This is a genomic window from Roseospira visakhapatnamensis (assembly GCF_014197915.1).
Lineage (GTDB): Bacteria > Pseudomonadota > Alphaproteobacteria > Rhodospirillales > Rhodospirillaceae > Rhodospira > Rhodospira visakhapatnamensis.
In genome coordinates, this window is the sequence record NZ_JACIGK010000001.1 from 229,349 (window position 1) to 344,691 (window position 115,343).

At 70.7% G+C, this 115,343-nt stretch carries 92 protein-coding genes and 1 pseudogene (2 of these 93 running past the window's edge); 41 read left to right on the plus strand and 52 right to left on the minus strand.

Features of this window, described 5'->3' with window-relative positions; translation table 11 throughout:
• From GGD89_RS00940 to GGD89_RS00970, 7 genes are all read right to left on the minus strand, one after another.
• Nucleotides 1-583, minus strand: the start of a protein-coding gene (locus GGD89_RS00940) for a M20/M25/M40 family metallo-hydrolase (protein WP_184042213.1). The gene continues 773 nt to the left of window position 1, outside the view; only the first 583 of its 1,356 coding nucleotides appear in the window; its start codon is at nt 581-583; the stop codon falls past the left edge of the window.
• Nucleotides 580-1,458, minus strand: a complete 879-nt coding sequence (locus GGD89_RS00945) for a sugar phosphate isomerase/epimerase family protein (protein WP_184042214.1) — start codon at nt 1,456-1,458, stop codon at nt 580-582. Before GGD89_RS00945 ends, GGD89_RS00940 begins: the two co-directional genes overlap by 4 nt.
• A 109-nt stretch (nt 1,459-1,567) precedes the next feature.
• Nucleotides 1,568-2,680 carry a DegT/DnrJ/EryC1/StrS family aminotransferase gene (locus tag GGD89_RS00950; RefSeq protein ID WP_184042215.1) on the minus strand — a complete coding sequence of 371 codons (1,113 nt, stop codon included), beginning with the start codon at nt 2,678-2,680 and terminating at the stop codon, nt 1,568-1,570.
• Nucleotides 2,677-3,891: a DegT/DnrJ/EryC1/StrS family aminotransferase gene (locus GGD89_RS00955; protein WP_184042216.1), complete on the minus strand. Its 1,215-nt coding sequence runs from the start codon at nt 3,889-3,891 to the stop codon at nt 2,677-2,679. Before GGD89_RS00955 ends, GGD89_RS00950 begins: the two co-directional genes overlap by 4 nt.
• Nucleotides 3,892-3,898: 7 nt before the next feature.
• Nucleotides 3,899-4,945, minus strand: coding sequence for a Gfo/Idh/MocA family oxidoreductase (locus GGD89_RS00960; protein ID WP_184042217.1), 1,047 nt, complete (start codon nt 4,943-4,945; stop codon nt 3,899-3,901).
• The gene (locus tag GGD89_RS00965; protein WP_184042218.1) at nt 4,942-5,367 is read right to left on the minus strand and encodes a DUF6917 domain-containing protein; all 426 of its coding nucleotides are present in this window, start codon (nt 5,365-5,367) and stop codon (nt 4,942-4,944) included. The genes GGD89_RS00960 and GGD89_RS00965 overlap by 4 nt, the downstream gene beginning before the upstream one ends.
• A complete protein-coding gene (locus GGD89_RS00970) occupies nt 5,364-6,353 on the minus strand; it encodes a Gfo/Idh/MocA family protein (protein WP_184042219.1) in 990 nt (329 codons plus the stop codon). The genes GGD89_RS00965 and GGD89_RS00970 overlap by 4 nt, the downstream gene beginning before the upstream one ends.
• 681 nt (nt 6,354-7,034) lie before the next feature.
• Here GGD89_RS00970 and GGD89_RS00975 point away from each other — a divergent pair.
• Both GGD89_RS00975 and GGD89_RS00980 read left to right on the plus strand, forming a co-directional pair.
• Entirely contained in the window at nt 7,035-8,903 is a 1,869-nt protein-coding gene (locus GGD89_RS00975; RefSeq protein ID WP_184042220.1) for a heavy metal translocating P-type ATPase, read from the plus strand.
• Nucleotides 8,904-8,928: 25 nt separating this feature from the next.
• Nucleotides 8,929-10,218, plus strand: coding sequence for a nucleotide sugar dehydrogenase (locus GGD89_RS00980; RefSeq protein WP_184042221.1), 1,290 nt, complete (start codon nt 8,929-8,931; stop codon nt 10,216-10,218).
• A 2-nt stretch (nt 10,219-10,220) separates the two neighbouring features.
• Here GGD89_RS00980 and GGD89_RS00985 read toward each other — a convergent pair whose 3' ends face one another.
• From GGD89_RS00985 to GGD89_RS00995, 3 genes are all read right to left on the minus strand, one after another.
• Nucleotides 10,221-10,976, minus strand: coding sequence for an HAD family hydrolase (locus GGD89_RS00985; protein ID WP_184042222.1), 756 nt, complete (start codon nt 10,974-10,976; stop codon nt 10,221-10,223).
• 76 nt (nt 10,977-11,052) lie between these two features.
• Nucleotides 11,053-12,750, minus strand: coding sequence for an ATP-binding cassette domain-containing protein (locus GGD89_RS00990; RefSeq protein WP_184042223.1), 1,698 nt, complete (start codon nt 12,748-12,750; stop codon nt 11,053-11,055).
• The gene (locus GGD89_RS00995) at nt 12,747-14,327 is read right to left on the minus strand and encodes an ATP-binding cassette domain-containing protein (RefSeq protein ID WP_184042224.1); all 1,581 of its coding nucleotides are present in this window, start codon (nt 14,325-14,327) and stop codon (nt 12,747-12,749) included. The genes GGD89_RS00990 and GGD89_RS00995 overlap by 4 nt, the downstream gene beginning before the upstream one ends.
• Before the next feature lie 673 nt (nt 14,328-15,000).
• On the opposite strand from GGD89_RS00995, the gene GGD89_RS01000 reads away from it, so the two are divergent.
• The 7 genes from GGD89_RS01000 (at nt 15,001) to putP (ending at nt 22,436) form a co-directional block, all read left to right on the plus strand.
• Entirely contained in the window at nt 15,001-15,705 is a 705-nt protein-coding gene (locus GGD89_RS01000; protein ID WP_184042225.1) for a DUF697 domain-containing protein, read from the plus strand.
• Nucleotides 15,706-15,901: 196 nt separating this feature from the next.
• Nucleotides 15,902-16,480, plus strand: a complete 579-nt coding sequence (locus tag GGD89_RS01005) for a YcjF family protein (RefSeq protein ID WP_184042226.1) — start codon at nt 15,902-15,904, stop codon at nt 16,478-16,480.
• A 159-nt stretch (nt 16,481-16,639) separates the two neighbouring features.
• On the plus strand, nt 16,640-17,800 hold the full coding sequence (locus GGD89_RS01010; protein WP_184042227.1) for a prohibitin family protein: 1,161 nt from the start codon (nt 16,640-16,642) through the stop codon (nt 17,798-17,800).
• Nucleotides 17,797-19,035 (plus strand): ABC transporter substrate-binding protein, encoded by a 1,239-nt coding sequence (locus GGD89_RS01015; protein ID WP_184042228.1) that lies wholly within the window; start codon nt 17,797-17,799, stop codon nt 19,033-19,035. Before GGD89_RS01010 ends, GGD89_RS01015 begins: the two co-directional genes overlap by 4 nt.
• Before the next feature lie 14 nt (nt 19,036-19,049).
• A complete protein-coding gene (locus tag GGD89_RS01020) occupies nt 19,050-19,271 on the plus strand; it encodes a hypothetical protein (protein WP_221238259.1) in 222 nt (73 codons plus the stop codon).
• 4 nt (nt 19,272-19,275) lie between these two features.
• Nucleotides 19,276-20,613, plus strand: coding sequence for a substrate-binding domain-containing protein (locus tag GGD89_RS01025; RefSeq protein ID WP_184042229.1), 1,338 nt, complete (start codon nt 19,276-19,278; stop codon nt 20,611-20,613).
• A gap of 362 nt (nt 20,614-20,975) precedes the next feature.
• Nucleotides 20,976-22,436 carry a sodium/proline symporter PutP gene (putP, locus tag GGD89_RS01030; protein ID WP_184042230.1) on the plus strand — a complete coding sequence of 487 codons (1,461 nt, stop codon included), beginning with the start codon at nt 20,976-20,978 and terminating at the stop codon, nt 22,434-22,436.
• Between the two features lie 197 nt (nt 22,437-22,633).
• On the opposite strand, the gene GGD89_RS01035 is transcribed toward putP, so the two are convergent.
• The 3 genes from GGD89_RS01035 to GGD89_RS01045 form a co-directional block, all read right to left on the minus strand.
• On the minus strand, nt 22,634-25,249 hold the full coding sequence (locus GGD89_RS01035) for an Rne/Rng family ribonuclease (protein ID WP_184042231.1): 2,616 nt from the start codon (nt 25,247-25,249) through the stop codon (nt 22,634-22,636).
• Between the two features lie 944 nt (nt 25,250-26,193).
• Nucleotides 26,194-27,849: a S41 family peptidase gene (locus tag GGD89_RS01040; RefSeq protein WP_184042232.1), complete on the minus strand. Its 1,656-nt coding sequence runs from the start codon at nt 27,847-27,849 to the stop codon at nt 26,194-26,196.
• Nucleotides 27,850-28,117: 268 nt separating this feature from the next.
• A complete protein-coding gene (locus GGD89_RS01045; RefSeq protein ID WP_184042233.1) occupies nt 28,118-29,695 on the minus strand; it encodes an ATP-binding protein in 1,578 nt (525 codons plus the stop codon).
• Between the two features lie 276 nt (nt 29,696-29,971).
• On the opposite strand from GGD89_RS01045, the gene GGD89_RS01050 reads away from it, so the two are divergent.
• On the plus strand, nt 29,972-30,751 hold the full coding sequence (locus GGD89_RS01050) for a potassium channel family protein (RefSeq protein ID WP_184042234.1): 780 nt from the start codon (nt 29,972-29,974) through the stop codon (nt 30,749-30,751).
• Between the two features lie 50 nt (nt 30,752-30,801).
• Here GGD89_RS01050 and ychF read toward each other — a convergent pair whose 3' ends face one another.
• The 3 genes from ychF to GGD89_RS01065 form a co-directional block, all read right to left on the minus strand.
• The gene (ychF, locus tag GGD89_RS01055) at nt 30,802-31,905 is read right to left on the minus strand and encodes a redox-regulated ATPase YchF (protein ID WP_184042235.1); all 1,104 of its coding nucleotides are present in this window, start codon (nt 31,903-31,905) and stop codon (nt 30,802-30,804) included.
• Nucleotides 31,906-31,938: 33 nt separating this feature from the next.
• Nucleotides 31,939-32,664, minus strand: coding sequence for an aminoacyl-tRNA hydrolase (pth, locus tag GGD89_RS01060; RefSeq protein WP_184042236.1), 726 nt, complete (start codon nt 32,662-32,664; stop codon nt 31,939-31,941).
• A gap of 61 nt (nt 32,665-32,725) precedes the next feature.
• Nucleotides 32,726-33,337, minus strand: coding sequence for a 50S ribosomal protein L25/general stress protein Ctc (locus tag GGD89_RS01065; protein WP_184042237.1), 612 nt, complete (start codon nt 33,335-33,337; stop codon nt 32,726-32,728).
• Nucleotides 33,338-33,651: 314 nt separating this feature from the next.
• Between GGD89_RS01065 and thrC the strand changes: the two genes are divergently transcribed.
• Nucleotides 33,652-35,049, plus strand: coding sequence for a threonine synthase (thrC, locus tag GGD89_RS01070; RefSeq protein ID WP_184042238.1), 1,398 nt, complete (start codon nt 33,652-33,654; stop codon nt 35,047-35,049).
• Here the strand turns inward: thrC and GGD89_RS01075 are convergent.
• From GGD89_RS01075 to GGD89_RS01095, 5 genes are all read right to left on the minus strand, one after another.
• On the minus strand, nt 35,024-36,085 hold the full coding sequence (locus GGD89_RS01075) for an MraY family glycosyltransferase (protein WP_184042239.1): 1,062 nt from the start codon (nt 36,083-36,085) through the stop codon (nt 35,024-35,026). The genes thrC and GGD89_RS01075 overlap by 26 nt on opposite strands.
• A gap of 56 nt (nt 36,086-36,141) precedes the next feature.
• Nucleotides 36,142-37,110: a hypothetical protein gene (locus GGD89_RS01080; RefSeq protein ID WP_184042240.1), complete on the minus strand. Its 969-nt coding sequence runs from the start codon at nt 37,108-37,110 to the stop codon at nt 36,142-36,144.
• Between the two features lie 74 nt (nt 37,111-37,184).
• A complete protein-coding gene (locus GGD89_RS01085) occupies nt 37,185-38,378 on the minus strand; it encodes an acyl-CoA dehydrogenase (protein WP_184042241.1) in 1,194 nt (397 codons plus the stop codon).
• Between the two features lie 158 nt (nt 38,379-38,536).
• The gene (locus GGD89_RS01090) at nt 38,537-39,181 is read right to left on the minus strand and encodes a cytochrome b/b6 domain-containing protein (RefSeq protein WP_221238270.1); all 645 of its coding nucleotides are present in this window, start codon (nt 39,179-39,181) and stop codon (nt 38,537-38,539) included.
• A 52-nt stretch (nt 39,182-39,233) separates the two neighbouring features.
• Complete coding sequence (locus GGD89_RS01095) at nt 39,234-40,898, minus strand: tetrathionate reductase family octaheme c-type cytochrome (protein ID WP_184042243.1); 1,665 nt, start codon at nt 40,896-40,898, stop codon at nt 39,234-39,236.
• Between the two features lie 602 nt (nt 40,899-41,500).
• On the opposite strand from GGD89_RS01095, the gene GGD89_RS01100 reads away from it, so the two are divergent.
• From GGD89_RS01100 to GGD89_RS01115, 4 genes are all read left to right on the plus strand, one after another.
• Nucleotides 41,501-42,004: a hypothetical protein gene (locus tag GGD89_RS01100; protein WP_184042244.1), complete on the plus strand. Its 504-nt coding sequence runs from the start codon at nt 41,501-41,503 to the stop codon at nt 42,002-42,004.
• Nucleotides 42,005-42,165: 161 nt separating this feature from the next.
• Nucleotides 42,166-42,507, plus strand: a complete 342-nt coding sequence (locus GGD89_RS01105) for a tRNA-binding protein (protein ID WP_184042245.1) — start codon at nt 42,166-42,168, stop codon at nt 42,505-42,507.
• A 43-nt stretch (nt 42,508-42,550) separates the two neighbouring features.
• Nucleotides 42,551-43,801, plus strand: a complete 1,251-nt coding sequence (locus tag GGD89_RS01110) for a D-amino acid dehydrogenase (RefSeq protein WP_184042246.1) — start codon at nt 42,551-42,553, stop codon at nt 43,799-43,801.
• Between the two features lie 113 nt (nt 43,802-43,914).
• Complete coding sequence (locus tag GGD89_RS01115) at nt 43,915-44,949, plus strand: DnaJ C-terminal domain-containing protein (protein WP_184042247.1); 1,035 nt, start codon at nt 43,915-43,917, stop codon at nt 44,947-44,949.
• 18 nt (nt 44,950-44,967) lie between these two features.
• Here GGD89_RS01115 and GGD89_RS01120 read toward each other — a convergent pair whose 3' ends face one another.
• The 10 genes from GGD89_RS01120 to GGD89_RS01165 form a co-directional block, all read right to left on the minus strand.
• Entirely contained in the window at nt 44,968-46,854 is a 1,887-nt protein-coding gene (locus GGD89_RS01120; protein ID WP_184042248.1) for a DUF4153 domain-containing protein, read from the minus strand.
• Between the two features lie 303 nt (nt 46,855-47,157).
• Nucleotides 47,158-48,351 carry an EndoU domain-containing protein gene (locus GGD89_RS01125; protein WP_184042249.1) on the minus strand — a complete coding sequence of 398 codons (1,194 nt, stop codon included), beginning with the start codon at nt 48,349-48,351 and terminating at the stop codon, nt 47,158-47,160.
• A 209-nt stretch (nt 48,352-48,560) separates the two neighbouring features.
• Entirely contained in the window at nt 48,561-49,493 is a 933-nt protein-coding gene (locus tag GGD89_RS01130) for a ribose-phosphate pyrophosphokinase (protein ID WP_184042250.1), read from the minus strand.
• A gap of 291 nt (nt 49,494-49,784) precedes the next feature.
• A complete protein-coding gene (locus tag GGD89_RS01135; RefSeq protein ID WP_184042251.1) occupies nt 49,785-50,327 on the minus strand; it encodes a hydrolase in 543 nt (180 codons plus the stop codon).
• A 103-nt stretch (nt 50,328-50,430) separates the two neighbouring features.
• Entirely contained in the window at nt 50,431-51,066 is a 636-nt protein-coding gene (locus tag GGD89_RS01140) for a LysE family translocator (RefSeq protein ID WP_184042252.1), read from the minus strand.
• A gap of 21 nt (nt 51,067-51,087) precedes the next feature.
• Nucleotides 51,088-52,557, minus strand: coding sequence for a leucyl aminopeptidase family protein (locus GGD89_RS01145; RefSeq protein ID WP_184042253.1), 1,470 nt, complete (start codon nt 52,555-52,557; stop codon nt 51,088-51,090).
• Nucleotides 52,558-52,610: 53 nt separating this feature from the next.
• A complete protein-coding gene (locus GGD89_RS01150; RefSeq protein ID WP_184042254.1) occupies nt 52,611-53,750 on the minus strand; it encodes a hypothetical protein in 1,140 nt (379 codons plus the stop codon).
• A 1-nt stretch (nt 53,751) separates the two neighbouring features.
• Entirely contained in the window at nt 53,752-54,711 is a 960-nt protein-coding gene (locus GGD89_RS01155; RefSeq protein ID WP_184042255.1) for a DNA methyltransferase, read from the minus strand.
• A gap of 70 nt (nt 54,712-54,781) precedes the next feature.
• The gene (locus tag GGD89_RS01160; protein WP_184042256.1) at nt 54,782-58,042 is read right to left on the minus strand and encodes an efflux RND transporter permease subunit; all 3,261 of its coding nucleotides are present in this window, start codon (nt 58,040-58,042) and stop codon (nt 54,782-54,784) included.
• Nucleotides 58,043-58,057: 15 nt separating this feature from the next.
• Nucleotides 58,058-59,161, minus strand: coding sequence for an efflux RND transporter periplasmic adaptor subunit (locus tag GGD89_RS01165; protein ID WP_246422161.1), 1,104 nt, complete (start codon nt 59,159-59,161; stop codon nt 58,058-58,060).
• An 87-nt stretch (nt 59,162-59,248) separates the two neighbouring features.
• Here GGD89_RS01165 and GGD89_RS01170 point away from each other — a divergent pair, with 87 nt between their 5' ends.
• The 4 genes and pseudogenes from GGD89_RS01170 (at nt 59,249) to upp (ending at nt 62,118) form a co-directional block, all read left to right on the plus strand.
• Entirely contained in the window at nt 59,249-59,569 is a 321-nt protein-coding gene (locus GGD89_RS01170; protein WP_184042257.1) for an ArsR/SmtB family transcription factor, read from the plus strand.
• Between the two features lie 21 nt (nt 59,570-59,590).
• Nucleotides 59,591-59,797 carry a YgaP family membrane protein gene (locus tag GGD89_RS01175; protein WP_184042258.1) on the plus strand — a complete coding sequence of 69 codons (207 nt, stop codon included), beginning with the start codon at nt 59,591-59,593 and terminating at the stop codon, nt 59,795-59,797.
• A 228-nt stretch (nt 59,798-60,025) separates the two neighbouring features.
• Nucleotides 60,026-61,372, plus strand: a pseudogene (gene gltX / locus GGD89_RS01180) (glutamate--tRNA ligase); the annotation flags it as partial.
• 83 nt (nt 61,373-61,455) lie between these two features.
• Nucleotides 61,456-62,118 (plus strand): uracil phosphoribosyltransferase, encoded by a 663-nt coding sequence (gene upp, locus GGD89_RS01185; protein ID WP_184042260.1) that lies wholly within the window; start codon nt 61,456-61,458, stop codon nt 62,116-62,118.
• Nucleotides 62,119-62,304: 186 nt separating this feature from the next.
• Here upp and GGD89_RS01190 read toward each other — a convergent pair whose 3' ends face one another.
• Nucleotides 62,305-62,562: a hypothetical protein gene (locus GGD89_RS01190; RefSeq protein WP_184042261.1), complete on the minus strand. Its 258-nt coding sequence runs from the start codon at nt 62,560-62,562 to the stop codon at nt 62,305-62,307.
• Between the two features lie 268 nt (nt 62,563-62,830).
• Here GGD89_RS01190 and cysS point away from each other — a divergent pair, with 268 nt between their 5' ends.
• The gene (gene cysS / locus GGD89_RS01195) at nt 62,831-64,222 is read left to right on the plus strand and encodes a cysteine--tRNA ligase (RefSeq protein ID WP_184042262.1); all 1,392 of its coding nucleotides are present in this window, start codon (nt 62,831-62,833) and stop codon (nt 64,220-64,222) included.
• Between the two features lie 81 nt (nt 64,223-64,303).
• On the opposite strand, the gene GGD89_RS01200 is transcribed toward cysS, so the two are convergent.
• Nucleotides 64,304-65,362: an MBL fold metallo-hydrolase gene (locus GGD89_RS01200; protein WP_184042263.1), complete on the minus strand. Its 1,059-nt coding sequence runs from the start codon at nt 65,360-65,362 to the stop codon at nt 64,304-64,306.
• 65 nt (nt 65,363-65,427) lie between these two features.
• Here GGD89_RS01200 and GGD89_RS01205 point away from each other — a divergent pair, with 65 nt between their 5' ends.
• A complete protein-coding gene (locus GGD89_RS01205) occupies nt 65,428-66,411 on the plus strand; it encodes an ROK family protein (protein WP_184042264.1) in 984 nt (327 codons plus the stop codon).
• On the opposite strand, the gene GGD89_RS01210 is transcribed toward GGD89_RS01205, so the two are convergent.
• The 5 genes from GGD89_RS01210 to GGD89_RS01230 all read right to left on the minus strand — a co-directional run bounded on the left by GGD89_RS01210 (nt 66,392) and on the right by GGD89_RS01230 (nt 71,305).
• A complete protein-coding gene (locus GGD89_RS01210) occupies nt 66,392-67,354 on the minus strand; it encodes an EipB family protein (protein ID WP_184042265.1) in 963 nt (320 codons plus the stop codon). The genes GGD89_RS01205 and GGD89_RS01210 overlap by 20 nt on opposite strands.
• A 136-nt stretch (nt 67,355-67,490) precedes the next feature.
• Nucleotides 67,491-68,093, minus strand: a complete 603-nt coding sequence (locus tag GGD89_RS01215) for a hypothetical protein (protein ID WP_184042266.1) — start codon at nt 68,091-68,093, stop codon at nt 67,491-67,493.
• The gene (locus tag GGD89_RS01220) at nt 68,090-69,247 is read right to left on the minus strand and encodes an AAA family ATPase (RefSeq protein WP_184042267.1); all 1,158 of its coding nucleotides are present in this window, start codon (nt 69,245-69,247) and stop codon (nt 68,090-68,092) included. Before GGD89_RS01220 ends, GGD89_RS01215 begins: the two co-directional genes overlap by 4 nt.
• A 113-nt stretch (nt 69,248-69,360) precedes the next feature.
• On the minus strand, nt 69,361-70,575 hold the full coding sequence (locus GGD89_RS01225; RefSeq protein WP_184042268.1) for an NADP-dependent isocitrate dehydrogenase: 1,215 nt from the start codon (nt 70,573-70,575) through the stop codon (nt 69,361-69,363).
• Between the two features lie 235 nt (nt 70,576-70,810).
• Nucleotides 70,811-71,305 (minus strand): tRNA (cytidine(34)-2'-O)-methyltransferase, encoded by a 495-nt coding sequence (locus GGD89_RS01230; protein ID WP_184042269.1) that lies wholly within the window; start codon nt 71,303-71,305, stop codon nt 70,811-70,813.
• A gap of 325 nt (nt 71,306-71,630) precedes the next feature.
• Between GGD89_RS01230 and petA the strand changes: the two genes are divergently transcribed.
• The 4 genes from petA to GGD89_RS01250 all read left to right on the plus strand — a co-directional run bounded on the left by petA (nt 71,631) and on the right by GGD89_RS01250 (nt 74,810).
• Nucleotides 71,631-72,179 carry a ubiquinol-cytochrome c reductase iron-sulfur subunit gene (gene petA / locus GGD89_RS01235; protein ID WP_184042270.1) on the plus strand — a complete coding sequence of 183 codons (549 nt, stop codon included), beginning with the start codon at nt 71,631-71,633 and terminating at the stop codon, nt 72,177-72,179.
• 14 nt (nt 72,180-72,193) lie between these two features.
• Nucleotides 72,194-73,432, plus strand: a complete 1,239-nt coding sequence (locus GGD89_RS01240; protein ID WP_184042271.1) for a cytochrome b — start codon at nt 72,194-72,196, stop codon at nt 73,430-73,432.
• Nucleotides 73,429-74,232 (plus strand): cytochrome c1, encoded by an 804-nt coding sequence (locus GGD89_RS01245; RefSeq protein WP_184042272.1) that lies wholly within the window; start codon nt 73,429-73,431, stop codon nt 74,230-74,232. The genes GGD89_RS01240 and GGD89_RS01245 overlap by 4 nt, the downstream gene beginning before the upstream one ends.
• A gap of 107 nt (nt 74,233-74,339) precedes the next feature.
• Complete coding sequence (locus tag GGD89_RS01250; RefSeq protein ID WP_246422163.1) at nt 74,340-74,810, plus strand: nucleoside deaminase; 471 nt, start codon at nt 74,340-74,342, stop codon at nt 74,808-74,810.
• A gap of 67 nt (nt 74,811-74,877) precedes the next feature.
• Here GGD89_RS01250 and GGD89_RS01255 read toward each other — a convergent pair whose 3' ends face one another.
• On the minus strand, nt 74,878-76,101 hold the full coding sequence (locus GGD89_RS01255; RefSeq protein WP_184042273.1) for a putative manganese transporter: 1,224 nt from the start codon (nt 76,099-76,101) through the stop codon (nt 74,878-74,880).
• A 218-nt stretch (nt 76,102-76,319) separates the two neighbouring features.
• Here GGD89_RS01255 and GGD89_RS01260 point away from each other — a divergent pair, with 218 nt between their 5' ends.
• On the plus strand, nt 76,320-77,054 hold the full coding sequence (locus tag GGD89_RS01260) for an ATP-binding protein (protein ID WP_184042274.1): 735 nt from the start codon (nt 76,320-76,322) through the stop codon (nt 77,052-77,054).
• Nucleotides 77,055-77,072: 18 nt separating this feature from the next.
• Here GGD89_RS01260 and purH read toward each other — a convergent pair whose 3' ends face one another.
• Entirely contained in the window at nt 77,073-78,695 is a 1,623-nt protein-coding gene (gene purH, locus GGD89_RS01265; RefSeq protein WP_343058491.1) for a bifunctional phosphoribosylaminoimidazolecarboxamide formyltransferase/IMP cyclohydrolase, read from the minus strand.
• Between the two features lie 286 nt (nt 78,696-78,981).
• Here purH and cimA point away from each other — a divergent pair, with 286 nt between their 5' ends.
• The 3 genes from cimA to GGD89_RS20470 all read left to right on the plus strand — a co-directional run bounded on the left by cimA (nt 78,982) and on the right by GGD89_RS20470 (nt 84,253).
• Nucleotides 78,982-80,595 carry a citramalate synthase gene (gene cimA, locus GGD89_RS01270; RefSeq protein WP_184042275.1) on the plus strand — a complete coding sequence of 538 codons (1,614 nt, stop codon included), beginning with the start codon at nt 78,982-78,984 and terminating at the stop codon, nt 80,593-80,595.
• An 8-nt stretch (nt 80,596-80,603) separates the two neighbouring features.
• Nucleotides 80,604-81,431 (plus strand): RNA methyltransferase, encoded by an 828-nt coding sequence (locus tag GGD89_RS01275; RefSeq protein WP_184042276.1) that lies wholly within the window; start codon nt 80,604-80,606, stop codon nt 81,429-81,431.
• A 428-nt stretch (nt 81,432-81,859) separates the two neighbouring features.
• A complete protein-coding gene (locus GGD89_RS20470) occupies nt 81,860-84,253 on the plus strand; it encodes a DEAD/DEAH box helicase (RefSeq protein ID WP_184042277.1) in 2,394 nt (797 codons plus the stop codon).
• Between the two features lie 51 nt (nt 84,254-84,304).
• Here GGD89_RS20470 and GGD89_RS01285 read toward each other — a convergent pair whose 3' ends face one another.
• The gene (locus GGD89_RS01285) at nt 84,305-85,834 is read right to left on the minus strand and encodes a replicative DNA helicase (RefSeq protein ID WP_184042278.1); all 1,530 of its coding nucleotides are present in this window, start codon (nt 85,832-85,834) and stop codon (nt 84,305-84,307) included.
• A gap of 138 nt (nt 85,835-85,972) precedes the next feature.
• The gene (locus tag GGD89_RS01290) at nt 85,973-87,109 is read right to left on the minus strand and encodes a TAXI family TRAP transporter solute-binding subunit (RefSeq protein WP_184042279.1); all 1,137 of its coding nucleotides are present in this window, start codon (nt 87,107-87,109) and stop codon (nt 85,973-85,975) included.
• A gap of 432 nt (nt 87,110-87,541) precedes the next feature.
• On the opposite strand from GGD89_RS01290, the gene GGD89_RS01295 reads away from it, so the two are divergent.
• The 5 genes from GGD89_RS01295 (at nt 87,542) to GGD89_RS20320 (ending at nt 92,505) form a co-directional block, all read left to right on the plus strand.
• On the plus strand, nt 87,542-87,916 hold the full coding sequence (locus tag GGD89_RS01295) for a PilZ domain-containing protein (protein ID WP_184042280.1): 375 nt from the start codon (nt 87,542-87,544) through the stop codon (nt 87,914-87,916).
• Between the two features lie 105 nt (nt 87,917-88,021).
• The gene (locus GGD89_RS01300) at nt 88,022-88,879 is read left to right on the plus strand and encodes a phosphodiesterase (protein ID WP_184042281.1); all 858 of its coding nucleotides are present in this window, start codon (nt 88,022-88,024) and stop codon (nt 88,877-88,879) included.
• Nucleotides 88,880-88,996: 117 nt separating this feature from the next.
• Nucleotides 88,997-89,989 carry a glutathione S-transferase family protein gene (locus GGD89_RS01305; RefSeq protein WP_184042282.1) on the plus strand — a complete coding sequence of 331 codons (993 nt, stop codon included), beginning with the start codon at nt 88,997-88,999 and terminating at the stop codon, nt 89,987-89,989.
• Between the two features lie 209 nt (nt 89,990-90,198).
• Nucleotides 90,199-90,501: a helix-turn-helix domain-containing protein gene (locus GGD89_RS01310; RefSeq protein ID WP_184042283.1), complete on the plus strand. Its 303-nt coding sequence runs from the start codon at nt 90,199-90,201 to the stop codon at nt 90,499-90,501.
• Between the two features lie 237 nt (nt 90,502-90,738).
• Nucleotides 90,739-92,505, plus strand: a complete 1,767-nt coding sequence (locus GGD89_RS20320) for a SulP family inorganic anion transporter (RefSeq protein WP_184042284.1) — start codon at nt 90,739-90,741, stop codon at nt 92,503-92,505.
• A gap of 27 nt (nt 92,506-92,532) precedes the next feature.
• Here the strand turns inward: GGD89_RS20320 and cobN are convergent, their stop codons facing one another.
• The 3 genes from cobN to GGD89_RS01330 form a co-directional block, all read right to left on the minus strand.
• The gene (gene cobN / locus GGD89_RS01320) at nt 92,533-96,294 is read right to left on the minus strand and encodes a cobaltochelatase subunit CobN (RefSeq protein WP_184042285.1); all 3,762 of its coding nucleotides are present in this window, start codon (nt 96,292-96,294) and stop codon (nt 92,533-92,535) included.
• Between the two features lie 67 nt (nt 96,295-96,361).
• On the minus strand, nt 96,362-98,278 hold the full coding sequence (locus GGD89_RS01325; protein ID WP_184042286.1) for a hypothetical protein: 1,917 nt from the start codon (nt 98,276-98,278) through the stop codon (nt 96,362-96,364).
• Complete coding sequence (locus GGD89_RS01330; protein WP_184042335.1) at nt 98,265-98,435, minus strand: hypothetical protein; 171 nt, start codon at nt 98,433-98,435, stop codon at nt 98,265-98,267. The genes GGD89_RS01325 and GGD89_RS01330 overlap by 14 nt, the downstream gene beginning before the upstream one ends.
• Before the next feature lie 399 nt (nt 98,436-98,834).
• On the opposite strand from GGD89_RS01330, the gene GGD89_RS01335 reads away from it, so the two are divergent.
• From GGD89_RS01335 to GGD89_RS01345, 3 genes are read left to right on the plus strand one after another with little or no spacing between them, the layout of a single operon-like run.
• Nucleotides 98,835-99,398, plus strand: a complete 564-nt coding sequence (locus tag GGD89_RS01335) for a shikimate kinase (RefSeq protein WP_425503002.1) — start codon at nt 98,835-98,837, stop codon at nt 99,396-99,398.
• Nucleotides 99,395-100,534, plus strand: coding sequence for a 3-dehydroquinate synthase (gene aroB / locus GGD89_RS01340; RefSeq protein ID WP_184042288.1), 1,140 nt, complete (start codon nt 99,395-99,397; stop codon nt 100,532-100,534). The genes GGD89_RS01335 and aroB overlap by 4 nt, the downstream gene beginning before the upstream one ends.
• Nucleotides 100,535-100,590: 56 nt before the next feature.
• The gene (locus tag GGD89_RS01345; protein ID WP_184042289.1) at nt 100,591-101,883 is read left to right on the plus strand and encodes an HlyC/CorC family transporter; all 1,293 of its coding nucleotides are present in this window, start codon (nt 100,591-100,593) and stop codon (nt 101,881-101,883) included.
• A 42-nt stretch (nt 101,884-101,925) separates the two neighbouring features.
• Here the strand turns inward: GGD89_RS01345 and GGD89_RS01350 are convergent, their stop codons facing one another.
• The 7 genes from GGD89_RS01350 to GGD89_RS01380 all read right to left on the minus strand — a co-directional run bounded on the left by GGD89_RS01350 (nt 101,926) and on the right by GGD89_RS01380 (nt 111,279).
• A complete protein-coding gene (locus tag GGD89_RS01350) occupies nt 101,926-102,768 on the minus strand; it encodes a TerB family tellurite resistance protein (protein ID WP_184042290.1) in 843 nt (280 codons plus the stop codon).
• Between the two features lie 122 nt (nt 102,769-102,890).
• Nucleotides 102,891-105,365: a penicillin acylase family protein gene (locus GGD89_RS01355; RefSeq protein ID WP_184042291.1), complete on the minus strand. Its 2,475-nt coding sequence runs from the start codon at nt 105,363-105,365 to the stop codon at nt 102,891-102,893.
• Nucleotides 105,366-105,530: 165 nt separating this feature from the next.
• Nucleotides 105,531-106,580 (minus strand): LacI family DNA-binding transcriptional regulator, encoded by a 1,050-nt coding sequence (locus GGD89_RS01360; RefSeq protein ID WP_184042292.1) that lies wholly within the window; start codon nt 106,578-106,580, stop codon nt 105,531-105,533.
• A 46-nt stretch (nt 106,581-106,626) separates the two neighbouring features.
• On the minus strand, nt 106,627-108,165 hold the full coding sequence (gene garD, locus GGD89_RS01365; RefSeq protein WP_184042293.1) for a galactarate dehydratase: 1,539 nt from the start codon (nt 108,163-108,165) through the stop codon (nt 106,627-106,629).
• A complete protein-coding gene (locus GGD89_RS01370) occupies nt 108,162-109,670 on the minus strand; it encodes a tripartite tricarboxylate transporter permease (RefSeq protein ID WP_184042294.1) in 1,509 nt (502 codons plus the stop codon). The genes garD and GGD89_RS01370 overlap by 4 nt, the downstream gene beginning before the upstream one ends.
• Before the next feature lie 13 nt (nt 109,671-109,683).
• Nucleotides 109,684-110,121 (minus strand): tripartite tricarboxylate transporter TctB family protein, encoded by a 438-nt coding sequence (locus GGD89_RS01375; protein WP_184042295.1) that lies wholly within the window; start codon nt 110,119-110,121, stop codon nt 109,684-109,686.
• A gap of 111 nt (nt 110,122-110,232) precedes the next feature.
• Complete coding sequence (locus GGD89_RS01380) at nt 110,233-111,279, minus strand: type 2 periplasmic-binding domain-containing protein (protein WP_184042296.1); 1,047 nt, start codon at nt 111,277-111,279, stop codon at nt 110,233-110,235.
• Between the two features lie 525 nt (nt 111,280-111,804).
• Here GGD89_RS01380 and GGD89_RS01385 point away from each other — a divergent pair.
• The 4 genes from GGD89_RS01385 to hemG all read left to right on the plus strand — a co-directional run.
• On the plus strand, nt 111,805-113,154 hold the full coding sequence (locus tag GGD89_RS01385) for an enolase C-terminal domain-like protein (protein WP_184042297.1): 1,350 nt from the start codon (nt 111,805-111,807) through the stop codon (nt 113,152-113,154).
• Between the two features lie 9 nt (nt 113,155-113,163).
• Complete coding sequence (locus GGD89_RS01390; RefSeq protein ID WP_184042298.1) at nt 113,164-113,952, plus strand: HpcH/HpaI aldolase family protein; 789 nt, start codon at nt 113,164-113,166, stop codon at nt 113,950-113,952.
• 19 nt (nt 113,953-113,971) lie between these two features.
• Nucleotides 113,972-114,853 (plus strand): 2-hydroxy-3-oxopropionate reductase, encoded by an 882-nt coding sequence (gene glxR, locus GGD89_RS01395; protein ID WP_184042299.1) that lies wholly within the window; start codon nt 113,972-113,974, stop codon nt 114,851-114,853.
• 394 nt (nt 114,854-115,247) lie between these two features.
• Nucleotides 115,248-115,343, plus strand: partial view of a menaquinone-dependent protoporphyrinogen IX dehydrogenase gene (hemG, locus tag GGD89_RS01400; RefSeq protein ID WP_184042300.1) — the start only. It continues 513 nt past the right edge of the window; only the first 96 of its 609 coding nucleotides appear in the window; the start codon lies at nt 115,248-115,250; its stop codon lies beyond the right edge, outside the window.

Here is a 115,343-nt window from a genome sequence, read left to right on the forward strand (position 1 = left end):
CCTCCGTCAGCACGCGGGTGCCGTAAACGCCCATGGCGCCGCCCTCCTCGCCGGCCGGCGCCTGGATCTGGACGGTCAGGGTGTCCATCAGGGACGGGTCGCGGGCCAGGGCGGCGCGCACGCCGGCCAGCACGGCCACGGCGAGCCCCTTGGCGTCGATCACCCCCCGGCCCTGAAGGCGGTCCGCCGTGGCCCGCGCCGGGCCGCCGCCGCCGACCGTGTCCATATGCGCGTTGAACACCAGCCGCCGGTCGGGCGGCCGCTCGGCGCCCAGGTGGAGAACGAGGTTGGGCTGGGCCTCCAGGAAGTCCGCGCCCAGCGCCCGGGCGCGCTCCCGGACGGTGACGGGCACGTCGGGGCGGTCCAGGCACGAGGCATCCGGGGCCCGCCAGTGAACCGCCGCGAAACCGATGGTGAGCGCGTGGTCGATCAGGCGGCGCTGGGCCTCGGCGATGCGCCCCCGGCTGCCGTGCTCCATCGGCGTCGTCGTGTCGATCGCCAGCAGGTCGAGGAGGCAGGCCTCGTCCTCGGCCGTCCACAGGTCGGCCGTCCACGGGCCGGCGGTCTCGACGGCGGCGGTCATGGTCCCGGCCCGCCGGCCGCCTGGAGACGGTCGCCCAGCAACGCCACGAACCGCTCCGCATAGGCCCGGTAGCCACGCGCCAGCGCCGGCGCGTCCGTCGAGGTCCGCAGATGCGGGATATGGCCGATGTGCGGTTCCAGGCTGATCCGGCCGCGATAGCCGCCGGCCCAGAGGCGATCCAGGATCTCCAGCAGGCGGGCGTCGCCCTCGCCCGGGAAGGTGAAGGTGACCGTGTCGCCGTCGCTGCGGGCGTCCTTGACGTGCACATGGTCGATCCAGGGGAAGACGGCCTCCATGTAGGCCAGCCCGTCGTGCCCGTAGGCGACGGGATTGCCGATGTCGAACAGCGCCCGCAGGTGAGGGGAATCGATGGCCGAGAACAGGGCCACGGCCCGCCGGGGATCCCGGCCCGCCCAGCCGGCGCAGTTCTCGTGCCACAGCACCAGGGTGCGGTCGGCGGCGCGCTCGACCAGGGCCGTGAGGCGGCGCATGGCCTCCGCTTCCCAGGCGCGGTCCGTGAGCCCGTCGTTGGGATAGGACATGATGCGCACCGTCCGGCACCCGAAGATCGGCGCCAGCGTGGCCAGCCGGTCCAGCTCGTCCAGATCCTCCTGGAGGGGACCGCTAATGGGCCGGGCCCAGTTCGCGATGCGCGAGGCGAGGCAGGCGACCTCAAGGCCGGCGGCCGTGATCTGGTCGCTGTAGCGCCGGGCGGACGCGGGATCGATGTCGGCGACGGCCGTTCCGGCGATGCTGCGCAGCTCCAGGAACCCGAACCCCAGCGCGTCGTGGATGCGCACCTGACCGGCCAGATCCGGGGCGGCCTCGTCGCCCAGGCCGCCGATGTGCCGGCGAGTCAGGACGGCGTCGGTCATCATTTCCTCCCCGTGTCGGGTCCGGGGCGTTCCCGCGATGGGGCCGATGGCGGTGTCCATGGGGCGACAATCCCAGCATCGGTGACCCGGGGAGGGACCGGACGGGCGCTCAATGGCGCGTGTGAAAGGCCAGCACCCCGTCGACCACCGCGTCCGCCTGGGCGTCCGTCATGTGGGGATAGATCGGCAGGGCCAGGTTCTGTCGCGCCGCGCGGATGGCGGTGTCCAGCCGGTCCCGTGGATCGGCATAGGCGGCGAAGGCCCGCTGGTGCGGGAGGATGCGGGGGTAGTAGATGTGCGTCGCGATGCCGCGATCGAGCAGGAACGCGCGCAGCGCGTCGCGGTCGGGGCTCTGGACGGCATAGATATAGTAGCAGCGGCCCTCGACCCCGGGCGGCGGCAGCGTGATCCGGTTGCCGAGGACCGACAGGCGCTCGGTGTACGACGCGGCGATGCGCGCGCGGGACCGCAGGATGTCGTCGAACCGCGCCAGCCGGTGGTTCAGGAAGCCGGCCATGATCTCGTCCATGCGGCTGTTGAAGCCGATGATGTGATGCAGGAAGCGTGTCGCGCCGTCCTGTCCGTGATTGCGCAGCATGCGGCAGCGGCGGCCGATCTCCGGATCGTCGGTGACGATCATGCCGCCCTCTCCACAGCCCCCCATGGCCTTGACCTGGAAGAAGGAGAAGGTGCCGACGTCGCCCAGGCGGCCGGCCGCGACGCCATCCTGGGTGGCCCCCTGCTGCACGCAGGCGTCCTCGACGATCACCAGGCCGTGCCGGCGGGCGATGTCGCGCAGGGGCGCCATGTCGACCAGGCAGGAGAACAGGTGCGCCGGCAGGATGGCCCTGGTCCTCGGCGTGATCCGCTCCTCGACGCGGGCCGGATCCATGACCATGGTGTCGGCGGTGACGTCGACGAACACGGGGGTCGCCCCCAGGGCGATCACCTGGCTGGCCACGGGCTGGCAGCAGTAGGCCTGCACGATCACCTCGTCGCCGGGGCCGACACCGGCCGCCTTCAGGGCCACCAGGACGGCGAAGGTGCCGCTGCTGACGGCGATGGCGTCCGCCGCCCCCGTGGCGCGGCGAAAGCCGTCCTCCAGGGCGGCGACGTGATCCTTCAGCATGAACCGGTTCGTGGTCCCGGCCTCGAAGACGAGGTCGTGGATGAGCGGCCGGTCGGCCTCGAACAGGTCCGGGGGGAAGAACGGAATCGTCATGCCGGGCTCCGGTCGTAGAAGTCGGAGATGCAGGCGCACACGCGCTCGACCGCGCGGTCGGACAGATCCGGATAGAGGGGCAGGGCGAAGGTTCGGGTGCAGGCGTCCTCGGCGACCGGGAAATCGCCGGCCCGGTATCCCAGGTCCGCGAAACAGGGCTGCCTGTGCAGGGGGCGCGGGTAGTATTCCTCGGTTCCGATCCCGTGCGCGGCCAGGTGGGCCATCAGCCCCGCCTTGTTCTCGGCCTCGATCACGTAGACGTAGTACACGGGATTGGTCGCCTCGGGGCGGGCCGCCACCCGGGGCGTGCGCACGCGCGGATCAAGGGGGGCCAGCAGGCGGTCGTACAGGCCGGCGATCTCGGCCCGGCGCGCGATCTCGGCGTCGAGCGTCGCCATGCGCGTCATCAGCACGGCGGCCTGGATGTCGTCCATCTTGCTGTTGTAGCCCCACACCACGGCCTCGTTGGAGATTCCGGGCATGTTGTCGATGGTCTGGCCGGTCCGGCCGTGGTGTCGCATGACGCGCGCCTCGTCGACGATGGACGCGTCATCGGTCAGGATCATCCCGGCGTCGCCCAGGGCGCCGAGGGTCTTGGTGGGGAAGAAGGACAGCACCCCACCCCGGCCGAACAGGCCGCCGTGGCGGCCGCCGTACCACATGCCGATGGCCTCGGCGCTGTCCTCCACGATCATGAGGTTCGCGTCGTCCGCCAGCGCCTGGAGGGCCGTCATGTCGGCCATCTGGTGGAACAGGTGCACCGGCATGATGGCCCTGGTTCGCTCGGTGACGGCGGCGCGGGCGGCCGCGACGTCGATATCGTAGGTGCGCGGGTTGACGTCGACGAACACCGGCCGCGCGCCGATGAGCGCGACGCTGGTGGCGCTGGCCACGAAGGTGAAACAGGGCACGATCACCTCGTCGCCCGGCGCCACCCCGGCGGCGCGCAGCAGGATCATCAGGGCGTCGGTGCCGCTGTTGCAGCCGATGGCGAAGCGCGCGCCGGTGTAGGCGCACAGGCGCGCCTCCAGTCGCTCGACCATCTGGCCGTGGCTGTACTTGCCGCGATCCATGACGGCGTCCAGATGCCGCCGGAGGTCCGGCCAGGACCGTCGGAACGACGCCGAGCCGTCATAGAACGGGATGTCGTCGTCCGCCGTCGGGCGGGGCGCGGGCGCCGGCAGGTCCGCATGAATCAGGCCGTGAGTCATGGTCGCTCTACTCGGGTTCGGGGTCTTTCAGGCCGCAGGTGGCGCGGGCCTGGGCAAGCAGCCGGCACATCGGCAAGTGGAACTCCGGCGTGCTGACCGGCCGGTCGCCGATGCCGAGAAAGTAGTCGTAAGTCTCGCGCAGCATCTGTTGGACGGTGTTATCCTCGAACCGGTCGATGACGGTCACGCCGCCGTCCTCGTCCACGGTCGCCAGGTGGGAGAAGCAGTCGTCCGACGAGCAGGGGAAGTAGCCCCGCAGCCGCGCCCCGTCGCGAAAGCGCAAGTCCACCCAGCGCTCGCGGGTCGGCTTGCGCAGGTCCGACAGAAGCGTCGCGGGCGTCCCCGCGTTGGCGGTCAGGCGCAGGGTGACCGATCCCAGGGCCTCGTAGCGGTGCGTCTCGCCGACGACCAGATCCTCGCAGGCGCTTGAGACCAGCGTCAGCCGGGGACCCAGAAGGTGCGCCGTCAGGCCCAGCATGTGGGGCAACTCCACCTCGAAGGCCGTCGGGTTCACGGTCCGGCTCCGGGTTCGGGAGAAGCGCGGCTTGTGCTGGTGCATCTCCAGGGTCACCACGGCGTCGGGTCCGCCGTGTTCGGCGATCCGCCGCGCCAGAAGCCGCGTCAACCGGCTGAACAGCCAGTTCGTCACGACGACGATCTTGATGTCGTCGGCCCGCGCGATGGCCTCCATCTCCTCGATCTGGCGAAACCCGATGCACAGCGGCTTCTCGACCAGAAAGCGGCGGTAGCCCAGCTCGTAGGCCTGGGTCAGGATCCGCGTGTTGAGGACGGCCGTGGCCGAGATGTGGACGATGGCGCCGCCCCGCCGCTCCACCGCCAGGTCGGCCAGCCGGCGGGACTCGCTCAGGCGGGGGTCGACGACCATGGGCGGCAACAGGCGGACGCCGGCGCGCGACAGGAAGTGGTCGGCATGGGTCTCCAGCGGGCGGAGATGGAAGTTGGTGCCCGCGTGGCCCAGGCCGACGATCACCGGCTGCACATCTTCGGTGGCGGGCGCCGGCCCGACGATCCGCGCCGTTGCTGTCTGCGTCATGGCCTCTCTCCCCGACCAGAGGCGGCTTCCGGTTCGAAGCGCACCGTGCCCTCGACCGCGACGCTCGGGTGATCCCCCGTCAGAAGCGCGGTGCTTTCGATGATGATGTTGTAATGATTTGGGAAATGGCAGTCGTCGAAGCCGACGACCCGGCCGACCCGTGCCTCGGGCAGGGCCACGACGTCGCCCGCCTCGATGACTCCGGCCCGCGTGACCTCCACGAAGCCGAGGAAGCCGGTGCGATCCACGCGCGACCCGGCGGACAGGCCCGTCTGATCCGTGGTCACCAGTTCGTGGAGGTCGCCGGCCCGTACGCACCGTGTGCTCTCGGGAATCAAGGTCATGCCGCGATCGTGGCGGACGTGGCGAAGGCGCTTCACGAAGACGGCCGTCACGGTGCGCTTGTCCGGGGCGATGCTCATGCCAGGCCCCCGGTGACGGCGATGCGCGGGACCGGACGGGCCTGGCGGTAGGCGTCCGCGACAAGCCGGGCGACGGTGTCACCCTCCGGGCCGACGCCACGCGGCGCGCAGTGGCTGACCGCGCCCCGAGGCGCGCCGGTGACGCGGGCGACGAAGTCGGCCAGGACGCCCTCGTACTCGTGCTCCAGGGATTCCTTGAAGCCCGTGTATCCTCGCAGGTAATCGATGCTGGTCGTGGCGCCGGCCTTGTCCCGAACGACAAACCCTTTCAGTTCCCCGTCGGGATACCCCCAGTCGAGGAGGGCCTCGGCCGAGACGGCGCCGGCGGTGAGCCGCACCCGTGCGCGGATGTCAAGCCCGCGGTCATCGACCTCAAGGTCCACGCCGTCGACCGTCAACGGGCCGAGAAGCGCCATCAGCGCATCCAGCGCATTCGGTCCGTTGTCCGCCAGACAGCCGCCGCCGCACCGGTCCGGGTTGAGGTACCACCGGTCCCGCCCGCAGTGATCCTCGATCTTTTCGCAATAATAGAGAGAGACATGGGAAACGGAGGCCGTGTCGAATCCGGCGTCCAGGAAATCTATGTAGTGTTGATTGTAGCGACGGTGAAACGCCGTGAAAAGCACGAGTCCGCGAGTCCTGGCCTGGTGAGTCAGGTGGGCGGCATCGGCCTCGCTGAGCGCCAGGGGCTTTTCACAACACACGTGGAGGTCATGGTTCAACGCCGCCGAGCAGACCTCGACGTGGGCATCGTTGGGCACATTGACGATGACGGCATCGACGAGTCCGCTGGCCATCAGGTCCGCGTAGTTCGTCATGACGGGCACATCGTGGACGAGCGACGGCGGGACCCGCGCCGGATCGAGGTCGCTGACGGCGGTGATACGGACGTCGGTCCGTTTCTCGATGGCCCGCACGTAGTACGCCGAGATTACACCGCATCCGATGAGGCCGAGACGAAGGTCGCGCGAAACGGTCTCTGGCATCGTCGACTCACTCGAAAAGTGTCTCAAATCGAAGGGATATATCCAATGGGATGATGAAGGTATATGGCACTCGTAATAGGGAAGGCCGTCAAGCCGAAAATGATGCGCAATCGTAATGATTGAGTGGGAGATCGCGATTGTGGTCCCGGCGGCGAGAGGGGATCACCGTTGGCGGTAAAGCCGCGCCGCCGCAGTTGATCGGGCTGTGAGATGCGGCCGGCCGGCGGCGACCGAGCCCCTGGACTCGCGCGGCGTCGGTCGACTCGCAGCGAATAAGCTCGTTATTGATGCGTTTCAATAATGGGTGGTACTATTCCGGCATCGAATCGGATGCCGAGGTCGTGCGGACGACCGACCGTGGACGAACGCGCCAGCGTGCTTGGTGTCGGTGACGAAAACCGCTTGCAGGAACGGACGGGTGCCATGATTCCTCTTGTCCCGGTAATCGCGGCCTCTCTTGTTGTTGGCGGAGCGTCCTACCTTTATGCGTCCAGAGACAAGCGGCGGTCCGATCTTGGCCGACTGCATCGAATCAGAACGAAGACACTCGTCACCTCACGACAGACCCTGGAACCGGCGCGAAAGCGGCGGCCGCGCCCCCCGTCCGAAACCGAGACTCAAAGCGTCTATGTTTCGGACACCAGCGACGCAGCGGTTGAGCCGTTCCTCAATGATCGGACGATGGCGTCGATCATCGCCGTCGTGGTGTCGGTGGCGGGGATCGTTCAGCCGGCCATCGCGATCGCGGCGTTGCCCTTCGTCCTTTGGGGCTGCTTTCCGTTTCTTCAGGACGGCGTCGTCGACCTGGTCCGGCGCCGGCGCATTACCTTTGGTCTGATCGATACGGTCGTCTTCGTCAGCCTGATCCTGTCCGGCCAGTGGCTGATCGCGGCCCTCTTGATGCTGGCGCTGTCGGCCTCGGGAACGGTCCTGGCGCGGGCCGAGAACAGGTCCCAGCAGGTCTTGATGGATGGCCTCGGCGTCAACATCACCAAGGCCTGGCTGCTGATCGACGGCGCGGAGGTGGAAACGCCGCTCGACCGCGTGGACAAGGGCGCGACGGTCGTGGTGCGGGCCGGCGGCACCATTCCCGTTGACGGCCTGATCACGGAGGGCTGCGGAACGGTGGACGAACGGCTGCTGACCGGCGAGGCCCTGCCGGTCGAACGCACGGTCGGGGAGCGTGTCTACGCCAGCACCCATCTGCTGACGGGGACCCTGTCGGTCTGTGTCGAGGAAGCGGGCACCAGGACGGTCGCGGCCCAGATCGCCGCCACCCTGCAACGGACGCTCCGGTATCGTCAGTCCCTGCAATGGCGATGGCTGCGCCTTCTGGACCGCCTGACCGCCCCGATCCTGATCTTCGGCGCCGTGGCCTGGGCGCTGCGGGGCACGCAGGCGGCCATGGGCGTCATCTGGGCGTTCGGCTTCGGCTACACCATGCGCCTGGCGGCGCCGGCGGCGCTGTTCACCGCGCTGCGGCGGGGGCTGGATCACCAGATCCTGGTGAAGGACGGCCGGACCCTGGAGCGCATGAAGACCATCGACACCGTGGTGTTCGACAAGACGGGCACGCTGACGTCCGACACCATGCAGGTGACGGACATTGATGCCTTCGGCGACCACACGGACGCCGATGTCCTGCGCCTGGCGGCCTCGGCGGAGGCGGACCAGACGCACATCATCGCGCTGGCGATCCTGGAGGCGGCGCGCCGCGACGGCCTGGACGCTCCCCGTCCCGACGACGTGACGGTCCAGTTCGGGTTCGGCCTGACGGCGCGGCTGGCCGAGGGCGAGGTGGCCGTCGGCAGCGCGCGGTTCATGGAGACCCTGACGGTCGCGCGCCCGGCCCTGTCCGAGGACCGGGAGCGGGAGTCGGCCCAGGTCGGGCGCTCGACCGTCTGGATCGCGCTGGATGGCCAGGCGATCGGCGCCATCCACGTGCAGCCGACGCTGCGACCCGAGGCGCATGCCGCCGTCCGCCTGCTGAAACGGCGAAACCTGACCCTGCATGTGCTGTCGGGGGACCAGCGCGCGCCGACGGAGCATCTGGCGCGGACCCTGGGGATCGATCGCGTCCAGGCCGAGACTCCGCCCGACCAGAAGGCCGTGTACATTCAAGAGCTTCAGAGAAAGGGACACAAGGTCTGCTTTATCGGCGATGGCATTAACGACTCCATCGCCCTCAGCCAGGCGGATATGTCCGTGTCGATCAGTGGCGCGTCGTCAATCGCGATCGACACGTCGCAAGTTATCTTGCTGACCCAGGATATTCGTGGACTTCATCAAATCTTCGATGTCGCCGAGGGCTTCAACAAGAGGCTGACGGAAAGCCTCTACCTGAGCATCGTGGCCGACGCCGCCCTGGTCATCGCCGCGCTGTTCGGACAGGCCGCGTTCACGACGATCGTCCTGGGAAGCTTCGCGTGTGGGGCCGCGATCGTCTCGAATGCCGCCCGCCCGCCACGGCCCGGTGACGCGATCGACCCCCCGGCCGCGCGCCCCCTGATGGCGGGGGAGGGTGGTCCGTCCGCTCTGGCGGCCCCGTGAGCCCGCACCACGAGGACCTGTCCTGATGGCCGACCACGCCCGTGTCCTGTCCGTGATTGGCCTGGGGTATGTGGGGCTTCCCGTGGCCGTCGCCTTCGCCCGGTGTGGTTTCCCGGTGATCGCCTTCGACACCAAGGCGGAGCGGATCGCCGCCCTGAAGGCCGGCGATGACCAGACCCGGGAAGTGCCCGCCGACGTCCTGACGGCCGCGCCGCTGCATCTGACCACGCGGCCCGAGGATCTGGCCCGGGCCGACTTCCACATCGTCACCGTGCCGACGCCGATCAACGAGACCAAACAGCCCGACCTGTCCCCGCTCGTCGCCGCCAGTCGAACGGTCGGCCGGATCCTCAAGACCGGGGATATCGTCGTCTACGAATCGACCGTCTTTCCGGGCGCCACGGAAACCGTCTGCGTGCCGATCCTGGAGGCGGAGTCCGGTCTGGTCCTGGGCGACGACTTCGCCGTCGGCTACTCTCCGGAGCGGATCAATCCGGGGGACCGGGACCATCGGTTCGAGAGCCTCGCCAAGGTGGTGTCGGCGAGCGATCCCCGTAGCCTGGACATCATCGCCCACGTCTACGGCCGCGTCATCGCGGCGCCGATTCATCGCACCGTCAACATCCGCACGGCGGAGGCGGCGAAGGTGATCGAGAACACGCAGCGCGACTTGAACATCGCGCTGATGAATGAGCTGGCGATGATCTTCGACCGGCTCGACATCGACACCGGCGATGTCCTGGCGGCCGCCGGAACGAAGTGGAACTTCCTGCCGTTCACGCCGGGCCTGGTCGGCGGTCACTGCATCGGCGTGGATCCCTACTATCTCACCCACCGGGCGGAGCAGGTCGGCTACCACCCGCAGGTCATCCTGGCGGGGCGCCGCATCAACGATGGCATGGGCGCGTTCGTCGCCCGCAACACCGTGAAACGGCTGATGCGCCGCAACGGCGGCGGTCCGGCCCGGGTGACCGTCCTCGGGCTGACCTTCAAGGAGAACGTGCCGGACCTCCGCAACACCCGCGTCGTCGACATCGTCCGGGAGCTTCAGTCGTTCGGCGTGCTGGTGCAGGTCCACGATCCCATGGCCGACCCGGCGGAGGTCGTGGCCCAGTTCGGGGTTCCGCTCGGCGACCTGGAGACGCTGGCGCCGGCGGACGCCGTGATCCTGGCCGTGCCCCAGCGCCCGTATGTCGAACACGGCTGGCCCTTGATCCTGCGCTGCCTGGCCGGCCATGGCGGGTTTGTCGCCGATGTGCGGGCCTGTCTCGATCGCGCCCAATGCCCGCCCAACGTGGAACTCTGGTGCCTGTAGCCTTACCCGCGCGGTGCGTCGTTCGTCCCGGCGCGGCCGATCCGCGCCAGCAGGTCCGGAACCTCGCGGATGCTGTCCAGCCGCCACAGGCCGGCGGTGGCGGTGGTGTCCGCGCTGTCGGACGCCAGGGGCGCGTGCGCCTCATGGGCCCAGGTCACGTGATAGGGGATGTGAACGGCGCGTCCGCCGATGTCCAGAACCGGCGCGATGTCGGAGCGCACGGAGTTGCCGATCATGACGAAGGCCCCGACGGGGACGCCATGCCGCTTCAGGATGGTCCGGTAGGTCGCGGGGGTTTTCTCGCTGACGATCTCGATCGCCTCGAAGGACGCCGCGAGGCCGGACTCGGCGATGCGCCGCTCCTGACTGATCAGCTCCCCCTTGGTGATCAGGATCAGCCGGTGGGACGCCGACAAGGACTGTATGACATCGGCGACACCGTCGATCAATTCCGTGGGAGATTGCAGGATGTCGTGCCCGATTCGCATGATGGTTTCGACGTCCCGTCCCGAGATCTCTCTGTCGGAGACCTCCAGGGCCGTCTCGATCATCGACAGCACGAAGCTTTTGACGCCATAGCCGAAGACGTCGATGTTGCGGGTCTCGGTCCGGAGCAGGCGCGCGTCGATCTCCTCGCTCGATCCATACGCCTTGAGAAGGGCGCCGTAGGCACGCTGGGCATCGGCATAGAACTTCTCCATGTGCCACAGCGTATCATCGCCGTCGATGCCGATGACCATCTGTCCGGACGTGGTCATGTCTCCTGCCCTCCTCATGGAAGTTCACGTCGGCGGCCACCGTCCTGGTCAAGGACCGTTGCTAACGGTCGCTTTGTCAGCCGTCGTCGTCGTCCTCCGCGACCACCCGGCCATCCCGCATCTTGACCACACGATCCGCCGCCGTGAAGTAGCGATCGTCGTGGCTGACCACGACGGCCGTCAGGCCCCGGGCGCGCAGGTCCGGCAGCACCTCGGTGTAGAACAGGCGGCGGGATTCCGGGTCCTGATCGGCCGCCCACTCGTCCAGCACCAGCACCGGGCGGCGCTCCATGATCGCGACGGCCAGGCCCAGCCGCTTGCGCTGACCCGCCGACAGGGCGCGGGTGGTGAAGGCGCCGTCGTGGATCCCCACGACGCGGGCGACACCTAGGCGGTCGAGCACCCACCGCCCGTCCGCCACGGCCTCGGGGGCGATGCCGTAGAGCCGGCGGAACAGGTGCAGGTCGGTGGGCACATAGGCGAACAGGGACCGCCACGCGGCCAGGGTCACCGGGTGGCCGTCCACCGTCATGTCCCCGTCCGACGGCGCATACAGGCCTGTGAGCACCTTGATGAGGGTCGACTTGCCGCTGCCGTTGCCGCCGACCAGGAACAGGATCTCGCCCCGCCGGAGGGTCAGGTCGATCGGCCCCATGCCGAACCCGGGGACGCCGCCCGCGTCCGGGTAGCGATAGGTGAGCCCGCTCAGCACCAGCCGCTCGAACGCCGGCGCGTCCGCCGCTGCCGGCGCCGCCTGGGGGCCGGTCGTCTCCGGCGCCAGCGCCCGGTCCAGCCCGTCGAGGCGGTCGAGGGCCTGGCCGGCGCGCTCCAGGGTCGGCATCACCAGGAGCAAGCCGCTGATCCACTGCCACAGGACGGCCAGCATCAGGAACGCCACCGTCACTTGGGCCGACAGCCCGAACCGTGGCAGCACGAACACCAGCAGCGCCATGGCCAGCAGCCAGCTCAGCGCGTGCATGTCCATGATCCGCGAGCGGGCGCCGGCCGCCGCCACCGCGCCGTCGCGGGCCGCCCGCGCCGCCGGCGCCAACGCGGTGATCACCAGGTCGCGCCGTTTCGCCGGGTCCAGATGCAGGTCCCGAGAGCCGGCGATCATCTCGCCGAGGTGACGGTTGAAGCGGGCCTCGGCCTCGGCGGCGCGGGCCGAGGCCCGGCGTTCGACAATGCGGCGCCGGCGGACCAGGACGCCCCAGACCACCGCCGCCGCGCCCAGGCACAGGAACACCGTGGGCGTGGTGACCAGGATGACGAGCGCGCACACGATCAGCGTCAGGCCGTGCTGCACGATCTGGAACACCAGCAGGACACCGCTGGCCACGGTGCTCAAGGCGCGGGCGACGGCCTCGCTCAGGCTGTCGGCGCCGGTGATCTCCACCGCCTCCAGGCTGGTCTCGCGCAGCCGGCCGACCAGCCCGTCCAGCAGGGCGCGCCGGCATCGCTCGCTGCTCCGCATCCCGCGCGCCAGGGCCATCCCGTGGACGACGGCGGCCCCGGCCACCAGGGCGAGGAAGCCGATCAGCCGGGCGAGGTCGACCGGCTGCGACGCGGCGTCCCGGATCAGGGCGCCGGCGGTCAGGATCACCACCGCGAACACCAGGCCGGTCAGCGCGGCCAGAACCAGGCCGACCGGCCCGCCGTCCGGGTCATGCATCAGCAGGGCGCGGACCACGCTGCGGATCGACCCGAGGGGGAGGAGCGCCCCCCGGGGCGGTGCCTCGGGCCACGGGTCTGGCGCGCCCGTCACGCCGGTCATGAGGCCGCGGCATCGGCGCCGGGGCCGACCCGCCGTCCGCTGTCCAGGTGGATGATCTGGTCCGCCACATGGAACCACCGGTCGTCGTGACTGACGGCCACGATGGTCCGCCCCTCCGCCGTCAGGCGCGGCAGCAGGTCCCGATAGAATCGCTGGCGAAACGCCGGATCCTGGTCGGCGGCGACCTCGTCCAGCAGCAGCAGGGGCCGGTCTTCCAGCAGCGCCAGCGCCAGGGCAATCCGCTTGCGCTGGCCCATGGACACCCTCTGGGGATGCAGGGTGTCGGCGTCCAGGCCGAGCGCGCGCGGCAGGCCCAGATCCTCCAGCAGCGGCGCCAGCCGCGCTCGCCGGGCGGGCGAAAGCCCATAGGCGCGGCTGAACAGGACCGGATCGGCGAACACCACCGAGCAGAGCGCCGCGCGCGCCTCCGCGTCGGCGGGACGCCCGTTCAGCAGGATGGCGCCCGAGGCCGGTGGCATCAGCCCCACCAGCAGGGTCAGCATCGTGGTCTTGCCGCTGCCGTTGCCGCCGACGATGAAGGTCACCGTGCCGGGCTCGATCCGGCAGGAGAGCGGCCCCAGCGTGAAGCCGGCGGTCGCCGTCGGATCGCGATAGCGGTAGACGAGATCGAGGGTGTCCAGCCCGGTGAACGTTGCCGGCGGCGGCGGTTCGGTGGCGACCGGGGACGCCGGGGGGCGGGCGGCCGCGCGCACCTCCGCCGTGAAGGCCTCCAGGGCGCGCCGCGCCTCCATCGCCCGCGCTAGGACCGGGGTCTGATCAAGGACGTACAGCGGCATGGCGACGATCAGGGCGACCGCGCCCAGGGCCTCCGGCGCGACGGTGCCGTCGCCGAGATGTGGCCCCAGGACCAGCACCAGCGCCACCAGGGCGAAGCGCACGGCGTTGGTCATCGCCGTGGTCGTGGCCAGCAGGCGGCCGGCCGCGCGTCCGGCCCGCGCGGCGGCGTCGGACGGCCCCGCCAGCTCGGCGGCGTGAAAGTCCCGGGCCAGGGCCGGGTTGAGCTTCAGGGTCTTGAAACCGCGCAGCATCTCCGCCATGCCCTCGAACGTCCGCTCCTGGGCCTCGCGTATGACGCGCTCGTGGGCCAGCATGCGCTGGGTCGCCAGGGCCAGCCCCAGCGTCATGGCCAGGGCGATCCCCGTCAGCGCCAGGAACACGGTCGGCGCGATCATGGCGATGAGGATGAAGGCGGCCAGCACGCGCGCCACCACCTGCCAGCCCTGCGCGATCAACAGGGCGGACTCGGTAGCCCGGTGCCCGAGGTCGATGATCCGGTGACGGAGGGCATCCGGGCCGAGCGCCCGGAGGGTCTCGAACGGCATCTGGCCCAGCGCCCGGATGACGGCGCGGCGGTGGCTCAGCGTCCGCGCGTGGATCAGGCCGTGGATGGCCACCATCATCGGGGTGCGCAGGGTCACGAACGCGACGATCATCACGAGCGCGGCCACGAACACCCAGCCGGGCGCCTGGCGATCCGGCAGAAAGCCGACCGCATAGCCCAGCGCTCCACCGACCCCCGCGCTGGTGGCGCCCACGAGGATGACCAGTAGACTCACGCCGGCGGGTGGTCGCCTCGGCGTGCCGACCTGACGGGATCGCTCCGACACCATTCACCAGTCCTCATGGCAAGGCACTCGGAACAGTACAGTTCGGCTCCGGTGTCGTCGAGGGGGGTCGCGCGGGGAGGTCCGCCCGTGGAGTCCCGGGCGCCGCGACGCGCGACGGGCGCATGGCTGGCGACGGTCCGCGATCAAAGGGCTTTATGAACCGGGTTGATCACCGTATGCCTGCGGCCTACTGTTTCTGGGGTGCCCGTGGACGGGGTGCGGGACCACCGACCGTCCGGTCCGGGCGCCACGGCTCCGCGCGCGTTGCGCCATCGAGCAAGACGGTGCCATGTGGGTCCTTTACGGATGGGTCAGGATCGTTCCGTGGGGCCGCTTGGCGCGCGTCGTCCAGGGGGTGGCCCGGGGGCTGCGGCGCGGCCGGCTTGGCGGCGCGCGCCTGCTGCGGCTGCTGCCGACGGCCTCCGGCCCCAAGGACGGCCTGAGGGACGGCCCGGGGATCGACCCGGCGGGGGGGGCCGCAGGGTCCGGGGTCCCGGGCCGGCGCGCCGAGGGTCTCTGGCGGGCCATGGTCGGCGCGTGGACCCGCTCTCCTCCGGATGGACCGCGCGGTCGCCGCCGAAACCATGTCTCCACCCTCACACCCCCGGGAGCCGTGACACCCATGACCGACGACGCGCATGCAGAGCCGCCGCCGCGATCCTCCTCGGACCTCGACCGGGGCGATGAGCCCATCCCCGACGGGAGGGACGACGGGAGGGACAATGGGGGGGACAACGGGAGGGACGATGGGGACGGCGGCGCGGACGACCTGCCGACCGTCGCCGACCTCATCCATGCGGAGGCCCAGTCCCTGGTGCGCGGCAACGTCATCGCGGCCATGGCCATCGGCCTGGTGCCCGTGCCGGTGGTCGATGTCGCCAGCGTGGTGGGCCTTTCGGTGCGCATGGTTCACGGGCTGAGCCAGTGTTATGGGGTGCCCTTCTCGAACGAGGCCGCGCGCGCGGCGCTGATCGCCCTGATCCCGGCCGTGCTTCCGGTGACGGCCGTGGGCAGCATGGCCAGCGCCGTGAAGTCGGTCCCCATCGTCGGGTCGGTAGTGGGGGCGGGCGGGGTCTCCCTGCTGTCCGGCGCCGTCGTCTATGCCCTGGGGCAGGTGTTCATCCGCCACTACGAGCGCGGCGGAACCCTCCACGACATCAAACTCGACGCCGCCCGCGCGCACTTCAAGTCCGCGCTGGCCCAGGGACGCCAGGTGGCGTCCCGCATGCGCGACCGGGTCGACGGCGTCGGGCCGCGTCCCGCCGGATCCGCCGACGCGGCGCGCTCGCCGGCCGGAGAGCATCCCCGGGCCGAGTCTCAGCCATAGAGCGATGTCCGGTTCCTGGAAACGGATGGCGATTGCGCCGCCGCGCGCTTCATGAGACACTTCGGCTTCGAAATGAAATAGAAAGGTTGGCGGTCCAGGGTGGACAGGCCGGCGTGGCGTGCGACGGTGATGCGCGGCCCACCGTGCCCCCCGATCGTCCACGACACGCCCGATCGTCCACGACAAGGAGGTCGATATGATCACCGAGACCGATCAGACCGAAGCCGCGACCGACGCCGGGGATGCCGTCGACGACGCGGTCGCGGCGGGGCACACGATCCCCCCGACCGACGCGCAGATCGACAACCTCATCAAGACCTACGTCATCAGCGCCATGGCGCTGTCGCTGGTGCCCGTGCCGGTGTTCGATATCGCGGCCCTGATCGCGGTGGAACTGAAGCTGATCCACGCCCTGGCGCGGCGCTATTCCGTACGGTTCTCGGAGAACATCGCCAAGTCCCTGGTGCTGTCGCTGATCGGCGGCATCGTGCCCATCACCGCCGTGGCCACCGCCGGCAGCCTGCTCAAGGTCTTCCCGGTGATCGGCAGCCTGGCCGGCGGCGCGAGCATGGCCATCCTGGGGGGCGCCATCACCTACGCCATCGGCCGCATCTTCGCCGAGCACTTCGCGTCGGGGGGCACGCTGCTCACCTTCCGTCCCGCCGACGTGCGCGAGCGCTTCCGCGACGCCGTCAAGCGCGGCAAGGCGGAGGCGGCCGACCTCAACGCCGGCCATCCGCCCGCGGACGAGGGCCGGGCGGCGGCGTCCGCCTGATCGGCGCCCACCACGGACGCGGATGCGGACGGGGGCACGGAAGGCGGCATGGAAGGCGCGGCATGGACGGGGCATGGACGGGGGCACCCGGGGGTCTGACCCGGTCAGTGGGGACGGCCGGTCCGGGCCGACCCCCGAGGGGGTGGGGACACAAGCGGCATGGGCTTCTTCAGGCGCACGGGCCGGCACGCGGACGCGTCCGGGTCCCCAGGCGGCGCGGGGGCCGGGGCGGGCCGGTCCGCGCTGGACGACGACGGCTTCAACGATGGCCGGCCCGACGGCGACGGAGTCCGGGGCGGACTGGGTCGCGTCGCGGGGGTCCTCGGCGACGGCCTGCTGCCGCTGGCCGCCGTCACGGTCCTGGTGGTCCTGCTGGTCCTTCTGTACTTGTGGAACGGGTTGCTGGTGCTGATCCATCCCGGCGAGGCGGGCGCCTTGTATCGCCCGTTTCATGGGGGGACCGTGACGGACTACGTGTATCCCGAGGGTCTGCACATTCTGAAGCCCTGGAACCGGATGTACGTCTACGACGTGCGCGTCCAGACCGTGCGCCAGGACCTCCGGGTCCTGACCAACAAGGGCCTGCCCATTTCGTTATCCTTGTCGATCCGGTTTTACCCGGAATACGATCTGGTCGGCCTCCTGCATCAGCGGGTCGGCCCGGACTATGTCCAGAAGATCGTGGTGCCGGAGGTGGAGTCCGTGTTGCGTCGCAATATCGGGCGCCACGACCCCGAGGATGTCTACACCAACAAGGAAGGCATCCTGACCAACATCGTCGTCAAGGCGATCGAGGAAGCCGGCCAGAAGTTCGTGTTCATCGACGATGTCATCATCCGTTCGGTGACGCTGCCGGAGGAGGTGCACGCCGCCATCGCCGAGAAGCTGGTTCAGCAGCAGCGCTGGAAGGCCTACGAATTCCGTCTGGCCCGCGAACAGCAGGAAGCGGAGCGCAAGAGGATCGAATCCCGGGGCATCCGCGACTTCCAGACCAATGTCCAGGCGACCCTCACCCCGGACATCCTGCGCTTTCACGGGGTCATGGCGACCCTGGATCTCGCGCGTTCGGCCAACAGCAAGATGATCGTCATCGGCGGCGGCGATGGCGGGTTGCCGGTGATCCTGAACCCGGGTTCCGACGACCCGGCCGCCACCCTGCCGGCCCTCGGGTCGTGTGGCGTGGTGCCCGCCGGGACGCCCCCCGGGACGCCCCCCGGGACGCCCCCCGGACCCGGCGCCGGTGCCGACCCGGGGGCGTCGCCGGTGATCCCGTCGACCTCGGCGTCGGTGCTGCCCGCCGCGCGGCTGGCCGGGCCGTGAATCGGCGCGGCTTCCTGGCGGTTGGCGCGGCGGGGCTGGCGACCCTGACCACGGCCTGCGGACGGGCCGACGCCGACGAGCGCGCCGCCCTGGCGGCCGAGCGTGACCGGAGCGGCGAGGGCACCATCGACATCGGCGTGGTCTGGACCCGCCGGCCCGACGCGCTGCTGCTGGAGGGCGTCGAACTGGCGGTCGAGGACCTGAACGCCGGCGGTGGTGTTCTGGGCCGGCCGGTCACGCTGACGGTGCTTCCCGACGAGTCCGGCGCCGCCGACCCCCGCGCCGGGGCGCGCGACCGCGCGCGCGCGCTCGTCCGCGAACCCTCCCTGATCGCCGTCCTCGGCCACACGGTGCCGGCCGGCGCCGGCCCGGCATCGATCCTCTACGAGGACAGCGGCGTTCTGTTCCTCAACGCCACCATGGCCGACCACGGCATGCATGGGTTCGGGTTCCGATACGTGTTCAGCACCATTCCCAGCGACGAGGACATCATCCGCCAGGCCGCGACCTTCTGTTCGAGCCTCGGGTACCGGCGCATCGCCATCCTCAGCCACCGGGACAACCGCGCGGCGCCCCTGCGCCACGTGTTCGCGGCACAGGCCACCACCCTGGACATGACCATTGCCGTGCAGCGGTCCTTCTTCACCGGCCGCGAGACCTTTCGCGACCTGCTGGCCGACCTGGGGGCGTTTCCCCATGACGCCCTGCTGCTGCTCACCGACGGGGCGGCGGCCGGCGCCATTATCGGCCAGGCCCTGGAGATGTCCCTGAACACCCACTGTGTCCTCGGCCGGGTGACCGATCCGGTGGCCCTGCGGCGCCGGGTCGGGCGCGAGACGCCGCGCATCGCCATGCCGAGCCTGTTCAACCCCTATGGCGGGTCACCCCGGGTGCGCCGGTTCCGCCAGGCGTTCACCGACAGGGTTGGCTGTGCCCCCGATGCCTGGGCCGCCCAGGGGTATGATGCCATGGGGCTGCTCGCCCATGCGATGCGTCAGGCGAACGCGACCGTGCCGCTCAGCATTGCAACCGTGCTGCGATACACGTTGGCATGGCGCGGATTGACCGGCCGCCATTCGTTCGATCGGCGCGGCAGCATCTACACCAAGGACGTCGCGTTCGCGACGCTGGAGAAGGGCGACATCCTGGTCTTCGGTCCGGCGGGGGCGGTCTCGCCGCTGCCCGGGGACCAGGGGGCGCCGGCCGACGCGCCGTGTCCGCGATCATCCGCTTGAGGGGAGGCTTCGCCGTGCCGCTGCTGTCTACGCCGTTTCTGGTGACGGGCTACGTGGGCTTGTGCGCCATCCTGGGCATCATCGGGCGCCGCCGGAAGATGGGCGGGTGGGGATACTTCTTCGCCTCGCTGGTCCTGACACCGGTGATTGGGGCGTTGCTGGTGGCCGTGTCCGATCCCCGCCGCGACTGGACCCGGGACAAGGTCCGGTCCTGCGACTGCGGCCGGGACCTCTGATCCGGTGCCCGGACGCGCGTCGCCTCGCCGGGGATGTCGCGCGGCCACCGCGCGGGTCTCGCGCGCGCCGCTGGGGGTGGCGCCGGTCCTGGCGATGGTGCTGGCGGCGGCGGGTTCCGCCCATGCGCAGGCCGGCCGCGACTATGTCAGCGTGATCGGCTCGCGGGCGACCCATCCCTATGTCTCGCATCTGGTCGAGCACTTCGGCCAGTCCACGCGCTTCAAGTACCCCCGCGTCGAGACGACCGAAACGCGGGCGGTGTTGAAGCTGCTGTGCGGGGGGCTCGGCGCTGGCTTCCCCGATGTGGCGATGGCCACCCGTCCGATCGACGACGCCGAACGCGCGCGCTGCCGGGACAACATGGTCGGCGACGTGCTCTCGCTGCCGGTGGGGTTCGATACCGTGGTGCTGGCCACGGCGCGCCGGGAGGAGGGGCCGCCCCTGGCGCTGACAGCGCGACACCTGTTCCTGGCGCTGGCGGCGCGGGTGCCGGATCCCGCGACGGCCGACGAGTCCCGCCCGGCGCTGGTGGCCAACCCGTATCGGCGCTGGTCGGCCATCGATCCGGCGTTGCCGGACCTGCCGATCCGTGTCGTGCTGCCGCCCGTCGCCACCACGGCGACCGATATCCTGGCCGAGAGTATCCTGGCGCGCGGCTGTCGGGATGTGATGGGGCTCCAGACGCCGGCGGCGCCCTGCGGCGCCCTGCGCGACGATGCGGCGGTCGAGCGCCTGAGCGCGCCGTCCGAGGATCTGGTGGCGACCCTGAAGGCGCGGGCCGGCGACGGCGCCATCGCGTTGCTTCGGCCGTCGGATGTCGCGGCGGCGGCGGCGCTGGTGGGGCTTCCGATCGACGGCGTCCCCCCCACCCGCGCGCGCATCGCCGACTATCCCGCCGCCCGCCCGCTGTACCTGATCGTCAAACCGGACCACGTCGACCTGATCCCGGGCCTGCGAGCGTTCATCGCCATGGTCATGGATCCCGCCCTGTCGGGACCGGCGGGATCGCTGACGCATGTGGGCCTCGTGCCGTTGCCCGAGGAGATCCGCGCCGACCATGCCGCGCGCGCGGGTGCGCTGATCGCCGTGCCGGACACCATGGGCGGGCATGCCGGGGATGATGGCGACGGCCTCTCGCCGCACACCCGCCTGCGCACCATCGAGACCGCGTTGTGGCGCGCCGTGCGCCACAGCGACGATCCCGACACCATCCGCACCTATCTGTCGGTCTTTCCGGACGGGGTGTTCGCGCGCCGCGCCCAACAGCGGATCGCGGTGCTCACCCGTCGCGGCGCCGATCGGGAGCCGGGGCCGGAGGACGGGCCGGACGCGGCCCGGTGACGCGGCCTCGCCGGCGGTTCGACGACCGGCCGGAGCCCGGGACACGGGACAAAAGAGGTTACGTCCCGGGCCGGACCGGACTATGGAGAGACTCGCAACCCTCCTCCATGTGATGCGCGGTGGTTCCCTGGCGCGCGTGGGTGCGTCCTGGTGCGCGTCGGGGGCACGCGGTGGCGGATGGCCATCGTCTGGCCCGTGGAGGAGACGATCACTCCCAACAGCGGACGACCTGCCCATGGATGCGACCCTGACGACGGCAACCTGGTACTGGTTGCTGATTCCCATGCCTCTTGTGGTCCTTCTCTCCCTGCTGTCGTGGCTTGTCCACGTTCTCGGCGCGCGACGCGGGGAGGGATGAGACCATGGTGAACGCGACAACCCTGACCTTTGTTGTTTATCTGATCGGCATGGTGACCATTGGCATCATCGCCTTCCGCCTGACCGACAGCCTGTCCGACTATATCCTGGGCGGGCGATCGCTCGGTCCGGGCGTCACCGCGTTGTCCGCCGGGGCCTCGGACATGTCCGGGTGGCTGCTGCTGGGCCTTCCCGGTGCGCTGTTCGCCGCCGGCATGAACCAGATCTGGATCGCCATCGGCCTGTCGGTCGGTGCCTATCTGAACTGGCAGCTGGTGGCGCCGCGCCTTCGCATCTACACCGAGCAGGCGAGCAACGCCCTGACCCTGCCGGATTTCCTGGAAAACCGCTTCTCGGACGAAACCCGGCTGCTGCGGGTGTTGTCGGCGGTGGTGATCCTGCTGTTCTTCACCTTCTACACGTCATCCGGTCTGGTCGCCGGCGCCAAGCTGTTCGAGGCGACCTTCGACATGCCCTATGACGCGGCCCTGTGGATCGGCGCCGCCGTCATCATTGCCTACACCTTCCTGGGCGGTTTCCTGGCCGTGTCCTGGACCGACTTCGTGCAGGGCACGTTGATGTTCCTGGCGCTGATCGTCATCCCGTTCGTCACCCTGCAACAGGTCGGCTCCTGGGACGCCGTGACCGCCGCCGTCGCCGAGACGAACCCGGAGTTCCTGGATGCCTTCCACGACATGACGGTGCTGGGCATCATTTCGCTGGCCGCCTGGGGCCTCGGCTACTTCGGTCAGCCGCACATCCTGGCCCGCTTCATGGCCATCCGGCGGGTCTCCGACATTCCCCTGGCGCGCCTGATCGGGATGGGCTGGATGGTGATCGGCCTGTTCGGCGCCATGTTCACGGGCTCCATCGCCATCGCCTACTTCGGACCGGACCAACTCGACGACCCCGAAAAGGTCTTCATCGTGCTGAGTCAGGTCCTGTTCCACCCGATGGTGTCGGGAATTCTGCTGGCCGCGATCCTGGCCGCCGTCATGTCCACCATCGACAGTCAGCTTCTGGTGTCCTCCTCGGCCATCACCGAGGACTTCTACCGCCAGATCCTGCGCAAGGAGGCCCCGGAGACGGAACTGGTCTGGGTCGGCCGGATTTCGGTGGTGATCATCGCCCTGATCGCCACCCTGCTGGCCACCGACCGGGACAGTTCGGTGTTGTCCCTGGTCTCCTATGCCTGGGCCGGGTTCGGCGCCGCCTTCGGGCCGATCGTGCTGCTCAGCCTGATGTGGCGCGGCCTCAGCCGCAACGGCGCCCTGTTCGGGATGGTCTCCGGCGCCGTGACGGTGGTGGTCTGGAAGGCGCAGACCGGCGGCCTGTTCGACCTTTATGAAATCCTGCCCGGCTTCATCGTCTGTGGGGGCGTCGCCATCCTGGTGTCTCTGTTCGGCAAGCCCGCCAGCGAGGAGACCTTGGTGGAGTACGACCGCATCCGGGCGATGTGGCGCTGAGACCGGTGGTGGACGACTGCGACCACTCGACGTGGGGCGCCTGAAAGGCGCCCCATCTCAAGGAAAACCAGGCCCCGCGAAACGGGGCCTGGGCGTCACCGGCCCATCCCCTCTCCCTGCGTTTCCTTGGGGCAGGGAGCGGGGGTGGCCGGGTGGCGGGCCGGTTCGGCCGCTGTCCTGTCCCCCGTCCCGACCGGTCAGCGCTGCCACCAGCCCCGGCGGCCTCCTCCGCTCTGCGCCTCGTCGACGGCATCCGTGTCGGAAGCATCCACTTGGGGGCCGTCCATCTGTGGATTGACCGTTTCGGGTGTCTCCGCCGGCGAGGCGGCCTCTTCGGCGACCGGCTCCAGGGGCGGCGCGGCCGGGGGCGTTTCGTCCTCGGCGGCGGGCGGTGCCTCGGCCGGGGTCGGATCGGCGGCCGCGTCCCCATCGGCCCCGGCGTCGTCCCGTTCCTCGGCGGTCACCGTCTCGGGTTCCGTTTCGCGTTGGGGCTGGGGTGCGTCGGGGTCGGCCCAGTCCGTCTCGACCGCTTCCATCAGGGCGACCGCGCCCTCGTCCTCGCCGTCCCCGTTATCCTGGCTGTCGTCGGTGTCCGCCGCGTCCGTGGCGCCGTTGGCGTCGTTGGCATCATTGGCGGGGGTGGGGCCGTCCGTCCCGTTCTCACCGCCCGTCTCCTCGCTACCCGTCTCCTCGCTACCCGTCTCCTCGCCGCGCCGACCGCGATTGCGGCGTCCGCCTCGGCGCCGGCGGGGGCGGCGCGACCGGCTCTCGCCCTCGCCGTCGGTCTCCGTATCGCCGTCCGTGGTCTCGGCGTCCTCGCGGTCGGTGTCGGCGGAGTCGTCGTCATTATCCCGGCTGGCGTCGCTCGCGTCCGCGCCGGGGGGCGCGGCGGTATCGTCCCGGGACTCGTCCTCGCCATCGTCGTCCGGGCGCGTGTTGTCGTTGCTCTCCGCGCGGTCGTCGCTGTCCCGGCGCGGCCGGCGCCGCCGGCGCCGGCGCTTCTTGCCGCTGGCCCGCGTGGCGTCGTCGTCCTCGCCGTTGGCGCGTTCGGTGCCGCCCCCGGCGTCGCTCCCGGTGTCGCCGTCGTCCTCGGTCTCGTCCTCGTCCTCGGGGTGGGTGTCCTCGACGGGCGCGGTCTCGCTCGCCGTCGCGGGGCCGTCACCCTCGCCGCGCTGCGCCTGCACCCGGTCCAGGCCGAAGTCGGGAATGATCAGCGCCTCGTCGCCCTCGATGACGACGCGGAAGTCGTAGCGGGCCTCGATGGCCGCCAGCATGGCTCGCTTGTTGTTGAGGATGTAGAGCGCGACCGGCGTCGGCACCTTCAGGGTGACCTCGGACGAGCGGCGCCGCACGCCCTCTTCCTCGATCACGCGCAGCATGTGGATGGCCGTGGACTCGATGGAGCGCACCACGCCCGTGCCGTGGCAATGCCGGCAGGTGTGGAAGGCGGTTTCCATCAGGCTGGGGCGCAGCCGCTGGCGCGACATTTCCATCAGGCCGAAGGCGCTGATGCGGCCCACCTGGATGCGCGCGCGGTCCTGCTTCAGCGCTTCCTTCAGGCGGCGCTCGACGGCGGCGTTGTTGCGGCCGTCGTCCATGTCAATGAAGTCGATGACGATCAGCCCGGCCAGGTCGCGCAGGCGCAACTGCCGGGCGACCTCGTCGGCGGCCTCCAGGTTGGTCTTGAGGGCCGTTTCCTCGATATGCCGCTCCTTGGTGGCCTTGCCCGAGTTGACGTCGATGGCCACCAGGGCCTCGGTCTGGTTGAACACCAGATAGCCGCCGGAGCGCAGGTTGGCCACCGGGCTGTGCATGGCGTCAAGCTGGCTTTCCACCTGGAAGCGGTGGAACAGCGGCATGGCGTGGTCGCGGTAGGGCTGCACCTTCCGGGCGTGGGAGGGCGTCAGCATCTTCATGAAGTCCTTGGCGCCGCGATAGCCGTCCTCGCCGTCGACGATGATCTCCTCGATGTCGCGGGTGTAGATGTCGCGCATGGCCCGCTTGATGAGGTTGCCTTCCTCATGAATCAGCGACGGTGCGATGGACTTCAGCGTCGTGTCCTTGATCTGCTCCCACTGGCGCATCAGGAAGTCGAAGTCGCGCTTGATCTCGGCCTTGCTGCGCTCGGCCCCGGCGGTGCGCAGGATCACCGATCCGCCGGCCGGACCGTGCAGGTCGCCGAGGATGGACTTGAGGCGGCGCCGGTCGGTCTGGCTGCTGATCTTGCGGGACACGCCGCCGCCCCGCGCCGTGTTGGGCATGAACACGCAGTAGCGGCCGGCCAGCGACAGATAGGTGGTCAGGGCCGCGCCCTTGTTGCCGCGCTCTTCCTTGACCACCTGCACCAGCACGATCTGGCGGCGCTTGATGACCTCCTGGATCTTGTAGTGGCGCAGGCCGTTCAATGGGATCGAGGGGGTCGCGGCGGACACCGTCTCCTCGCCGCCCAGAACCTCGACGTCCTCGCCGGCTCCGTTGCCCCCGCCGTCGGCGCTGCGCTCCTCTTCCTCGTCGGCGGCGCGCTGGCGGGCTTCCTGCTCGGCGAGCAACGCTTGCCGGTCGGCGACGGGAATCTGGTAATAGTCGGGGTGAATTTCGTTGAAGGCCAGGAAGCCGTGGCGATTACCGCCATATTCAACGAAGGCGGCCTGAAGCGACGGTTCGACGCGGACAATCTTGGCCAGATAAACGTTGCCCTTGATCTGTCTCTTGGTACTGGTTTCGACGTCAAATTCTTCCAGACGGTTCCCGTCCAGGACGACCACCCGGGTTTCTTCCGGGTGGCTCGTGTCGATGAGCATGCGCTTGGTCATGAAGGGGTGATCTCCGTGGAGACCTCGGCGGCCGGCCCGCTGTCGCGGGGGCACCGGGGTCATGTCCTGACAAGAGACCAGGGACCGGCGCGGCGGGGATCGTCCTGGCGGTCGCGGCCGGCGCCCAGGGCGCGCGGCCTCGCCGCCCGGCCCACGCTCCGGGACATCCCGCGGCGCGCCTCGGACCGCCCCGCGAGGGGCGCCCGGGCGCTGGCCGGATCGGGACGAGATGGACCATGGACATGGGAGCGATCCTCCGGTCCGGGCATCGCCGGCCCGGTCTCGAACACCTGTTGGCAATCGTATCGATCCCCGACCGAACTCCGGCGATCCTGTGCCTCGTGATCGTCGGTCGGGGTCGTGTGGGTCCTAGCGGTCTGACCACCGGCGCGAACCGGGCGGTCGGAGGCGGTCCGGGGGCCGTGGACCCTCGCGGCGGACAGGCGGACGTCACGCGCGTGACGCCGGATGCGCCGGGGTCGGTGCCGGACCAGGAAGCCCGGGCCCTGCGGCCACGTCTTCCCGTGGGTATCGTGCCCTCCTGGCCACGGTCCTCACGCGACGCGCGCGAGGTCGTTGGCGATGTGAGGATGCCTCTCGGCTGTGGTTCCGGAGTCGACGCCCGCCTCGCGGTACGGGGAGCGCCGGTCCGAACGATTCGGCCGGGATGGTCCGAAAGAAGGAGCGTCCCGACGATGAACCGCCATCTCCGAGAATAGTGCGCTGTCTGGCGGGGGACAATAGTCCTTGCGCGGTCCTGGGGACGCAATCTCGCCTGGACGGGACTCCGGGCGGGGCGCGACGGGGCACCGCAACCGATTCCGCTTATTAGGTGTGTTGGTCTTCTCGTAAAAATATAGGTTCCCCAAAAAACGTGACGGTCTCGGGCGACGGCAAGGGACCACGCGGCCGCGCCGCGTCGGAGGCCGGCGCCGGGATCCCGGTCACGGGCGCAGGGCGGCGTTGGCCCGCACCAGCCCGACGGCCCGCGCATACAGGCCCGGGTCGGCGATCAGGCGGCGCGCCACCACTTCGTCCAGGCCGTTGATCTCGTGGGGCTCGGCCGGGCACAGGGCGCGCAACTGGCGCCGCCGCTCGGTGTCCTCATAGGCGGTGTGCTGCCAGGACGACAGGCGCCGGGCGATGTGCAGGGCGTGCGTGCGCAGGTCCTCAAGCACGCTGTCCACCACGCGGGGGCCGGTCTGGTCGGCCCGGCCGCTGGTGCAGGCCACCGGCGGAACCCCCAGGCCGTGCAGCACATAGCCGGACGGGCTGTGGAACCGCGACCAGGTGAGCGTGATCTCGCCGCCGTTGGGAAGCTGGATGACCGTCTGCACCGTGCCCTTGCCGTAGCTGGTGGTGCCGATGACCACGGCGCGGCCCCCGTCCTGCAGGGCGGCGGCGACGATCTCGGCAGCCGAGGCCGACTCGCCGTCCATCAGCACGACGATGGGCAGGCCCCCGGCGACGTCGCCGCCGGTGGCGCTGTAGTACTGGCGGGCCTCGGGATGGCGGCCCCGGGTGGAGACGATGGTGCCGCCATCCAGGAACAGGTCGGCCATGGTGACCGACTGATCCAGCAGGCCCCCCGGGTTGCCGCGCATGTCGATGATCAGGCCCCGGGGTCCGGCGGCCGGGCCGGCGCCGGCGCCGGCTTGGCGGCGCGCCGCGCGCACGGCCTCGGCCACGGCCTCGGTGGTGGCCTGGTTGAAGCTGCTCACCCGCATCACCGCGATATCGCCGTCAAACGTCAACTCGACCGTGGGCATGACGATCAGGCCGCGCCGGATGGTCACCGACAGGCGTTGCCCGCCCCGGTCCACGCCGAGGCGGACGCTGGCGCCCACCGGTCCGCGCAGCAGGTTGCGCACCAGGGTCATGTCGGCGCGCTCCAGCGGTCGCCCGTCGACGCTGACGATGCGGTCGCCCGCGCGCAGGCCGGCGGCCTCCGCCGGGGCGCCCCGCACCACCTCTTCGACCCGGACGATGCCGTCCTCGGAGACGTCGAAGACGATGCCGATGCCGCCGAAGCCGTTGCGGCTGCCCCGGTTCAGACGCGCCTCCTCGGCCCCGGCGTAGCGCGAGAAGGGATCCAGGCTGGCCAGCGCGGCGTCGAACAGGGCGTCGTACAGGGCCTCGGCGTCGGCCGACGCCAGATCGGGCGAGACCGCGCGGGCGGCCTGCACGGCGTCCAGGGTCAGGTCGGCCCAGGCGCCGCCGTGGTCCTGGTCCGGGCGGTCGAAGGCGGCGACCCGCCGGCCGTCGTACAGCACCTCGACCGTCGCCCCGACGATGCGCGCATCCAGGCGCGCGTCCAGGCTGGTGAGACCGCGCAGGCCGGCGACCACGAAGTCGGCGAGGTTCACCGGCTCGATGTAGCGGCTGGCGACCGCCACGTAGCCCCGCGCGAACATGTGGCGCGCGTCCGGCTTGCTGAAGGGGCGGAGCGACAGGTCGCGGCTTACCGGCGCCGACGGCGAGACCGGTGTCTCGGGGGCGGACCCGGGGATGGCCGGCTCGTCGCCGGTGAGCGAACAGGCGGTCAGCGCGAGCCCGAGCAACAGGACCGGCAGCACGCGGGACGGGGGAGGCAGGGTCATGGGACGCAGGCTCGTGTTACCGTGTTCGTGGAGCGCACCCGGTTCCGTCCGCATCCGCCGCGCCCTCGTTCGGTGGCGTCGCGCGCCTGTCCCATGGGGTGAGGGGGGCGTCGCGGCCCGGACCCGGCGAGGCCGGCAGGACGAGGCGGAGCGGAGATGTCACGGGCCGCGCGCCCTCGGCGAGGCGGGGATGCGGATGACCGTCTACGGTAGACGTTCGAGGTAGTCTAAGGCAAAGCCGTTTCCAAATCACTACGAAGGCGCTGGGTCATGCCCTGGCCCGCGCGCCGTGCGCGATCCCGGGGTCGGTCCGGTGCTGGCCCGGGTCGCCGCCGGCCGCCGGCGGCCGGTTCTCGGGACCGCCGCGCGGACGATCGCGCGGCGACGGCGCCAGCGAGCGCCGCGCGGGAAAGCGCAGCGTCACCGTGGTGCCCCCGTCGACACGGCTCTGGATCTCCACCGTGCCGCCGTGCAGGCCCATGAACGCCTCGACCAGCGTGAGGCCGAGGCCGGTGCCGCGCTCGCCCCGCTGGCGTGGCGTCGGCGCCTGGTGGAACGGCTGCAGGACCTTGTGAAGCTGATCCTCGGGGATGCCGACGCCGGTGTCCCGCACGCTCAACGCCTGACCGCCATGCTCGTCCACCGAGGCCGACACCCGCACATGCCCGCCGGTGGGCGTGAAACGGATCGCGTTGCTCAGCAGGTTGAGCAGCATCTGTCGCAGCGCCCGGGGGTCGCCCAGCAGGTCGGGCTGGTCCGGCGGGATGTCGTGGTCCAGGCGCAGGCCGGCGCCGCGTGCCTGTTCGCGCATCAGTTCCAGGGCGTCCTGGGTCCGGTCGGCCAGCGACAGGGGCTGGTCTTCCAGGGTCAGGCGTCCGGACTCGATCTTCGACAGGTCCAGGACGTCGTTGATGAGCCCGAGAAGATGCTCGCCGCTCTTGCGGATGTCGCGCGCGTACCCGTCGTACTGCCCGCTTCCGAGGGGGCCGAACAAGTTCTGCTCCATGACCTGGGAGAACCCCAGCACCGCGTTCAGCGGCGTGCGCAGTTCGTGGCTCATGGTGGCCAGGAAGCGGGACTTGGCCTGGTCGGTCTGTTCGGCCCGGTGCCGCGCCGTCTCCAGCCGCGCGCCCAGGCGCACCATGGCCAGCGCGCCCAGGCCGATGCCCACCAGGCCCAGCAGCCAGACGCTCGCGTGGCCGATGAGCGACGCCGTGCGCGTCGGCGCGACGATGGCGGCGATGGGCGCCAGGGGCACGATGACGCTGATGCCGCCCCGCACGTCGCCGACGGCGTAGCCCTGCTTTTCGTGGCAGGCGAGGCAGGGTTCCTCGACGCTCAAGGGGCGCATGAAGCGCAGCACCTCGGCGCCGTCGTCGGCCGTGACCACGGAGGTGTGGACGGTATCGCCGGCCGCGAACCCTGCCAGGGCCTCGCGCTCCCAGGGGGCCGGGGCGTTGGCCGGGCGGATGGGCTCCAGGCTGGTGATATGGCTGACGATGCCCGAGCGTTTGGCGGCGATGCCATGCACGATGCGCGTCATGTAGGCCGGATTGACCAGGGTCAGCGGTCCGGCCACCGTATCCAGGTCGCGGTGCTCGACCTCCAGATAGGGATTGGGCTCGACCACCTCGGCGCTGGCGTAGACGCCTCCGGTCGCCGCGTTCCACAGCCTGTAGCTGAGGTCGCGGTCGAAGGCGCCCTGGGCTTGAAAACGGCCGAGCGCCAGGACCTGGTCCCTCAACAAGGAGAGTTCCCAGCCCAGGGACACAGCCAACGTCGCCGTCCAGCCCAGGGTGGCCAGGACGGCGAGGATCACGACGCGCCGTGGCGCGACAGGGGTCATGGCTTGAGGCTCCCGGCCGCACGGTTCCTCCAGGGTACGGCCAATGGGCTCCAAAGGTAAAGAGGGAGGGAATGGTTGCGCGCGTCCAAAGGATGTGGGGTGCGACCCGGCGGGGCCGGCGGCCTGTTCAGGATCATGGGGGAGGTCGGTCGCCACCCTGATCAGCGTCGGCTATGGTGATACCGATCCGGTCGTGCCGTCGGTCGGCCGGCCGAACGACCCGGCCGGCGCCGAAACCCTGGGGACGACGGTGGCCGGGACGCGGACGGAGGACCCATGACCCCCTTGAGCCTGAAGCAGCGCGTGAACGGCCTGTACACGGGGCTGAGCCGGCGCGCCAAGCTCTTCCGCTATGGCCTGATCGCCTTCGACCTGTGCTCCATCGCCTTCATCGTCGCCACCATGCCCATGGAGCCGCGTCCCTGGATCCTGATGACGGACGTGGCCATCGGCCTGGTGATCCTGGCCGACGTGGTGGCGCGGCTGTGGATCGCGCCCAACCCCCGGCGCGCCCTGGTGCGGCCGATCATGGTGATCGACCTGATCGTGGTGTTCTCGCTGCTGCTGGCGCCGCTGTTGGCCCAGAATCTGGGCTTCCTGCGCATTCTGCGCTCGTTCCGGCTGTTCCAGTCCTACCGGGTGCTGCGCGACCTGCGCCGCGAGACCGCCTTCTTCCGCCGCAACGAGGACGTGATCATCAGCGTCATCAACCTGGTGACCTTCATCTTCCTGGTCACCGCGCTGGTCTTCACCCTTCAGTATCGGGACAACCCGGCGATCACCAGCTATCTCGACGCGCTGTACTTCACGGTCACCACGCTCACCACCACCGGTTTCGGCGACATCACGCTGACCGGCGAGGGCGGGCGGCTGCTGTCGGTGGTCATCATGGTGGTCGGCGTGGCCCTGTTCCTGCGGCTGGCCCAGACCGTGTTCCAGCCGTCAAAAGTCCGCCACGCCTGCGAAAGCTGCGGACTGGGCCGCCATGACGCCGACGCGGTGCACTGCAAGCACTGTGGCGCGGTGCTGAAGATCGAGACCGAGGGGACGGGGTAGCACGCGGCCCGCGCCACCCGCCGCCCGGCCCTCCGGCCCTGCGGCCAGCCTTATACGTTGAACAGGAAGTGGAACACATCGCCGTCGCGGGTGACGTAGTCCTTGCCTTCCGACCGCATCTTGCCGGCCTCCTTGGCGCCGGCCTCGCCGCCGCAGGCCACGAAGTCGTCATAGGCGATGGTCTCGGCGCGGATGAAGCCGCGTTCGAAGTCGGTGTGGATCACCCCGGCGGCTTCCGGCGCCCGGGCGCCCCGGCGCACGGTCCAGGCGCGCGCCTCCTTCGGCCCCACGGTGAAGAAGGTCAGCAGATCCAGCAGGCCGTAGCCGGCGCGGATCACCCGGGTCAGGCCGGTTTCCGATAGCCCGAGATCGGCCAGGAAGGCGGTCTTCTCCTCGGGATCGTCCAGTTGCGCGACCTCGGCCTCGATGGCCGCCGAGATGATGACGTGGGCCGCGCCCTCGGCCGCCGCCTTCTCGGCCACCCGGGCGGAGAGCGCGTTGCCCTCGGCGGCGCTGTCCTCGTCCACGTTGCAGACGTAGAGCACCGGTTTGGCGGACAACAGGGTCAACTGGCGGAAGATCCTGTCCGTCTCGGGATCGTCCGGCCGCGCCAGGCGCGCCGGCTTGCCCTCGCGCAGCAGGGCCAGGGCCGGCTCCATCACCGCGATCTGCGCCTTGGCCTCGGGGTCGCCGCCCTTGGCCTTCTTGCCCAGGGGCACGATGCGCTTCTCCAGGCTCTCCAGGTCGGCCAGCAACAGTTCGGTCTCGATGGTCTCGGCGTCGCGCACCGGGTCCACCGCGCCGTCCACGTGGGTGACGTTCTCGTCCTCGAAGCAGCGCAGCACCGAGACGACGGCGTCGGTCTCGCGGATGTTGGCCAGGAACTGGTTGCCCAGGCCCTCGCCCCTGGAGGCGCCGCGTACCAGCCCGGCGATATCCACGAACTCAAGCTGGGTGGGAATGGTCTTGGCCGACTTGGCCAGCGCCGCCAGCCGCTCCAGCCGGTCGTCGGGTACCGCCACCCGGCCCACGTTGGGCTCGATGGTGCAGAAGGGGAAGTTGGCCGCCTGAGCCGCCGCCGTGGCGGTCAGCGCGTTGAACAGCGTGGACTTGCCGACGTTGGGCAGGCCGACGATGCCGCAATTGAAACCCATGGGTCGCCTTCGTGGTGGGGAAACGGTGGGGGATCAGGACCCGCGCAGGGCCCTCAGAAGGGCCTGGCCCAGGGAGGTCCCGGCCTCGGTGGCCGGGGGCGGCGTGTCGGCCGGCGGTGGCGCGGGGCCGTCCTCGGCTTTCGGCGGCGAGTTCGGCTTGGGCGGTTTCCCGGGCTTGGGGGGCCGGGTGGCCTGGGCAACCTTGCTCATGAAATCGGAATCGCGCCCGGCCACCAGCAGCGGCGCATGTGTCGCCACCGCATCCAGAAGCGGCGTCAGCCAATCGCGATCCGCCTTGGCGAAGTCGGACAGCACATGGCCGTGCACCCGGGCCTTGTCGCCCGGATGGCCGATGCCCAGGCGCACCCGCCGGTACGCGTTGCCCAGATGCGCGTCGAGCGAGCGCAGGCCGTTGTGCCCGGCGGCCCCGCCCCCGGTCTTCACCTTCACCTTGCCGGCGGCCAGGTCCAGTTCGTCATGGAAGACGATCACCTCGGCCGGGGTCAGCTTGTGGAAGCGCGCCGCCTGGCCCACCGCCTGACCGGACAGGTTCATGAAGGTCTGCGGCTTGACCAGCAGGACCTTGGTGTCGCCCGCCGTCCCGCCGAGTCGGCCATCGGCCACCTGGGCCTGGAACTTGGACCGGAACGGCCCCAGGCCGTGGCGCGCCGCGATGGCGTCCACGGCCATGAAGCCGATGTTGTGCCGATGACCGGCGTAGGCCGCGCCCGGGTTGCCCAGGCCCACCAGCAGCAGCATGGCGCTCCCTCCGGTTGGTCAGGCCCCAAGGGCGACGACAGGGCGACGGGGCGGGCGGACCTCAGTCCTCGGCCGCCTCGTCGTCCTCCTCGGTCTCGGCCTTCACGCCGGACGGCGCGGTCACCGTGGCGATGGTGAAATCGCGGTCGGTGATGGTCGGACGCACGCCCTCGGGCAGGGTCACGGCGCTGATATGGATGGAGTCGCCCATGTCGAAGCCGATCAGGTCCACGTCCAGTTGCTCCGGCAGGGTGTCCGGGGTGCCGACCAGCTCGACCGTGTGGCGCACCACGTTGAGCACGCCGCCGCGCTTCAGGCCCGGGCATGCCTCGTCGTTCAGGAAGCGGACCGGCACCTCGGCGGTCACCCGCGAGGTGGCGCTGATGCGCAGGAAGTCCACGTGCTGGATGGTGTCGGTGACCGGATGGAACTGCACGGCCTGAGCCATGACACGGTGCTGGGCGCCGTCCAGGTCCAGGTGGTACTGGCGGGCATAGAAGCCGGCCTTGTTCAGTTCGGCCCACAGCGGACGCGGGTCCATCTGGATGAGGACCGGCTCCTGCTTGTCGCCATAGATGACGCCGGGGACGAGACCGTCGCGGCGCACCGCGCGGGCCGCGCCCTTACCGGCCCGCTCGCGCCCCTGCACCGGCAGCGTGCTGATATCGGACATGGTTCTGGAACCTCCGTGAGGCGCCGCCAGGGGCGCCGGGTCAGACTGGGGATGGGCGCGGGCCTCCAGGGGTGCCAACGCCGAAACCGCGCCACCGGGGCGGCGCGGGACGGGGCCTTATAGGGCGGGGGGCGAGGGAAGGCAAGGATGGCGTTCCGGTCCGTTGTCCGGTGGTTCTGGTGGGGCGGGTCCAGGGACTCGTCGATCACGCGCGCGCCTCGTGGCGCGCGTTGCCGCGCACCCTGTTGCCCGCGCCCGGCCCTGGGCGTAGGGTCCGTGACGTCTTTCGCGGTCCACAGGGGAGGTTGGTCGTCGTGCGCTACGTGAGCACCCGGGGCAAGGCCCCCGTTCTCGGCTTCGACGAGGTGGTTCTGGCCGGGCTGGCCAACGACGGCGGCCTCTACGTGCCGGACGACTGGCCGGTCCTCAAGGAGAAGGAATGGCGGTCGCTGCGGGGCCTGTCCCATGCCGAACTGGCGGTGCGGATCATGCTGCCCTACGTGGGCGCGGCCCTGACCGAGGAGGACCTGGCGGACCTGGTCGAGGCCGCCTACGCCCGCTTCGACCATCCGGCGGTGGCGCCGCTGCGCCAGATCGGTCCGCACGACTGGCTGATGGAACTGTTCCACGGTCCCACCCTGGCCTTCAAGGACCATGCGCTGCAGATCCTGGGGCCGCTGTTCGACCTGCTGCTGACCCGCGCCGGCCGGCGGGTGGCCATCGTCGGCGCCACCTCGGGGGACACCGGCTCGGCGGCGATCGAGGCCTGCCGCGACCGCGCGGCCATCGACATCTTCATCCTCTATCCCAAGGGCCGGGTCTCCGACGTGCAGCGCCGGCAGATGACCACCGTGGACGCGTCCAACGTGCACACCCTGGCCGTGGACGGCACCTTCGACGACTGCCAGGCGCTGGTGAAGTCGCTGTTCGGCGATCCCAGCTTCCGCGACGAGGTGGGCCTGTCGGCGGTCAACTCCATCAACTGGGCGCGCATCATGGCCCAGGTGGTCTATTACGCCTGGGCCGGCGTGGCCCTGGGGGCGCCGGACCGGCCCTTCGGCTTCAGCGTGCCCACCGGTAACTTCGGCAACATCTTCGCCGGCTACGTCGCGCGCCGGATGGGGCTGCCCATCGACCGTCTGGTGGTCGGCTCCAACCGCAACGACATCCTCACCCGCTTCCTGGAGACCGGCGTCATGGTCCAGGAGAAGGTGGAGCCGACCCTCAGCCCCAGCATGGACATTCAGGTGTCCAGCAACTTCGAGCGCCTGCTGTTCGAGATGCATGGCCGCGACGCCGCCGAGGTGCGCGCCGCCATGGAGGGGTTCCGCCAGTCCGGCCGCTACCAGATTCCGTCCGACCTGCACCAGGAGCTGCTGGGCCTGTTCCGGGGGCACCGGCTGGACGACGACGAGACCCTGGAGGCCATGCGCCTGATCCGGGATACGACGGGCCTGACAGTGGACCCGCACACGGCCATCGGCGTGGTCGCCGGCGGCGTGGCCGGGCGCCGCGACGAGGGAGGGGTCACCGTGTCGCTGGCCACCGCCCATCCGGCCAAGTTCCCGGACGCGGTGGAGCGGGCCACCGGGGTCCGTCCGGCGCTGCCGGATCGCCTGGCCGACCTGATGACGCGGCCGGAGCGGTCCCGGGAGGTCCCCAACGACACCCGCGCCCTTCAGGCGGTCATCCGCGCGGGGCTGGGGCGCTAGCCGGAGCCGGGGTCCGGCCGCCCAGCCAGCGCGGCGGCCGGTGCAGCAGGGCCAGGGTCGCCAGCACCAGGACCGCCGCCGCGGCCAGCGGCGGCCAGGGCGTCCAGAGGGCGGACGCCAGCGCCAGGCCGACCAGCACGGCGTTGACGGTGGCGATCACCGTGCTGACCCGGGCGTGTGACAGGCCCGCCTGAACGGCGCGCTGGTAGGCGTGCTCGCGATGGGCCTGGGCCAGGGGCCGGCGGCGGGCGGCGCGGACCAGCAGCGTCAGGGTGGCGTCGCCCCAGTAGTAGGCCGGCGCGATCAGCGCCGCCGCCCAGGCCCCGGACGCCGCCAGCATCACCAGCAGTCCCCCCAGCAGGTAGCCCAGGGGCACGCTGCCCACGTCGCCCAGGAACAGCCGCGCCGGGTGCCAGTTCCACACCAGGAACCCGGCCATGGCGCCGGCCAGGATCAGCGGCGCGGCCACCGGCAGTCCGCCCACCGCCGGCACCGTCGCCAGCAGTGCCAGGGCCAGCCCCACGGTGACCGTCTCCACCCCGGTGATGCCGTCGATGCCGTCCATGAAGTTGACCAGGTTGACGAACCAGGCCCAGGCGAGGACGGCCGCCAGGGGGTCCAGGACCCCGGGCAGCCAGCCCTGGAACACCGGTCCCGGCAGCGGCAGCAGCAGCAGTCCGGCGACACAGGCCATCACGTGGGCCAGCAGCCGCGCCCGCGCCGGCAGGTTGCGCAGGTCGTCCCACCAGGACACCACCGCCAGCCCGACGCCGCCCAGGATCAGCGCCCAGGGCAGGCCGCCGCCCATCGTCGCCGGGCGTGTCGCCGCGTCCCAGGCCAGCAGCGGCACCGCGACCGCCATCACCGCCAGCCCGCCGCCGCGCGGGGTGGGCACGCTGTGGCTGGAGCGGGCGTTGGGATGGTCCAGCAGCGCCCGCCGCCGCAGCCAGAGTTCGGCCAGCCGGACGCCGGCCACCGTCAGGACGGCGGCCAGCGCGGCCAGGATCAGCGGGTGCGGCGCGGCGAGCAGGATCATGGACGCGCGTATACCGGAACCACGGGATGCAGACAAACGATACCGACCGGTCCGCCTCAGGGGCCGCCGGCGTCATCGGGCCGATGCGCGTCGTACAGCGCACGCCAGTCGAAAAACGGCGGCAACAGGCCCTCGGCCTGGAAGTGCGCGGCCAGCGCCGGCACCGGGCAGAAGCCCGGCAGCACGTCGAGGACCCGGTTGGTGGTGCGGCGCTCCGCCCCCTGGTGGGCGACGCGCCGTTTCGGGTGGCCCACGTAGCGGGTGTTCTCGAAATGGGTCCAGTGGTCGCGCAGCACGGACCCGTGGGTGAACAGCGTGTGGCTCATGTGGCCGGTGCTGCGCCAGCGGCGATCCGCGCCCATCACCAGGTAGCTCGGGTAGTGACGGGTGTAGAGCACGCGCTGTTCCTGCGGGTGCAGCATCAGGTGCCCGCCGGTGGCGGCGTGTACCTGGCGATAGAAGCCGACCATGGAGGCCACCGCCTCGGGTTGGTGCAGGTAGTCGTCCTCGACGAAGTAGATCAGGCGGTCGGCCCCGGCGGCGCGCTTGAACTGGGCGTGCATCACCGGGCCGGCTTTCGTCACCTCGGCGGTGCGCAGCGTCCAGGGCACCGTCAGGCGGGACAGCGTGGCCTCGATCAAGGCGCGGGCGTCGGCGTCGGAGTGGTCGTCGTCCACCTCCACCCGCAGATCCTCCAGGCCGGCGGCCTCGGCGGCGTGGTTGACGCTGGCCACCAGCGATCCCAGGCAGGCGCGCACCACCGTCTCCAGGGAGTCGTCCACCAGGTCATGGCGCCGGGCGCGGCGCGGGTCGCGCAGGCAGGTCCGCGCCATCACCGTCAGGGCCACCGGCGCCGGGGCATTGCCGGTCCGGTCGAACAGGGCCTTGGCGGCCAGCAGGGAGTCCGGGTCGCGGAGCCGCTCCGGGTGGGCGAGGGGGCGCAGGTTGACCTGTCCGGAGCGCGTGATGCGATAGCCGAAGGGCCGCAGCAGCAGCCGGTCGAGCAGCTTGAGGGCGTCGTTCATGGCGGGGCGATCCTGGGGTCTTGGGGGGACGCCGGACAGTGCGCCATCGCGGGGTCCCCTTCAAGGCCGAGCCCCTATCCCGTGAACGCCTGCAGGCCGGTTTGGGCGCGACCCAGGATCAGGGCGTGGATGTCGTGGGTGCCCTCGTAGGTGTTCACGGTCTCCAGGTTCATCACATGGCGGATGACGTGGAACTCGTCGCTGATGCCGTTACCGCCGTGCATGTCGCGGGCTATGCGGGCGATATCGAGCGCCTTGCCGCAGTTGTTGCGCTTGACCAGCGAGATGGCCTCGGGCGCCGCGCGGCCATCGTCCAGCAAGCGGCCCACCCGCAGCATGGCGTGCAGGCCCAGGGTGATCTCGGTCTGCATGTCGGCCAGCTTCTTCTGAATGAGCTGGTTGGCGGCCAGCGGGCGGCCGAACTGGTGGCGGTCCAGGGTGTACTGGCGGGCCGCGTGCCAGCAGAACTCGGCGGCGCCCAGCACGCCCCAGGCGATGCCGTAGCGCGCCTTGTTGAGGCAGCCGAAGGGACCCGCCAGCCCGGTCGCCTCGGGCAACAGGTTCTCCTCGGGCACCTCGACGCCGTCCAGCACGATCTCGCCGGTGATGGAGGCGCGCAAGGAGAACTTGCCCGCGATCTTCGGGGTGGAGAAGCCCTTCATGCCGCGCTCCACCAGGAAGCCCTTGATGCGTCCGCCATGGGCCTCGGAGCGCGCCCACACCACGGCCACGTCGGCGATGGGGCTGTTGGTGATCCACATCTTGGCGCCGGTCAGGCGATAGCCGCCGTCGATCTTCTCGGCGCGGGTCTTCATGCCGGCCGGATCGGAGCCGTGGTCGGGCTCGGTCAGGCCGAAGCAGCCCACCTTGTCGCCCCGGCCTAGCAGCGGCAGCCAGGTGTGCTTCTGATCCTGGCTGCCGTACGCCTGGATGGGATACATGACCAGCGAGGACTGCACGCTCATGGCCGAGCGGTAGCCGCTGTCCACGCGCTCGATCTCGCGAGCGATCAGCCCATAGGCCACGTGGTTGACGCCGGCGCCGCCCAGGGCCTCGGGGACCGTCGGCCCCAGCAGGCCCATGGCCCCCATCTCGGTCATGATCTCGGGGTCGAAGCGTTCGTCCCGGTTGGCGCTCAGCACCCGGGGCATCAGCTTGTCCTGGCAGTAGGCGCGGGCGCTGTCGCGGATCATGCGCTCGTCCTCGGACAACAGGCCGTCGAGGTCCAGGATGTCATCCCAGGAGACGAGCGGGGGGGCGGTGGTCATGGGGAGGCTCCTGCGGGGCGCGAACACGGATCGGACAGTCCGACCCGGGCACTATGCCCGCGTTGCGCGGGTGTGTCCAAGTTCCGCATACCCGCCATGCAAGAGGGGCCGCGCGATCGCCCGCGCGGCCCCAGGCCCATGCTCTTCGGCGGCGGGACTTACCCGCACCGATCGGGTGGTCGCCGGCCGGGGGCGTGCGGGTCGTTCGGGTCCACGTACAGCAGGTCATAGCCGGTCAGCATGGCCTTGAGGTACGCGTAGAACGGCTTGCCGGCGAAGGCGGCCAGGTACACGTGGCCGACGAAGAAGACCAGCATGGCGAAGGCCGCCGCCGTGTGCACCAGGGCCACGTCGCCCAGGGTCACCGGCCCCTCCAGACCGGTGCGGACCCAGTCGTTGTAGAACATGTACAACAGGCCGGAGATCCAGATGACCGGCGAGATCAGCACGTTGAACGCGAGATAGGCCAGGCGCTGCAACGGATTGTGCTTGGCCATGCGGGTCTTCCGGTAGGGATGCGGCACCGAGGCATCCAGGATGCCGGTGGTGTAGTACTGGACCACCGCCATGATGCCGCGCCGGGTGGGGATGTACTGCTTCCACTCCCCGGTGATGGCGTGCCAGAACAGCACGAACACCCACAGTCCGATCAGGAACCAGGCGGCGAAGCGGTGCCACTGCGCGGCCCGTTCGTAGCCCAGCCATTCGTAGGCGCCGTTCACCTCGAACCCGGTGACCATCATGGTGATGATCAGCGCCGCCTGCGACCAGTGCCAGAACCGCTCGAAGCGGCTGAACACCATCACGCATTCTTTCCTGTCTCTATGAGGCATCGGGACGTCCTTTCGTGAGGGGTCAGCCGCGGCGCGCCCGCGCGCGGATCGAGGCGGCCAGGCGGATCAGGCCGTGCAGGATGGTGCCCAGCAGGGTGAGCCCCGCCAGCCCCCAGCCGACCGTGGTCAGCCACGGGAAGGTGTCCCGCCCGGGCATGTAGAAGCCCGTCAGGTCGGCCAGGCGGCCGTTCCCGGCGTGGCACTCGTTGCAGCTCAGCGCCTCCTCCTTGGGGGCCACCATGTGGGTGATGGGCCAGTAGGTCTCGGTGTCCACGAAGTCGTGAGCGCCGGAGAACGGCACCGGCTGGGCCGCCATGCCGGCGGTCAGTGCCTTGGGCCAGTCGAAGTTGGTCCAGAACGCCGTGTCGTCCTTGCCGAAGACATGCGGCAGGGCCAGCACGGACTGCCCGGCGTCGTAAGGTTGGCGGCTGTGCATCACCTTGAAGGGCCAGATGCGGGAGTCCGGATCGTCGGCCGCGCCCTCGACGGCGTTCAGGACGACCACGCCGTCGGGGTCGATGGTGTCGCCGGGCTTGGTGTAGCGGATGGTGCCGTTGAACCAGCGATAGTCCGGCGGCACGTCGGCGCCCCAGACGAAGTCCCCTTTCTTCGATGTGTAGGTCGTGTATCCGTGGGCGCCTTCCTCGTGAAAGGGCTTGCCGTCGGCGGTCATGCGGCCGGCCGTGGACCAGTCCCAGCGCACCTTGGTCATGCGCGCGCCCCGCGCGAAGGCGGGGATGTGGCAGGTCTGGCAGGCCACCCGGTCGGTGTGGTCGTTCAGCTTGGAGCGCCGCTCGTGCGGCGTCTGCCCGTGGCAGCTTTCGCAGGTGGCCCGTGTCTGGTCGGTGTGCCCGGGGACGTCGATGCCCACGGGGTCGATGGCCGTGGGGGCGTAGCGGCTGCCGGTGACCTGGTGCCCGCCGGTGGTGTGGCAGGTGGCGCACTGGAAGTTCAGGCCGTTCGCGTCCATGTGCACGTCGAGCGCGAAGTCCGGCTGGATCAGCGAGGTGTCGAGGTCGCCGTGCTTGACGCCGTCCTCGCCGCCGCCGTTGAAGTGGCAGGCGCCGCAGGTGGCGCGCGACGTCGGTCCCACGTTGCGCGCCACCTCGGCCAGGTCCAGGGCCGGGTCGGGATGGCCGGCCAGGGTGGCGGGCTTGGTGTAGGTTCCGGTGGTGTCGTGGCACACCAGGCAGTCGACGGCGGTTTCCGAGCCGTGGTCGAAGCTCGCGTCCTCCCAGCCATAGCCGATGTGGCAGCTGGTGCAGCGCGGCCAGTTGCTCTCGATGGAGATGCAGAAGTTGTTGACCACGTTGCGCTTGCCCAGTCCCGCCTGACCGGTGCGCGCGTTGTCGTAATGCCAGGTCCAATGGGTGGTCTGGTGAAGCTGCTTGGCGGCGTTGGTGTGGCAGTGCAGGCAGGCGGCGGTGACCGAGGGACCGTCGGTGAACGGTCCGGTCAACTCCTCGTAGGCGGTGTGGTCGGCCGTTGAGTCGTGGGGGGTGTCGATGGCGCCGTGGACGATGGGGGTGGCGCCGGCCGCCAGCGCGGCGCGAGGGGGGCCGACCAGGCCGAACAGCGCGAGGCCCAGGACAAGACCTAGCAGGACGCCGGCGCGGGCCGTGGGGGGGCGGGATTTCCGAACGCGTGGATCCCGCGAGGATGGGGGATGACAGACTCCTCCCGTCATGGTCGCTTTCTCCCTGTTGACCGCCGTTTGTTTGTTGTTGAGGGCCGGCATCCCCGACCTGGCGGCTGGGTCGGGGACAGCGCCATACCCCCATGAACCGCAGGGGAATGGACCCATCGTACGGACCTAACCGGACCGTTCGCGAAACGCATTGATGGAACGCACTTGGCCAGGGACCGGGTCGCGCGCGGAGCCATGGGCCGTGGGATCCGGGAGAGCGGGACCCGACCCTCTCGTGGTCCGCCCGCCGCTGTCGCGCCCGTCTCGAGTCCCCGTCCGGGTCCCTCCCCGCGTCGTCTCCCCGAGTCGTCCTCCCGAGTCGTTGCTCCAGTCGCTCACGATGGCGCGCGACCGCTCCCGGACCATCGCGGGCAGGCCGTGGCGCCGTCTCACGCCGCCGAATCGGACGGCGAGCACCGGTTTCGATTGACGATCCGCAATCCAAGCCCTCAAGAATCATGAGGACTCGTGGCACGCCTGCGTTCTGGGGTGGTCCGCCATGATCAACACCGGCGACGCTGGTGAAGGGGGGACGGGCGGCGTAGACTCAAGATTGTTGCTGACGTCAGCCAGGGTCTCGACGGGATGGAAGGGAGTCGGCGATGGAGCCACGGCCCGCCCACATCATCGCCATGCTGGAGTTGCACCACGGCCGCATGGTGGCGCGGTTGCGCAACGTGCTCGACACCCAGGTCCGCCGCGCGCCCGAGGCGGGCGTGATCACCAATGAGCTGGGGTTCCTGGCGCTGGAGGCGGAGGCGTACCGCGCCTTCGTCCATGCCCACGCCGACCAGTTGGCGCGGGTCGCCCCCGTCACCGACGCGGGTTCTGGCGGCGAGGACGAGCATGTGTTGCGCGACGCCGCGGATTCGCTGTACTTCGATATCCTGCACATCAACGACCGCGTGGATCGGGATGGCGAGTCCGATCCCGGCGTGGTGACCCGCATCGCCAGGGTGGGCGCCGATTTCCTGGAATACACCCGGCGCTGTCACTTGAGCATTCAGCGCCGCCGCGCCGATCGCGTCAGTGCCATCCGCGCCGTCATCGCCCGGGGGACCGTGCCGCTGGCGGCGAGTTACGTCCCCTGGACCGGATGCTCGTGAGACGACGCCGTCAAGGGGACCATCCGTCTCGACGCACGGGAGCTGTCCGGATCACGCGCTTGAGGTCCGGGCGGGCTCGTGGCGGCCCCGCTTGACGACGGCACCGCCGCCTGCTTCGATGCGCCCCTGATCACGACACGCGGGGGTGAGGAGGCGCGGGCATGCCCGAGACCATCGGGGTCGAGGACTTTCTGAAGGTGGACATCCGCGTCGGTCGGGTGGTCGCCGCCGAGCCCTTTCCCGAGGCCCGCAAGCCCGCCATCAAGATGCGCGTGGATTTCGGCCCCGGGATCGGCGAGCGCAAGACCTCCGCCCAGGTGACCAGGCATTACACGCCCGAGGCGCTGGTCGGCCGCCAGGTGCTGGCGGTGGTGAACTTCCCGCCCAAGCAGATCGGCAAGGTCATGAGCGAGTGCCTGGTGCTGGGCACGCCCGATGACGCGGGCGAGGTGGTGTTGCTGCGTCCGGATCACGAGGTGCCCCTGGGCGGGCGCATGTATTGAGCAGGGGGCGGACGGCCGGTTCGCTCCCGCGCGGGAGAAGAGCGTGAGGGTCCTGGTTCTCGGCGCCGGTGTCATCGGCGCCACGACGGCCTATGTCCTGGCGCGCGAGGGGCACGCCGTGACCCTTGTGGATCGAAGGGACGGCCCTGGCCTGGAGGCCAGCTACGCCAACGGCGGCCAGATCGCCGCCAGCCACGCCGAACCCTGGGCCGGTCCCTCGACACCGCTGAAGCTGCTGGCCTGGCTGGGGCGGGACGACGCGCCCCTGCAACTCCGCTGGGCGCGGTGGGACCCGGCGTTCTGGGCCTGGGGCCTGCGGTTCCTGGCCAACTGCCCGCCCGCCCGGCAGGCCCGCAACCTGGACCGCCTGGTGCGCCTGGCCCTGGACAGTCGCCAGCGCCTGGTGGAGCTGCGGGCCGACCTGGACCTGCGCTACGATGCCCGTACCGAGGGCATCCTGCACATCTATCGCCAGCGCCGCAGCCTGGAGCAGGCGCGCCGCGCCGGTGCCGTCATGAGCGCCGCCGGGCTGGACCGCCATGCCATCAGCATCGAGGAGGCGGTGGCCCGGGAACCGGCGCTGGCCCATGTGGCGCCCACGCTGGCCGGCGCCTTCTACAGTCCCGGGGACGAAAGCGGCGACGCCCACGCTTTCACCCGGGCCATGGCGGAGCACGCCCGGCGGCTGGGCGCGCGCCTGATGTACGGCACGGCGGTCACCGGCCTGGAGCGCGGCCGGGGCCGCGCCCGCGACCGGGTGGCGGCGGTGCGCACCGACCGGGGCCGGCTGGAGGGCGACGCGGTGGTGCTGGCCCTCGGCAGCCTCTCGCCCCGTCTGACGCGGCCGCTGGGGCTGCGGCTGCCGGTCTATCCGGCCAAGGGCTATTCGATCACCCTGGATACGCGCGGATACGACGGCGCCCCCACCGTCAGCGTCACCGACGACGAACAGAAGATGGTGTTCTCGCGCCTGGGCGACCGGCTGCGCTGCGCCGGAACCGCCGCGCTGGAGGGCTGGGGCACCACCTTGAACCCGGCGCGGGTGGCGCTGACCCTGCGCAATGCCCGCGCGCTGTTTCCGCGCGGCGGAAACTACGACGACCCGGACCCGTGGTGCGGCCTGCGCCCGGCCACGCCCGGGTCGGTGCCGTTGCTGGGCCGGGCACCGGGGTTCGACAACCTGCTGCTGAACACCGGGCATGGCACCCTGGGCTGGACCCTGGCCTGCGGCTCCGCCCAGGTCACCGCCGATGTGTTGGCCGGACGCGAGCCGGCGGTGCCGATCGGGGACTGAGCGGCGTCCCTGCTTCGGCGTGGCCGGCCCCCTGGCTGGCGACCCGGCGCCACCCTATATTGGCGCCAAGACTTCGCATCTCGATCAGGGAGCCCCGAGAGGGATTCACGGCCATGAAGGATCCCTATGCTCTCCTCGGCGTCGACCGCGAGGCGTCCGCCGAGGACATCAAGCGTGCCTATCGCGCGTTGGCGCGCACGCTTCACCCGGATGTCAACACCAAGGACCCCCGGGCCGAGGACCGCTTCAAGGAGGTGAACGCGGCCTATGACCTGCTGTCCGATGCCACCAAGCGCGCCCGCTTCGATCGCGGCGAGATCGACGCCAACGGTCAGGAGCGCGGGTTCGGGTTTGGCCGCGGGGCCGGCGCGCGCCGGGGGGGCGCGACCGGTCAGGGAGCCGGGAGCGGCTTCGGCGGGGGCTTCGGCGGAGGGTGGGGCGGCGGCGGTGATGGCGGCGCCCACTTCCGCTTCGACGACCTGTTCAAGGGGGCCGAGACCTTCGAGGATATCTTCGCCCGCGCCCAGGCCGCCAAGCGCGGCTCCGGCGGCCGGGCGGGAGGGGGAGCGGGCCGCGAGCCGGCGGCGCGCGGCGGCGACGCCCAGTACCGTCTGCGCATCTCCTTCGAGGAGGCCATCCGGGGCGCCACCCGGCGCATCTCGTTGACCAACGGGCGCACCCTCAACGTGCGCATCCCGCCGGGCACCGAAAGCGGCAGCACCTTGCGCCTGCGCGGCCAGGGCAAGGCCGGCAGCCATGGCGGCGACGCCGGTGACGCGCTGGTCGAAATCCTGGTGCGCGATCACCCGGTGTTCCGCCGTCAGGGCGACGACGTGATCGCCGAGGTGCCGGTCTTGCTGTCGGAGGCGGTGCTGGGCGCCAGGATCACCGTGCCCACGGTGGACGGCCGGGTCGCCGTGACCGTGCCCGAGGGCTCCAACGCCGGCGCCGTCCTGCGTCTGAAGGGCAAGGGCGCGCCCCGGAAGGACGGGCCGGCCGGCGCGCGCGGCGACCAACTGGTGCGCCTGCGCGTCGTCATCGACGACCCGGCGGACGAGCGCCTGCGACAGTTCCTGCGCGGCTGGCGCCCGGCCAACGCCCGCGACGCTCGCGCTGATCTGGAGGATCCGGCGGCGCCGGGGTCGTGACCGGCGCCGCCGTCCCGTTTACTCCGGCTGGGCCAGCAACAGCACGCCGTCCAGGTGGGTGAGGCTGCGCAGGTCGTCGCGTTCCACCACCGTCATGTTGTTGACCAGCAGCCGCAGCCGCCAGCCGCCGTCCTCGGCGGTGACCTCCATCCGCTCCGCCGCCACCGTCACGACGCCCTCGGCGAAGGCGGTGTTGTCCTCGCCGTCGACGATGGCGGAGACCATGGGCGCCAGGTCAAGCGTCACCAGCGTGCGTTCGGCGACGTCGCCCTCGCCGCCGGCCTCGACCAGGGCCAGGGTCAGGCCGGTGACGCGCACCGTGCGGCCGTCGCCGATGTCCACCGTGTGCTGCCCGGGGGGCCACAGCGTGACCGGCAGCATGGTGTCGAAGCCGGCGGTGGACAGGCCGGCGCGCGCCGGCTCGACCCCCAGGCTCACCTCGCGGCGGCCGGTGCTGGCCAGGGTCCGGTCCAGCGCCAGGGCGGTGATGCGGTCCTGGGCGCGGGCGTCCTCGGGCTCGTTCGGGAACAGGTCGCTCAGGTAGCCGGAGTACGCGCGCGAGTCGAAGAAGTACAGGATGTCGATCATGCGCGCCTGGTCTTCGGCCGAGGGCGGGGCTTCCTCGGACGCGGGCAGGGCGGTCCGCCGCATGGTCACGCCGGGCTCGGTGACCTCTTCCTCGGGGATTTCCTCCTCGATCACCATGTCATGGGCGCGCAGCAACTCCAGGAACTGCGCCCGCTGGCTGTTGAGCGACACCGAGGCCGCGCCCCACGGCCCGCCGCCGACGACCATCAGCAGCGCGCCCAGAAGGCCCGCCAGCCGCGACGGCGACACCAGCTGTCCGGGCATCCACACCAGCGACAGCAGCAGCAGCCAGCCGGCGACGAGGGCCAGCAGGAAGCGGGGTTCGGTGACGCCATAGGCATCGATGCGCACCCACAGCGCCCAGGCCAGCGCCGCCAGCGGCAACAGCATGGTGAACGGGAACACGCGGCGATACAGGCGCGCCAGCGGCCGGCCGGCATGGGCCAGCGGCTGGGCCGCCAGATGGGTCACGGCGCCGAAGGTGAGGTAGCCGGCGCTGATCGGCGCGATCATGCCCGACGGCATCTCGCCGAGGATCGCCAGCCGCGCCAGATACAGGTACAGGATGATCGTGAAGACCACCGACAGCGGGATCAGCGCCCAGCCGACCACCAGGCCCAGCCAGCGCGGGGGCTGCTCCGGCACCGGCGCGCGCAGCTTGGTGTTCACGGGCAGGGCGCGTTCCGCCTCGACCATCACCCCCATCGGCCAGATGACGGCCAGCGCCAGGATCCACATCTGCGTGTAGACCTCGCCGGGAACATTGACGGACAGGAGTTCCTCGACGGCGTACAAGGCACTGATCACGCCGCCGGCCAGCAGGCTCGCCAGGGCCAGGGCCAGCACGCAGCCCATCACGAAGCGCTGGCCGCTGTACCAGGCCAGCAGGTCGGAGTCGGGACGCGACATCTCGAACGGCAGGCGGAAAGCCACCGCCACCAGCAGGATGGCCAGCGAGCCGCCCCAGATCAGCGCCTGGTAGATGAAGGTCTCGCCGGTCGTCGGCGCGGGCCAGAAGATGCCCACCAGAACCCCCAGCAGCACCAGGGCGAACAGGGAGCGCAGGCGCCGGATGGGGAACGAGCGGCGCAGGTCCAGTTCCAGCGCGAGGGTGCCGAAGAAGCCGCTCACGGCGGTGACCAGCAGGACCTGGACGGCGTGATCCCAGGCGTCGGGGATCCCGACGTTCATCATGGTCAACAGGATGGCGGCGACCACCACACAGGTCGTGGGAATGGGATGAGCGCCAATGGCCTCGATCCAGGCGACGGTGCCGCGTACGACAGTCGCGAACACTTTGTTGGGTGGGGTGGGCATGGTCTTGGTTTCCACAGATCAGGAACGGGACGACGCGTCACCCTTGGGGCCACTTTTTTGGACGGGGAGGCGCCGGGCGCATCATGCCAGGGTTGGGCGTGAACGCAAGCCGACTGAACCCATTCGCCCTGGGGGCTTTGGGAGGGCTATGGCCGCCGGTCCTCACGGGCACGCCGGGGCGGCTCGGTTGTCCGCTCCCATCGGGTGCCTGATCGGGCGTCTGGATCGGTCCTGAGGTGTGGTCCAGATGTGGTCCGGGCGGCGGGACGGGGGACGCCCCCCGCCCGCATCCCTGCGTCCGTCCTAACCCTGGCAGTAGGGCAGGGACTCGTCCGGAGTCGCGTCCGGATAGAAGGTGACGATGGCGCCGTCGCGGATCACGAACACCGCCTCGTAGCTGTGGCCGTCGTCCAGGATCTGCCGGCGGCAGGCGTACTGGCCGCTGGAGCCGAAGCGCCGGCGGGCGTCGGCGGTCGCCTTGGTGATCTCGTGCAGCATGTCCGGCGCGGTCAGCCCCAGGGCATAGCCGTTGATGCACTTCACGCCCGTGGTGCCGTCCGGCGCGCGAAACACCACGCCCTGGGTGTAGATGGGCGGCGCCGTCTCGATCACCGAGCAGCCGCCCGTCAGCAGGCCGGCCCAGCCGTTCAGCTGCGCCTGAGCGTAGCGGCCCATGTAGTGCAGCCCGCCCAGGTTCCAGCCGGACTCGACGCGCTGGTCGGGTTCGCCGCAGAACACATGGCGGAAGCCGTCGGCGTCGAACCAGGCGCCGACCAGGTCTTCGTCGCCGGCGTCGGGAGAGCCGCTGAGGGTGGTGACCAGCGTGTTGCGCAGACCGGGGTGTTCCTCCAGGAAGATCCGGAAGTCGGCGGCGGTGGGCGTGTCGCCCCAGTCGCCGCACAGACGTAGCACCGAGAAGTCGACCTGCCCCAGGACCGGCGGCGGTGGGGTACGGTCCTCGGCACCGTCGTCGATGCGGTCGAAGAACCAGGGGAACGGCTCCGCCGGGGAGGCGGCGACCACCGTGTTGTTCATCAGGGGCACCAGGCCGTCGCCGGGCACGGCGGGGTCGGCCGCGTCATCGCCCGTCATGGCCGGATCGTCCATCGGGGCGGTCGCGCCCAGGGGCGCGTCGGCGAGGGCCGGCGCCAGGGACACGGTGGGATCCGGTCCGGCCGGCGAGGTCACCGCCAGCACTCCGCACTCGCGCGCGACCCAGCGGTCCAGGGGCGCGGCGCCGGGCACGCGCAGGCGCACCCAGCCGCCGTTCGGCTGGTTGATCTCGAAGGCGCCGTAGGTGGTGCCCGGCCGCAGGGCCACGTCGCCGGGGTTGGTACCGTCGTTGAAGCTCTGGTAGGCGGGGCAGGCGGCGCGGGCCTCGAACGTGCCCTCGATGGCCACGGCGGCCTGCGCCGGCCGGAGCGCGAGCGTGCCCAGCGCGACCAGCGCGGCGGCGCCCACCGTGACGGGCGCGGGGACGCGGATACGGGAGATCATGGTCTCGACCCTCCGGTCTTCAGTGAATCAGTGAAAGGGTGGGGGACAGAAAACGCGACCGCCAGGATGCACGACAGCGTGGCGGGAATGGGGCGGGAATGGGACGGGCATCGGCCGGGGACCGGACACGCCAAGACCCGCGACGCGGGCGGGCGTCGCGGGCCATGACGGGGTGATGGGGACGGATCGACGGCGCGCGCCGCCGCGCGTCAATCGAACAGGCTGGAGACCGACCGCTCGTCGCTGATGCGCTGGACCGCCTCGGCGATCAGGGGCGCGATGGTCAACTGGCGCACGTTCTTGGCCAGCCGCATGGCCTCGGTGGCCTGGATGCTGTCGGTGATCACCAGGCTGTCCAGCGGCGAGGAGGTGACCCGCGCCACCGCGCCGCCCGACAGCACGCCATGCGTGACATAGGCGCTGACCGAGACCGCGCCGGCCTCCTTAAGGGCCAGGGCGGCGTTGCACAGCGTGCCGGCGGAATCGACGATGTCGTCCACCATGATGCACATGCGGCCGCGCACGTCGCCGATGATGTTCATCACCTCGGACACGCCGGCGCGCTCGCGCCGCTTGTCGATGATCGCCAGGTCGGCATCGATGCGCCGGGCCAGCCCACGGGCGCGCACCACGCCGCCCACGTCGGGGGACACGATCATCGGCCGCTCGCCGGGATAACGCTCCAGGATGTCCTTGGAGAACACCGGCGCGCTGAACAGGTTGTCCAGCGGGATGTCGAAGAAGCCCTGGATCTGGCCGGAATGGAGGTCCAGGGTGACCACCCGGTTGGCGCCCGCGACCGTGATGACGTTGGCCACCAGCTTGGACGTGATGGGCGTGCGGGGCGAGGTCTTGCGATCCTGCCGGGCATACCCAAAATAAGGAATCACGGCCGTGATGCGCCGGGCGGAACTGCGCCGCAGGGCGTCCAGGGTGACCAACAGCTCCATGAGGTTGTCGTTGGCCGGGTAGGACGTGGGCTGAAGGACAAAAGCATCCTCGCCGCGCACGTTTTCGTGGATTTCGACGAACACCTCCATGTCCGAGAATCGTCGGACGGAAGCGTCGGTCAGTTCGATGTTCAGGTAGGCGGCGATGGCTTCGGACAGCGGACGGTTGCCGTTGCAGGCCACGAGTTTCATCGGCCAGGGTCCCCACGGGCGAGAAGGCGGCGGCGGAAAGAGGCGGGACAACCACATGCGAACGCGGCACCGCTGCCCGATGGGCGTGCCCGACCGGTGGTGCGCGCCGACATCGATCACCCCGGCGTCGGGCGCGCGGACTATAGCAATGGGGGTTCGGGCTCACAACACGGCAGTCACGGCTTTGTCACATGGCATGGTCCCGCCGGTGTCGGATCTTGGGGCGGGGTCTGCGCTCGATTCGTGCCGGACTGTATACGAGAAACCGTACCGCGTGGCGGGGCGGTCCCCCTACCGCACCAGGGCGTTGATGTCCTTGAAGCGCGGATGATCCTTGCCGCCCAGCCACTCGAACAGGACCATCTCGGTGGTGACGACCTGACAACCGGCCGCCGCCAGCCGGGCCATGGCCGCGCGCTCGTTGTTCGGGTCGCGGGACCCGCAGGCATCCGCGATCACGAACACGTCGACGCCGGCCGCGCGCATCCCCAGCGCCGTTTGCAGGACGCAGATATGGGCCTCGGTGCCGCAGATGACGGCCTGGGCGCGGTCCAGCGCCCGCCAGCGGTCGCGAACGGCGGCCTCGTCCCAACTGCCGAAGCGGGTCTTCTCCACCACCGCGCCCTCGGGCAGCAGCGCGCGCAGGTCGATCATGGTCGGCCCGAGGCCCTTGGGGTACTGCTCCGTGCACAGCACCGGCACGTCGAGCACGGCCGCGCCCTTCAGCAGCCGCGCGCCGTTGAACAGCACCCGGCGGGGGTCGTCGATCACCGGGCACAGACGCTCCTGGACATCGACGACGATCAGGGCGGAGGTCTCGGCGCGCATCAGCATGGGGCGTGCTCCTGAAGGGGACAGGGAGCGCCTACCCTGGCGCGGGTGACGGCGGGTTGCAAGGCGACGACGACCCCGCCGCGCCCGGCGCCCGGTCGCCCCCCTACGGCCTCCAGGTCGCCAGGTGCACCCCGAAGGCGACGAAAACGGCGCCCGTGACCGCCTGGACCCAGCGCCTGAACCGGGGCGAGCCGGTGGCGGCGGTCAGGCGGCCGAAGAACAGCACCAGGCTGGACAGCCAGGCGGTGGTGATCACCGAATGGAGCACCACCAGGCCCAGGGCGCTCCAGGCGGAGTCGCTGCCGGCGGGCAGGAACTGCGGGAAGGCCGCCAGGTAGAACAGCGCCACCTTGGGATTGAGGGCATTGGTCAGAAAACCCTCGGCCGCCGCCCGGGCCAGGGTACGCCGCCGCGTCGCCGGGACCACCGGGCCGGTGGGCGCGGTGCCCATCGTCCAGGCGGCCCACAGCGCCTTGGCGCCGATCCAGCACAGATAGGCGGCGCCGGCGATCTTGAGCACCAGGAACAGGGTCGCCGAGTGCAGCAGGATCACCGACAGGCCGAGGATGGACAGCGCCCCGTGCAGGTAAAACGCGGCGGCGATGCCCAGCACGGTGGCGAAGCCGGCGGCCTTGCCCGAGGTCGGCACGGTGCGCGCGACCAGCAGGCCGTTCGGCCCGGGGGTCAGGGCCAGCAGCCCCGCCACCAGGGCGAAGGCGAGGATGTCGGAGAGGTCCATCGCGACGGTCTCCTTGCGTGTCTACCCCGTGCGGGCGAAGCGCCGTTCGATGACGGTGAACAGGGCGTCCAGGCCCTGGGCGGCGGCGCCCTCGGGCCGGCCGGGGCGCGCCTTGGGCGCCCAGGCGAACAGGTCCACATGGGCCCAGGGGGTGTCCGGCGAGACGAACTCGGCCAGGAACAGCGCCGCCGTGATGGCCCCGGCGTGGGGGCCGCTGCCGGTGCTGTTCAGGTCGGCCACCGGGCTGTCGAGCAGCGCCCGATAGCCGGCGTGCAGCGGCAGGCGCCAGAGGGACTCGCCCGTCGCCTCGCCGGCGGCCAGCAGGTCGAAGGCCAGGGCGTCGTCGCGGCTGAACAGCGCCGGGACGTCCGGTCCCAGGGCGACCCGGGCGGCGCCGGTCAGGGTCGCCAGGTCCAGCAGCAGGGCGGGGTGTTCGGCATCCGCCTCGGCCAGGGCGTCGGCCAGCACCAGCCGGCCCTCGGTGTCGGTGTTGCCCACCTCCACGGTCAGGCCCTTGCGCGTGGACAGCACGTCCAGCGGCCGGAAGCTGTCACCCGACACCGCGTTCTCCACCGCCGGGATCAGCACCCGCAGCCGCACCGGCAGCCGCGCGCTCATGACCGCGTGGGCCAGCCCCAGGGCGTGGGCCGCGCCGCCCATGTCCTTTTTCATGATCTGCATGCCGGCGGAGGGCTTCAGGTCCAGGCCGCCGGAGTCGAACACCACCCCCTTGCCCACCAGGGTCACGCGGGGGTGGTCCTCCTCGCCCCAGCGCAGGTCCAGCAGGCGCGGCGCCCGGGCGCTGGCCCGGCCGACAGCGTGCACGGCGGGCCAGTTCTCGTCCAGCAGGGCATCGCCGACGATCTCCAAGACGCGGCCGCAGTGGCGTTCGGCCAGGAGGCGGGCGACCCCGGCCAACTCGGCCGGTCCCATGTCGGCGGCCGGCGTGTTGACCAGATCGCGGGTCAGGGTCACGGCGGTGACGCGGCGGACCACCACGGCGCGGTCGACCTCGGCGGGCCAGGCCAGGCGGGCCGGCGGCGCGGCCGGCTCGCGGGTGCGGTAGCGGGTGAAGCGATGCGCCCCCAGCGCCCAGGCCACGGCGGCGGCCTCGCCGAAGCCCGGGGCCTGGGTGGCCGGGGAGTCGGCCAGGGCATAGGTCGCCCGGGGCAGCGTCGTCGGCAGGCCGGCCAGCGCCCAGCGATCGGGCGCGTCGCCCAGCCCCACCAGCACCCCGGCGCGGGTGCCGCCGTCTCCGGGCAGGGGGCAGGTCTCGCCGGCCTTGCCCGTGAAGCCGGCGGCGGCCACCCAGGCGGCGCGAACCGCCGGCTGGGTCTCGCGCCAGGGCGCCAGATCCTGGGGGCGCAGGCAGATCAGGGGCACCGCGCCCGCCGCCGCCTCCACCAGGGTCGCCAGGCAGGGCGGGTCCAGGAGAGCGGCCAGGGGAGCAGCCAGGGGAGCAGCCAGGGGCGCGGCGGCGTCTTGGGTCATCGCGGGAGGCTCCGGTCGAACTCTACGGCCCTCCATCCTGTCCCGTTTCACGGTCAGTCGGGACGGCGACGGAGAGTTGGGAATGGCGCGACGTCCATCATCGCGGACAGGGTGGACAGTGTGAACACGCGTCCATCCGTGTCGCGCAGCACAGGCGCGAGCGCGTCGTTGATCCGTGCCCACCCGATACCACCGAGAACGGCCAGCAGGGGTATCCCGCCCAATCGAACCGCCTCCTCTCGCAGGCGGGCAAAGCGCAACGCCTTGTCGCGAGCCGTGCCACCGTTGTTGGTGCCCTTACACTCCAATATTGCCCGCAATCCACCATCGATGGGATCGAAGACAACAAAATCGGGCGCTGGTGTGACGCGAACCTCGAAACGCTCGGCGATCTCCGCCTGATTGTGGCTTCCGGTTCGGATGAAGGATATTCCATGTTCTTTATAGAGTCGTTCAACCGCATCTTCTATCATGTTGCCACGGAGTGAAGATGTAGCGTCCAGAACCTGACGGAAAGCACCGCCGTAGTGTCGCTGGTGGAGAAAAACCTCAAAAGGAACACCTTCCTCGGAGAAACGACGGACAGAATCCCATCGTTGATCTGTGTCGGGTTTACATTGCTTGAGTCTCATAGACGCCGGGGGTGGTCCGAACAAAGACCTGCTCATGACGTCCGTTATGGTTCGGGCCAACGCCTGGGTCTGGGCTTCGAGTTTTTCACGTGACTTTGATTGCACTGACACGGCCGGCCGATCCGGGTCGGTGCGCTCCATCGCATCGATCACGGACGGTGTGACCGTCACGCCCGTCGTGTTTGCGGCGACAAGAACCGTGGCGTGCGAGAATTCCTCCTTGGTCAGACCCAAGATCGTGCGGAACACAAGCAGCGATGTCGGGCATTCCATGAGGACCCGCGACAAGGTGTCTTCCGAAACATCCGAGAACCCTTGGGTCTTTTGGCTGGCGGCCTCGTACGCCGCGAAGAAGTGGTCACGGTCATAAAACGGGGCGACATGGATGAATGCGAAGTCTGGGGTCAGGTGCGGCAGGTACAGTTCACGCGCAACCTCGGCGTACACGGCAATATGGTCGCCTGTCCCGTGCCGTTGAGGGACTAGGCGCAGTTGTGCGATACGATGCGCCCAGGTCTCGGCTTCAACGATTGACCGAATGGTATCTTGAACGCTTATCATGTTAGCCGTCGACCCTCAAAGGCTGGCCAGGCAAGTCTTCCGCAATATCCGCTTTGATCCGACGTGTGGCCTCCTTCACGAAGTCTTCGTGAAGCTCGAAGCCGCCGGCCATACGTCCGTATCGTTTAGCAACGACGACCGTGGTCCCACTGCCCGCGAAGGGATCAAGAACCACCCCACCCTCAGGGCATGCGGCCTGGACGAAGAACGCGGCCAGTCCTTCCGGCATCGCAGCGGTATGGGCGACACCATGATGCTGATTGTAAGTCTGAGGAACGCTCACGACATTCCCTGGGTCTGCGCCACCAAGAAGGTATGTTTTCGTTCGGTCGCGACCAAAGCCCGCTGCGGTGTTTCTGCGACCGTGAGTGTCAAGCTTGCGTCGCGCGATTTCGGCCGTGTCGGCGCGGTACGGAACCCGGACGGCATTCAGGTCGAAGTAAGGCTTTGATCCTCGTGCGAAATGGTAGACGTACTCGAAAGCATCCTTGGCGCGTGGGCCGAAACGTCCGGGCACCGCGTTCGGTTTGGCCCAAATGTAGGTCTCGATCCAGCGCCACCCCATGTGCTGAAGGGCGAGAACCAGTTGATATACGTAAGGATGGCGCTGCCCTTTCAGAGGACCGCGACTTGCGACGCGGTTCTTGATGTTCACGATCATGCTGCCCGATTGTTTCGTCGCGTCAAACATGGCGCGCGCGAAAGGCAAAAACCACTCAACGTAGCGATCAGGATGAATTTCACTGTAGGTCCGCGCATCCGCATAGGGTGGCGACAAGAAGAAGAGGTCGACGCTGTCTCTGTGAAGCCTCCGCAGGAGAACGGAGGCGTCGCCCTGAACCACTCCCGCATCAAGGACGTCGGTCAGGAATGCCGGATCGCGTTGCTCTGCCGTGTCGGCGACATCCTCGTCTGTTTCGGGAACGGCCTGGATAAGATGCAGTGAGCGCGTCTTTGGCACAGGTCCTCTCCGCAGCAAACCGATTCTTTCGGGTAGGAGACTCGCATTGACCACGTTCGTCAAGCGCCGGTCATGCGGTTGTCCTTTCACTCTTACCGGCGAACGCCGTCCCGTCATCCCGCAGCACAACATAGATCGCCGGGATCACCAGCAGGGTGAGCGCCGTGGAGGACGCCAGCCCGAACACCAGCGACAGCGCCAGTCCCTGGAAGATGGGGTCGGCCAGGATGAACGCGCCGCCGATCATGGCCGCCAGCGCGGTGAGCAGGATGGGCTTGAAGCGGATGGCGCCGGCGTCCAGCAGGGCCTCCCGCAGGCACGAGGCGCTGGGCTGGCGATGGCGGATGAAGTCCACCAGCAGGATGGAGTTGCGCACGATGATCCCGGCCAGGGCGATGAAGCCGATCATCGAGGTCGCCGTGAACGGCGCGTCGAACAGCCAGTGGCCGGCGACGATGCCGATCAGGGTCAGGGGCACCGGCACCAGGATCAGCAGCGGCACCTTGAAGGACCCGAACTGGGCCACGACCAGCAGGTAGATCCCCAGGATGGCCACGCCGAAGGCCGCGCCCATGTCGCGGAAGGTGACGTAGGTGATCTCCCACTCCCCGTCCCACAGCAGGGTGGGCGTGCCGTCGTCCTCGGGCTGGCCGTGCAGGCGGAGGGTGGGCGCCGGCAGCCCCAGGGCGTCCCAGTCGGTGGCCGCGATCCGCTCCTGCACCGCCAGCATGCCGTAGATGGGGGCCTCGAAACGGCCCGCCAGATCGGCCATGACCATTTCCACGAAATGGCCGTCGCGACGGAACAGGGTGTGGGAGGTGGTCTCGCGGACCTCGGTCACCACGTCGCCCAGTTCAACGATGCCGTCCAGGCCGGGAACCGGGGTGCTCATCAGGTGCTCGCCTGGAGCCAGGCCGGCGCGGGGCAGGCGCACGGCGATCTCGATGGGGTCGATGCCGTGGCCGCGATGGGAGTAGCCGACGCTGACCCCGCCCAGCAGCGCCTGGAGGGTGTCGTAGACGGCCTCTTCCTCGACGCGGTGGAACTCCAAGGCCTGCTGGTCGATGGCCAGGCGCAGGCGCTCGGTCGGGTCGCCCCAGGAGTCGTCGAGGTCGACGATGAAATCCACGTCGCGGAAGATGGCCTTGACCCGATCGGCGACGGCGCGGCGGGTTTCGGCGTCGGGGCCGTAGATCTCGGCGAGCAGGGTGGCCAGCACCGGCGGTCCGGGCGGCACCTCCACCACCTGGAGGGCCGCGCCCTCGGGCAGGGGCAGGTCGGCCAGACGGTCGCGCGCGTCCAGCGCGATGGCGTGGCTGGCGCGCTCCCGGTGGTGCTTGGGAGTCAGGTTGACTTGCAGGTCGCCAAGGTTGGGCGCCGCCCGCAGGTAGGCATGCCGCACCAGTCCGTTGAAGGTGAAGGGCGCGGCCGTGCCCGCGTGCAGTTGCACCGAGGTCAGCTCCGGCAGGTCGGCGAGCCGCCGGGCGGCGTCCATCAGCACCCGCTCGGTCTCCTCCAGGGGGGCGCCGTCGGGCAGGGTGAGCACCACCTGAAGCTCCGATTTGTTGTCGAAGGGCAGCAGCTTGACGGTCACGTCCTGGGTATAGAAGGGCAGGCAGGCGGCCACCGTGCCCACGCCCACGGCGATCAGGAACACCCAGGCGCGCAGTCGGCCCTTGAGCAGCGGCCCGGCGATGCGCCGGTACAGGCGGCCGAGCCGTCCTTCCTCGTCATGGCCCTGGCCGCCGGAGTCGGCCATCCGTCCGGCGCGCCGGCCGGCCACCTTCACCAACAGCCAGGGCGTCAGGATGACGGCCACGAAAAAGGAAAAGATCATGGCCGCCGAGGCATTGGCGGGGATGGGGCTCATGTAGGGCCCCATCAGGCCGGAGACGAACATCATCGGCAACAGGGCGGCGACGATGGTCAGGGTGGCGACGATGGTCGGGTTGCCCACCTCGGCGACGCCCTCGATGGCCTTTTGCAGCACCGAGCGGTCGTCTTTCATGGCCCAGTGGCGGGCGATGTTCTCCACCACGACGATGGCGTCGTCCACCAGGATGCCGATGGAGAAGATCAGGGCGAACAGGCTCACCCGGTTGATGGTGTAGCCCATCATCCAGGCGGCGAAGAGGGTCAGCAGGATGGTGGTGGGAATGACCACGGCCACCACCAGCCCCTCGCGCCAGCCGATGGCCAGGGTGATCAGGGCGACGATGGACACCGTGGCCAGCGCCAGGTGGAACAGCAGTTCGTTGGACTTCTCCAGCGCCGTTTCGCCGTAGTTGCGCGTGACCTCGACATGCAGGCCGTCCGGGACCACGCGGCCCCGCAGGGTCTCCAGCCGCTCCAGCAGGGCGTCGGCCACCACCACGGCGTTGGCGCCCTTGCGCTTGGCCAGGGCGATGGAGACGGCGGGCACCGCCGTGATGCTGTCGCCGCCCTCGCCCTCGCCCTCGTCCACCCCGGCCGCCGGCGCGATTTGCCATACCCGGTGGTCGTCGGGCCGGGTACCGACCACCACGGTCGCCACGTCCTTGACATAGACCGGGCGGCCGTCGTGGCTGGTCAGCAGCAGGTCGCCGATGTCCGCCACCCCTTGCAGGGTCTGGCCGGCGACCACCGGCACGCTGGTTCCGGCCTCGCGCAGCCGGCCCAGGCGGACCGAGCGGTTGGCGTGCTCCAGCTTTTCCACCAGCCGGTTCAGGGTGATCCCGTACAGCGACAGGCGCACCGGGTCGGGCTCCACGCGGATCTGCTCGGGCCGGCCGCCCACCAGGAAGGTGAGCCCGACGTCCGGGACCTTGATCAACTCGATCAGCAGTTCCTCGGCCACCGCGTGCAGCCCGGCGTCGGTCCAGCGGTCGGCGACCGCCGGCTCGGGCGACAGGGTGAGGACGACGATGGGTACGTCGTTGATGCCCCGCCCGACAATCAGGGGTTCGGGAATGCCCAGGGGGATCCGGCTCATGTTGGCGCGGATGGTCTCGTGCACCCGCAGCATCGCCAGGTCCTCGTCGGTGCCGACGTTGAACCGGGCGGTCACCGTGACATGGTCGTCCACCGTCTGGCTGTAGACGTGCTCCACGTCGTCGATGCCCTTGACGATGTCCTCCAGCGGCTTGGTGACCAGTTCGGCGGCGTCCACCGCGCGCAGGCCGTCGGCGGTCACCAGGATGTCCACCATGGGCACGGAGATCTGCGGCTCCTCCTCGCGCGGCACCGAGACCAGCGCGAGCAGGCCGACCACCACGGCGGCCAGCAGCAGCAAGGGCGTGAGGGGCGAGCGAATGAAGGCTTGGGTCAGGCGACCCGACAGGCCGAGGGTCATGGTCCCGGGTCCCCCTTACTCGCCGTGGCCGGCGGGGGCGCCGGCGGCCGGGATGGCGCCGCAGCGCACCGGCACCAGCACGTCGCCGGGGCGCAGGCCGGAGAGCACCTCGATCCCGCCCCCGGTCCTCCCGGCGTCCCCTTCGCCCACCCAGGCGCCGGTCTGCACCACCGCCACCCGGCGGCCCTCCAGGCACACCGCGGTGACGCCGTGGCGGGTGGTCAGGTAAGCCGGCGGCACCACGTAGGCCATGCGCTCGCCGGTGACGATGTCCACCCGCGCGCGCTCGCCGACGAAGTAGCCGCCCAGGCCGTCCACCGCCACGTCGGCGATGACGCGCCCCTGGTCCAGCTCCGGATAGACCTTGACCACCCGGCCGTCCCGCCAGCCGTCCCCATCGGCCGCCGGGCCGCGCGGCCCGGACGGGTCCAGGCCGCGCGGCCCCACCCGCACCGCGTCGCCCACGCCGATGAAGCGGGCGTGGCGCTCGGGCAGGCGCAGGCGCAACAGGTAGCGTTCGGTGGCCACGCGGGCGATGGCCTCGCCGGGCAGCACCACGCTGCCATCGGAGACCAGCACGTCCAGCACGCGGCCCTCGCCCGGCGCCCGCACCGCGCCCTCCGAGACCTGCTGGCGCAGCACCTCCAGGTCGGAGGCCAGCGAGTCGCGCTGACGCTCGGCCACCTCCAGGGCCGTGCGCGCCTCGTCCAGGCGGCTTTGCGGGGCCGCCCCCTGGGCGCGCAGGCGCTCGGCCCGGGTCAGGTCGGTGCGCGCCTGGGAGACGGTGGCCGCCTGGGCCTCCAGCCGCGCCTCCAGGGCCTGGATGCGCGGCGCCATCTTGTCGTCGACCACCAGGGCCAGGCGCTGGCCGTCCCCAACCGCGTCGCCCTCGTCCACCGCCAGGTCGTGCACCGTGCCGCCCAGCCGGGCGCGGGCGGCGAGCACGTCCACGCTCTCGACGGTGGCGAACACGGCCTTGCGGTCGACGATCACCTGCGGGTGGACCTCCAGCGCGTCGCCGGCCCGGGCCGGCCCCGCCAGGGTCGCAAGCATCACGGGAGCGAGGAGCAGGGCGGCCAGGACCTCCGGACGGCGCCGGGAAAGACGGAGATGACACATGGAAAAGCGGCTTTCGGTGGTGGAGACGGGCGCGGGTGGATCCCTTTTCGTGTTGACATAATATTAGTATATGCTAATTTAATCAACATGAATGTGGACCGCCTGCACGCTCACACCGCGCGCGCCGCGGCGTTGCTGAAGGCCCTGGCCAACGACCGGCGCCTGAGGATCCTATGCACGCTGGCCGACGGCGAACGCACGGTGGGCGCGTTGGAGGCTACGGTGGGCCTGGGCCAGTCGGCGCTGTCCCAGCACCTGGCGCGGTTGCGGCGCGAGGGACTGGTGGCCACGCGGCGGGAGGCGCAGCACATCCACTACCGGCTGACCAGCCCGGAGGCCCAGGTGATCATCGACGCCCTGGCCAACCTGTACTGCCCCGGCGACGACGACCCCGCGCCGAACACCTGAACCAACCCAAGGAGACCGCTGATGTCCATCGACCGCATCGTTATGGCCTTCGCCGGCACCGTCGTGCTGGTCACCGTGTTGATCGCCATGCTCACCCCGTACACTTGGGTGCTGTGGCTGACCGCCTTCGTGGGCGCCAACATGCTGCAGGCGGCGTTCACCGGTTTCTGCCCGCTGGCGATGATCCTCAAGAGGATGGGCGTGAAGCCGGGCGTGGCGTTCGGGTAGCCCCCCCGCCCGACCGTGTCCCGGCGCGGCCGCGCCGGGAGGTCCACCGTTGACCTCCAACCCGTCCGGCGGCACGACCCTTGGATGATCCTCCCGTTGCGCGCACGTCCCCGGACGGCGGGCGCGGACGATGCGAATGCGGCGTGGCGGTCCACGCGGGCACTGGCCACCGCCGGTCCGCCATGCGACAAGACCGGCCAGCGTTTCCCATCGTCCGAGCCCGCCGCCATGTGCCCCGCGACTCCGTCTCCCGTCACCGTCCGCTTCGCCCCCAGCCCCACCGGCCTGCTGCACGTGGGCAATGCCCGCACGGCGCTGGTCAATGCTTTGTTCGCCCGCCGTGCCGGGGGGCGGGTTCTGCTGCGCTTCGACGACACAGACGCCGGGCGTTCACGCGCCGACTACGTGGAGGCCATCCGCCGCGATCTCGCCTGGCTGGGGGTGACCTGGGACAACGAGGTGTTCCAGTCTGCGCGCGCCGATCGCCATGCCGAGGTCGTCGCCCACCTGAAGGGCACGGGACGGCTGTACGCCTGTTACGAGACCCCGGAGGAGCTGGAGTACAAGCGCCGCCGCCAGCGCGCCCAGGGCCGTCCGCCGATCTATGACCGCGCCGGGCTGGCGTTGACCGACGCCGAGCGCGCCCGCCTGGAGGCCGAGGGTCGCCGCCCCCACTGGCGCCTGAGGCTGGATCCCGAGGACATCCGCTGGGACGACCTGGTGCGCGGCCCCTGCCACTATGACGCCGCCCACCTGTCCGACCCGGTGCTGGTGCGGGCCGACGGGACGCTGCTGTACACCCTGCCGTCGGTGGTGGACGACCTGGACCTGGGCATCACCCATGTGATCCGGGGCGAGGACCACGTGGTCAACACGGCGGTGCAGATCCAGCTTTGCCGGCTGCTGGGCGGCACGCCGCCGGTGCATGCCCATCTGTCGCTGTTGACCGACGCCGCCGGGGGCGGCCTGTCCAAGCGGCTCGGCAGCCTCTCGCTCGCGGATCTGCGCGACGACGGCCTGGAGCCCCTGGCGGTGGCGGCGCTGCTGGCGCGCCTGGGCACCTCCGACGACATCGCGCCGGTGGCCGACATGGCCGCGCTGGTCGCCGGCTTCGACATCGCCCACTTCGGCCGCGCGACACCCAAGTTCGATCCGGCGGACCTGACGCGCCTGAACGCCCGGCTGTTGCACGGGATGGCCTACGCCGACGCCCGGCCGCGCCTGAAGGCCCTGCGGGTGGATGGCGGCCCGGCGTTCTGGGAGGCGGTGCGCGGCAACCTGGAGCGTTTGGCCGACGCCGCCGAGTGGCACGCGGTGGCCTTCGGCGACATCGTGCCCCGAGGCGCGTCGGCCGAGGACGCCGGCTTCCTGCGCACGGCCCGCGAGGCCCTGCCCGAGGAGCCGTGGGACGCGGACACCTGGCGCGCCTGGACCGGGGCGCTGAAGGCGGCCACCGGACGCAAGGGCAAGGGGTTGTTTCGCCCGCTGCGGCTGGCGCTCACCGGCCGGGAGCACGGCCCGGACCTGGCCGCCCTGCTGCCGCTGATGGGCCGGGCGCGCGCCCTGGACCGCCTGGCGCGGGCGGCCCTGGCGGCGGATGGTCATGTCCGGTCACCGTCCATCACCCACGGCCCACTGTCCGACAAGGGGACTTCGGCATGACGTCCTTGACCGCCTGTGCCGCGTTTCCGAGCCTGGTGGTGCTCGACCACCCGCTGATCCAGCACAAGCTGACCCTGATGCGGTGTTGCGACACCTCAACCCGCACGTTCCGTGACCTGCTCCGGGAAATCTCGCTGCTGATGGGCTACGAGATCACCCGCGAGTTGCCGCTGGACCACGGGCCGATCGAAACACCGGTGGCGGCCATGGACCGGGCGCCCCGCATCGCCGGCAAGAAGGTGGCGGTGGTGCCCATTCTCCGCGCCGGGACCGGCATGGCCGATGGCCTGCTGGAGCTGATGCCGTCGGCGCGGCTGGGGCACATCGGGCTGTACCGCGATCCGCTGACGCATCGCCCCATTGAGTATCTGGTGAAGCTGCCGCCGGTGGCGGGGCGGCTGTTCCTGGTGACCGACCCCATGCTGGCCACCGGCAACTCGATGGCCCATGCGCTGGACGTGCTGAACCGCAACGGGGTGCCGGACAGCAGCATCCGGGTGATGGTCCTGGTGGCCGCCCCCGAGGGGGTGCGCGTGGTGCAGGAGACGCATCCCACGGTGCCGGTGTTTACGGCGGCCCTGGACGAGCGCCTGGATGACCACGCCTACATCATCCCCGGCCTGGGGGACGCGGGGGACCGGCTGTTCGGGACGAAGTAATACCGGCGACGGATGACTCACACTCATCCGCCGCCGGTATAAGCCTGTCCGGGAATCCCTGCGGGACGTGTCAGGAGGCCCCCATGCGCACCGGAAACCTGTTCCTGGGGATCGCGCCGCCGTGCCTGTGGCTGGCGGTGCATTGGGGAACGGCGCCTGAGGGCGGGGACGTGTGATCAGACCGACCTAAAGCGTTCCCTGAAGATACTGCAAGGTCGTCACCGTGGCCCCGACCATGCCGGCGCACAAGCCGAAGATGGCGATGACGGTGCCGATGACGAAGCCTCGGGAGGGCTTCTCAGCCAACTGTGCTTTGAGCGAGGCGACGTCCTCGCGAATTGAGTCTTGCCCGACTCGCAAATCCGTCAACGCCGCCTTGATCTCATCCAGATCGCGGCGGACATAGGTGAACTCGGTCTCCAGGCGGGTGACGCGCGTTTCCATGTCGCCTCCGTCGAGTCCATCACTCCCGGTGCCCTTGCCGTCCGGTGCGGCGGGCGGTCGCCTGGACAGGCTGTCATGATGGAGTCTACCCACGCATCGCCTCCGCAACAACCGGCGTCAATCGCATCGCTGTTCTTGATACGAGATGATCCGTCCGAATGCACGTATTTTGATTCTGCGTGGTGGACCATGGGGCGCGGCGGTTGCGGCAAACGGCCCGGGGCGGTAAGACCGGGGCCGGATCACGCTCCCATGGGACTCCGCCGCCATGTCCAGTACGCCGACGCTGTCGCTCCACGACACCATGACCCGCGCGAAGACGCCCTTCGCGCCGCTGGATCCGGACCACGTGCGGCTCTACGTCTGCGGCCCCACCGTCTACGACCGCGCCCACGTCGGCAACGCGCGGCCGGTGCTGGTGTTCGACGTCCTGTTCCGGCTGCTGAAGCGGCTCTATCCGCGCGTCACCTACGTGCGCAACATCACCGACGTGGACGACAAGATCAACGCCCGGGCCCGGGACAGCGGCCGCTCCATCGGCGTCCTCACGGCGGAGACCACGCGCCTGTTCCACGAGGACATGGCCGCCCTGAACGCCCTGCCGCCCACGGTGGAGCCGCGCGCCACCGAGCACATCGGCGACATGATCGCCCTGATCGAGACCCTGATCGCCCGGGGCCACGCCTACGCGGCCGAGGGCCACGTGCTGTTCGCGGTGGGCAGCATGGCCGACTACGGCCGGCTGTCGGGGCGCTCCCGCGACGAGATGATCGCCGGCGCCCGGGTCGAGGTGGCCCCCTACAAGCGCGATCCGGGCGACTTCGTGCTGTGGAAGCCGTCGGCCGACGACCTGCCCGGCTGGGACAGCCCCTGGGGCCGGGGCCGCCCCGGCTGGCACATTGAGTGCTCGGCCATGAGCGCGCGCCACCTGGGCAAGAGCTTCGACATCCACGGGGGCGGTCAGGACCTGGTCTTCCCCCACCACGAGAACGAGATCGCCCAGAGCACCTGCGCCCACGGTCCCGGCACCTTCGCCCGCTACTGGATGCACAACGGCTACCTGATGGTCGAGGGCGAGAAGATGTCCAAATCCCTGGGCAACGTCTTCACCGTGCGTGACCTGCTCGACCAGGCGCCGGGCGAGGCCATCCGCCTGTGCATGCTGTCCACCCACTATCACCAGCCGCTGGACTGGACCGCCGAGGGCCTGAAGGGCGCGCGGGCGGCGCTGGACCGGCTGTACACCGCGCTGCGCGGCGCCGCCGACGTGCCGGTGACGGACACGCCGGTGCCCTCCGGGGCGATGATGGCCGCCCTGTGCGACGACCTGAACACGCCCCGGGCCATCGCCCTGCTGCACGAGACGGCGGGCGCGCTCAACAAGGCCACCGACCCGGCGGAGCGGGCCCGCCTGAAGGGCGAGATGCTGGGAGCGGGGGCGATTCTCGGCGTGCTGGACCAGGATCCCGACGCGTGGTTCCAGGGCGAGGATGCCGGCGACGGCCCCTCGGCGGAGGCCATCGAGGCGCTGATCGCCGAGCGCAAGGCCGCCCGCAAGGCCCGCGACTTCGCCCGCGCCGACGCTATTCGTGATGACCTCGCCGGACGGGGTGTGATCCTGGAGGACGGTCCCCAGGGCACCACCTGGAAGCGGGGGTAGGGGCCTTCGCCGCGTCCGTGGCCATGGCGCGCGGCTCATCTCCTTACCGGGCGACGCGCGCGGCGCGCGGCGTCCGTCGCCCTACCCGGTGGCCGCGAACCGCGTCACGCCGTCCGTGCCCATGATACGCCGCAGCCGGCCCCGGGCCTCCAGGTGATGCAGGTGGGCCAGGGTCTCGCCCAGGGCAAAAAAGAACTGGTGGTCGTCCAGCGCGCGCTTGAACAGGCGGGGCAGCATCGCGGCGGCGCTCAGGGGCGCGGCGCGGCATTCGGCCTCGGTTTCGTCCAGGCGGGCGTCATGGTGATGCGACAGCACCTCCAGGCGCGCGTGCAGGCCCCGGAACGGCAGGCCGTGCGAGGGCAGCACCAACAGGTCGTCCGGCAGCAGGGCGCGCCAGCGCGTCAGGCTGTCCAGGAACAGGGACAGCGGGTCGGCCGTGGGTTCGGTGGGCCAGACGCTGACGTTGGGGCTGATGCGCGGCAGCACCTGATCGCCGGAGATCAGCAGGCCCAGGTCCCGGCACCACAGGCCGGCATGCTCGGGGGCGTGTCCGTGCCCCACCACCACCCGCCAGTCATGGGCGCCGATGGGCAAAACCTGGCCGTCCATGAGCCGCGTCAGCGCGTAGGGGTGGGGCGTGACGCGGCGGCGGTAGACGTTGCCCCGCGTCTCCACGAGCGCGAGGTCGTCCGGCGCGCACCCGGCGGGCCGGTAGAGGGCATGGCACAGGGACGTGAAGGTCGCGTCGCTCATGGCCGCCAGTTGCCGCCCGAAGGCCCACTCGCCCAGCGGCGCCCACAACGGCACGTCCAGGCGCCGGGTCAGCCAGCCCGACAGCCCCATGTGGTCGGGGTGGAAGTGGGTGCAGATCAGGCGCCGCACCGGCCGTCCCGCCAGCGGACCCGCGAGCACCTGGTCCCACAGGGCGCGGGTGGCGTCGGTGGCGATGCCGGTGTCCACCAGGGTCCAGCCGTCGCCGTCCTCCAGGACCCACAGGTTGATGTGGTCGAGCGCGAAGGGCAGCGGCATGCGCAGCCACAGCACGCCGGGGGCCACCGCGGCGACGGCGCCGGGGGGCGGCGGGTCCGGGTATGGAAACGTCAGGTCGTCGGCGGCCGGCGGGGGGATCCGTTGGGTCATGCCTCCGGGCATAGCGCGCTTCGCCGGGCTTCGCAAGCGGGCGGGCGGAGGATATGCTCCGCGCCATGACCACACCCGTGGAGGATCCCGCCGGGCCGCTGCGCATCGGCATCGACCTGGGCGGCACCAAGATCGAGGGCCTGGTGCTGGACGGCGCCGGGCGGCATCGCGCGCGCCGGCGCGTGCCCACGCCGCGCGGCGACTACGAGGCGACGGTCCGGGCGGTGGCGGATCTGGTGGCGACCCTGACGCGGGCGGCCGGCGCCGACCCGACCGTCCCGGTGGGGGTGGGGACTCCGGGTACCATCTCGCCGACCACGGGCCTGATGAAGAACGCCAACTCCACCTGGCTGATCGGCCGGCCGCTGGACCGGGATCTGGCCGTCGCGCTGGGCCGGCCGGTGCGCCTGGCCAACGATGCCGACTGTTTCGCCCTGTCGGAGGCGACCGACGGCGCCGCCGCCGGGGCACGGGTGGTGTTCGGGATCATCCTGGGCACCGGCGTGGGCGGGGGCGTGGTCGTGGACGGCCGTCCGATGACCGGCCCCAATGCCACCGGCGGCGAATGGGGGCACAATCCCCTGCCCTGGCCCGCCGACGACGAACGGCCGGGGCCGGCCTGCTATTGCGGCCTGTCGGGCTGCATCGAAACCGTCCTCAGCGGCCCCGGGCTGGCGGCCGACCATGCCCGCGTCACGGGGACGACGCTGGAGGGGCCGGAGATCGCCGCCCGCGCCGAGGCCGGCGACGCCGCCTGCCGGGCCACCCTGGCGCGCTATGCCGACCGCCTGGCGCGGGCCACGGCCACGATCGTCAATGTGCTGGATCCGGACGTGGTGGTGCTGGGTGGCGGGCTGTCCAACCTGAGCGTCCTGTATCAGGCGGTGCCGGCGCTATGGCCGCGCTGGGTGTTTTCCGACACCGTGGCCACGGCCCTGCGACCGCCGGCCCATGGCGATTCCAGCGGTGTGCGCGGCGCCGCCTGGCTGTGGCCGGCCGACCAGGGCGCGGGGCCATCGGCCGCGCCGGTCAGCAGCCGCCGTCCGTGACCGGTGTCAGTTCCACCAGGCTGGCGCGCAGGGCCATGGTGCCGAAGTCCTGAATCACCTCCTCGGCCACGCCGTTGGTGTGGTAGCGCAAGCGGACCTCGTATTCGGGCAAGGTCGTGTTCTCGTCCGGCGCGAAGAAACTGAGCACCATGCGCCAGGACGGGCCGGCGAGAAGGGCCGCCTCGGGCAGTTCCGAGACCGTGCCGGCGGGCACCGACTCGGCGATCACCGCCGTGGCCTGCATGGCGCCTTCGGTCTCCGAGCCGTCGAACATGGGCACCGTGAACAGGCGCCGGCCCTCGGCGGCGGCGCGCAGCACCGCCAGCGTGTGCTCGCCGGGCAGCATCACGGGTGCCTCCAGGTCCAGATCCTTCTTCTCGGGGTGGGTGAAGTGGGCGACGCCACGCCGCCCGCCCTCGCCGGCGGCCATCTCGGCGCGGCCGTCGATGATCTCCTCCACCTGGCCATCGCGCTCCGAGCGGATGCGGAAGCGGTAGCGGTCGGCGGCCTTGCTCTCCCAGGATATGAACGTCCAGTCGCTGAGGACCGGGTCTCCCTCCTTGTGGAACAGGGCCAGCTCGGTGCGGCTTTCCATGGCCCAGCCGTCACAGGTGTCGGTGAGGCGATAGGCCATGGTGCCGTGGACGTTGACCAACGGGCTGCCGGGGGCGCGCCGGATCAGGCGCATCTCGTAGCGGGCCTCGTGGGGGGCCAGGGTGATGGCCGGCGCCGTCTCTCCGTTCGGACCCGGACCGGTCGAGGCCGCCTCCTGGGCCGAGGCCGGTGTGGCGGTGCCAAGGACCGTCAGGGTCAGGGCCAGCAGGGCGGCCCCCGTCGCGATCCACCCCGCGTGCCGATCCCCGAGGGCGGGCGCGGTCGGGGACTGGGGCCGGATCGGACGGTTGGTGGCCGAACCATGCGGGCGCGGCGGGACGAGGAGCATGCCAGGGAACTCCCAAGCCTGAGAAGCGAAACGGGTGGGCGCGTCCTCCCAAGGTGGGGGAACGAGGCCACACTGTCCATCCTGCGCAAGGCTCTGTGGTGGGAGTAAGGCGCGGGGCCGGAGCCAGCTCCCACGATCAGGCCAGGGCCGCCAGGCGCGTTCGCGCCCGCTTCAGGCTGCCGGCGTTCTCGGCGGCGCGGGCGGGGTCCCAGCCGTTGGCGTCGCGAACGAAGGCGGCGAGGCGCGCGTTGTATCCCGGTCCGACGCGGGCGGTCCGGCGGGGATCCGTGGGCAGCAGATCCGCCCTGACATCCTTGCGCGCATATCGTCGGACCAGGCCGAGGAGCGTTTCTTTCGGATCGTCCAGGCCCTCGACATCCTGGGGTACCTTGAGCCTGGGAATGCCCGTGACGGCGGCGAACCCCGCCCGGTCGGCCATCAGCCATGCCTCCACCTCACGCACCGCGACCCGGAACAGCAGGCCATCCGGCACCGATCGGCCCTTGCACCAGGATCCGATGAGGGTCGGCGGGCACGCGACCGTATCGAGGTCCGTCAGCAGGACGACCGGATACGTCCGGGCCATCTCCATGAACTTGGCGATGTTCGCCTTCAGGTACCCCGACCCCTTTCTGCCCAGCGGAGGCGGGATGTGGACATCCGGGATGGCCTCCCGGACCAGACGGTCGGCGACAACCTCGCTGAGGGGGTCTTCCGTGGCCAGGTGCACGACGGTCATGGGTCGAGGCTTAACCGCTCGATGTCGTCGGGGCGCGTGCGTGGCAACACGGCCTCGGCAATGGAAAACCCGGCCTTGAGGGCGTTGAGTTCGGCGTCCGTTGGCGGCTCGATCTCCGAGCCCTCCTTGCCGGACGCCAGCCGGACCACGCCGCCGACGTCGATCCCGGGGTTGCTCAGCATGGCTTCGCTGTGGGTGCTGATGATGATCTGGCGTTTGTGTTTCGCCTCGCGCTGGGCCCGGGCGATCAGGGCCGGAAGTTGCTCCACCACGGCGGTGTGCAGGGACAGTTCCGGTTCCTCGATCAGAAGGGGCCCCTTGCCGTCCAGGAGAGACCAGAGAATGCCGAGCAGCCGCAGCGTTCCGTCCGAGAACTGGTCTTCCCGCTGCCATGCGCCTTGCGGACGATGGTGCTCGTACCGCGCCTGGATATGCGGGCGCCCGCGATCGTCGCGATCGAACGCCAGGGCCTTGAACTTCGGCACCGCGATCCGCAGGGCCTTTTCGATTCTCCTGAAGCGCGAGGCTCGCGTCTTGGTCGGGGTGTCGGCGATCCGTTCCAGGAATCCCTGGCCGAAGGGATCGTCGTCCAGCCGGTTGCCGCCGATCTGGTCCCCGTATTTCAGCAACTGGGGGACCAGATGCAGGTAGGTGACGCTGGCGAACTGGTCGGCCAGGACCCGGAAGCGCGCGTTCGACCGTGTCTGCTCCAGATGGGTTTCCGTCAGCAGAAGGGGGTCCTTGGCGTCATCGTCGTCCGGGCGGTCGAGAACGGCCCGTCTGCCCTTCCGGACCTGCTCGACCGTGACGACGGGGCGCTGCGCGCCCGTGCCCTCGGACTGAAAGCCCAAGATGTACGTCCACGTCGGGCCGGGGGCTTCCAGGGTCTCGGACAGTCCGATCTCGATGCGAACCTCCGAATCTCGTCTGGCGTGGAGACAGCGGACCTTCTTGATCCCGCCCCGCACTGCCATGGCCTGCTGCAATCCCCCGCCCGTCGGCTTGGAGATATCGCGCAGGAACCGGAACACATCGATCAGGTTCGACTTGCCCGACGCGTTGGGCCCGATGAGGTAGGTGACCGGTTGCGTCAGGTCAAACGCGGCCTCGCGGAAATTGCGCCAGTTCTTGATCTTGACGTGCGTGATGACCATGCGGGCGGCCCGGTGCCAGACGACAAAGGGTCCGCTGGAGGCGACCAACGGACCCTTTCAGATCTACGCGTCCGTGTCCGGCACGGCAAGGCGGCCGCGCCGGCGCGCCCGCCTTACCCCATGGCCGTCCTCAGGCCCCGGTCCAGCGCGTCCAGGAATTGGGTGGTGGTCATCCAGGGCTGGTCCTTGCCGATCAGCAGCGCCAGGTCCTTGGTCATGTGGCCGGCCTCGACGGTGTCGACGCAGACCTTTTCCAGGGTCTCGGCGAAGCGCACCACCTCGGGCGTGCCGTCGAAGGTGCCCCGGTACTTCAGGCCCTGGGTCCAGGCGAAGATGGAGGCGATGGGGTTGGTGGAGGTTTCCTGCCCCTTCTGGTGCTGGCGGTAGTGGCGGGTGACGGTGCCGTGGGCGGCCTCGGCCTCCACGGTCTGGCCGTCGGGGGTCATCAGCACCGAGGTCATCAGCCCCAAGGAGCCGAACCCCTGAGCCACGGTGTCGGACTGCACGTCGCCGTCGTAGTTCTTGCAGGCCCAGACGAAGCCGCCCTCCCACTTCATGCAGCAGGCGACCATGTCGTCGATCAGGCGATGCTCGTAGGTGATGCCGGCGGCGTCGAAGCGGTCCTTGAACTCGGCGTCGAACACCTCCTGGAACAGATCCTTGAAGCGGCCGTCGTAGGCCTTGAGGATGGTGTTCTTGGTGGACAGGTACACCGGCCAGCCGCGCGTCAGGCCATAGCTCATGCAGGCCCGGGCGAAGCCGCGAATGGACTCGTCCAGGTTGTACATGGTCATGGCGATGCCCGAGCCGGGGAAGCCGAAGACCTCCCTGGTGATCGGCTGGCCGCCGTCGTCGGGGGTGAAGGTGACGCTGAGCGTGCCCTTGCCCGGCACCAGGAAGTCGGTGGCCCGGTACTGGTCGCCGAAGGCGTGACGGCCGATGACGATGGGCTTGGTCCAGCCCGGCACGTAGCGCGGCACGTTGGCGCAGATGATGGGCTCGCGGAACACGGTGCCGCCCAGGATGTTGCGGATGGTGCCGTTGGGCGACTTCCACATCTCCTTCAGGCCGAACTCCTCCACCCGGTCCTCGTCGGGGGTGATGGTGGCGCATTTCACGCCGACGCGATGCTGCTTGATGGCGTTGGCGGCGTCGATGGTGATCTGGTCGTTGGTCTCGTCGCGCTTCTGGATGCCCAGATCGTAGTACAGCAGATCCACGTCCAGGTAGGGCAGGATCAGCTTGTCCTTGATGAAGGACCAGATGATGCGGGTCATTTCGTCGCCGTCGAGTTCGACGACCGGATGGGCGACCTTGATCTTGGTCATGCGCAGGGACTCCCCGTCAGCAGTGGCGTTCAGGCGTCCGCGGGGGTGTGCCCCCAGGGAGGAACGGAGGCCGTGACCGGGCCGATGGGCCGGATCTGGCGACGGACGCGGCACCATGGCAGGCCAGGGACCCCAAGGCAAGGCCACAGTCGCGCGGTTCGCCGGGCACGCGGGGTCGCCCGAGTGGCCGCCCGAGTGGCCGCAGAGTCGGTCATGCGCCTGTTTCCGGGGGGTGTCAACGCCGCGCGTCGCTCGTTTTGGATGCCGGGCATCCGTGGGGAAACCCGCCGGTCTGGCGCAGCGCCTCGCCGGCCACCATGGCGGCGGCCAGCACCACGTTGAGCGAGCGGGCGCCCGGGGCCATGGGCACCGTCACCCGGGCGTCCACCGCCTGATGCACCGCGTCCGGCACGCCGGCGCTCTCGCGCCCCAGCAGCAGCACGTCGTCGGGCCGGAAGGCGTGGTCCACGTGGGCGACGGCCCCGCCCGTGGTCAGCAGCACCAGGCGGGCGCCGGCCAGATCGGTCGCCTGGCGAAAGGCGTTCCAGCCCGCATGGCGGCGACAGGACGCGGTCTCCAGGTAGTCCATGCCGATCCGACGCAGTCTTTTGTCGTCCCACAGAAAGCCGCAAGGCTCGATGATCTCCACCGGCAGTCCCAGGCAAGCGCCCAGGCGCAGCACGGCGGCGGTGTTCTGCGGCATGTCGGGTTGGAACAGGGCCAGACGCATGGTGGCAAAAAACCAGGATCACGAGAGGGTTAAGACAAAATCATTGGTTTTTTTTGTCCTTTTCAAGGCTAAGGATATGGATTATAAGCCCCACAACCGCCGAACATCGCCCATGGGCCACGTCTGTTCTGCTGCCGGAACCATGATGTGGGGCGTGTCTGGGGGACCCAATCCGTTACGGGTTCGTTGTCACCGGGCTCACTCGGATGTTGAGTGGGCGCGGACGGGTTGTCACGGTTTGGACTGACACACGCCGATCCGAAGGGGGAGGGAGCGTGCTGTCCTCGTATGCCGCTCCGTAACTCATTGAAGAGGTTTCATTGCAATGTCCGAAACGGCTCACTCGGCTGGAACCGGCGGCGACACCAGTCGTCGAGACATGTTGCTGTACGCCAGCGTCGCATTGGGAACCGTCGGTACCGCCCTGGCGGTCTGGCCCTTCCTCGACAGCATGAATCCGGCCAAGGACGTGCTGGCCCTGGCCTCGATCGAGGTGGACCTGTCGCCGATCCAGGAAGGTCAAGCCATCACCGCCGTCTGGCGCGGCAAACCCGTGTTCATCCGCCACCGCACCCCCGCGGACATCGAACAGTCCCGCGCCGTTGAAGTCTCCAGCTTGCGTGACCCCCAAGCCGACGAAGACCGGGTGATCAAGGACCAGTGGTTGGTCATGATCGGTATCTGCACCCATCTGGGCTGCGTTCCGAAAGGTCAGAAGCCCGGTGATCCCAAGGGAGACTACAACGGTTGGTTCTGTGTCTGTCACGGGTCGCATTACGACACGGCGGGCCGCATCCGCAAGGGCCCGGCGCCCCTCAACCTGCCGGTCCCGCCGTACGACTTCCTGGATGAGACCAGCATCCGGATCGGCTAGGAGCACAGTGATCCATGAGCACCACCCCTGACCCTGTGTGGAGCAATCGAGCCATTAAGTGGTTCGATCGCCGCCTCCCGCTTTTCACGATGATGCACAAGGAGTTGATCGTCTATCCGACTCCTCGGAACATCAACTACTGGTGGAACTTCGGTTCGCTGGCCGGTGTCGCCCTGGTCATCATGATCTTGACCGGCATCTTCCTGGCGATGTTCTATACGCCGCATGAGGACATGGCGTTCGCCTCCATCGAACGCATCATGCGCGAGGTGAACTACGGCTGGCTGATCCGCTTCCTGCATATGAATGGCGCCTCGATGTTCTTCGCGGTGGTCTACATTCATATCCTACGTGGGATGTACTACGGATCGTACAAGGCCCCCCGTGAACTGCTCTGGATCATTGGTGTCGTCATCTACATCCTGATGATGGCCGCGGCGTTCCTGGGTTACGTGCTGCCGTGGGGGCAGATGTCCTTCTGGGCCGCCACCGTGATCACCAGCCTGGTGACGCCGCTCCCGTTCGGCGAGACGATCGCGATCTGGCTGTGGGGCGGCTACTCGGTGGACAACGACACCCTGAAGCGCTTCTTCTCGCTGCACTACCTGGTGCCGTTCCTCATCTTCGCCTTTGTGTTCCTGCACCTGTGGGCATTGCATACGACCAAGTCGAATAATCCGCTGGGCGTGGAAATCAAGAAGCCGGCCGACACCCTTCCGTTCCATCCGTACTTCACGGTCAAGGATTCGGTCACCCTGGGTGCGTTCCTGTTCCTGCTGTGCTACTTCGTTTTCTTTGCTCCGAACTACTTCAACCACTCTATCAACTATGTCATGGCCGACCCGCTGGTCACGCCGGAGCATATTGTCCCTGAGTGGTACTTCCTGCCCTTCTACGCCATCCTTCGGGCGATTCCGGACAAGCTGATGGGCGTGGTGCTGATGTTCGCGGCCATCCTGGTCTGGGCCGCGCTGCCCTGGCTGGACACCTCGAAGGTGCGCAGCGGCCGCTTCCGCCCCACGTTCCGCATCTTCTTCTGGATCTTCGTCGCCGATGCGGTGCTGCTGACCTACCTGGGCGCCATGCCGGCCGAGGGCATCTACGTGACCCTGGGTCAGTTCGCCACGGCCTGGTACTTCATCCACTTCCTGGTCGTCCTGCCGATCCTGGGCAAGGTGGAGAAGACCGAGCCGGTCCCCGAAAGCATCAGCGCGGCCGTGAGTGCCGAACATCAGAAGGAGGCCTCGGCATGAGCGGCCTGAAAGGTATCATCGGCGCGGCCGCGGTCGCCGTGGGTCTGGTGGCGGGCGCGCCCGCCGCCCTGGCCGCCGGCGGCGGGCATGGGCCGGAACTGAAGCATCAGTCCTGGACGTTCGACGGTCTGTTCGGCCGTTACAGCGAAAAGCAGTTGCGCCGGGGCTGGGAAGTCTACGAGGGTATCTGCAAGTCGTGCCATACGCTGGACTACATGCACTACCGGAACCTGGAGCAGATCGGCTACACCGAGGACGAGGTGAAGGAGATCGCCGCCCGCTTCGAGGTGCAGGACGGCCCGGACGAGTGGGGCGACATGTTCATGCGTCCGGCGACGCCGCTGGACGGCTTCGCCGAGCCCTACGAGAACGACGCCATCGCCATGCTGGCCAATGGCGGCGTGGTGCCTCCCAACCTGTCGGTGATCACGCGCGCCCGCGATCATGGCGCGGACTACGTCTACAATCTCCTGCTGGGATATGAGGACGAGGTGCCGGAGTGGGCCACCGAGGCGGACCCCACGTTCTCGCTGGCGCCGGGCAAGTCGTTCAACACCTTCTTCCCGGGGTATGCCATCTCGATGCCGCAGCAGCTGTTCGAGGGCATCCTGGAGTACTCCGACGGGACCGAGGCGACGCCTGAGCAGATGGCTAAGGACGTGAGTGCCTTCCTGCAATGGGCCGCCGAGCCCGAACTGGAGGAGCGCAAGGGACTGGGGCGGATGGTGCTGCTGTTCCTGATCGTGCTCACCGGTGTGCTCTTCGCCTACAAGCGGGAGCTGTGGAAGGACGCCCACTGACGGGTGCTCTCCCCCTCCCGAGGGGGTGAAGATCCCAACACGCGGGGCCGTTCCGTCTCAGGATGGAGCGGCCCCACGCGTGTCCGGGGTGGCGAGGGTGACATGGCATGACTCGGTCCCGACCGTCCGACCTGTTTCCCATGATGGCCCAGGCGCTGGAGGAGGCCCGCGCCGCCGCCGCCCGCGACGAGGTGCCGGTGGGCGCTGTGCTGGTGGACGCCCGCGACGGGCGGCTCCTGGCCCGCGCCGGCAACCGGGTGGAGGGGGACCGCGACCCCACCGCGCACGCCGAGATGCTGGTGCTGCGGGCCGGGGCGGCGCGGCTGGGCACGCCGCGCCTGGCCGGCTGCGATCTCTACGTCACCCTCGAACCCTGCGCCATGTGCGCCCAGGCGATCGCCCTCGCGCGGGTCCGCCGGCTGGTGTTCGGGGCCTATGATCCCAAGGGCGGGGGCGTCGAGCACGGCGCCCGGGTGTTCGATCACGCCACCTGCCATCACCGGCCGGAGGTCATCGGCGGCGTGCGCGAGGCCGAGGCCGGGGACCTGCTGCGGCGCTTCTTCCAGGCGCGGCGATAGCCGGTCCAGGACCGCCGGGCGCCCGCCCCGGCGACGCGGGGCGGGCGGTGGCGCGGGAGGGCAGGGGTCAGCCGACCAGGGCATAGGTCGCGTAGGCCGCGCCCAGGGCCGGGACGGCGCTGTACAGGGTCGCCACGAAGGCCGCCTTGGGCGCCACGGCGATCGCCGGGAACAGGGCATCGCCATCGTTGGACAGGGCATTTCCCAGCTGCGCCGACAGCGGGGCGATGTCCGCCAGATAGAGGCTGGTCACCAGGATCTGGGGACCGCAGCCGGGAATAAGCCCGATCGCCACGCCGATCGCCGGCACCAGCGGCGCGGCGACCGCGAACCAGTGCGCGAGGTCGAGGGCGAGGGCCTGCACCACCACCTCGAAGCCGACAAAGGCGAACACCACCCATCCCGTCACGAAGCACGTGGTGGCTACCACCGGCCGCAGGTCGAGGCGCCCCCGAGGCGACTCCGCGCCGACCTCGCCGCCGCGCCCGACCAGCACCCACAGCGCCAGCGACAGAACCGCGCCCGCGACCCCCAGCGCGGCGCCCGGGGCGACGCCCAGCACGGGCGCGATCCAGGCGTCCGGGTCGACCTGGAAGGACAGCATTGCCCCCAGCACCAGCCCCGGTCCGAGCACCAGCAGCCACAGCCGGCGCAGGCCGGCGGCCAGCCGTCCCTCGGCGTGGTCCGCGTTCGCCGACGGGCAGCCGCCGGGGCAGGCGGGACCCGCCATGGCGGCGTCCGGGGCCGCTCGCGGACGCATGAAGTCCGGCCCGTGCAGGCGGTCGACGGCGAGCCCGGTGAGGATGCCGACCACCACGCTGACCGCGACGATCAGACCAGCCGTGGCGGGCGCCTGGGCGAGCAGCAGGAACATGGCGTCGCCCATGGTGGCCGTCAGGGTCGCGACCACGCCCCCCATGCTGAGGTGTCCGCGCGTGTACTGCGTCAGCGCGACGATGGCGCCGCCACAGCCCGGAAAGGCGCCCAGAAGGGCGGCGATGGGCACCTGCCAGCGCTGGTGCCGGTGCAGCAGCGCGCTCAGGTCGAGGCCCAGGCGGCGTTCCAGCAGCAGCAACAGGAGCAGGGTGCCGGCCACGTAGACCGATACCGCGAGATAGGCATCGGCCAGCGACTCGTGCAGGATGGCGGCGCCGCCGGGCACCGACAGGGCGGCGCCCACCAGGGCGGCGAGCGCAAGGGCCCGGCGGACGGGGCCGGAAACGGGCGGCAGCCGGCCGGGGCGGGGCAGGCCGCCGGACCGGAAGGGAAGGGAGGCGATCAGGGCGGACATGGCGGGGGGCCTTCTGGAATGGGGCACCCGTGAGGGCGCGGCCAAATTTGCAATTGCGACTTAGTCGCATTTATAGGCCGTTTGACCCTACCCCGCAATCCAATTTTTCTTCTATGATTGACCGCGTGATCTCATCGCCTTCCACCCTCACGGGTGCCCGGCGCCGCGTTGCTTCCCGGGTCGGCCCGTTTCCCGCGTCTTCCGTGCGGAGGGATTCCATGCCGTCGTCCTTCATGGACCCCGATCCGGCGCGGCCGGACCCGACCGACGCCGCCCTGGCGGACGCCGGCCTGCGTCTGGTCACCGATGGGGACCTGCGGGCCTGGGGTCACGGCTTGGTGCGGCGGGCGCTGGCGCCGCCCGGGCGTGGCTTGGTGGTGACCGAGGCGGCGGCCACGGCCCCGACGCTGCGGGGCCTGGCCCTGACCATCGCCGCCGCCGATGGGGTCGCCCTTCTGCTGTCCGCCGGCACCGCCTGGATGCTGGACACCGCCGAGAGCCTGACGGACGCCGTGGTGTCCCGCTGGCCGGATCTGCATCACCGTCATGCGATTCTGCGCCTGGCCGTGCACGAGGCCCTGGTGAACGCCGCCCTGCACGGCTGCTTCGGCATTCCGCCCGACCTGCGCGACCGGCCGGAGGGCTGGCTCGCGCATACGGCGGCGATCGAAGAGGCGTTGGCCGACCCGGCGCGCAGCCTGCGCCCGCTGCTGGTGGGCGCGGCGCCGGATGCGACCGGAGAGGAATGGGCGGTGTGGATCGCCGACGATGGCCCGGGCTTCGACGCGGCGACCGCGGATGCGCCCGGGGCCGACCCGCCCGCCGGGGGCGACGTCAAGACGCACGCCTTGCGTGGGCGCGGCCTGCGGCTGATGCGCACGGCGGCCGACGCCATCGCCTGGCGGGACGGCGGCCGCCAGGTCTGCATGACCCTGCGTCGGGCGCCCGGGTGAGGGGCGGGCGGTCCGGCTTCAGTGCCGGAAGTGGCGCATGCCCGTGAACACCATGGCCAGGCCGGCGTCGTTGGCGGCGGCGATGACCTCCTCGTCGCGGACCGAGCCGCCGGGCTGGATCACGGCCGTGGCGCCGGCCTCGGCCGCCGCCAGCAGGCCGTCGGCGAAGGGGAAGAAGGCGTCCGAGGCCACCACCGATCCCCGGGTCAGGGGCTCCGCCATGCCGGCGGCCTCGGCGGCGTCCTGGGCCTTGCGGGCGGCGATGCGGGCACTGTCGACGCGGCTCATCTGGCCGGCGCCGATGCCCACCGTGGCGCCGCCCTTGACGTAGACGATGGCGTTGGACTTGACGTGCTTGCACACCCGGAAGGCGAGCAGCAGGTCGGCCAGCTCGGCCGGCGAGGGGGGGCGCTGGGTGACCACCGACAGGTCGTCCTCGGTCACCAGGCCGGCGTCGCGGGACTGCACCAGCAGCCCCCCGGCCACGGAGCGCACCGTCAGCCCGGGGGTGGACGGATCGGGCATCACCCCGGTGATCAGCAGGCGCAGGTTCTTCTTCGCCGCGAACACGGCGCGGGCGGCGTCGTCGGCGTCGGGGGCGATGACCACCTCGGTGAAGATGCGGGTGATGGCCTCGGCGGCGGCGCGGTCCAGGGCGCGGTTGACGGCGACGATGCCGCCGAAGGCGCTGACCGGGTCGCAGGCCAGCGCGCGCTCATAGGCGCCGGCCAGGGTTTCCCCGCGCGCCACGCCGCAGGGGTTGGCGTGCTTGATGATGGCCACGGCGGGGTCGGAAAACTCGCTCACCAGTTCGAAGGCGGCGTCGGTGTCGTTCAGGTTGTTGTAGGACAACGCCTTGCCCTGCACCTGGCGGGCGCTGGCCACGCCCGGCCGCGCCAGCCCGTGGACATAGAAGGCGGCCTGCTGGTGCGGGTTCTCGCCGTAGCGCAGGGTCTGCTTCAGCCGGCCGGCGGAGACGATGTGACGCGGGATGGTCTCGCCCACCTGCTCGGCGAACCAGCGGCTGATGGCGCCGTCGTAGGCGCCCGTGCGGGCGAAGGCCGCCGCCGCCAGCCGCTTGCGCAGGGCCGCCGACACCGCGCCGGCATGGGCCTTCAGGTCCTCCAGGAGACAGGCGTAGTCCTCCGGGTCGGTCACCACGGTCACGCCGGCGTGGTTCTTGGCGGCGGCGCGGATCAGCGCCGGCCCGCCGATGTCGACGTTCTCCACGCAGGTGGCGAAGTCGGCGCCGCGGGCCACGGTGGCCTCGAACGGATAGAGATTGACCACCACCAGGTCGATGGGGGCGATGCCGTGGTCGGCCATGGCCGCCTCGTGCGCCGGATTGCCGCGCATGCCCAGGATACCGCCGTGAATGGCCGGGTGCAGGGTCTTGACGCGACCGTCCAGCATCTCCGGGAAGCCGGTGTGGTCGGCCACCTCGACCACCGGCACGCCGGCGGCCTCGATGGCCTTGGCGCTGCCGCCGGTGGACAGGATCTCTACGCCATGGGCGTGCAGGGCGCGGACCAGATCGGCCAGGCCGGTCTTGTCGGAGACCGAGATCAGGGCGCGGCGCAGCGTGACGGGCGTGTCGGCGGTGGCGGGAGCGGGAACGGCGACGGTGGTGGGGGCGGACACGGGCGGGATCTCCAGGCGGGCTGTCACGCGGGCGCACAGCGAAACGATCAGGACCAAAACGGGAGGCGATGCATAGCATGGCGGCCGGCGAGGGGGGAAGCGGTGCGGACACGGTCGGCACATGCGGCGGGCCATGCGGTGCGGTCAGCACCGGGGCTGACGGGGAGCGCGGGACTCAGCCGCGCGCCTGCGGCATTGTTTCCACGCCGCCCCCCATGGCATGGTGGGCGGCCCGGCGGTCCCGGCGTGGGACGGCACACTCTCCCTGACAAGGCGTTTTTCGGCGATGACCAGCACGCGTGTCCATCTGTTCGACAGCACCCTGCGCGATGGCGCGCAGACCCATGGCGTGGACTTCTCGGCCGCCGACAAGACGGCCATCGCCCGGGCGCTGGACGACCTGGGCATCGAGACCATCGAGGGCGGCTGGCCCGGCGCGAACCCCACCGACGACCGCTTTTTCGCCGCCCCCCCGCACCTGACCCGCGCCCGGCTGGCGGCCTTCGGCATGACCCGGCGCCCGGGCCGCAGCGCCGACAACGACCCCGGCCTGCGCGCGTTGCTGGAGGCCGACGCCCCGGTCGCCGTGCTGGTGGGCAAGAGCTGGGACTTCCAGTGCCGCGTCGCCCTGGGCGTGGAGCCCGAGGAAAACATCCGCATGATCGCCGACAGCATCGCCCTGATGGCGCGCGAGAAGGCGGAGGCGATGTATGACGCCGAGCACTTCTTCGACGGCTACGCCGACAACCCCGCCTATGCCGTGGCCTGCGTCAAGGCAGCCCTGGATGCCGGCGCCCGCTGGGCGGTGCTGTGCGACACCAACGGCGGCACCCTGCCCCATGACGTCGAGCGCATCGTGTCCGAGGTGGTCGCCGCCGGGGTCCCGGGGGAGCGCCTGGGCATCCACTGCCACAACGACACCGACAACGCCGTCGCCAACTCGCTGGCCGCCGTGCGCGCCGGCGTCCGTCAGGTCCAGGGTACCCTCAACGGCCTGGGCGAGCGCTGCGGCAACGCCAACCTGATCTCGCTGATCCCCAGCCTGGTGCTCAAGATGGGCATGGACGTGGGCCTGGGGCCGGACGACCTGGCGCGCCTGACCGAGGTGTCGCGCGCGCTCGACGAGCGCCTCAACCGCGCCCCCGATGCCCGCGCGCCCTATGTCGGCGACTCGGCCTTCGCCCACAAGGGCGGCCTGCACGTCTCGGCGGTCGAGAAGGACCCGCGCTGTTACGAGCATATCGATCCGACGGCCGTGGGCAACCGCCGCCAGATCCTGGTCTCGGACCAGGCCGGCCGCTCCAACGTGCTGGCCCGCTTCCGCGAGATCGGCCTGGAGGTGGACCCCGACGACCCCAAGGTGCTGCGCGTTGTGGAAGAGGTGAAGCTGCGCGAGTTCAAGGGCTACGCCTACGACGGCGCCGGGGCCTCGTTCGCCCTGCTGGCCCGGCGGCTGCTGGACCACGTGCCCGACTACTTCCGCCTGGACGGCTTCCGCGTCATCGACGAGCGCCGCTGGAACGCCAAGGGCGAGCTGATCACGTTGTCCGAGGCGACCATCAAGGCGGTGATCCGGGGCGAGCGCCACATGGCGGTGGCCGAGGGCAACGGCCCGGTGAACGCGCTCGACGCCGCGCTGCGCAAGGTGCTCGTGCCGATCTACCCGCGTCTGGCCGACCTGCGGCTGGTGGACTACAAAGTGCGGATCCTCACCCCGGACGCCGCCACCGCCGCCATCACCCGGGTGATGATCGAAAGCGCCGACACCGGCGGCGAGCGCTGGACCACGGTGGGGGTGTCGTCGAACGTGATCGACGCGTCGTACAACGCGCTGCACGATTCGATCACCTACATGCTGTTCTCCGCCGAAACCGTGGCGACCGCCGACGCCGCCGAATGACCGGCGCCATGACGCCCCCGACCAAGGACCCAAACGCCCCCGCCGCCGACACGGCGCCGGCGTTCGTGCTGGTGCGCCCGCAACTGGCCGAGAACGTGGGCACGGCGGCCCGCGCCATGCTCAATTGCGGCCTGGACCGGATGCGCCTGGTGGCCCCGCGCGAGGACTGGCTGTCCGAAAAGGCCATCGCCGCCGCCTCGGGCGCCGAGATCGTGTTGCGCCACGCGCGCTGCTACGACAGCACCGAGGCGGCGCTGGCCGACCGTCATCGGGTGCTGGCCACCACGGCGCGCCGCCGCGAGATGATCAAGCCGGTGATGACGCCGCGTCACGCGGCCGGCGTGATCCGCGCCGCCGCCCAGGGCGGGCAGGCCACGGCGGTGCTGTTCGGACCGGAGCGCACCGGCCTGGAGAACGACGACGTCGCCCTGGCCGACGCCATCGTCGAGGTGCCGCTGAACCCGGTGCACCGCTCGCTCAACCTGGCCCAGGCGGTGCTGCTGGTGGGATACGAGTGGTTCCAGGCCGGCGTCGATCAGCCGCCGGTGGAGTTGCTGACCAACGGCGGGGAAATGGCCGACCGGGCCATGCTGCTGACCTTCTTCCGCCACCTGGAGTCGGAACTGGACGCCTGCGGCTTCCTGCGCAACGCCGACAAGCGCCCGGGCATGGTGCGCAACCTGCGCAGCCTGTTCGAGCGGGCGGAACTGACCCGCCAGGAGGTCCGGACCCTGCACGGCGTGGTCAAGGAACTGCGCTGGGGCCGCCGGCCGGACCGTCCCCGGCGCTCCGAGGGCGGGAGCCCGGATGACTGGGCGCGGGGGGAGGAGGGCTGACAACCGACCCCGCGTCCGTCAGGTTCAGCCACCCTTCCAGGCCATCGACCCGCGTCCGCGACGATGCGGTGTTGTCGTCCCGATGCCCCTTACCGCGTCTCTTCGTCGCCAGGGGCTCCCCCCGCCTCACCTGTCACCGCGATGCATCACCTGGGCGCACGCGAAAAGCGCGGCGGTGCGCCATATTGACACCCGGCCGACGCGGACTATGATGCCGATGGCCCGAGAGATGGGCCAAAGGCCGGGCCCGCCCAAGGCGCACGGGACGCGCGGGCCGCCCCGGTTCGGGCGCGCGATGCCTCGACACCGCCCAGCCCCAGGGCCGACGCACCGGAAAAGGGATCCCGGGTCTGCGGGTGTGCCCTCGGCTCGCTGTTGCCGTCACGCCGCCCCTTCCTGTCATGATCCCGAGGACCGAACAACCCGTCATGAAATTCGCCGATCTCGGCCTCTCGCCGGAGACCCTCCAGGCTATCGAGGAGGTGGGGTACGACACCCCGACCCCGATCCAGGAAAAGGCCATCCCCCCCGTCCTGATGGGGCGCGACGTCCTGGGCATTGCCCAGACCGGCACCGGCAAGACCGCCGGCTTCACCCTGCCGATGATCGAGATCCTGTCCAACGGACGGGCCAAGGCGCGCATGCCGCGCTCGCTGATCCTGGCGCCGACACGCGAACTGGCCGCGCAGGTGGCGGAGAACTTCACGCTCTACGGCAAGTACCACAAGCTGGACATGGCGCTGCTGATCGGCGGCGAGAGCATGGGCGAGCAGATGCGCGCGCTGGACAAGGGCGTGGACGTGCTGATCGCCACGCCGGGGCGCCTGCTGGACCTGTTCGAGCGGGGTAAGATCCTGCTGCGCGACGTCAAGGTGCTGGTGATCGACGAGGCCGATCGCATGCTCGACATGGGGTTCATTCCCGACGTCGAGCGCATCACCACCCTGTTGCCGCCACTGCGCCAGACGCTGTTCTTCTCGGCCACCATGGACAAGGAGATCCGCAAGCTGGCGGATGCCTTCCTCAGCAATCCGCGCGAGATCTCCATCGAGCGCAAGGCCACCGCCGCCGAGACGGTGACCCAGCGCCTGGCCATGGTGCCGCGCATCGACAAGCGCGAGGCGCTGCGCCACATCCTGCGGACGGAGGGGGTGCGCAACGCCTTCATCTTCTGCAACCGCAAGCGGGACGTGGACGTGCTGAACCGGTCGCTGCGCAAGCACGACTTCAACTGCATCTCGCTGCACGGCGACATGGACCAGCCCACCCGCAACGAGATGCTGCGCCGTTTCAAGGACGGCGAGGCCGACCTGTTGGTGTGCTCCGACGTGGCCGCGCGCGGGCTGGATATCGACGACGTCTCGCACGTCATCAACTTCGACATCCCCACCCACCCCGAGGACTATGTCCACCGCATCGGCCGCACCGGACGCGCCGGCAAGGACGGCGCGGCCTTCAGCCTGGCCACGCCGGACGACGCCAAGCTGCTCGCGGCCATCGAGTCCATGTTGGGCCGGACCATCCCGCGCATGGAGTTGGAGGGGCTCGACGCCCCGGCGACTGGCGAGGACGCGACGGACCGCCGCGCCGACAGCGGACGGCGCGGTGGTCGGGATCGGGACCGGCGCGGGGCCCGCGATCGCCGCACCGGACGCGAGCGGGACCGTTCCGAGGCCACGACCGCGCCGGCGTCCACGCGCGGCGCCAGCGAATCGCGCGACAGGACGGATAGAATCGACAGGACGGACAGGACCGACAGACTCGACCGGGCCAGCCGGCAGCGCCGGGGCCGCCGCCGGGACGAGATTCCCGCCATGTCCCATGCCGACGACGTGGTCGGGTTCGGCGACTACATGCCGGCGTTCTTCGCCGACAACGCCCTGGTGCCGATGGGGCGCGGGGGCGAGGACACCGCCACGGAGGGCGAGGACGGCGACGAGGCCGAGGCGCCCCGGGGCCGCCGCAAGAGCGCTGACACCAAGAGCGCGGGCAAGGAGCGCAAGAGCACGGCCAAGCCCCGCGCGCGGAGCAAGGCCAAGGCCAAGGACGCGGACAAGGGCACCGACGCGAGCCAGGAGCCCGGCAAGACCCGCAAGCGCCATGGCCGTCGTGGCGCCGCCCCGGAGGAGGGGACCGAAGAGACCCCGCAAGAGACCGTGGGAGACTCTCCCGACACCCCGACCGACGGCGCCCCCGACGGCGCCCCCGGCGACACGCCCCCCGGCGGCGCGGAGGCCGAGGCGACCTCCAGCGCGGACGACACGGCACCGCCCAAGAAGCCGCGCCGCGCGACCCGGCGGCGCAAGACCGCGCCCAAGACGGAGGACGCGGGAGACGCGACGACCGACGCCGGTGACACGAGCGCGGGGAACGGCGCCGCGCCGGATACCTCGGCTGATCCCAAGGCTGATCCCAAGGCTGATCCCACGGGCGACGCCGAGGTCGCGCCCGCGCCCAAGCGGCGCGCCCGCCGGGTGCGCCGACCCAAGGGCGAGGCGGCGGCCGACACGGCGGCGAAGGCCGAGGCGGAATCCTCCGGCGACGGCGACGCGCCGGTCCCGGATCCCGCGCCCGAACCGCCGGCATCCGAGTCTCCGCAGGAGGCCGACACCGTCGACTCCCCGCCTTTGGGCGCGGCGTCACCGGAGCACGCCACACCGGACGCTCCCGTCGAGACGAGCGGCCCGGCGGATGGCGCCGCCCCGGACGGCGGGACCACGCCGACCCCGGAGGAGGAGTCGCGCCGCGCCAGCGCCGACCCTGATGACACCCCGGCGGCTGTCCAGGACGATCCGGCCCCCGACCCGCACCCCGCCGGCTGAGCCCGGCGACCGTCCCCGGTCCTGACGGGTCGGGATCGGGGACAGCCGCTGTCAGAAATCGACACCCTCGGGCGCGTCGCCCGTTTCCAGGTTGTCGAACCGGGTGTAGTTGCCGTCGAAGAACAGCCGCACGGTACCGATGGGGCCATGGCGCTGCTTGGCGATGATGCATTCGGCGACATTGTGGGCGGCCTCGCAGCGCTCGACCCATTTCTGGTGTCGCTCCAGATACTTGTCCTCGTTCTCCTCGCCGCGACGGGCGGGTTCGCCACGCTCCAGGTAGTACTGTTCGCGGAACACGAACATGACCACGTCGGCGTCCTGTTCGATGGACCCCGACTCCCGCAGGTCAGCCAGTTGCGGGCGCTTGTCCTCGCGCTGTTCCACCGCGCGGGAGAGCTGCGACAGCGCCAGCACCGGCACGTTCAGCTCCTTGGCCAGGCTCTTCAGGCCCCGGGTGATGGCCGACACCTCCTGGACGCGCGAGTCGAGGGAGACGTTCTTGCCGCCGCTGAGAAGCTGGAGGTAGTCGACCACCACCAGCCCCAGGCCGTGCTGGCGCGCCAGCCGCCGGCAGCGGGTGCGCATGGCCGACACCGTCAGCGCGGGGGTGTCGTCGATGTACAGCGGGACCCGGTGCAGTTCCTGACTCTCCACCAGCATGCGCTCGAAGTCCTCGCCCGACAGTTCGCCGGTGCGGATGCGATGCGAGGAGACGCGCACCCGCTCGGACAGGATGCGGGTGGCCAACTGTTCGGCGCTCATCTCCAGCGAGAAGAAGGCAACGCCCTTGCCGTGCTCGGCCTCGTCGTCGGAGTCAGCGAGGTGCTGCGCCGCGTTGAAGGCGATGGCGGTGGCCAGGGCCGTCTTGCCCATGGACGGGCGCCCGGCCAGGATCAGCAGGTCCGAGGCATGCAGCCCGCCGAGCTTGCGGTCCAGGTCCATCAGGCCGGTGGTCACGCCCGCCAGCCGCCCCTCGCGGCGGTGCGCCGCCTCGGCCAGGTCCAGCGCGTTGATCAGGGCGGTCTTGAAGGCCACCAGGCCGCCCTCATACTGGCCGGTTGTGGCCAGGTCGTACAGGCGTTGCTCGCTGGTTTCGATCTGGTCGGTGGCGTTGATGTCGATGTCGTTGTCGTGCGCCTCGTTGACCATGTCGGTGCCCAGCGCGATGAGCTGGCGCCGCAGGAAATAGTCGTGGATGAGGCGCCCGTAGTCCTTCGCGTTGATGATCGACACCACTGAGCCGACCAGGGCCGCCAGATACCGGGCGCCGCCTACCTCGGCCAGCGACTCGTCGCTGTCCACGTAGGGCTTGACGGTGACCGGGTTGGCCACCTGGTTGCGCTCGATAAGGCGCTGGCAGGTGTCGTAGATGTGCGCGTGCGCCGGGTGGATGAAGTGCTCGGGGCGCAGGAACTCGCCCACCGTCTCCATCACCTTGTTGTTGGTCAGCAGCGCGCCCAGGAACGCCTGTTCGGCCTCCAGGCTGGCCGGCGGCGGGCGCAGGCCGGTGTTGTTCGCGTCCGGGGCGCCGTCGTTGGCGTGCGCCGGGGCGCGGGCGTGGGGGGTGTGGGGTTCCATCGTCCGATCATAGCGCGGTCGACGATCGCAAGCAGGCCCCATCCCCCCTGTGAGTCATGAGGATAACGGGGACAGTCCGGCGACGGGACGGGCCTGTTGCCGCGCGTCGCGGACTGGAGGGGCCAGCACGGCCGGCGGTCAGGGCCAGTAGCCGGACTCTTGGTAGTAGCGCCGCGCCCCGGGATGCAGCGGAATACCGGTGCCGTGCGGCGCCCGCGACGGGATCAACAGATCGCCGGCCGGCGTCTGCTGGAACAATCCCCGCACGCTGGGGTGCCACATGGCCCGGGCGACGCCGTGGGCGGTGGCCTCGTCCAGGGCGTCGGTCACGGTGGTCAGCACCGCGCCGACCGACACCGTATGGATGGGCGCGGGGTTGTTGGCGTAGGTCCCCGCCGGGATCACGCTGGTGGACAGGAAGGGGTGGTTGCGCACCATGCGCTCGATGGCCGGGCCGGCCAGCGGTACCACCCGCACCGGCATGGCCTCGGCGACCTCGCGCACCACCGTGACCGGCGGGGCGCCGATAAAGAAGAAGGCATCGATCTCGCCGGCCACCAGCAGGTCGGCGGAGGGTCCCGGCTTCTCGAACACCGGCAACAGGTCCGCCTCGGTCAGGCCATGGGCGATCAGCAACTGCCGCGCATCGACCAGGGTGCCCGATCCCTCCTCGCCCATCCCCACGCGCATGCCCCGCAGATCCTCGACGCGGGTCAGCGGTCCGTCCGCCCGCACCACCAGGTGCAGGGCCTCGTCATACAGCCGCGCCAGGGCCACCAGATTCGGCATGGGACCGGCTTCCCGGAACACGCCGGCCCCGGCGCGCGCCCAGAAGGCCACATCGGACTGGCTGAACGCCATCCCCAGCGCCCCCGAGGCCAGCAGATGCATGTTCTCCACCGAGCCGTTGGTGGACAGCGCCACGGCGATCAGCCCCGGCACGCCGCAACTGCCGCCCTTCTCGCAGGGCCGCGAGCCGGGCGGCCGGCTGATGGCGCTGGCGATCAGGCCACCGATGGGAAAGTAGGTGCCGGAGGTGGACCCGGTGCCGATGCGCAGGAACCGCAGGTCGGCCGCCGAGCCGATATCGACGTCCTGGGCCCGGGCGCCGCCGGGGCCGGTGGACGGCCCCAGCAGGCCGGCGCCCCCGGCGGCCAGAAGCAGTCCGGCCCGTCCCAGAAGGCCCACAAGCCGGCGGCGATCATCGGACCACCGCTCCACGCTTCGTCCGTCGGTCCCCGACGCACCCACGGCCCCCGTGCGTATCACCCCCATCTCCGGTGTTCCTCCTCAAGCCACCACCATCGTGGCCGGACGGGGCCGGCGCGGCCGGTGGATCGACCGCCGTTCCCTGTCATCGTCCCATGGTCCAGGATGGGCCGTAATGTGGGACTTTTTCGGGCATCGTGCAGGCAGAACCGTCGTCGGCGACGACCTGTCGTGTCGACGACGGGTCCGGGCCTCCCCTGTCGCGGCATTTTCGCGGACACCAGACGCAATGGTACCGGCCGGAGGGCTGGAATGCTACCGTTGGGCGGCCACCCCGCCGGGTCCTCGGCGCGGCGCCGGCGGTCGAGTCGGACTCATCCGGCGGCCAAAAACCGTTGCGGGCACCCGGTTGCCTTGCCATGCTTGGGTCCGGGCAGGCACGCGGGGCGCGCGCCCCGGGGGGACCGGCGGCCACGCACAAATCGGGGGACACGGGCCATGACCAGCACCCATCCGGAGCCCACCGGCACGGCGTCGGACCAGGATCGGCGCGACCATCCGCGCTGGGAGCTGCCGGAAACCGCCAAGCTGATCCTGGACTCCGAATACGATGTCTCGTGCGCCATCGGCGACGTGTCGGGCTCGGGCCTGCTGGTCAACACCGCCCTGGCACCCCGCATCGGCGACGAGGCCATCATCTATGTCAGGTCCCTGGGGCGGTTTCGGGCGCAGGTGGCGCGGGTGTCCGACGGTCAGGTGGCGTTTCGGTTCCTGATCGAGGACGAGCGCCAGGTCCTTCTGTTGCAGCGGCTGGAACGCCGCCTTCAGCAGCCCCCCGACGCGACCGGCGCGCCGGCCGATCCCGCGCGGTGAACCCGGCCCTCGGTCGCCCTGTCACCGAAGGGTCGCTGGACGGCGCCACCGGGCCACCCCACGTGAGTGTTCGGAACGCTCCTCTCCCGATAACGGACCCCGACCATGAAGATCGTTCACCTGTCCGACCTGCATGTGGTCGCCGCGCCGGGCACGCTGTATGCCAGCGACCCGCGCGACAATCTGGCCCGCGTGCTGAACCATGTCCATCGCCACCATGGCGACGCGGCCTTCCTGTGGATCACCGGCGACCTGGTGCATGATGGCGGCGACGCGGCCTATCGCGCCGTCAGGGACCTGTTGGCCGCCTGCCCGATGCCGGTCCACCTGGGCCTGGGCAACCACGACGCCCGGGCGCCGTTCAAGCGGGTGTTCACGGACGCGCCCATGGGCGATCCCGACTATCTGCAATACACGGTGGACACCCCGGAGGGCGTGTTCCTGATGCTGGACACCCTGGAGCCGGGGCTGGGCGCCGGGCGCCTGGACGCCACCCGGCTCGCGTGGGTGCAGGCCCGCCTGGAGGAACACAAGGATCGCGACGTGTTCGTGGGCCTGCATCACCCGCCCTATGAAACGGGCATCGCCGCCATGGACCGCATTCGCCTGACCGTGGGCGCGCGCGAACTGGGCGACCTGCTGACGGCGCATGGCCGGGTGCGCCACCTGTTCCACGGCCACCTGCACCGGCCCATCACCGCCTGCTGGCGCGGCATGCCCATCTCGACGGTGCCGGGGACCAACCACCAGGTGGCGCTGACCCTGGGCAAGGATCCCACCGTGCTGGGCTGCTTCGACCCGCCGGGCTATGCCGTGGCGCTGATCCGCGACGGCGCGGTCTGCCTGCACCAGGAGCGGGTGGCCGACCCCGGCGCGCCCCTCTACAGCATGGAGGACAAGGCCGCCGAGGCCGCCGCCACCCTCGACGCCATGCCCCTGTTCAACACCATCGCCGCCGCGTGACCGGGCGGACGGAGGGCGCCGGCTCCCGTCGACGCCTCGACGGGACCGCCCTTGCGACCCGGGCGCCTCGTCCTCAGGTGAAGGGGGTTCGGGTCCACCCAAGCCCGGGGAGGCGTGATGGGTCTGCTCGTCGACGGCGTCTGGCATGACCGGTGGTACGACACCGAGTCCTCGGGCGGCCGCTTCCAACGCCAGGACAGCGCCTTTCGCGCCTGGATCGGCGCCGATGGCGGCACCCCCTTTCCGGCCGAGGCGGGCCGCTATCACCTTTACGTCTCGCTGGCCTGTCCCTGGGCGCATCGCACCCTGATCCTGCGCTCCCTCAAGGGACTGACGGAGGCCATCCCGGTGACCGTCGTCGATCCGCTGATGCTGGCGAACGGCTGGGAGATCCCGGCCGGCGCGGACCCGGTCCACGGCGCCCGGTTCCTGCATCAGGTCTACACGGCGGCCAAGCCCGACTACACCGGACGGGTGACCGTGCCGGTGCTGTGGGACCGCAAGACCGGAACGCTGGTCAACAACGAGAGCGGCGAGATCATCCGCATGTTGAATCACGGGTTCGGGGCGCTGGCCTCGGGACCGGATTTCTACCCGGAACCGCTGCGCCCGGCCATCGACTCGATGAACGCCTGGCTGTACGACACGCTGAACAACGGCGTCTACAAGGCCGGCTTCGCCACCACCCAGGCGGCGTACGAGGAAGCCGCGCGCCCCCTGTTCGACACCCTGATGGCCCTGGACGCGCGCCTGGCCACGCGGCGGTATCTGCTCGGCGAGGTCCTGACCGAGGCCGACTGGCGGGCCTTCACCACCCTGATCCGCTTCGACGCCGTGTACCACGGGCACTTCAAGTGCAACCAGACGCGCATCGAGGATCTGCCGAACCTCGCAGGCTATGTGCGCGAGCTGTACCAGGTGCCCGGCGTGGCCGACACCGTGGACATGGGGCACATCAAGACCCACTACTACGCCAGCCACCGCACCCTCAATCCCGCCGGCATCGTGCCCCTGGGTCCCGCGCTGGACTTCACCCGCCCGCACGGCCGCGACCATCTGCCGGCGGCGGGGCGAGTCCTTCAAGGGAACGTCCCCCCAATGAGCGCTTGAGTCCGGGGGCCGAACCGTGTTTGGGTCCTGCCCCGGCCGAACCAAGCGGAGCATGCGTCATGCTCCGGGTTGTATGCCATTGTCGAGAAATGTGTACTTTGCATGACAGCCATGCGGCGGCCAGGCAAGACAAAGCCTCACCAAATCCGTTACCTTTTTGTCCCGGAGCCATCCCGATCCGTTTTCTGATCCTGGAGGATGCCGTGGGCATGACCGAGGAAGGTCTGATCATAAGTACCGAAGCGCGTGGCCGCATGCGCGCCGGGGGTGTGTACCTGCGTAACCTGCGCGAAAGCCAGGAGATCACCCGCGCCGAACTGGCCGAGCAGTTGCTGAGCGTCTCCGAGGCGCTGGTGAGCGATATCGAGGCCGGGTCCGTGCGCCTGTCGATCGAGGACATGAGCCGCTGGGCGCTGGCCCTGGGCGTGCGCCACGACATGATGGCCGACGCGCTGGGCCGGCTGTACGACCCGTTGCCCTTCGATACCTTCTGGACTCGCGCCGCCGCCTAAGCCGCGCGCGATTGTCCGAGTGGCGCCAACGTCACTCTGATCCGGCCTGGCCTTCTGAACCGGCGCCACCCGTAGGCGCCACCCGCCCTCCGCATCGGGCCGGGTGATGGGATGCCCCCGCCGCTCTCCGCCGTTCGAGTCGGGACCCGCCATGATCATGCATGGCGGGCTTTGGTGGTTCGGGATACGCCGGGCGCGTCAGGCGCCCCCCCTTCCCATCGCCGTCAGGTCCGTTCCATGCGCACGCCCCCGTCCGTCCCCGCCGCGCCCGCCGCCGCGTCTCCCTCGTTCCTTGACCTGTTCACCCCGAAGTTGGTCACGGTGCTGCGCGAGGGCTATGGACTGGCCCAGATGCGCGCCGACGCCCTCGCCGGGCTGACGGTCGCGGTGGTGGCGCTGCCGTTGTCCATGGCCATCGCCATCGCCTCCGGCGTCAGCCCGGACCGGGGCCTGTATGCCGCCATCGTCGGCGGGTTCCTGGTCTCGCTGCTGGGGGGCAGCCGCTTCCAGATCGGCGGTCCCGCCGGCGCCTTCATCGTGCTGGTGGCCGGCACCGTGCAGCAACACGGCGTCGACGGCCTGCTGCTGGCCACGCTGCTGTCCGGCGGCATCCTGATGGCCATGGGGCTGCTGCGCCTGGGCACCTACATCCAGTTCATTCCCTACCCGGTGACCGTGGGCTTCACCGCCGGCATCGCCGTCATCATCGCCGGCAGCCAGATCAAGGATCTGCTGGGCCTGACCCTGGGCGGTCCGGAACCGGGGCCCCTATTCGACAAGCTGCCGGTGCTGTGGCACAGCCTGCCCACGGTGACCCCGGCGGCGGTGGCCGTGGCGCTCGGCACCATGGCGGTGATTACCGGCCTGAAGCGCTGGCGGCCGGCCTGGCCCAGCCTGTTGATCGCCGTGGTGGGCGCGGCCCTGCTCACCACGCTCGCCAACCTGCCGGTGGCCACCATCGGCAGCCATTTCGGCGGCATCCCCCAGGGCCTGCCGCTGCCCGGCCTGCCGCCGCTGGACTGGGCGCGCATTGAGGCGGTGGTGCCCAACGCCATCGCCTTCGCCCTGCTGGGGTCCATCGAATCCCTGCTGTCGGCGGTGGTGGCCGACGGCATGACCGGGCGGCGCCATCGCTCCAACTGCGAACTGGTGGCCCAGGGGACGGCCAACATCGGCGCCGCCCTGTTCGGGGGCCTGTGCGTCACCGGGGCCATCGCCCGCACCGCCACCAACATTCGCGCCGGCGCCCACGGCCCGGTGGCGGGCCTCATCCATGCCCTGGTGCTGCTGGCCTTCGTGCTGATCGCCGCGCCGCTGGCCTCGTTCATCCCGCTGGCGGCGCTGGCCGGGGTGCTGGCCATCGTCGCCTGGAACATGGTGGAGAAGGAGGCGTTCCTCACCCTGCTGCGGTCAAGCCGGGGCGACGCGGCGGTGTTGCTGGTCACCTTCCTGCTGACCGTGTTCCGCGACCTGACCGAGGCCATTGTGGTGGGCTTCGCGCTGGGCGCGCTGCTGTTCATCCACCGCATGTCGCAGGCCGTCTCGGTGGAGGCCCACACCCCCCCCCACCCCATGCCGCCCGTGGCCGAGGACCGCCCCGACGGCGCGCCGGCCGAGCGCACCCCCTACCAGCGGGATCCGGCCGTCGACCCGGGCGTGGTGGTCTACCGCCTCAGCGGCGCGTTCTTCTTCGGCGCCGCCTCCACGGTTGGGTCGGTGCTGGACCGCATCGCCGCCGCCCACAAGGCGCTGGTGCTGGACTTCAGCGGCGTTCCCGTCATGGATTCGTCGGCCGCCAACACCCTGTGCGGCCTGGCCCGCAAGGCCCGGCGGGCGCAGGTCCACGTGGTGCTGAGCGGCACGTCCCCGGGCGTGCGCGGCACCCTGGAGACCCATGGGGTGCGGCCGCCGCTGGCCACCTTCGCGCCGACGGTGGACGAGGCCGTGGTCCAGGCGCACGCCGCGCTGGCGGCACCGCCACCCCCGGCCAAGGGACCCGCCTGAGGGCGGCCCGGCGGCACCTCTCACCTCTCACCCCTCGCCGTCCAGCAGCGCCGCCAGCCGGTCCGCCCGGTCGTTGCGGCGCGAGCGCCACAGGCCCCGGTCCAGCGCCTCCTGGAAGCGCGCCGCCATCTCGCGCAGCGCGTCCGGGTTGGACCGGCGCAGGAAGGCGAGCACCGCCGGATCCTCCAGGTAGGCGTCGAACAGCAGATCGAAATGGTGACCCTTCACGCAATGGGCGGTGGCGGCGAAGGCGAACAGGTAGTCCACAGTGGCGGCCATCTCGAACGCCCCCTTGTAGCCGTGACGCATGACCCCGGCGATCCACTTGGGGTTGGCGGCGCGGGCGCGCACCACGCGGGCGATTTCCTCCTCCAGGGTGCGCACGCGGGGCGTATCCGGGCGGCTGTGGTCGGTGTGATAGACCGCCGGCGTCCGCCCCGACAGCACCCGCGCGGCGGCGGCCATGCCGCCCTCGAACTGGTAATAGTCGTCTGAGTCGAGAAGATCGTGTTCCCGGTTGTCCTGGTTGTGGATGACGGCGTCCACCCGGGTCAGCCGCTCTTCCAGCAGCCCCCGCGCCTCGGCCCCGGCCGCGCCCGCCCCGTAGGCGTGTCCGCCCCAGGCCAGCCAGGCGGCGGCCAGATCGGCGTCGGTCTCCCAGCCGCGTTCGTCGATCAGCGCCTGAAGCCCGGCCCCGTAGGCCCCGGGGCGGGCGCCGAACACGCGGTGGCCGGCCCTGCGGCGGGCGTCATCGGGCGTCAGTCCCTCGCGCTCCAGGCGCGCGGCATCGGCCCTCGCCCGGGCGGCCAGCGGGTTCATGTCGGCGGCCTCGTCCGCCAGCGCCGCCACCGCGCGCGCCGCCGAGTCCACCAGGTCCACCTGGGCCGGGAAGGCGTCGCGGAAGAAGCCGGAGATGCGCAGGGTCACGTCCACGCGCGGCCGGTCCAGCAGCGACAGCGGCAGGATCTCGAAGCCCACCACCCGGCCGGTGGCCGGCTCCCAGCGGGGCTTGGTGCCCAGCAACGCCAGCGCCTGGGCGATGTCGTCGCCACCGGTGCGCATGTTGGCGGTGCCCCAGGCGGATAGCGCCACGGCACGCGGCCAGTCGCCGTTGTCGCGCACATAGCGCTCGATCAGCAGGGTCGCCGACCGCCATCCCAGGGTCCAGGCCGAGGGCGTGGGAACGGTGCGGCTGTCCACCGAGAAGAAGTTGCGGCCGGTGGGCAGCACCTCCGGCCGGCCCCGGGTGGGTGCGCCGGACGGACCGGGGGGCACGAAGCGGCCCTCCAGGCCGGTGAGCAGACCGGCGACCTCGGCCCCGCCGCAGGCGTCCACCGCCGGGGCCAGCCGGTCGCGGACCTGATCCAGCACCGCGCGGGTGGCGGTCCAGGCGGGATCGGCCTCGGCGTCCCCGGCCACCAGGGCGCGGGCCAGCGCCTCCAGCCGCTCCACCGTATCGCCGGCGGAGCGCCATCCGCCCTCCCCCCGGTCGGCCAGCACCGCCGGGCGCGGGCCGGTCCAGGGGCGGCCCAGATCCTCGGTGTCCAGGGGATCGAAGGGCGCGTCCTCGGTGCCCATCATCCCACAATCCTCCGCCAGGGCGCGGATGAGGGAGGCATCCTCGGCCCCGGTCCCGCGCGGCGGCCGGGCCAGGGCCACCAGCAGGTCGGTGCGCTGGTCGCCCCCGGGGGAAAGGCCGAACACATGCAGGCCGTCGCGGATCTGCAATTCCTTGAGTTCGCACAGATGGTTGTCCAGCGCCGCCAGGGCCTGGGCCGCCGCCGCGTCGCAGTCCTGGCGGGCCGAGGGCAGGCCCAGGTCCTCGGCCAGCCCGCTCGTCTCGGCCAGGGACAGGATCTCCGCGCGCAACACCCGCAGGCGGCGCGGATCCACCCCGGCGGCCTCGTGGTACTCGTCCACCAGCCGCTCCAGGTCGCGCAACGGGCCGTAGGTCTCGGCGCGGGTCAGCGGCGGCGTCAGGTGGTCGACAATGACCGCCTGGGCACGGCGCTTGGCCTGGGTACCCTCGCCGGGATCGTTGACGATGAAGGGGTACAGGTGGGGCATGGGACCGAAAACGGCCTCGGGCCAGCAATCAGCGGACAATGCCAGGCTTTTCCCGGGCAGCCACTCCAGCGTGCCGTGCTTGCCCATGTGCACGATGGCCTGGGCGCCGAAGGTCCCACGCAGCCAGACATAGAACGCGATGTAGCCGTGGGGCGGCACCAGGGCCGGGTCGTGGTAGCTGCTCACTGGATCGATGCCATAGCCGCGCGCCGGCTGCACCCCCACCACCACCCCGCCGAGGGGCAGCACGGCCAGCGCGAACCCCGCGCGGTCGGGCAGGAAGAACGGATCGTCCTCCGGCCCGCCCCAGCGCTCGGTGACGGCGGTCCGCAGCGTCTCGGGCAGCCGGGCGAAGGCGGCGCGGTAGTCCGCCAGGGGCAGGACCACCCGGACCTCGCGGCCGGAGCGGGCCTCCAGGGCGTTGGTGGGGCCGGCCCGCAAGCGGGTCATCAGGGTGTCGCCGTCCGCCGGGCTGTCGGTCACGGCGTAGCCCGCCCCGGCCAGGGCCTTCAGCACGCGCACGGTGCCGGCCGGGGTGTCCAGGCCCACGCCGTTGCCCAGCCGGCCGTCGCGGTTGGGATAGTTGGCCAGCACCAGGGCCACCCGCCGCCGGGCCACCGGCGCGCGCCGCAGGCGGGTCCACCCGCCGCACAGCGCGGCGACGAAGGCCACGCGGTCGGGTTCCGGCACATGGCCGTTGACGTCCACCTGGGCGGCCTCGTCCCAATGGCGCAGGCCCTTGAAGGACACGGCGCGGGAGAACAGCCGCCCGTCCACCTCGGGCAGGGCGACGGCCATGGCGATATCGCGGGCCATCAGGCCGTGCAGCCCCTGCCGCCACGCCTCGGCCGTGCCGGCGGCCAGCACCGCCTGGATCACCGGCCCGTCATGCGCGGCGAAGGGACCGCCGCGGGCGCGGCCGGGCGCTGCGACGGCGAAGTTGGTCAGGTTGAGGATCAGGTCCGGGCGGTGCTCGGCCAGCAGCGTTTCCAGCAGCCCGGCGGCCACCGGGTCCTTGAGGCTGGTGACATGCAGCGCGGCCACCGCCAGGCCCTCGGCCTCCAGGGCATCGCGCAGCGCGTCCACCGGCGCCAGGTCCCCCGACTGGGCCAGGGCGCGGTAGAACACCAGCGCCACCCGGGGCCGGGTGTCGTCCGCCGCCGGGGCCGGCCCGTGCAGGCCGGCCGGGGGCAGCGGCGCCGGCTCCCGCCAGGTATCGGCGAGGCCGGGCGCGTCGATCAGGGCGGCGGCGCGGCGCAGGAAGTGTTCGGCGTTGTCCACGCCGCCATGCACCAGGTACTGCCACAGCCGGTGCAGGTCGCCCGCCGCCACCGTCGAGCGGTCGGCCAGATCCGGATCGGGATGGGAATCCCCGGGCAGCAAGGCGAGACGCGGGCCGCCGGGGGCGCGCGCGGCCTCGGTCAGGCGCTCCACCCCATGCGGCCAGTAGGCGCGCCCGCCCAGCAGCCGGCCGACCACCAGCCGCGCGTGGCGGATCACCGCGTCGGTGTACAGATCCACCGAGAAGTGATGGCCCAGCCGGGTGAGGTTGGCCAGCCGCAACGACGGTGCCGCCGGCCCCAGGCGCGCGCGGGCGGCGCTGAGGCAGGCGATTTCCGTATCGGCCGACGTCAGGACGACGATGTCGGCGGGGGCCTGGCCCAGGTCCACGGCCTCGGAGCCGTCCGTGACCACGCCGGGCGTGGCGGCGAGAAGATGCATGTGGAATCCCGGAAAGCGTACAAACAGACCAAGGCAGTCCAGGAGATATGGGGAGCCCTCCCGATCTTCAGAACCCGTGCGCCACCAGCGCCTCGACAGCCATCCGCCGGGCCTCGGCCTTCAGGCCGACGCGGCGCAGCGCCGGCAGCACCGCCCCCAGGGTCTCCAGCGACGCCCCCCCCGGGCCGTCGGGTCCCAGCGCCAGCAGCACATTGGCCACCACGGCGCCCACCTGGCCGGCCTCGGCCGCCACCGCCAGGGCCGCCAGCCGGTCGGGATCATGATGGCCGCCGTCCATGGTGACCACCTCGAAGAACACCCGGTTGGTGCGCACCGGCAGCCAATGGGCCTCGGTCACCGGCGCGCCCAGGGCCTCCAGCACCCGCAACAACAGGACATGCGCGCGGTCCAGGGTCCGGCTCGCGTCGGCGCCCTCGCCCAGGCGCGCGGCCCGGGCCTGCCGCCAGAGGATCAACTGGTCGGTGGGCAGCGGACCGTCCAGCGCGGCGTCGGCCACGCGCGCCAGCGGCCACAGCAGCGCGGCGGCATCCTCGGCGTCGGTGTCGGTCCGCCCCTGGCGGCGCAGGTCGGCCAGCCACACCCGCCCGGCCTCGACGGATCCGGCCGTGTACAGCGCCCGCCCGGCGGGCACGCCCAGGAACACGGGCACGGCGGGCAGCACCGGCACGCGGCGAATCAGCGGCGCGTACAGGCGGGCATGAACCGGATAGAGCGCCGGATGCCGCTCGCGCACCGTTTCCAGGGGATGCAACAGGTCCTCCGCCAGGCGCGCCGGATCGGTCTCGCGGAACAGGATGGCATGGGCCAGGGCACGGTCGAGCGACCGGTCGCCCAGCACGACCTGGGAGACCGGGGTTTGCAGGTCGCGCGGATCCACGGGCAGGCGCGCCCACAGGTCTCCCAGGGTCTCGACGGAAAGGGTCCCCAGGCTGGCCGCGCGCTCCGCCGCCGCCGCCAGCACCTCGGCCGGGCCGGTGCCGGCCAGCGCCAGGGTGCGGGCGGTCCAGGGGTCGTCATCGCGCAGGCCGTCGGCGGGCGCGCTGACGCCCTCGGCCCGGCGCAACAGGCGATAGGTCACCACCGAGGCCCCGGCCAGGCTGTCCGGCGGCGGGCTGTCGAGCCCCGCCAGACGCTCGGCCAGACGGAAGAACGCATCGTCGGCGGTCCCGCCCATCTCGCGCAGCACGGCCAGCCCCAGCATCGCCTGATCGGCCTTCCCCGCCAGCAGCGCGCAATGCACCGCCGCCTGCTGCCACAGGGCCGCGGCATGACCGGCCCCCACCTTCGCGGCCAGGGCGCAGGCCGGCTGGTCGCGCGCCTCCAGCAGCAGCGCCCGCAGCCGCGCCCGGTCCAGCGCCTCGTCGCGCATGGCCGGCGGTACCGGGTCGGTCAGCGCCAGCACCGCGTCGGCCGGCGCCCCCAGGCGGTCGAGCACCGCCACCCGTGCCCGCAACAGATCCAGGACCGCCGCCTGCGTGGCGCCGGGGGCCATCTGTTCGGTCAGCAGCAGGCGCCGCCGCAGGTCGGCGACCACCGGCGACGATCCGCCCACCGGCAGCGTGGCCACCAGGCCCACGGCCTGATTGAGGGGCGTGCCCACCCAGGGCTCGGCGGGCAGACCGCCGGGCCCGATCCGCACCGCGCCCAGCGTGATCGGCACGCTGGCCGGACCCGCCGACGCCGGGGCGCCGTCCCCGGGAATCCCGCGTTCCGAGTCGCTCAGGCCGCCGGGCGGGGGCGCGATCTCGCGGGCCGGACCGAGCGGCGGCGGCGCGCCACCGCCGGTTCCGGTGTCGACTCCAGGTCCGGACGACGCCCCGGGCAACAGCGGCAGGGGCCGCCCCTGGGCGGCCGCGATCCCGGGCGCGAGTCCGAGTACGGCCAGCACGGCCAGCGCCACGACCGCCCGGGCCGCGGCGCCAACACGCGCCCGAGACTCAGGCCACGGCCTAGAATCGGTCATTCGGAATCACCTTCTCCACCGACCGGGTGGGCGGCTTGATGTCCCACGTGGCCAGGACCACCCCGCCGGCCACGAGCAGGCCGACGACCACCAGCCCGACCGCCTTGGCCAGGACGCTGGAGGAGTCGTCGCGGGCGATACGACTGCGCCGTTTCACAGCGTTGGTCTCCCCGTTCGTGCGCGCGGGCCGCGTCGGCGCGGCGGGACCGGCAGAGGCTGGACTCGCCCAGACGGGCGGTCTACACAGCCTCGGGCAGGAATCCGCATGGCGCGACCCGCGACTCCGCGAGGGTTTCGTGCTAGGACCAGCGGTCGACACGGTGACCGCGAAGGACCGATTCGGGGTTCCCCGGAGAAAACTGGATCCGATCATTCACAGACCCGTGACAGACCCAAAAACAACCCCTGGGGACGGCCGATGACGGACCCTCATCGGCCCTGTGTATAAGGTTCGTTGATGGCAACCGCGAGGCAGTGTAGAGACCCGTCGGCGCCGACGCAACGCGCGCCGGCGCCCGCCGGCATCCCGCCCCGCACGGTGGTTCTGGTGGGGCTGATGGGCGCCGGCAAAAGCTGTGTCGGCCGTCGCATGGCCGCGCGCCTGGGCTGGCCCTTCGTGGATGCCGACGACGAGATCGTCAAGGCCGCCGGCCTGTGCGTGGCGGACATCTTCTCCCTCTATGGCGAGACGGCGTTTCGCGACTGCGAGCGCAAGGTCATGGCCCGGCTGCTGGACGGCCCGCCCCACGTGCTGGCGGCCGGGGGCGGGGCCTTCATGGACGACCGCACCCGGGCGCTCATCCGGGCGCGGGCCACCTCGGTCTGGCTGCGCGCCGACCTGGAGATCCTGGTCGCCCGCACCGCCGGGCGCACGCACCGGCCGCTGCTGAACACCGGCGACCCGCGCGAGACCCTGCGCGCGCTGATGGAGCGCCGCTACCCGGTCTACGCCCTGGCCGACCTGACGGTGACCACCGGCCCGGACTCCGCCGACCACACCGCCAACCAGGTGCTGGCGGCGGTGGCCTCGGGCGGGCCCGACGGCGCCGGCCCTCCGACGGACGGCGGCCAGGCGATGGACACCGGCCGCGACGACAGCCAGGACACCCAGACACCATGACACCCCCGGACAGCGCCGCCCCCCCGCCCTCCGATCCCCTCACCGTCTCCGTGGAGCTGGGCGCGCGCGCCTATCCCATCCACATCGGCGCCGGCCTGCTGGCGCGCGCCGGGGCCCTGATCCGCGCCCGCCTGCCCAGGGCGACCCGGGCCTTCGTGGTCAGCGACGCCACCGTCGCGCCGCTCTACCTGGACCAGACGCGGGCGAGCCTCGCCGCGGCCGGCCTGGCCGCCGCCGACCACGTGATCCCGGCCGGCGAGGCGAGCAAGAGCCTGGAGCACCTGGGCGCGATGATCGAGGCGATGCTCGGTCACGGCATGGAGCGCGGCACCCCGGTGATCGCCCTGGGCGGCGGCGTGGTGGGCGACCTGGCCGGCCTCGCCGCCGCCGTGGCCCTGCGGGGCGTGCCGCTGGTGCAGATCCCGACCACCCTGCTGTCCCAGGTGGACAGCAGCGTCGGCGGCAAGACCGCCGTCAACAGCGCTCACGGCAAGAACTTGATCGGCGCCTTCCACCAACCGGTGCTGGTGCTGGCCGACACCGACACCCTGGATACCCTGCCGCGCCGCGACCTGCTGGCCGGGTACGCGGAAACGGTCAAGTATGGCCTGATCGGCGACGCCCCCTTCTGGGACTGGCTGGAGGGGAACGGCCCCGCCCTGCTGGACGGCGACGCCGGCTTGCGCGCCGAGGCCATCGCCGTGAGCTGCCGCGCCAAGGCCGCCGTGGTGGCCGCCGACGAACGCGAGGCCGGGCAACGCGCGCTCCTCAACCTGGGCCACACCTTCGGCCATGCCCTGGAGGCCGAGGCCGGCTACGGCGACGCCCTGCTGCATGGCGAGGGCGTGGCCATCGGCATGGTCATGGCTTTCGAGCTGTCGCACCGCCTGGGCCTGTGCCCGGGCCAGGACCTGGAGCGGGTGCGCCGCCACCTGGACGCCGTGGGTCTGCCGACCCGCCCCGACCCGGCGCGGACCTGGGACGTGGACCGGCTGATCGGTCACATGGCCAAGGACAAGAAGGTGGAGGGCGGCCGCGTCACCTTCGTGCTGGCGCGCGGCATCGGGCGCGCGCATCTTCAACGGGATGTGTCCGCCGACGCGGTGCGGGACACCCTGTCCGCCTGCCTCGCGTGACCGCCCGTCCCGGCGTTCGCCATCTTTCCTGACTCCCCGCTCAAGACCCAACGGCCATGATCGAAACACTCGTCGCCATCCTGTTCCTGCTGGTCCTGTCGGGCCTGTTTTCGGGCTCGGAAACCGCGCTGACGGCCGCCTCGCGCCCCTTGATGCTGGAACTGGAGAAGAGCGGCAACAGCCGCGCCCGCATCGTCAACACGGTGCTGAAAACCCGCGAGCAGTTGATCGGCACCATTCTTCTCGGCAACAACCTGGTCAACATCCTGGCCTCGTCGCTGGCCACCAGCGTGATGATCACCGCCTTTGGCGAGACCGGCGTGGTTTACGCCACCATGGTCATGACGCTGCTGGTGCTGATCTTCGCCGAGATCCTGCCCAAGACCTATGCGCTCACCCACACCAACACCATGGCGTTGGCGGTGGCGCCGATCATGCGCGCGCTGACCTTTGTGTTCTGGCCGGTCACGCGCGTTATTCAGGGCCTGGTGCAGGTCATGCTGAAGCTGTTCAAGGCCGATGCCGGGCAGGAGAAGTCCGCCGCCACGGCGCTCGCCGAACTGCGCGGCGCCATCGAGTTTCATACCGCCGAGGCCGACGGCCCCGGCCCCAGCGGCCAGACCGTGCGCCGCGAGCGCGCCATGCTCAAGAGCGTGCTGGATCTGGCCGACGTGGAGGTCGGCGAGATCATGGTGCACCGCTCCAGACTGGTGATGATCGACGCCAACCTGCCGGCCTCGGAAATCGTCGAGCAGGTGCTGAACAGCGCCTACACGCGCATCCCCCTGTGGCGCGACCGCATGGACAACATCATCGGCGTCCTGCACGTCAAGGCGCTGCTGCGGGCGGTCCAGGCCCACACCGGCAGCCTGGACGACCTCAACGTGGTGAGCCTGGCGGCGCCCCCCTGGTTCATCCCGGACACCACCACCCTGCTGCACCAGCTTCAGGCGTTTCGCGAGCGGCGAGAGCACTTCACGCTGGTGGTCGACGAGTACGGCACCATCATGGGGGTGGTGACGCTGGAGGATATCCTGGAAGAGATCGTCGGCGAGATCAGCGACGAGCACGACGTGCAGATCCAGGGCGTGCGGCCGCTGGGCGACGGCGCCTTCATGGTCGCCGGGGACGTCACCATCCGCGACCTCAACCGCGAGTTCGAATGGGCGCTGCCCGACGACGTCGCCAACACGCTGGCCGGGTTGATCCTGCACGAGGCCCGGCGCATTCCCGAACAGGGCCAGGTGTTCCTGTTCCACGGCTTCCGCTTCGAGGTGGTCAAGCGGGTGCGCAACCGCCTGACCTCGATCCGGGTCGCGCCCCCGGCGCGCGAGCCGGAGGCGGGGTGAGGCACCCGCCGGGCGGTGCAGGCGTGTCGTCCGCCCCTCGTCCTACCGCAGCCCCCGGCGTTCGCGAATGCGGTCGTAGGCGTGGTTGATGCTGGCCATGGTGCGGGTGGCCTGCTCGATGAACGCCTCGGGCAGGCCGGCGGCCAGCAGCGTATCGGGATGATGCTTGCGGGCCAGCCGCGTCCAGGCGGCGCGCACTTCGGCGTCGCTGGCGTCCGGGCTCACGCCCAGCACCGCGTAGGGATCCGGGCCGTCGTCGACGCCACCCGGACCAGCCCCCGCGCCGGCGCCGCCCGCGCCCCCCGCCCCCTCGAAGCGGGCCCGCAGCCGGTCCACCACGTGCGGGGGAAGCTGGAACAGGCGCGCGACCTCACGCAGGAACGTGACCTCCTTGGGGTGCAGCGCGCCGTCGGCCAGGGCGATCTGATAGAGCGCGCCGAGCAGTTCCTCCAGCACCTCGGGATGGCCCCGGAACACGGCGGCGATCTGGAGGGCATAGATCTCGTAGCCCTGGGCCGACTGCTTGGCGCGGTCGAACACCGCCCCGACGGCCGCGATCTCGTCATCGGGAATGTGGAACACGCGCTTGAAGGCGGCCACCTCGTCGCGGGTGACCCGGCCGTCGGCCTTGGCCATCTTGGCGCCCAGCGCGATGACCGCCACCGCGAACGCCTGCTGGCGGGCGTGTCCGTCCCGGCCGCCGGCCACCATGCCCTCGGCGGCGCCCACCATGCCCCGGGCCTGGGCGCGAACCTTGTCGAGGGCCGCGGAGACGCCCCCTTCGGTGTCCACCGCGTGTCCGGCGGCGGCGCCGACCAGCGCCCCCAGCGGACCGCCGACCAGAAAGCCGCCGACACCGCCGACCACCTTGCCCCAGAACCCCATGCCTCTCCCTCCGTCCGTCCAGATGCAGCGCTGGCCCCAAGATAGGGCGCGCCCGAAGCCCCCGAAACCCTGAAACCCCAGGGCCCCCGAAGCTCCCCCCGAAGTCCCTCACCGCCGCCGCGTCAGCGGCCGGGCGCCAGGGTCAGCGTATCCGGGCGCGCGCCCCGGGCGGCATCGCCGGCGCCCGCGCCGGCCCCGCAGGTCTCGCGGCCGATCGGCGCGAGCGTACCGTCGGCCCAGTCCCGCAGGCGATCGCCGTAATGGGCCGAGACCGGATTGCCCGACTGTCCGGTGGCGATGACGAAGCGGCCGCAGGCCGGCGGCCCCAGATCGACCACCATGCGCAGGCCGGGCCCGTGCCGATGGGCGAACGGCCGGCGGTCATCCCAGCCCGCGTCGCTGCCCCGGTTGAGGGTGAAATCGCCGCCGTCGGTGGCCACCTCCAGCCGCGTGAGCCCACCCAGCCCCGGCACGAACCGGAACAGGCCGTGCCCGAATCGCGCGCGATGCCAGTCTCCCCAGCGGGCCGCCAGCACCGGCCCGCCGCTCTCCGCCGCGATCCAGGCGAGCGCCTCGTCCAGCGCCGCCGCCACCGCCGGGCCGCACTCCTCGACCCGGTCCCCGGTCGTCCGGTCATCACACCACGCCGGGTCCTCGGTCAGCGCCCACAGCACCGGCAGTGGCCGGGCGCGCGCCGCCCAGTCGGCGAACACCGGCCCCAGGTCGTCGGCGAACAGACGCTCGGTCAGGGCCTCCAGCCAGACCGCCAGGATCAGCGGTTCGGGCCGGTCACGATCCATCACCGGCGGATCCCAGGCGCGCAGGCGATCGAGCACCGCCGGGGCCTCGGCATGCGTCACGGCACCGGCCTCCAGGGTCTCCAGCATCGCCGGCAGCAGGGCGACGGCCATGGGCGAGACCGCGTCCCCCTGAATCGCCGCCATGGCGTCGGCATCGGTCCCCCCCGGATCCAGCGCCCGCAACCGCTCCGCCAGCCGCTCGGCCCGCCAGGGCTCGGGAAACGTGACCGCCAGGGGGTGCGGCCAGTCCGTGGGGTGCACGCGGTTGTTGGCGTTCAGCACCCGGCCCTCGGGCGGATCGAGGGTCCGGGGCAGGGCCTCGCGCGGCACCCAGCCCCGCCAGTCCATGGCCCCGGTCCAGCCCTCGGCCGGCAGGCGGCCATCGTGGCCCGGCGCCCGGACCGGCACCCGCCCGGGCGACAGCATGGCGACGCGCCCGGCGCGGTCGGCCAGGATGACGTTCTGTTGCGGCGCCTCCCAGGCGTCGAGCGCGGCGCGCGCCGCGTCCAGGTCGCGGGCCTGGTTGAGGCGCAGAAGGGCGTCGGGGGTGGTGTCCGCCTCGGCGAGGGTGGCCGAGGCCAGGGCCAGCACCTCGCCGGCCGGCAGGGTGGCGCGGGCCTCCGCGAGGGCGTCCCAGGCCAGATCCGAGACCACCGGGCCGTGGCGGGTCTCGCGCACCGTCAGGGCCTGGTCCGGGCCCAGGCGCACGCGCAGGGTCTCCACGCGCGTCGTGAAGGGGCGCGGGCCATCGGGGGCCTGATAGGACCGGCCGTCCCCGGTCGGGCGCTCCCGATAGAGGTCCTGGGTATCCGAATGGGTGGTGGTGATGCCCCAGGCCACATGGGTGTTGTGGCCGATGAGCACGAAGGGCACGCCGGGCACGGTGGCTCCCTCCAGGGTCAAGCCCGGCGTCTCGATGCGCGCCAGATACCACAGAATCGGCGCCTGAAAGCCCAGGTGCGGGTCGGAGGCCAGCAGCGCCCCCACCCCCGGCGCGCTGTGCGCCGACCCCACCGCCCAGGCGTTGGAGGCCAGGCGCGCGCGCCCCTGCGGCGGGATCGCCCGGGAGAGCGCCGCCAGCGAGGGCTCGAACAGAACCGGGGAAGCCTGGGTGACGGTGATCGGCTGGGGGTCGTCGACCTCGGTGCGGGTGACGAAGGCCAGCGCCGCCGGGTCCTTCAGGTGCGCCAGCAGGCGCGCGTTGAGCAGTTCGCGGCTCCAGTTGCCGGCCAGTTGCTGGCCCATCAGCCGCTGCCAGACCAGGGTGTCGGCGGGCCGCCAGGGTTCCGGCCGCAGCCAGGTGAGCTGAAACTCGGCGGGCAGCGGCCCCGGCCGGGTCTCCAGGAAGGCGTTCACGCCGGCGGCGTAGGCGTCCAGGGCCTCGCGCGTCTCCGGGGCCAGGTGGGGGATCTGCGCCTCGGCCCGGCGATAGATCCTCAGGGTGCGCATGAAGCGGTCCGCCCCCAGGCCGGGCGCGCCGATCACCTCCGCCAGGCGGCCGGCGCCCAGGCGGCGCATGGCCTCCATCTGCCACAGGCGGTCCTGGGCATGCGCGTAGCCCAGCGCCACCGTGGCGTCGCGCACGGTGTCGGCGCGGATCACGGGCACGCCGTGGCGATCGCGGGTGAGGGTGACGGGGGCGGACACGGCCTCGCCCAGGGCCACGGTGCCGGCCGTCCTGGGCAGCGCGAGAAAGGCGGCCCCCACGCCCCAGGCGGCCAGACCCGCGACCAGCAGGAGAAGAAGGGCGAGGCCGGCGACGACCAGCCGCCGGGTCCAGCGGAGGAAAAGGCGCATGGGGCGGGTCCTGTGTCGGCGATCCCGGAGGGCGGCCCCGGTCAGGGCGTTCGGGGCGCCATCCTACCATGGGTGGACGCGGCGGGACGAGGACGGGGCATCCCGTCCCTCTCCCCAGACCCGCCCCTCTCCCCAGAGTCGTGTCGGGCCCCCTGCCGGCCGGACCTACGCGGTCTCGCGGGGCATGATCGTGAAGCCCACGTCCACCACCGTCTCGGTCAGGGGCGTGTTCTGCAACCGCGCCAACAGAGCGTTGGCGGATTCCTCGCCGATGGCGGCGCGGTCGATCTTAACGGTGGTCAGGGCCGGCAGCATGTGGGCGGCGAAGTTCTGGTCGCCGAAGCCGACGATCGCGTAGTCCTCGGGAATGCGCAGCCCACGGGCCAGCGCCTCCGTCACCACGCCCTGGGCCAGGGTGTCAGAACTGCAGAACACGCCCCCCCCGTCGAAGCCCTGGCCGATCAAATCCGCGAACCCTTTCCGCCCCAGTTCCAGGCTCGACACCGCGTGCACCAGCCCGGACGCCACGCCGGTGATCCCGTGGCGCTCCAGGGCGCGCGCATAGGCCTTGTTGCGCACCAGCGCCCGCGGGTCGTCGGAGGACACGATGCCGAAGCGCCGGCACCCCCGGCCGTGCAGGAACGCGGCCACGGCCTCGCCCACCTTTTCGTGGGAGAAGCCGACCACCAGGTCCAGGGGGCTCGGCGTCAGGTCCCAGGTTTCCACGACGGGGATCCCGGCGGCGAGCAACTGGCGCCGGCACTGGGGCGAGTGGTGAATCCCGGTCAGGAAGATGGCGTCGGGGCGGCGGCTGAGAACGGCCGTGACCAGCGCGTCCTCGGTATCCTGGCCGTAGCCGGTCTCGCCCAACAGAACCTGATAGCCGCACGCCTTGAGGCGGTTCCCGAAACTCTGGATCGTCTCCGCGTACACCAGGTTGTTGATGCTGGGCACGATCGCCGCGATCAGGTGACTCCGGCTGGAGGCGAGCCCCCCGGCCAGGAGGTTCGGCACATACCCCGTGTCGGCGATGGCCTGGGTGACGCGCTCCAGCGTCTTTCGGGCCACCATGTCGGGCTGGTTGATCGCGCGGGAGACGGTGGCCGGGGCCACGCCGGCCAGGCGGGCGACGACGTCCAGGGTGACCGTCCGCCCGCCCCGCCGGGGCGTCGAGACACCGGGGTCCCCATGTCTCGGGGGTACTGGCTTGGTCATCGCGTGGCGTGCACCAACGGTATGGTCGGCCACGCGTCCCAGGGACCTAGGTGACCGGGGCCGGATTGAACACGGTCAAGTCGTTCTGGAGACCCAGACGATCGGCGGCCGTCGTGTGGCGACCGCTCGCCACGTCGAGGATCAGGCTGAACAGGGCCTCGCCCATCGCCGCGACCGTCACCGCACCGGTCGCGATCCGCCCCGCGTCCAGATCGATCAGATCATGCCACCGCGCCGCGATCTCGCTGTTGCTTGAAACCTTGATCACGGGCGCGGCGGCCAGATTATAGGGGGTCCCCCGGCCGGTGGTAAACACGTGAAGGGTCATGCCCGCCGCCAGTTGCAGGGTCCCACAGATGAAATCGCTGGCCGGGGTGGCGGCGAAGGTCAGGCCCTTGCGCCGGATCCGCTCGCCGGGGGCCAGGACATCGACGATCGGGCTGGAGCCCGACTTGGCCACCGATCCCATGGCCTTCTCGACGATCCCCGACAGGCCGCCCGTCTTGTTGCCCGGGCTGGTGTTGGCGCCCCGGTCGGCGCCGCCCTTGTCCAGATAGGCGTCGTACCAGGCCATCTCGCGCGCCAGCGCCCGCGCCACCGCGTCGTCGGCCGCCCGGGCGGTGAGCAGGGGGATCGCGTCCCGCACCTCGGTGACCTCGGAGAACAACACCGAACCGCCGTGGGCGACGATGAGGTCGGCGACATGGCCGAGCGCCGGGTTGGCGGTGATCCCGGAGAACGCGTCGCTGCCGCCGCACTGGAGGCCGACCACCAGGTCCGACACCGGGCAGGGTTCGCGCCGCCGCCGGTTCAGGCGGTCCAGGTGTCCCTCGGCCTGCTTGAGCATGCCGTCCACCATGGCCTGGAAGCCGGTGAACGCCGTGTCCTGAAGCCGGAGCACGGAGGCGTCCTCCTGTCCCTCGGGGAGCAGGGACTCGGGCACCAGCTTTTCGCACCCGAGGCCGATGACCATGACCTCGCCGCCGAAGTTGGGATTGCGGGCCAGGTTGCGGATCGTGCGGATGGGGATGTCGGCGTCGGGCGCGGCGATGGCCACGCCGCATCCGTAGGCATGGGTCAGGGCAACGACCCCATCCACGTTGGGATAGCGCGGCAGCAGGTCCGTTTCGATGCGCCGGGTCACATGCTCGACCACGCCCCGGACGCAGGGCACGCTGGTCGTGACGCCGAGAAGGTTGCGCGTGCCGACACTGCCGTCGGCGTTGCGGTAACCGTCGAAGGTCGCCCCCGCCCGGATGCGCACCGCCGCCGAGGACCGCGCCGCCAGGATCGCCGGCGGCGGCAGCCTGTCCAGGGACGGGGCCGGCGGCAGGGTGACCCGATCGTCCGACACCCAGCTTCCCCGGCCGAGGGCGTGCGTGGCCAGGCCGATGGTCACCCCGTAGCGCGTGACGGCGCCCCCCGCCGGAAGGTCCGCCAGGGCCACCTTGTGGCCGAAGGGCACGTCCTCGATCAGGGGAGTCCCGTCCAGGGCGAGGGCGCCGGCCTGGAGACCGCCGGGCGCCAGCACGATGGCCACGTTGTCATCGGGATGCTGGCGCAGGGTGGCGCCGTCCGGCGTCATGCGCCGCCCTCCTGTGTCTTGCGCCGGGATGCCTTCACCAGGTTGTAGACCGAGAAGGCGATGGACAGCACGATCAGCCCCCACAGCACCATGGCGATCGGGCTCTTGGTGAAGAAGATCGTATAGGTCCCGAAGGATTCCAGGCTTTTGACGAAGTAGACCTCGGCCTGCCCGCCCAGGATGAAGCCGATGACCAGCGGCGCGATCTCGATGCCCACCTTGCCCGCCAGATAGCCGCCCAGGCCGAACAGCAGCAGGGTCCAGACGTCGAACATGACCCCGTAGTTGATGGCATAGGCGCCGACCACGCACATGATCATGATGATCGGGTACAGAAGGTACTTGGGCACCATCACCACGCGGGCGACGTACTTGATGGCGAAGAACATGATGGCGAACATGACCAGGTTGGCGAACACCAGCGCCACCATCATGGTGTTCCAGGTCTCCAGGTTCTCGCCGATGAACAGGGGACCGACCTGCACCCCCTGCAGGGTGAAGGCGCCGATCATCACGGCGGTCGTGCTGTCCCCGGGAATGCCCAGCGACAGCAGCGGCACCAGAGCGCCGCCCGTCAGGCCGTTGTTCGCGGATTCGGAGGCGACCACCCCCTCGGGGACACCGGTGCCCATCTTCTCGGGGGCCTTCGAGAAATTCTTCTGCTGGGTGTAGGACAGCACCGAGGCCGCGCTGCCTCCGACACCGGGCAGCATGCCGATGAAGGTGCCGATGACGCCGGAGCGGACCAGGTTGACCCCCTGATTGCGGAACACACCGAGGCTGAAACGGGCGCCTTTCTCAAGGGTGATGCGCATGCCCTCCGTGTTCTCGCGGATGCCCTGTTCCGCCTCCTTCAGGATCGCCGCGACCCCGAACAGGCCGATCAGCACCGGCAGCAGGGAGAAGCCCTCGGACAGATAGGGTTCCATGGCCTCGGTCATCAGCCGGGTGTCGCCGTTGCCCCCGACCGAGACGTCGTAGGTGCCGATGAGCGCCAGCCAGACACCAATGAGGCCGCTAAACAGGCCCATCAGCAGGTTCCGGGACAGCGAGGCGATCACCGTCAGGGCCAGGAAGATGATGAGGAACTTCTCGACGTAGGAGAACTTAATGGCGAAGTCCGAGAGCACGGGGGCGAACAGGAACAGCACCGCCGCGCTGAACAGACCGCCGAACAGGGACGAGACGACCCCGATCTTCAACGCGCGCTCCCCCTCGCCGCGCTGACACATCGGATAGCCGTCGAAGGTCGTGGTGATCGACGACGGCGTGCCGGGGATGTTCAGAAGGATCGCCGGCACCAGACCGCCGGAAATCCCGCCCACGTACAGGCCCAGCAACAGCGCCAGGCCGTGGTTCAGGTCCAGCGCGTAGGTTAGCGGCAGGCAGACCGCGATGGCCATCGTCGCCGTCATGCCGGGGATCGCGCCGAAGACGATGCCGATGGCCGCGCCCGCGGAGATCAGCACGAAGAACAGCGGATCGAGTGCGGAAAGGACGTCCATCTCGCGCTTCCCTCTACGGCAGGGTGACGTTGAGCAGTCGGGCCAGCAGGTACCAGACGGCGACCGGGGCGATCAGCGCGTTGGCCATCGCCAGCAGCAGCGTCCGCCGGTCGCGCCGGTGCAGATAGAGGACCGACAGCGCGGCCATGTAGGGGATCGAGACGATCAGGAAGCCAAGGCCGGTGTTGGGCACCATCTCGCCCACCGGCGGCATCAACAGGAAGTAGGCGACGGTCAGGCCGAGCGTGCCGAAGAACCGCAGGTGGTCGAACGGCCCGTCCATGACGGGCCATGTCCGGTGACCGGCCCAAACGGCGCGCAGGGTCGGGATACCCCGGACGACCACGATCACCAGGGCCATGGCCAACAAAAGACCCTGAATGATTCGGGGGAAGAACAGGTGCGACTCATCGAAGACGATCCGCACCTCGAACAGGTCCGACAGCCCCATCACGCCCTCCCCTTTCCCAGGCCCCGCCGGGCATCCCGGCGGTGACCGCCAGGATGCCCGGAGCTTGGCAGGCGCTCGGCGGCGACCGGTCAGGGGTCGCCGCCCTGGCCTTTAGTTGTGCAGCGCGTCGATGATGGTGGCGTACTGCGACATCTTGTCCTTCAGGTAGGCTTCAGCCTCGGCGGAGGGCATGAAGTTGGGAATGAAGAAGGACGTCTTCTGGGTTTCCTGGATTTCGCCCTCGGCGAAAATCTCGGTCAGCGCCTGGTCCAGTTCCTCGATCAGCGCCGGATCCATGTCCTTGTTGAACAGGAAGAAGAATTCCTTGTCGAAGGTGAAATTCTTCTCGCCGTCCTGGGTCACGCTGACATTTGGCTCGACGTACTGGAGCAGGTCCTCGCGGGAGGTCTGCCCCATGCCCTCGGGATTGGCCTGCTGGATGGTCTGGTTGCGGGCGGTCAGCCACACGAAGCGCATGGCCTTCTGGTCATCGGCGGGCAGGCGGGTGTACTGCTCGTTGGCCTGGACAGACCCATGGATCAGATCGGCCAGGCCGTCGAACATCGCCTGGTTCTTGTCGGACTGGGAGCCCCGGTTGACCGCGACCAGACAGCCTTCCTTGCCCGGATGCTCGATGCGGATGGCGTTCTTCATGGCGCTGTAGCCGATCTCGGACACCCCGCCCGGCTGGATGGCGACGCGGATGTCGGTGCCGTCGGCGCAGGCCGTCATCAGTTCATCAAGGCCCTGGAAGGGCGATCCTTGCGCGACCAGGTAGGCGCTGCCGGGATTGATCGAGACGGTGGGGCCGATCCGGTATTCCTCGAACGGGTTTTCGTAGCCCTTCCGGCCGTAAAGGTAGCCCAGGTAGGACTGGTCATGGAACATCATGATCGTGCTGCCGTTCGACACCCGTTTCAGGGTCTTGAAGGCGGCGGTCGCCCCGACCGCGTCGACCTTGACGTTGATGTCCAGCTTCTCCGCGAGGGCCTCGGCGACGATGGCGGTGTTCTGATAGGTGTCGCCGCCGGTCGACTTCGATCCGATCACGATCCGCAGGTTGTTCGGGAAGCCGGTGTCGGCCAGGGCGGCCGAGGTCGTCGCGATGCCGCCAGCCACGGTGGCGGCCAGGCACAGACCCAAGGACAGCTTTTTCATCACGCGTTTCTCCCGAGTGTGGTGGCCCTGAAGGTCCGTTCAGGGGTTCCGCATGCGTTCAATGGACCTTCTCATCCATAAACCACACGAGACTCATGGGGGTGTTCGTGTCCTGACCATATCCTAAGGATGCTGAAGGCATGCGGCACCGTGTGACGACCATCGGAGTCAGGACACGCGCTCAAGGGTCCCGTTCGACCCCACGGAGCACCGGTTTGCGGGCCCAAGTCTTCGTATTTTGACGGGCATTGACCCTGCTTCGCGCACCGTCCGCCGCCGCAGAGCATGACTGCAAGGGCTTTCATTCTGGATCGTATCTCAGGGACTACCGGTCTGTCAAGGAGACCCGGCGCGCCTACATTCCTCACAAATCACTGTGTCCATTTGTAGTTTTTTTCGCCCTGCGGCATTCCCCAAAAAAATGATTGCGCTTTCATCGGAAGGGTGTCGAAATGGGGGATGCGTGGGCGATGGACGATCGCCGCACGCGCCCCCACCCTCATGCAACGAGCACTGGACAAGGCCATGTCCGCGCGAACTGAATATGAAACGGGCTCGCCAACCGTGACCGGGATGCGGGTCGTCCCGGTGGCCGGCCAGGACAGCATGCTGCTCAACCTGAGCGGCGCGCACGGCCCCTACTTCACGCGCAACATCCTGCTTCTCTCCGACAGCGCCGGCCGCCTGGGCGTCGGCGAGGTCCCGGGCGGCGAAGCCATCCGCCAGACCCTGGAGGACGCGACCCCCCTGGTGGTCGGGCGGACCATCGGCGATTACAAGAGCGTGCTGAACCAGATCCGCGCCCGGTTCGCGGACCGGGACGCGGGGGGACGGGGGCTTCAGACCTTCGACCTGCGCACCACCATCCACGCCGTGACCGCCGTCGAGACCGCCCTTCTGGACCTGTTCGGCCAGTTCCTGGACCTGCCGCTGGCCGCCCTCCTCGGCGACGGGCAGCAGCGCGACGCGGTCAAGATGCTGGGCTACCTGTTCTACATCGGCGACCGGCGAAAGACCGATCTGCCCTATCGCGACGGTTCCGCGTCACGAGATCCCTGGGAGCGGCTGCGCGACGAGGAAGCCCTGACCCCGGAGGCCATCGCGCGCCTGGCCGAGGCCGCCCACGAGCGCTACGGGTTCACCGAGTTCAAGCTCAAGGGCGGGGTGCTGGCCGGCGAGGAGGAGATGCTGGCCATCGAGGCCATCGCCCGGCGCTTCCCCAAGGCCCGCGTCAACATCGATCCCAACGGCGCCTGGTCGCTGGCGGAGGCCATCCGCCTCTGCCGGGGGCGGGGGGATATCCTCGCCTATGCCGAGGACCCCTGCGGCGCCGAGGCCGGCTACTCCGGCCGCGAGACCATGGCCGAGTTCCGCCGCGCCACCGGCCTGCCCACGGCCACCAACATGGTGGCCACCGACTGGCGGCAGATGGGCCATTCGGTGCTGTTGCAGGCGGTCGACATCCCCCTGGCGGACCCGCACTTCTGGACCATGAGCGGGGCCGTGCGCGTGGCCCAGATGTGTGCCGACTGGGGGCTGACCTGGGGCTCTCACTCCAACAACCACTTCGACATCTCGCTGGCCATGATCACCCAGGCCGCCGCGGCGGCGCCCGGGGACATCACCGCCATCGACACCCACTGGATCTGGCAAGACGGCCAGCGGCTAACCACGGACCCGCCGCGCATCGTCGACAGCCATGTCGCCGTTCCCGACCGGCCGGGTCTGGGCGTCGAGCCGGACCTGGAGCGGATCGAGGCCGCCCACGACCTCTACAAGGCGCGGGCCCTCGGCGCGCGGGACGACGCGGCCGCCATGCGCGTGCTGATCCCCGGCTGGACCTTCGACCCCAAACGCCCCTGCCTGGTGCGATAGGAGACCATCATGCGTCCGAACAAGCTTCGCGAGGTCTGGGCCTCCGGCGGCGCGATCCTCAATGGCTGGCTCACCATCCCCAGCGCCTTCTCGGCGGAGACCATGGCCCACCAGGGGTGGGATTCCCTGACCGTGGACCTCCAGCACGGCGTGCTCGACTACCAGACGGCGGTCACCATGTTCACCGCCGTGTCGACCACCCAGACGGTTCCGATCGCCCGCGTGCCCTGGCTGGATCCGGGGATCCTGATGAAGGTCCTGGACGCCGGGGCCTACGCGGTCATCTGCCCGATGATCAACACCCGGGAGGAGGCCGAACGGCTGGTCGCGGCAACCCACTACCCGCCGCGCGGCACGCGCAGTTTCGGGCCGATCCGCGCCCTGCTGTACGGCGGTCCGGACTATCCGGCGCACGCCAACGACACCATCGTGGTCTTCGCCATGATCGAGACGCGCCAGGGGCTCGACAACCTGGAGGACATCCTGCGCGTGCCGGGGCTGGACGCGATCTACATCGGCCCCTCGGACCTGTCGCTCGCCCTGGGCTGCACGCCCACCTTCGACGACGTGGACCCGCCGGTGGCCGAGGCCATCGCCTACATCCTCGCCAAGGCCAAGGAGCACGGGAAGATCGCGGGCTGCCACAACGGCACACCCGAATATGCCCTGAAGCGGATCGAAATGGGCTTCCAGTTCGTCACCATTGCCTCGGACGCCCGCCTGATGGCGGCGGGCGCCCAGCGCGTCCTGGGCACCCTGCGGGCGACCGCGCCCGGCCCCGGGGCCAAGGCATCCTGAACGAGGAGTAGACAACGGCATGAGCAAGCTTGGGTTCATTGGACTGGGCATCATGGGCACGCCCATGGCCGGTCACCTGATCGCCGGCGGTCACGATCTGGCGCTCACCACCCTGGGCGAGGTGCCCCGGGCGTTGACCGACGCCGGCGGCACGGCCTGCGCGACCGCGCGGGAGGTCGCCGAGGCGGCCGACATCCTCTTCGTCATGGTTCCCGACACCCCCCAGGTCGAGGCGGTCCTGTTCGGCGACAACGGCGTCGCGGAGGGCCTGTCCCCCGGCAAGACCGTGGTCGACATGAGCTCCATTTCGCCCATGGCCACCAAGGACTTCGCCAAGCGGATCAACGGTCTGGGGTGCGACTACATCGACGCGCCGGTGTCGGGCGGAGAGGTCGGCGCCAAGGGCGCGACCCTGACCATCATGTGCGGCGGGTCCGAGGAGGCGTTCGCCCGGGTGAAGCCTCTGTTCGATCTCATGGGCAAGAACGTCACCCTGGTGGGCGGCAACGGCGACGGACAGACCTGCAAGGTGGCCAACCAGATCATCGTCGCCCTGACCATCGAGGCGGTGGGCGAGGCCCTGCTGTTCGCCTCCAAGGCGGGCGCCGACCCGGCCAAGGTGCGCGAGGCCCTGATGGGCGGATTCGCCTCGTCCAAGATTCTCGAAATCCACGGCGAGCGCATGGTCAAACGCACCTTCGACCCGGGCTTCCGGATCGAGCTGCATCAGAAGGACCTGAACCTCGCCCTGTCGAACGCCCGACAGATGGGCCTGAGCCTGCCCAACACCGCCACCGCCCAGGAGCTGTTCAACGCCTGCGCGGCCCATGGCGGATCCGCCTGGGACCACTCGGCCATGGTCCGCGCCCTGGAGATGCTGGCCGACCACGAGGTCGCCTGACCCCGTGACGCCCGGGCACGCGGTGCGCCGCCCCCCCGGGGTGGCGCGCCGAGGCCAGGGCACGAGAGTGAGAGGGAACACTGGACAGGCGCGACGGGCGCAACGCCCGCGCCGATATGGGCCGACGGTGGTCGACCACCGATGCAGACCATCGTTGACACCGCGCCGTCAGGCCGGGACAAGATCATACCAACGGTCATTGAGAATGACCGGTGCCGCCCTGGCACCGCTTTGCGGTGCCAAGATCTGGACCATCCGGGCGCCTGCAAGGCGCCCGGATGGTGGATGAGTCACACTCATCCGCCACTGGTATCAGTCCCGCCGCGACCGGACTCGCCCGTCGGGTCCCGGCATCCGTCTCCAGCGAAGACCCACTCACGGAGCTTTCACACCCATGCCCGCGCTCGAACACCCGTTGCCGCCGGACGCGTCCGCCCCGCATGCCGGCCTGGTTCGCGTCGGCTTCGCGAGCCGCGACGGTCAGTCCAGG

What these genes read in the sequence shown, in the direction of transcription:
- GGD89_RS00945 (WP_184042214.1), bottom strand. Translation starts at nt 1,458, where the DNA reads ATGACCGACGCCGTCCTGACTCGCCGGCACATCGGCGGCCTGGGCGAC.
- GGD89_RS00950 (WP_184042215.1), bottom strand. Translation starts at nt 2,680, where the DNA reads ATGACGATTCCGTTCTTCCCCCCGGACCTGTTCGAGGCCGACCGGCCG.
- GGD89_RS00955 (WP_184042216.1), bottom strand. Translation starts at nt 3,891, where the DNA reads ATGACTCACGGCCTGATTCATGCGGACCTGCCGGCGCCCGCGCCCCGC.
- GGD89_RS00960 (WP_184042217.1), bottom strand. Translation starts at nt 4,945, where the DNA reads ATGACGCAGACAGCAACGGCGCGGATCGTCGGGCCGGCGCCCGCCACC.
- GGD89_RS00965 (WP_184042218.1), bottom strand. Translation starts at nt 5,367, where the DNA reads ATGAGCATCGCCCCGGACAAGCGCACCGTGACGGCCGTCTTCGTGAAG.
- GGD89_RS00970 (WP_184042219.1), bottom strand. Translation starts at nt 6,353, where the DNA reads ATGCCAGAGACCGTTTCGCGCGACCTTCGTCTCGGCCTCATCGGATGC.
- GGD89_RS00975 (WP_184042220.1), top strand. Translation starts at nt 7,035, where the DNA reads ATGGCGTCGATCATCGCCGTCGTGGTGTCGGTGGCGGGGATCGTTCAG.
- GGD89_RS00980 (WP_184042221.1), top strand. Translation starts at nt 8,929, where the DNA reads ATGGCCGACCACGCCCGTGTCCTGTCCGTGATTGGCCTGGGGTATGTG.
- GGD89_RS00985 (WP_184042222.1), bottom strand. Translation starts at nt 10,976, where the DNA reads ATGACCACGTCCGGACAGATGGTCATCGGCATCGACGGCGATGATACG.
- GGD89_RS00990 (WP_184042223.1), bottom strand. Translation starts at nt 12,750, where the DNA reads ATGACCGGCGTGACGGGCGCGCCAGACCCGTGGCCCGAGGCACCGCCC.
- GGD89_RS01000 (WP_184042225.1), top strand. Translation starts at nt 15,001, where the DNA reads ATGACCGACGACGCGCATGCAGAGCCGCCGCCGCGATCCTCCTCGGAC.
- GGD89_RS01005 (WP_184042226.1), top strand. Translation starts at nt 15,902, where the DNA reads ATGATCACCGAGACCGATCAGACCGAAGCCGCGACCGACGCCGGGGAT.
- GGD89_RS01010 (WP_184042227.1), top strand. Translation starts at nt 16,640, where the DNA reads ATGGGCTTCTTCAGGCGCACGGGCCGGCACGCGGACGCGTCCGGGTCC.
- putP (WP_184042230.1), top strand. Translation starts at nt 20,976, where the DNA reads ATGGTGAACGCGACAACCCTGACCTTTGTTGTTTATCTGATCGGCATG.
- GGD89_RS01035 (WP_184042231.1), bottom strand. Translation starts at nt 25,249, where the DNA reads ATGACCAAGCGCATGCTCATCGACACGAGCCACCCGGAAGAAACCCGG.
- GGD89_RS01040 (WP_184042232.1), bottom strand. Translation starts at nt 27,849, where the DNA reads ATGACCCTGCCTCCCCCGTCCCGCGTGCTGCCGGTCCTGTTGCTCGGG.
- GGD89_RS01045 (WP_184042233.1), bottom strand. Translation starts at nt 29,695, where the DNA reads ATGACCCCTGTCGCGCCACGGCGCGTCGTGATCCTCGCCGTCCTGGCC.
- GGD89_RS01050 (WP_184042234.1), top strand. Translation starts at nt 29,972, where the DNA reads ATGACCCCCTTGAGCCTGAAGCAGCGCGTGAACGGCCTGTACACGGGG.
- ychF (WP_184042235.1), bottom strand. Translation starts at nt 31,905, where the DNA reads ATGGGTTTCAATTGCGGCATCGTCGGCCTGCCCAACGTCGGCAAGTCC.
- pth (WP_184042236.1), bottom strand. Translation starts at nt 32,664, where the DNA reads ATGCTGCTGCTGGTGGGCCTGGGCAACCCGGGCGCGGCCTACGCCGGT.
- GGD89_RS01065 (WP_184042237.1), bottom strand. Translation starts at nt 33,337, where the DNA reads ATGTCCGATATCAGCACGCTGCCGGTGCAGGGGCGCGAGCGGGCCGGT.
- GGD89_RS01075 (WP_184042239.1), bottom strand. Translation starts at nt 36,085, where the DNA reads ATGATCCTGCTCGCCGCGCCGCACCCGCTGATCCTGGCCGCGCTGGCC.
- GGD89_RS01080 (WP_184042240.1), bottom strand. Translation starts at nt 37,110, where the DNA reads ATGAACGACGCCCTCAAGCTGCTCGACCGGCTGCTGCTGCGGCCCTTC.
- GGD89_RS01085 (WP_184042241.1), bottom strand. Translation starts at nt 38,378, where the DNA reads ATGACCACCGCCCCCCCGCTCGTCTCCTGGGATGACATCCTGGACCTC.
- GGD89_RS01090 (WP_221238270.1), bottom strand. Translation starts at nt 39,181, where the DNA reads ATGGTGTTCAGCCGCTTCGAGCGGTTCTGGCACTGGTCGCAGGCGGCG.
- GGD89_RS01095 (WP_184042243.1), bottom strand. Translation starts at nt 40,898, where the DNA reads ATGACGGGAGGAGTCTGTCATCCCCCATCCTCGCGGGATCCACGCGTT.
- GGD89_RS01100 (WP_184042244.1), top strand. Translation starts at nt 41,501, where the DNA reads ATGGAGCCACGGCCCGCCCACATCATCGCCATGCTGGAGTTGCACCAC.
- GGD89_RS01105 (WP_184042245.1), top strand. Translation starts at nt 42,166, where the DNA reads ATGCCCGAGACCATCGGGGTCGAGGACTTTCTGAAGGTGGACATCCGC.
- GGD89_RS01115 (WP_184042247.1), top strand. Translation starts at nt 43,915, where the DNA reads ATGAAGGATCCCTATGCTCTCCTCGGCGTCGACCGCGAGGCGTCCGCC.
- GGD89_RS01120 (WP_184042248.1), bottom strand. Translation starts at nt 46,854, where the DNA reads ATGCCCACCCCACCCAACAAAGTGTTCGCGACTGTCGTACGCGGCACC.
- GGD89_RS01125 (WP_184042249.1), bottom strand. Translation starts at nt 48,351, where the DNA reads ATGATCTCCCGTATCCGCGTCCCCGCGCCCGTCACGGTGGGCGCCGCC.
- GGD89_RS01130 (WP_184042250.1), bottom strand. Translation starts at nt 49,493, where the DNA reads ATGAAACTCGTGGCCTGCAACGGCAACCGTCCGCTGTCCGAAGCCATC.
- GGD89_RS01135 (WP_184042251.1), bottom strand. Translation starts at nt 50,327, where the DNA reads ATGCTGATGCGCGCCGAGACCTCCGCCCTGATCGTCGTCGATGTCCAG.
- GGD89_RS01140 (WP_184042252.1), bottom strand. Translation starts at nt 51,066, where the DNA reads ATGGACCTCTCCGACATCCTCGCCTTCGCCCTGGTGGCGGGGCTGCTG.
- GGD89_RS01145 (WP_184042253.1), bottom strand. Translation starts at nt 52,557, where the DNA reads ATGACCCAAGACGCCGCCGCGCCCCTGGCTGCTCCCCTGGCTGCTCCC.
- GGD89_RS01150 (WP_184042254.1), bottom strand. Translation starts at nt 53,750, where the DNA reads ATGATAAGCGTTCAAGATACCATTCGGTCAATCGTTGAAGCCGAGACC.
- GGD89_RS01160 (WP_184042256.1), bottom strand. Translation starts at nt 58,042, where the DNA reads ATGACCCTCGGCCTGTCGGGTCGCCTGACCCAAGCCTTCATTCGCTCG.
- GGD89_RS01165 (WP_246422161.1), bottom strand. Translation starts at nt 59,161, where the DNA reads ATGTGTCATCTCCGTCTTTCCCGGCGCCGTCCGGAGGTCCTGGCCGCC.
- GGD89_RS01170 (WP_184042257.1), top strand. Translation starts at nt 59,249, where the DNA reads ATGAATGTGGACCGCCTGCACGCTCACACCGCGCGCGCCGCGGCGTTG.
- GGD89_RS01175 (WP_184042258.1), top strand. Translation starts at nt 59,591, where the DNA reads ATGTCCATCGACCGCATCGTTATGGCCTTCGCCGGCACCGTCGTGCTG.
- upp (WP_184042260.1), top strand. Translation starts at nt 61,456, where the DNA reads ATGACGTCCTTGACCGCCTGTGCCGCGTTTCCGAGCCTGGTGGTGCTC.
- GGD89_RS01190 (WP_184042261.1), bottom strand. Translation starts at nt 62,562, where the DNA reads ATGGAAACGCGCGTCACCCGCCTGGAGACCGAGTTCACCTATGTCCGC.
- cysS (WP_184042262.1), top strand. Translation starts at nt 62,831, where the DNA reads ATGTCCAGTACGCCGACGCTGTCGCTCCACGACACCATGACCCGCGCG.
- GGD89_RS01200 (WP_184042263.1), bottom strand. Translation starts at nt 65,362, where the DNA reads ATGACCCAACGGATCCCCCCGCCGGCCGCCGACGACCTGACGTTTCCA.
- GGD89_RS01205 (WP_184042264.1), top strand. Translation starts at nt 65,428, where the DNA reads ATGACCACACCCGTGGAGGATCCCGCCGGGCCGCTGCGCATCGGCATC.
- GGD89_RS01210 (WP_184042265.1), bottom strand. Translation starts at nt 67,354, where the DNA reads ATGCTCCTCGTCCCGCCGCGCCCGCATGGTTCGGCCACCAACCGTCCG.
- GGD89_RS01215 (WP_184042266.1), bottom strand. Translation starts at nt 68,093, where the DNA reads ATGACCGTCGTGCACCTGGCCACGGAAGACCCCCTCAGCGAGGTTGTC.
- GGD89_RS01220 (WP_184042267.1), bottom strand. Translation starts at nt 69,247, where the DNA reads ATGGTCATCACGCACGTCAAGATCAAGAACTGGCGCAATTTCCGCGAG.
- GGD89_RS01225 (WP_184042268.1), bottom strand. Translation starts at nt 70,575, where the DNA reads ATGACCAAGATCAAGGTCGCCCATCCGGTCGTCGAACTCGACGGCGAC.
- GGD89_RS01230 (WP_184042269.1), bottom strand. Translation starts at nt 71,305, where the DNA reads ATGCGTCTGGCCCTGTTCCAACCCGACATGCCGCAGAACACCGCCGCC.
- petA (WP_184042270.1), top strand. Translation starts at nt 71,631, where the DNA reads ATGTCCGAAACGGCTCACTCGGCTGGAACCGGCGGCGACACCAGTCGT.
- GGD89_RS01240 (WP_184042271.1), top strand. Translation starts at nt 72,194, where the DNA reads ATGAGCACCACCCCTGACCCTGTGTGGAGCAATCGAGCCATTAAGTGG.
- GGD89_RS01245 (WP_184042272.1), top strand. Translation starts at nt 73,429, where the DNA reads ATGAGCGGCCTGAAAGGTATCATCGGCGCGGCCGCGGTCGCCGTGGGT.
- GGD89_RS01250 (WP_246422163.1), top strand. Translation starts at nt 74,340, where the DNA reads ATGACTCGGTCCCGACCGTCCGACCTGTTTCCCATGATGGCCCAGGCG.
- GGD89_RS01255 (WP_184042273.1), bottom strand. Translation starts at nt 76,101, where the DNA reads ATGTCCGCCCTGATCGCCTCCCTTCCCTTCCGGTCCGGCGGCCTGCCC.
- GGD89_RS01260 (WP_184042274.1), top strand. Translation starts at nt 76,320, where the DNA reads ATGCCGTCGTCCTTCATGGACCCCGATCCGGCGCGGCCGGACCCGACC.
- cimA (WP_184042275.1), top strand. Translation starts at nt 78,982, where the DNA reads ATGACCAGCACGCGTGTCCATCTGTTCGACAGCACCCTGCGCGATGGC.
- GGD89_RS01275 (WP_184042276.1), top strand. Translation starts at nt 80,604, where the DNA reads ATGACGCCCCCGACCAAGGACCCAAACGCCCCCGCCGCCGACACGGCG.
- GGD89_RS20470 (WP_184042277.1), top strand. Translation starts at nt 81,860, where the DNA reads ATGAAATTCGCCGATCTCGGCCTCTCGCCGGAGACCCTCCAGGCTATC.
- GGD89_RS01285 (WP_184042278.1), bottom strand. Translation starts at nt 85,834, where the DNA reads ATGGAACCCCACACCCCCCACGCCCGCGCCCCGGCGCACGCCAACGAC.
- GGD89_RS01290 (WP_184042279.1), bottom strand. Translation starts at nt 87,109, where the DNA reads ATGGGGGTGATACGCACGGGGGCCGTGGGTGCGTCGGGGACCGACGGA.
- GGD89_RS01295 (WP_184042280.1), top strand. Translation starts at nt 87,542, where the DNA reads ATGACCAGCACCCATCCGGAGCCCACCGGCACGGCGTCGGACCAGGAT.
- GGD89_RS01300 (WP_184042281.1), top strand. Translation starts at nt 88,022, where the DNA reads ATGAAGATCGTTCACCTGTCCGACCTGCATGTGGTCGCCGCGCCGGGC.
- GGD89_RS01305 (WP_184042282.1), top strand. Translation starts at nt 88,997, where the DNA reads ATGGGTCTGCTCGTCGACGGCGTCTGGCATGACCGGTGGTACGACACC.
- GGD89_RS01310 (WP_184042283.1), top strand. Translation starts at nt 90,199, where the DNA reads ATGACCGAGGAAGGTCTGATCATAAGTACCGAAGCGCGTGGCCGCATG.
- GGD89_RS20320 (WP_184042284.1), top strand. Translation starts at nt 90,739, where the DNA reads ATGCGCACGCCCCCGTCCGTCCCCGCCGCGCCCGCCGCCGCGTCTCCC.
- cobN (WP_184042285.1), bottom strand. Translation starts at nt 96,294, where the DNA reads ATGCATCTTCTCGCCGCCACGCCCGGCGTGGTCACGGACGGCTCCGAG.
- GGD89_RS01325 (WP_184042286.1), bottom strand. Translation starts at nt 98,278, where the DNA reads ATGACCGATTCTAGGCCGTGGCCTGAGTCTCGGGCGCGTGTTGGCGCC.
- GGD89_RS01335 (WP_425503002.1), top strand. Translation starts at nt 98,835, where the DNA reads ATGGGCGCCGGCAAAAGCTGTGTCGGCCGTCGCATGGCCGCGCGCCTG.
- aroB (WP_184042288.1), top strand. Translation starts at nt 99,395, where the DNA reads ATGACACCCCCGGACAGCGCCGCCCCCCCGCCCTCCGATCCCCTCACC.
- GGD89_RS01345 (WP_184042289.1), top strand. Translation starts at nt 100,591, where the DNA reads ATGATCGAAACACTCGTCGCCATCCTGTTCCTGCTGGTCCTGTCGGGC.
- GGD89_RS01350 (WP_184042290.1), bottom strand. Translation starts at nt 102,768, where the DNA reads ATGGGGTTCTGGGGCAAGGTGGTCGGCGGTGTCGGCGGCTTTCTGGTC.
- GGD89_RS01355 (WP_184042291.1), bottom strand. Translation starts at nt 105,365, where the DNA reads ATGCGCCTTTTCCTCCGCTGGACCCGGCGGCTGGTCGTCGCCGGCCTC.
- GGD89_RS01360 (WP_184042292.1), bottom strand. Translation starts at nt 106,580, where the DNA reads ATGACCAAGCCAGTACCCCCGAGACATGGGGACCCCGGTGTCTCGACG.
- garD (WP_184042293.1), bottom strand. Translation starts at nt 108,165, where the DNA reads ATGACGCCGGACGGCGCCACCCTGCGCCAGCATCCCGATGACAACGTG.
- GGD89_RS01370 (WP_184042294.1), bottom strand. Translation starts at nt 109,670, where the DNA reads ATGGACGTCCTTTCCGCACTCGATCCGCTGTTCTTCGTGCTGATCTCC.
- GGD89_RS01375 (WP_184042295.1), bottom strand. Translation starts at nt 110,121, where the DNA reads ATGGGGCTGTCGGACCTGTTCGAGGTGCGGATCGTCTTCGATGAGTCG.
- GGD89_RS01380 (WP_184042296.1), bottom strand. Translation starts at nt 111,279, where the DNA reads ATGAAAAAGCTGTCCTTGGGTCTGTGCCTGGCCGCCACCGTGGCTGGC.
- GGD89_RS01385 (WP_184042297.1), top strand. Translation starts at nt 111,805, where the DNA reads ATGTCCGCGCGAACTGAATATGAAACGGGCTCGCCAACCGTGACCGGG.
- GGD89_RS01390 (WP_184042298.1), top strand. Translation starts at nt 113,164, where the DNA reads ATGCGTCCGAACAAGCTTCGCGAGGTCTGGGCCTCCGGCGGCGCGATC.
- glxR (WP_184042299.1), top strand. Translation starts at nt 113,972, where the DNA reads ATGAGCAAGCTTGGGTTCATTGGACTGGGCATCATGGGCACGCCCATG.